Annotated in this window: 71 protein-coding genes; 36 read left to right on the top strand and 35 right to left on the bottom strand. The window is 71.6% G+C overall.

Going from position 1 to position 80,950, the window contains the following annotated elements; translation table 11 throughout:
- Together AB0H57_RS17740 and AB0H57_RS17735 are read left to right on the top strand one after the other, a co-directional pair.
- Nucleotides 1-226 (top strand): non-reducing end alpha-L-arabinofuranosidase family hydrolase (locus AB0H57_RS17740; RefSeq protein ID WP_357507630.1); only part of this gene is annotated, 226 nt, incomplete at its 5' end.
- A gap of 19 nt (nucleotides 227-245) precedes the next feature.
- Complete coding sequence (locus tag AB0H57_RS17735) at nucleotides 246-1,952, top strand: cellulose binding domain-containing protein (protein ID WP_357507628.1); 1,707 nt, start codon at nucleotides 246-248, stop codon at nucleotides 1,950-1,952.
- A gap of 389 nt (nucleotides 1,953-2,341) precedes the next feature.
- Here the strand turns inward: AB0H57_RS17735 and AB0H57_RS17730 are convergent, their stop codons facing one another.
- The 3 genes from AB0H57_RS17730 to AB0H57_RS17720 form a co-directional block, all read right to left on the bottom strand.
- Nucleotides 2,342-2,923 carry a dihydrofolate reductase family protein gene (locus AB0H57_RS17730; protein WP_357507626.1) on the bottom strand — a complete coding sequence of 194 codons (582 nt, stop codon included), beginning with the start codon at nucleotides 2,921-2,923 and terminating at the stop codon, nucleotides 2,342-2,344.
- 65 nt (nucleotides 2,924-2,988) lie between these two features.
- Nucleotides 2,989-3,828 carry a helix-turn-helix domain-containing protein gene (locus tag AB0H57_RS17725; protein WP_357507624.1) on the bottom strand — a complete coding sequence of 280 codons (840 nt, stop codon included), beginning with the start codon at nucleotides 3,826-3,828 and terminating at the stop codon, nucleotides 2,989-2,991.
- Between the two features lie 170 nt (nucleotides 3,829-3,998).
- Complete coding sequence (locus AB0H57_RS17720; RefSeq protein WP_357507622.1) at nucleotides 3,999-4,460, bottom strand: Lrp/AsnC family transcriptional regulator; 462 nt, start codon at nucleotides 4,458-4,460, stop codon at nucleotides 3,999-4,001.
- On the opposite strand from AB0H57_RS17720, the gene AB0H57_RS17715 reads away from it, so the two are divergent.
- Complete coding sequence (locus AB0H57_RS17715) at nucleotides 4,450-5,193, top strand: LysE family translocator (RefSeq protein WP_357507620.1); 744 nt, start codon at nucleotides 4,450-4,452, stop codon at nucleotides 5,191-5,193. The genes AB0H57_RS17720 and AB0H57_RS17715 overlap by 11 nt on opposite strands.
- Here the strand turns inward: AB0H57_RS17715 and AB0H57_RS17710 are convergent.
- Nucleotides 5,177-6,118: a DMT family transporter gene (locus AB0H57_RS17710; protein ID WP_357507618.1), complete on the bottom strand. Its 942-nt coding sequence runs from the start codon at nucleotides 6,116-6,118 to the stop codon at nucleotides 5,177-5,179. The two genes, AB0H57_RS17715 and AB0H57_RS17710, sit on opposite strands and share 17 nt — an antisense overlap.
- Between AB0H57_RS17710 and AB0H57_RS17705 the strand changes: the two genes are divergently transcribed.
- A complete protein-coding gene (locus AB0H57_RS17705) occupies nucleotides 6,117-7,508 on the top strand; it encodes a PLP-dependent aminotransferase family protein (RefSeq protein WP_357507616.1) in 1,392 nt (463 codons plus the stop codon). The two genes, AB0H57_RS17710 and AB0H57_RS17705, sit on opposite strands and share 2 nt — an antisense overlap.
- 75 nt (nucleotides 7,509-7,583) lie before the next feature.
- Here the strand turns inward: AB0H57_RS17705 and AB0H57_RS17700 are convergent, their stop codons facing one another.
- From AB0H57_RS17700 to AB0H57_RS17690, 3 genes are all read right to left on the bottom strand, one after another.
- Complete coding sequence (locus AB0H57_RS17700) at nucleotides 7,584-8,516, bottom strand: MerR family transcriptional regulator (protein ID WP_357507613.1); 933 nt, start codon at nucleotides 8,514-8,516, stop codon at nucleotides 7,584-7,586.
- Between the two features lie 90 nt (nucleotides 8,517-8,606).
- A complete protein-coding gene (locus AB0H57_RS17695; protein ID WP_357507611.1) occupies nucleotides 8,607-9,362 on the bottom strand; it encodes a peptidylprolyl isomerase in 756 nt (251 codons plus the stop codon).
- A 93-nt stretch (nucleotides 9,363-9,455) separates the two neighbouring features.
- Complete coding sequence (locus tag AB0H57_RS17690; RefSeq protein ID WP_357507609.1) at nucleotides 9,456-9,884, bottom strand: VOC family protein; 429 nt, start codon at nucleotides 9,882-9,884, stop codon at nucleotides 9,456-9,458.
- A gap of 177 nt (nucleotides 9,885-10,061) precedes the next feature.
- On the opposite strand from AB0H57_RS17690, the gene AB0H57_RS17685 reads away from it, so the two are divergent.
- Nucleotides 10,062-11,000, top strand: coding sequence for a superoxide dismutase (locus tag AB0H57_RS17685; RefSeq protein WP_357507607.1), 939 nt, complete (start codon nucleotides 10,062-10,064; stop codon nucleotides 10,998-11,000).
- A gap of 261 nt (nucleotides 11,001-11,261) precedes the next feature.
- Here AB0H57_RS17685 and AB0H57_RS17680 read toward each other — a convergent pair whose 3' ends face one another.
- Entirely contained in the window at nucleotides 11,262-14,507 is a 3,246-nt protein-coding gene (locus AB0H57_RS17680; RefSeq protein ID WP_357507605.1) for a S8 family serine peptidase, read from the bottom strand.
- Between the two features lie 128 nt (nucleotides 14,508-14,635).
- Between AB0H57_RS17680 and AB0H57_RS17675 the strand changes: the two genes are divergently transcribed.
- Complete coding sequence (locus tag AB0H57_RS17675; RefSeq protein ID WP_357507603.1) at nucleotides 14,636-15,799, top strand: sensor histidine kinase; 1,164 nt, start codon at nucleotides 14,636-14,638, stop codon at nucleotides 15,797-15,799.
- Nucleotides 15,796-16,458: a response regulator transcription factor gene (locus AB0H57_RS17670; RefSeq protein ID WP_357507601.1), complete on the top strand. Its 663-nt coding sequence runs from the start codon at nucleotides 15,796-15,798 to the stop codon at nucleotides 16,456-16,458. The genes AB0H57_RS17675 and AB0H57_RS17670 overlap by 4 nt, the downstream gene beginning before the upstream one ends.
- On the opposite strand, the gene AB0H57_RS17665 is transcribed toward AB0H57_RS17670, so the two are convergent.
- From AB0H57_RS17665 to AB0H57_RS17655, 3 genes are all read right to left on the bottom strand, one after another.
- A complete protein-coding gene (locus AB0H57_RS17665; protein WP_357507599.1) occupies nucleotides 16,445-16,819 on the bottom strand; it encodes a DUF6223 family protein in 375 nt (124 codons plus the stop codon). The genes AB0H57_RS17670 and AB0H57_RS17665 overlap by 14 nt on opposite strands.
- A gap of 151 nt (nucleotides 16,820-16,970) precedes the next feature.
- Nucleotides 16,971-17,330, bottom strand: coding sequence for a hypothetical protein (locus AB0H57_RS17660; RefSeq protein WP_357507596.1), 360 nt, complete (start codon nucleotides 17,328-17,330; stop codon nucleotides 16,971-16,973).
- 84 nt (nucleotides 17,331-17,414) lie between these two features.
- Nucleotides 17,415-18,599, bottom strand: coding sequence for an ROK family transcriptional regulator (locus AB0H57_RS17655; protein WP_357507594.1), 1,185 nt, complete (start codon nucleotides 18,597-18,599; stop codon nucleotides 17,415-17,417).
- Nucleotides 18,600-18,832: 233 nt separating this feature from the next.
- Between AB0H57_RS17655 and AB0H57_RS17650 the strand changes: the two genes are divergently transcribed.
- Nucleotides 18,833-20,134, top strand: coding sequence for a hypothetical protein (locus AB0H57_RS17650; protein ID WP_357507593.1), 1,302 nt, complete (start codon nucleotides 18,833-18,835; stop codon nucleotides 20,132-20,134).
- Nucleotides 20,135-20,258: 124 nt separating this feature from the next.
- Complete coding sequence (locus tag AB0H57_RS17645; RefSeq protein WP_357507592.1) at nucleotides 20,259-21,224, top strand: hypothetical protein; 966 nt, start codon at nucleotides 20,259-20,261, stop codon at nucleotides 21,222-21,224.
- A 112-nt stretch (nucleotides 21,225-21,336) separates the two neighbouring features.
- On the opposite strand, the gene AB0H57_RS17640 is transcribed toward AB0H57_RS17645, so the two are convergent.
- From AB0H57_RS17640 to AB0H57_RS17625, 4 genes are all read right to left on the bottom strand, one after another.
- Nucleotides 21,337-22,761 carry an endo-1,4-beta-xylanase gene (locus tag AB0H57_RS17640; protein WP_357507590.1) on the bottom strand — a complete coding sequence of 475 codons (1,425 nt, stop codon included), beginning with the start codon at nucleotides 22,759-22,761 and terminating at the stop codon, nucleotides 21,337-21,339.
- 254 nt (nucleotides 22,762-23,015) lie between these two features.
- A complete protein-coding gene (locus tag AB0H57_RS17635; RefSeq protein WP_357507588.1) occupies nucleotides 23,016-24,209 on the bottom strand; it encodes an endo-1,4-beta-xylanase in 1,194 nt (397 codons plus the stop codon).
- Nucleotides 24,210-24,320: 111 nt separating this feature from the next.
- Nucleotides 24,321-25,946 carry a glycoside hydrolase family 43 protein gene (locus tag AB0H57_RS17630; RefSeq protein ID WP_357507586.1) on the bottom strand — a complete coding sequence of 542 codons (1,626 nt, stop codon included), beginning with the start codon at nucleotides 25,944-25,946 and terminating at the stop codon, nucleotides 24,321-24,323.
- Nucleotides 25,947-26,134: 188 nt separating this feature from the next.
- A complete protein-coding gene (locus tag AB0H57_RS17625) occupies nucleotides 26,135-27,148 on the bottom strand; it encodes a LacI family DNA-binding transcriptional regulator (RefSeq protein WP_357507584.1) in 1,014 nt (337 codons plus the stop codon).
- 139 nt (nucleotides 27,149-27,287) lie between these two features.
- Here AB0H57_RS17625 and AB0H57_RS17620 point away from each other — a divergent pair, with 139 nt between their 5' ends.
- The 4 genes from AB0H57_RS17620 to AB0H57_RS17605 are packed head-to-tail and all read left to right on the top strand — an operon-like array spanning nucleotide 27,288 to nucleotide 32,808.
- Nucleotides 27,288-28,595 carry an extracellular solute-binding protein gene (locus tag AB0H57_RS17620; protein ID WP_357507582.1) on the top strand — a complete coding sequence of 436 codons (1,308 nt, stop codon included), beginning with the start codon at nucleotides 27,288-27,290 and terminating at the stop codon, nucleotides 28,593-28,595.
- Nucleotides 28,592-29,590: a sugar ABC transporter permease gene (locus AB0H57_RS17615; RefSeq protein ID WP_357507580.1), complete on the top strand. Its 999-nt coding sequence runs from the start codon at nucleotides 28,592-28,594 to the stop codon at nucleotides 29,588-29,590. The genes AB0H57_RS17620 and AB0H57_RS17615 overlap by 4 nt, the downstream gene beginning before the upstream one ends.
- The gene (locus AB0H57_RS17610) at nucleotides 29,587-30,453 is read left to right on the top strand and encodes a carbohydrate ABC transporter permease (protein ID WP_357507578.1); all 867 of its coding nucleotides are present in this window, start codon (nucleotides 29,587-29,589) and stop codon (nucleotides 30,451-30,453) included. The genes AB0H57_RS17615 and AB0H57_RS17610 overlap by 4 nt, the downstream gene beginning before the upstream one ends.
- A 39-nt stretch (nucleotides 30,454-30,492) precedes the next feature.
- Nucleotides 30,493-32,808 (top strand): glycoside hydrolase family 3 N-terminal domain-containing protein, encoded by a 2,316-nt coding sequence (locus AB0H57_RS17605; RefSeq protein WP_357507576.1) that lies wholly within the window; start codon nucleotides 30,493-30,495, stop codon nucleotides 32,806-32,808.
- 178 nt (nucleotides 32,809-32,986) lie between these two features.
- On the opposite strand, the gene AB0H57_RS17600 is transcribed toward AB0H57_RS17605, so the two are convergent.
- Both AB0H57_RS17600 and AB0H57_RS17595 read right to left on the bottom strand, forming a co-directional pair.
- On the bottom strand, nucleotides 32,987-33,121 hold the full coding sequence (locus AB0H57_RS17600; RefSeq protein WP_357507574.1) for a hypothetical protein: 135 nt from the start codon (nucleotides 33,119-33,121) through the stop codon (nucleotides 32,987-32,989).
- Nucleotides 33,122-33,216: 95 nt separating this feature from the next.
- On the bottom strand, nucleotides 33,217-33,960 hold the full coding sequence (locus AB0H57_RS17595) for a GntR family transcriptional regulator (protein ID WP_357507572.1): 744 nt from the start codon (nucleotides 33,958-33,960) through the stop codon (nucleotides 33,217-33,219).
- Between the two features lie 273 nt (nucleotides 33,961-34,233).
- Between AB0H57_RS17595 and AB0H57_RS17590 the strand changes: the two genes are divergently transcribed.
- From AB0H57_RS17590 to AB0H57_RS17560, 7 genes are all read left to right on the top strand, one after another.
- Complete coding sequence (locus tag AB0H57_RS17590; protein ID WP_357507570.1) at nucleotides 34,234-35,331, top strand: ABC transporter substrate-binding protein; 1,098 nt, start codon at nucleotides 34,234-34,236, stop codon at nucleotides 35,329-35,331.
- Between the two features lie 47 nt (nucleotides 35,332-35,378).
- A complete protein-coding gene (locus AB0H57_RS17585) occupies nucleotides 35,379-36,947 on the top strand; it encodes a sugar ABC transporter ATP-binding protein (protein ID WP_357507568.1) in 1,569 nt (522 codons plus the stop codon).
- Nucleotides 36,944-37,900: an ABC transporter permease gene (locus AB0H57_RS17580; RefSeq protein ID WP_357507566.1), complete on the top strand. Its 957-nt coding sequence runs from the start codon at nucleotides 36,944-36,946 to the stop codon at nucleotides 37,898-37,900. Before AB0H57_RS17585 ends, AB0H57_RS17580 begins: the two co-directional genes overlap by 4 nt.
- Nucleotides 37,897-38,910 (top strand): ABC transporter permease, encoded by a 1,014-nt coding sequence (locus AB0H57_RS17575; protein WP_357507564.1) that lies wholly within the window; start codon nucleotides 37,897-37,899, stop codon nucleotides 38,908-38,910. Before AB0H57_RS17580 ends, AB0H57_RS17575 begins: the two co-directional genes overlap by 4 nt.
- Entirely contained in the window at nucleotides 38,903-39,790 is an 888-nt protein-coding gene (gene lsrF / locus AB0H57_RS17570; RefSeq protein ID WP_357507562.1) for a 3-hydroxy-5-phosphonooxypentane-2,4-dione thiolase, read from the top strand. The genes AB0H57_RS17575 and lsrF overlap by 8 nt, the downstream gene beginning before the upstream one ends.
- A gap of 75 nt (nucleotides 39,791-39,865) precedes the next feature.
- Complete coding sequence (locus tag AB0H57_RS17565; RefSeq protein ID WP_357507560.1) at nucleotides 39,866-41,515, top strand: glycerol-3-phosphate dehydrogenase/oxidase; 1,650 nt, start codon at nucleotides 39,866-39,868, stop codon at nucleotides 41,513-41,515.
- Nucleotides 41,515-43,035: an FGGY family carbohydrate kinase gene (locus AB0H57_RS17560; RefSeq protein WP_357507558.1), complete on the top strand. Its 1,521-nt coding sequence runs from the start codon at nucleotides 41,515-41,517 to the stop codon at nucleotides 43,033-43,035. Before AB0H57_RS17565 ends, AB0H57_RS17560 begins: the two co-directional genes overlap by 1 nt.
- Nucleotides 43,036-43,147: 112 nt before the next feature.
- Here AB0H57_RS17560 and AB0H57_RS17555 read toward each other — a convergent pair whose 3' ends face one another.
- From AB0H57_RS17555 to AB0H57_RS17545, 3 genes are read right to left on the bottom strand one after another with little or no spacing between them, the layout of a single operon-like run.
- Nucleotides 43,148-43,828, bottom strand: coding sequence for a DNA alkylation repair protein (locus tag AB0H57_RS17555; protein ID WP_357507556.1), 681 nt, complete (start codon nucleotides 43,826-43,828; stop codon nucleotides 43,148-43,150).
- Between the two features lie 50 nt (nucleotides 43,829-43,878).
- A complete protein-coding gene (locus tag AB0H57_RS17550) occupies nucleotides 43,879-44,889 on the bottom strand; it encodes a hypothetical protein (protein WP_357507554.1) in 1,011 nt (336 codons plus the stop codon).
- Nucleotides 44,853-45,905, bottom strand: a complete 1,053-nt coding sequence (locus tag AB0H57_RS17545; protein ID WP_357507552.1) for a transporter substrate-binding domain-containing protein — start codon at nucleotides 45,903-45,905, stop codon at nucleotides 44,853-44,855. Before AB0H57_RS17545 ends, AB0H57_RS17550 begins: the two co-directional genes overlap by 37 nt.
- 377 nt (nucleotides 45,906-46,282) lie before the next feature.
- Between AB0H57_RS17545 and AB0H57_RS17540 the strand changes: the two genes are divergently transcribed.
- On the top strand, nucleotides 46,283-46,969 hold the full coding sequence (locus AB0H57_RS17540; protein ID WP_357507550.1) for a hemerythrin domain-containing protein: 687 nt from the start codon (nucleotides 46,283-46,285) through the stop codon (nucleotides 46,967-46,969).
- An 18-nt stretch (nucleotides 46,970-46,987) separates the two neighbouring features.
- On the opposite strand, the gene AB0H57_RS17535 is transcribed toward AB0H57_RS17540, so the two are convergent.
- Nucleotides 46,988-50,329 (bottom strand): BTAD domain-containing putative transcriptional regulator, encoded by a 3,342-nt coding sequence (locus tag AB0H57_RS17535; RefSeq protein ID WP_357507548.1) that lies wholly within the window; start codon nucleotides 50,327-50,329, stop codon nucleotides 46,988-46,990.
- A gap of 153 nt (nucleotides 50,330-50,482) precedes the next feature.
- Nucleotides 50,483-50,677: a hypothetical protein gene (locus AB0H57_RS17530; RefSeq protein WP_357507546.1), complete on the bottom strand. Its 195-nt coding sequence runs from the start codon at nucleotides 50,675-50,677 to the stop codon at nucleotides 50,483-50,485.
- A 483-nt stretch (nucleotides 50,678-51,160) separates the two neighbouring features.
- Here AB0H57_RS17530 and AB0H57_RS17525 point away from each other — a divergent pair, with 483 nt between their 5' ends.
- The 6 genes from AB0H57_RS17525 (at nucleotide 51,161) to AB0H57_RS17500 (ending at nucleotide 54,828) form a co-directional block, all read left to right on the top strand.
- Complete coding sequence (locus AB0H57_RS17525) at nucleotides 51,161-51,316, top strand: hypothetical protein (RefSeq protein WP_357507544.1); 156 nt, start codon at nucleotides 51,161-51,163, stop codon at nucleotides 51,314-51,316.
- Between the two features lie 144 nt (nucleotides 51,317-51,460).
- Nucleotides 51,461-52,204, top strand: coding sequence for a class I SAM-dependent methyltransferase (locus AB0H57_RS17520; RefSeq protein ID WP_357507542.1), 744 nt, complete (start codon nucleotides 51,461-51,463; stop codon nucleotides 52,202-52,204).
- Between the two features lie 64 nt (nucleotides 52,205-52,268).
- The gene (locus tag AB0H57_RS17515; protein ID WP_357507540.1) at nucleotides 52,269-52,877 is read left to right on the top strand and encodes a class I SAM-dependent methyltransferase; all 609 of its coding nucleotides are present in this window, start codon (nucleotides 52,269-52,271) and stop codon (nucleotides 52,875-52,877) included.
- 9 nt (nucleotides 52,878-52,886) lie between these two features.
- Nucleotides 52,887-53,870 carry a serine hydrolase gene (locus tag AB0H57_RS17510; protein ID WP_357507538.1) on the top strand — a complete coding sequence of 328 codons (984 nt, stop codon included), beginning with the start codon at nucleotides 52,887-52,889 and terminating at the stop codon, nucleotides 53,868-53,870.
- A gap of 344 nt (nucleotides 53,871-54,214) precedes the next feature.
- Nucleotides 54,215-54,424 carry a hypothetical protein gene (locus tag AB0H57_RS17505; RefSeq protein ID WP_357507536.1) on the top strand — a complete coding sequence of 70 codons (210 nt, stop codon included), beginning with the start codon at nucleotides 54,215-54,217 and terminating at the stop codon, nucleotides 54,422-54,424.
- The gene (locus tag AB0H57_RS17500; protein WP_357507534.1) at nucleotides 54,421-54,828 is read left to right on the top strand and encodes a hypothetical protein; all 408 of its coding nucleotides are present in this window, start codon (nucleotides 54,421-54,423) and stop codon (nucleotides 54,826-54,828) included. Before AB0H57_RS17505 ends, AB0H57_RS17500 begins: the two co-directional genes overlap by 4 nt.
- Before the next feature lie 306 nt (nucleotides 54,829-55,134).
- On the opposite strand, the gene AB0H57_RS17495 is transcribed toward AB0H57_RS17500, so the two are convergent.
- The 3 genes from AB0H57_RS17495 to AB0H57_RS17485 are packed head-to-tail and all read right to left on the bottom strand — an operon-like array spanning nucleotide 55,135 to nucleotide 59,296.
- On the bottom strand, nucleotides 55,135-56,541 hold the full coding sequence (locus AB0H57_RS17495; RefSeq protein WP_357507532.1) for an aminobutyraldehyde dehydrogenase: 1,407 nt from the start codon (nucleotides 56,539-56,541) through the stop codon (nucleotides 55,135-55,137).
- Between the two features lie 11 nt (nucleotides 56,542-56,552).
- Complete coding sequence (locus tag AB0H57_RS17490; protein ID WP_357507530.1) at nucleotides 56,553-58,001, bottom strand: FAD-dependent oxidoreductase; 1,449 nt, start codon at nucleotides 57,999-58,001, stop codon at nucleotides 56,553-56,555.
- A complete protein-coding gene (locus AB0H57_RS17485) occupies nucleotides 57,998-59,296 on the bottom strand; it encodes a nucleotide disphospho-sugar-binding domain-containing protein (protein WP_357507528.1) in 1,299 nt (432 codons plus the stop codon). Before AB0H57_RS17485 ends, AB0H57_RS17490 begins: the two co-directional genes overlap by 4 nt.
- 118 nt (nucleotides 59,297-59,414) lie before the next feature.
- Between AB0H57_RS17485 and AB0H57_RS17480 the strand changes: the two genes are divergently transcribed.
- On the top strand, nucleotides 59,415-60,065 hold the full coding sequence (locus AB0H57_RS17480) for a TetR/AcrR family transcriptional regulator (RefSeq protein WP_357507526.1): 651 nt from the start codon (nucleotides 59,415-59,417) through the stop codon (nucleotides 60,063-60,065).
- A gap of 30 nt (nucleotides 60,066-60,095) precedes the next feature.
- Here the strand turns inward: AB0H57_RS17480 and AB0H57_RS17475 are convergent, their stop codons facing one another.
- The 4 genes from AB0H57_RS17475 to AB0H57_RS17460 are packed head-to-tail and all read right to left on the bottom strand — an operon-like array spanning nucleotide 60,096 to nucleotide 63,953.
- Nucleotides 60,096-61,160, bottom strand: a complete 1,065-nt coding sequence (locus AB0H57_RS17475) for an ABC transporter ATP-binding protein (RefSeq protein WP_357507524.1) — start codon at nucleotides 61,158-61,160, stop codon at nucleotides 60,096-60,098.
- Nucleotides 61,157-61,927 carry an ABC transporter permease gene (locus tag AB0H57_RS17470; protein WP_357507521.1) on the bottom strand — a complete coding sequence of 257 codons (771 nt, stop codon included), beginning with the start codon at nucleotides 61,925-61,927 and terminating at the stop codon, nucleotides 61,157-61,159. The genes AB0H57_RS17475 and AB0H57_RS17470 overlap by 4 nt, the downstream gene beginning before the upstream one ends.
- Nucleotides 61,920-62,843, bottom strand: a complete 924-nt coding sequence (locus AB0H57_RS17465; RefSeq protein ID WP_357507519.1) for an ABC transporter permease — start codon at nucleotides 62,841-62,843, stop codon at nucleotides 61,920-61,922. The genes AB0H57_RS17470 and AB0H57_RS17465 overlap by 8 nt, the downstream gene beginning before the upstream one ends.
- Nucleotides 62,844-63,953, bottom strand: coding sequence for a spermidine/putrescine ABC transporter substrate-binding protein (locus AB0H57_RS17460; protein ID WP_357507517.1), 1,110 nt, complete (start codon nucleotides 63,951-63,953; stop codon nucleotides 62,844-62,846).
- Between the two features lie 115 nt (nucleotides 63,954-64,068).
- Here AB0H57_RS17460 and AB0H57_RS17455 point away from each other — a divergent pair, with 115 nt between their 5' ends.
- The 3 genes from AB0H57_RS17455 (at nucleotide 64,069) to AB0H57_RS17445 (ending at nucleotide 67,883) form a co-directional block, all read left to right on the top strand.
- Nucleotides 64,069-65,166, top strand: a complete 1,098-nt coding sequence (locus AB0H57_RS17455; protein ID WP_357507515.1) for a hypothetical protein — start codon at nucleotides 64,069-64,071, stop codon at nucleotides 65,164-65,166.
- Nucleotides 65,167-65,176: 10 nt separating this feature from the next.
- The gene (locus AB0H57_RS17450) at nucleotides 65,177-66,151 is read left to right on the top strand and encodes an SIS domain-containing protein (RefSeq protein ID WP_357507514.1); all 975 of its coding nucleotides are present in this window, start codon (nucleotides 65,177-65,179) and stop codon (nucleotides 66,149-66,151) included.
- A gap of 226 nt (nucleotides 66,152-66,377) precedes the next feature.
- Nucleotides 66,378-67,883 (top strand): NAD(P)/FAD-dependent oxidoreductase, encoded by a 1,506-nt coding sequence (locus tag AB0H57_RS17445; RefSeq protein WP_357507511.1) that lies wholly within the window; start codon nucleotides 66,378-66,380, stop codon nucleotides 67,881-67,883.
- Between the two features lie 92 nt (nucleotides 67,884-67,975).
- On the opposite strand, the gene AB0H57_RS17440 is transcribed toward AB0H57_RS17445, so the two are convergent.
- Nucleotides 67,976-68,515 carry a TetR/AcrR family transcriptional regulator gene (locus AB0H57_RS17440; protein WP_357507509.1) on the bottom strand — a complete coding sequence of 180 codons (540 nt, stop codon included), beginning with the start codon at nucleotides 68,513-68,515 and terminating at the stop codon, nucleotides 67,976-67,978.
- Nucleotides 68,516-68,589: 74 nt separating this feature from the next.
- Here AB0H57_RS17440 and AB0H57_RS17435 point away from each other — a divergent pair, with 74 nt between their 5' ends.
- Both AB0H57_RS17435 and AB0H57_RS17430 read left to right on the top strand, forming a co-directional pair.
- Nucleotides 68,590-69,021: a hypothetical protein gene (locus AB0H57_RS17435; protein WP_357507507.1), complete on the top strand. Its 432-nt coding sequence runs from the start codon at nucleotides 68,590-68,592 to the stop codon at nucleotides 69,019-69,021.
- Between the two features lie 153 nt (nucleotides 69,022-69,174).
- On the top strand, nucleotides 69,175-69,564 hold the full coding sequence (locus AB0H57_RS17430) for an OsmC family protein (protein WP_357507505.1): 390 nt from the start codon (nucleotides 69,175-69,177) through the stop codon (nucleotides 69,562-69,564).
- Nucleotides 69,565-69,937: 373 nt separating this feature from the next.
- Here the strand turns inward: AB0H57_RS17430 and AB0H57_RS17425 are convergent, their stop codons facing one another.
- The gene (locus AB0H57_RS17425) at nucleotides 69,938-70,960 is read right to left on the bottom strand and encodes a hypothetical protein (protein ID WP_357507503.1); all 1,023 of its coding nucleotides are present in this window, start codon (nucleotides 70,958-70,960) and stop codon (nucleotides 69,938-69,940) included.
- 411 nt (nucleotides 70,961-71,371) lie between these two features.
- Here AB0H57_RS17425 and AB0H57_RS17420 point away from each other — a divergent pair, with 411 nt between their 5' ends.
- Complete coding sequence (locus AB0H57_RS17420) at nucleotides 71,372-71,662, top strand: hypothetical protein (protein ID WP_357507632.1); 291 nt, start codon at nucleotides 71,372-71,374, stop codon at nucleotides 71,660-71,662.
- Nucleotides 71,663-71,771: 109 nt separating this feature from the next.
- Here the strand turns inward: AB0H57_RS17420 and AB0H57_RS17415 are convergent, their stop codons facing one another.
- The 3 genes from AB0H57_RS17415 to AB0H57_RS17405 all read right to left on the bottom strand — a co-directional run bounded on the left by AB0H57_RS17415 (nucleotide 71,772) and on the right by AB0H57_RS17405 (nucleotide 74,309).
- Nucleotides 71,772-72,335, bottom strand: a complete 564-nt coding sequence (locus AB0H57_RS17415; protein ID WP_357507501.1) for a dihydrofolate reductase family protein — start codon at nucleotides 72,333-72,335, stop codon at nucleotides 71,772-71,774.
- Between the two features lie 422 nt (nucleotides 72,336-72,757).
- Nucleotides 72,758-73,699, bottom strand: a complete 942-nt coding sequence (locus AB0H57_RS17410; RefSeq protein WP_357507499.1) for a hypothetical protein — start codon at nucleotides 73,697-73,699, stop codon at nucleotides 72,758-72,760.
- A 1-nt stretch (nucleotide 73,700) separates the two neighbouring features.
- Nucleotides 73,701-74,309, bottom strand: coding sequence for a TetR family transcriptional regulator (locus AB0H57_RS17405; protein ID WP_357507497.1), 609 nt, complete (start codon nucleotides 74,307-74,309; stop codon nucleotides 73,701-73,703).
- A 254-nt stretch (nucleotides 74,310-74,563) separates the two neighbouring features.
- On the opposite strand from AB0H57_RS17405, the gene AB0H57_RS17400 reads away from it, so the two are divergent.
- Both AB0H57_RS17400 and AB0H57_RS17395 read left to right on the top strand, forming a co-directional pair.
- The gene (locus tag AB0H57_RS17400; RefSeq protein WP_357507495.1) at nucleotides 74,564-75,757 is read left to right on the top strand and encodes an ArgE/DapE family deacylase; all 1,194 of its coding nucleotides are present in this window, start codon (nucleotides 74,564-74,566) and stop codon (nucleotides 75,755-75,757) included.
- A gap of 506 nt (nucleotides 75,758-76,263) precedes the next feature.
- Nucleotides 76,264-79,155 carry a M20/M25/M40 family metallo-hydrolase gene (locus AB0H57_RS17395; RefSeq protein WP_357507493.1) on the top strand — a complete coding sequence of 964 codons (2,892 nt, stop codon included), beginning with the start codon at nucleotides 76,264-76,266 and terminating at the stop codon, nucleotides 79,153-79,155.
- Between the two features lie 631 nt (nucleotides 79,156-79,786).
- On the opposite strand, the gene AB0H57_RS17390 is transcribed toward AB0H57_RS17395, so the two are convergent.
- A complete protein-coding gene (locus AB0H57_RS17390; protein WP_357507491.1) occupies nucleotides 79,787-80,380 on the bottom strand; it encodes a hypothetical protein in 594 nt (197 codons plus the stop codon).
- Nucleotides 80,381-80,950 lie beyond the last annotated feature (570 nt).

The raw sequence follows: 80,950 nt of genomic DNA, 5'->3' as shown, positions 1-80,950 counted from the left end.
CCCGCAGGCGGCGACCGAGAGCAACCCGTTCGCCGGCAAGGCCAACAGCGGCGCCACCTGGACCAACGACATCAGCCACGGCGAACTGATCCGCACCACCGCGGACCAGACCTTCACCGTCGACCCGTGCAACCTCCGGCTGCTCTACCAGGGGCGTTCCCCCAACTCCGGCGGCGACTACGGCCTCCTGCCCTACCGGCCGGGCCTGCTGACCCTCCAGCGCTAGTGGCTCGAGGAGAGATCTCATGAGAAGACTCAGGATGACCCGTACCGCCCTGGTGACGGCCAGCACCGTCCTGCTGGCATCGGCCGCCGCTGCCGTGGCGATGCCGGCCGGCGCGGCGGCCGCCGGCTGTTCGGTGAACTACGCGGTGTCGTCGCAGTGGCAGGGCGGCTTCGGCGCCAACGTCACCATCACCAACCTCGGCGACCCGCTCACGAGCTGGACACTGACCTGGTCCTACAGCGCCGGCCAGACCGTCACCCAATGGAACACCACACTGACCCAGAGCGGCGCCACCATCACCGCCAGGAACGTCAGCTACAACGGATCCATCCCCACCAACGGCACCACCTCGTTCGGCTTCAACGGCTCCTGGACCAGCAGCAACCCCGCCCCCACCAGCTTCGCCCTCAACGGGGTCACCTGCACCGGCGACACCACGCCGACCACCTCACCCACCACCTCACCGACGACGTCGCCCACGAGCCCGCCGCCGGGCGGGCCGGCGGACATCACGGTGAACAGCGCCACCAGGTACCAGACGGTCGACGGGTTCGGCGCCGCGGTGTCGATCTGGGGTAGCGCGTGGTCGACGGCCGAGACGCAGACGCTGGTCGGGCTGGGCCCCAACCAGCTCGGTCTGTCCATCGTGCGCACCGGCCTCTCGCCGGTGTCCAGCGAGTGGTCGACACAGGTCAACGCCCTGAAGACGGCCAAGTCGTACGGGTCCAACGTGAAGATCATGGCGTCGCCGTGGACGGCGCCGGCGGCCTGGAAGACCAACAACAGCCGGATCAACGGCGGCAAGCTGAGGCCCGACTACTACGACGACTACGCCAGTCACCTGAACAGCTACGTCCAGTACATGCGCAACCAGGGCGTGACGATCGACGTCACCTCCGTGCAGAACGAGCCGGACTGGCACCCGGACTACGACTCGATGGACTGGAGCGGCACCGAGCTGCAGACCTTCGTCCGGGAACAGGGCGCGAAGGTGCAGAACACCAAGCTGATGGTCGCCGAGGCGGTGAACCTGAACTACAGCTACACCGATCCGACCCTGAACGACGCAGCCGCTCGGAACAACATCGGCTACATCGGCGGCCACCTCTACGGCACCGAGGCCTCGGGCCGGCTGAAGCCGTACACTCTGACCCAGCAGTACAACAAGCCGGTGTGGATGACCGAGTGGAACCTGCACGAGGCCGACGGCAGCGGCTCCAACATCTGGGGCAACCCCAGCAACCAGGCGGTCTGGGACGAGACGCTGGACGACATCATGCGCAGCGTGCACAAGTCGATGGAGTCCAACTGGAGCGCCTACGTCTGGTGGTACGGCAAGCGCTACTACTCCTTCATCGGCGACGGCGAGGCCGCGTACGGCACCACGGCGGGCGCCCCGCTCAAGCGCGGGTACGCGTTCTCGCAGTTCGCCAAGTACGTCCGCCCGGGCTATCAGCGGGTCGGCCTGACCAAGAGCGCCAAGGTCTCGCCGCTGGAGGTGACCGCCTACCAGGGTGACGGGAAGGTCGCGCTGGTGATCCTCAACCGGTCGACCAGCGTGGTGAACAACGCCATCATCCAGGTGCCGCAGAACGTCACCAAGGCGGAATACGTCGCCACCTCGCAGAACGCCAACGCGGCCAGCCAGCCGGCCGGCGTGAACGGGAACCAGGTCGCCGTGAACGTCGGCGCACGAAGCATCTCCACGGTCGTACTCACCCTCTGACGGCGGGCGGGCGGGCGGGTGGGTGGGTGGGTGGGTGGGTGGGTGAGCGTTCACACCCGCCCGCTCCGGGCCCTGCGCCTGCGCTCGTTGGACCGTCGGCCAGCAACGTCGGCAACAGCCCGACCGGCTGCGAATACCGGGCGTGCTGGTAAGTGGTCTACGCGTGCTCTACGCCTGGCCCAACCGGGCTCTTCACAGTTGAGGGTGTAGTCGCTGGTTGGATGGTGGCTGGCGGGTCGGTCCCGGGGCCGGTGTCGAGGTCTTCCGAAGGCTGGTGCCGACGCTGGGGGTGTGCAGGAAGACCCCGACGGATGCGCAAACGCAGCCGGAGGTCCGATCTTGGCGTCACCGTTCGCAGTGGATTTCTTCGCGTAACTCGCTCAGACCGGTCAACGGCGCACCCGATAGCGCAGGTGAAGCACCCGGTTGCCCTGAATCACCACGTCAGGATCCTCCAACAGGTGCTGCGCGTGGACCGACCCGAAGTAGCGCTTGCCGGACCCGAACACGACGGGTACGACGTCCATGCGCACCTCGTCGACCAGGCCCGCGGCAAGCACCTGGCCACCGACGTCGCCAGCGGCGACCTCGACCATGCGGTCACCCGCAAGCTCCTGCGCCTTGGCCACGGCTGCCTCGACACTGTCGACGAAGTGAAACGGCGCCTCGGGGTCCCAGCCCTCGGGCTGCGGCCGGTGCGTCACGACGACCACGTGGTCGACCCCGCTCGGAGGTTTTCCGTCCCAGCCGTCCGTCATGTCGAAGACGTGGCGGCCGACGATCGTGACTCCGATCTGGTCCCAGTACGGCCGGGTGTAGTCGTAGGACGTCTGCGACACCTTCACCTCGCCGCTGGAGTCCAACGGGACGTCACCGCTGGACAACCAGTCGAACAGCGGTCCGGGCTGGTCGTGCTCGTCCGCGACGAAGCCGTCCACCGACACCGAGCTGTACATGACCACCTTGCCCACGGGGCTCTCCTCTGCTTTGGGTGCCCCCAAATTAGCGTGCCGTGAGCTGTCGCTCTTGTAAGAAATCAATCGGCCGGCAGCGGCCAGCTGTCCAGCACGTGGCCGGGATGTTCGCGCAGGAACCGCCGCCGGACTTCGACGTACCGGGTCGGCGTGAGCCCGGTGAACGACCGGAACTCGTGGCCGAAGTGGGCCTGGTCGAAGTAGCCTGCGCCAGCGGCGAGGTCGCCCCAGTCGATCGGTCCGGCGGGGTTGATCGCGAACACGATGGCGGCGAAGCGGTAGGTGCGGGCCAGCCGCTTCGGCGTGACGCCGATGAGCTCCTTGAACCGCTGTGCCAGATGAGTGCTGCTGACACCGGCTGCCACGCTCAGGTCGCCGATCGCCATCGCCCCGCTGGTCGCCGCGATGACGCTGCTCGTATGGCGGACCAGCCCCAGGCCGGCGGTCTCGCACAGCCGTCGCATCAGCTCCTCCTCGAGCAGCGTCAGCATCTCGTGCGGTCCGTCCGCCGTGGCCAGCCGGTCTCGCAGCTCAGCAGTGGCGGGCCGGCCCCAAACCTGCTCTACCGTCACCGGCCGGTCACACAGCTCGGCCGCGGGCATCGGCAGGAACGGCGCCAGCCCCCACGGCTTGAAGTGCACGCCGACGGACCGGGTCCGGAGTGGGTAGCCGAACTCCAATGCGCGGGTGGGCGGAGTCACCACGCAGCCGTCGGCGTACTCGGCCGTCTCGATGTCGGTGCCGGCGCGAATGCGGAACGGCGCCCCGAGGTTGACGATGAGCAACGCCGACGGCATCGGCGGCAGCGTCAGCCGGGCGTACGGCGACGCACCCTCCAGGTAGTAAAGGTCGTCGATCAGCCCGTCCAGCGGCGGTCGCGGCACTCTGGACACGTACTCCACGCCGACAGTATCGCCGACGCCCCGCCGGCATCGAGTGCCGAAATGGTCCAGCCCGCGCTGCCGCCAGCATCGAGCCGGCGCCGATCGCGGACGAGCGCCCGGCCGCGGACATTTGCGTGGGATACGCGTGCTGCGTGAGCGATGGAGGGCAGCGACCTCAATTGCCAGGGCTAGGGGCCGACGATCGGGTACGGCCTGTCGATCACGACGTTCTTCATCACCAGGGTGGAGTTCAGCCGCTGCACCCCGGGCAGCGCGGAGAGCACATCGTCTTCGAGTCGGGCATAGGCGTCGAGGTCGGTCGTCCGTACCCGCAACAGATAGTCGGGATCACCGAACAGACGCTGAGCCTGGAGCACGTTGGGGATCCTCCCGACGGCGTCTTCGAACCCGAGCAGGGTCGCCCGGTCCTCCTGCTTCATGGTCACGAACACCAGCGCCTCGAACCCCAACCCCAGCGCCCGCGGATCAACGATCGCTCGGTAGCCCACGATCGCTCCCGAGTTCTCCAGGTCACGCAGGCGACGGTGGGCCGGGGAGATGGTCAGCCCGACCCGGGAGGCGAGGTCGGTCAGCGTCAATCGGCCGTCAAACTGCAGCTCCGCAAGAATCTTCCGGTCGATGCTGTCCACGTCCGAAATCCTTCCACAGGGGGCCGTTTCTGGGCAGTTTGTGGAAGCACATTCTGTCCACTTTGGCATACGGTTCGTAAGGGGAGAGAGGAGAGCGGGAATGCAGCTGTCAGCCGTACTCGCGTTCGCGGCGATCGCCTTCACCCTGATCGCGGTGCCCGGCCCGGACTGGGCGTACGTCCTTGCCGCCGGCGCCCGGGATCACGTCGTCCTACCGGTGGTCGGCGGCGTGATGGCGGGGTACGTGATCCTCACCGCGATCATGGTCGCCGGTGTCGGACCGCTGGTGGCGGCGGCACCGGCCACCCTCACCGCGCTCACCATCGCCGGCTCGGCCTACCTCGTCCACCTCGGCATCCGCGTGCTTGCCAGGCCCGGCGGGATCGAGCGCTCGGGCGCGACCGGCACCGCTCTGGCAGCTTCCCGGCTGGGCTACCTCAGACGCGGGATGGGGGTGAGCGCCCTGAACCCGAAAGGTCTGCTGATCTTCCTGTCGATCCTGCCGCAGTTCACCCGGAGCGAGAACGACTGGCCACTACCAATGCAACTCGGGGCACTGGGCATCGTCTTCGTCCTGATCTGCGCCGTGGTGTACATCCCCCTGGGCCACGCCGCCGACCGCGTGCTCGGCGCCCGTCCCGGCATCGCGCGGCGCACGACGCAACTCGCCGGGGCGACCATGATCGTCGTCGGATTGGCGCTCCTCGGTGAGCGGATCATCGAAACGAGTTGACCTGTGCCGGCCGCGCGCCGGCGCGGGTGCGTTGGATGAGCACGACGCAGGCCAGCACCGCTCCCGCCGCGACCAGCGCGGCCGGGGTGACCGCCTCCCCCAGCAGCAGGGCCGACCAGCTCAGGGTGAGCACCGGCTGGGCGAGCTGGATCTGGCCGACCCTGGCGATTCCGCCGCGGGCCAGTCCGGCGTACCAGGCGAAGAAGCCGAGGAACATCGAGACCACGGTGAGGTAGCCGAACGCGGCCCAGCCGGCAGCGTCGGCCTGCGGGCGGTGGGCGATCGCGGCCACCGCCGTGATCGGTACGGTGACCGGCAGCGAGAGCAGCAACGCCCAGCAGATCGTCCGGGCACCCCCGAGTTCGCGGGCCAGCACGCCCCCCTCCGCGTATCCCAGGCCACAGAGCACCACGGCGGCCAGCAGGAACAGGTCGGCCAGGGACAGCGTCCCGTGCATCGAGCCGCTGCTGGCGAGGAAGGCGAGCACCAGCAGCAGCCCGGCGGCACTGGCGATCCAGAACAGCGGCGGCGGGCGTTCCCCGGCCCGCAGCACGGCGAAGACCGCCGTCAGCGCGGGCAGCACGGTGACGACGACCGCGCCGTGCGCGGAGGTCTGTGTGGTGAGGGCGAGCGACGTGAACAGCGGGAAGCCGACGACGACGCCGAGCGCGACGGTCGACAGCCGCCGCCACTGATCCCGGGTGGGGCGTGGCGCGCCGGTCAGCCGCAGGTACGCCCACGCAAGCAGCGCCGCGCCGACCGCCCGTCCGAACGCGACGAACCACGGGTCCAAGGTCTGCACCGCGACGCGGGTGGCCGGCAGCGACATGCTGAACGCGAGCACGCCCAGCGCGCCGAGGGTGATGCCGGCGCCGGGTCCCGCCGTTACCGTCGTGCGCTCGGTAGCGCTACGCTGCGTCGTCATGAATGATGGTAGCGCCGTCGATCGGGTTGTGCACCACCTGCGTGGCCTGGTGGCGCAGGCCGCACCGGGAACGCAGCTACCGTCGGTGCGTGAGTTGACCGTCCATCACCGCGTCTCCCCGGTGACCGTCGCCGAAGCGACTCGACGGCTCGTCGCGCAGGGGCTGGTCGAGACCCGGTCGGGCCGGGGCTCCTTCGTGGCGGCCCGGCGAGATGACCGTCCCAGCCGGGACCTGTCGTGGCAGACCGTCGCGCTGGGCCCCCGACGGGCCGGCGAGGAGGAGATGCAGGCGCTACTGGCGTTACCGCCGTCCGAGGCCATTTCCCTGACCGGGGGCTATCTCGACCCGGACCTCCAGCCGGCCGCCGCACTCGGCGCGGCGCTCGCCCGCGCGGCCCGGCAACCGGCGGCGTGGCACCGCGGCCCGGTGGAGGGGCGCGCGGACCTGCGGGCCTGGTTCGCCCGCGAGACCGGCGGGAGCCTGCGGGCCGAGGACATGGTGATCTGTCCGGGCGGGCAGGCCGCGCTGTCGTCCACCCTGCGGGCGCTCACCGCGCCCGGCGACACCCTGCTCGTCGAATCCCCCACCTACCTGGGCGCGCTGGCCACCGCCCACGCGGCCGGGCTTCGGGTGGTGCCCGTGCCCGCCGACGCCGACGGGGTACGGCCCGACCAGCTCGCCGCCGCCTTCGCCCGCACCGGCGCCCGGCTGTTCTACTGCCAGCCGCTGCACGCCAACCCGCACGGCGCGACCCTCGCACCCGCCCGGCGCGCCCAGGTCGCCGCGGCGGTCCGCGACGCGGGCGCGTTCCTCGTCGAGGACGACTACGCCCGTGACCTGACCATCGACGGCGAGGCCCCACCCCCGCTGGCCGCCGACGACCCCGACGGACACGTCATCTACCTGCGCTCGCTGACCAAGTCCGCCGCGCCCGGCCTGCGGATCGCCGCGCTCGGCGCCCGGGGACCCGCCGGCGCCCGGCTGCGCGCCGCCCGGCTGCTCGACGACCTCTTCGTCGCCGGGCCGCTGCAACAGGCCGCGCTGGAGTTCCTCACCGCACCGGCCTGGGGCCGGCATCGCCGTACACTGCGCAAGGAGCTGCGGGCCCGCCGCGAGGCGCTGCTCGCGGCGCTGAACCGGCACCTGCCCTCGCTGGCCCCGCACGACGTTCCCCGCGGCGGCCTGCATCTGTGGGTCCGGTTGCCGGACGGCACCAACGACGTCGCGCTGACCGCCGCGGCTGCCGGCGAGGGTGTCGTCGTCTTCCCCGGCCGCCCCTGGTACGCCGCCGAGCCGCCGGCACCGCACCTGCGCCTCACCTACGCCGCCGCCCCGCCGCACCTGATGGACGAGGCGATCCGCCGGCTGGCCGTCGCACTCGCCCGCTGACGTCACAGCAGCCGAAGGAGAAGACCCGTCACGCCCTGCGCCCGGACCGGGACCCCAGGCCGCCGCCACCCCAGCTCAGCCGGGGGTACGGGCGGCCACGGCGCGGACGGCCCAGTCGAGCACCGGCGTCGCGCTCCCGGTGACCGGCCAGCCGTTGACGACGGAGAGCAGCCGCTCGTAGCGCTCCCGGCGCGGATCGCTCGCCGCCGCCAGCCGCGCCAACAGCCGCCGCCGCAGGTCGACGTCGTCGGGGCGGCCGCAGAGCCGGGCGTACCCAGTCATGATGGCCGCGACGGCGGCGTCCGCCTCGGGTGCCGTCGGGTCGACGCCGGCGGCCAGGGCCGGCTCGGCCTGCGCCCGGGCCAGCGCGACGGCGTCCCGGCGCACCACCCGGTCGCCGGCCCGGTCGGCGGCATGCTGCTCGGCCAGCAACCGCATGCCGGCGCGGAAGCCCGGGTCCTGGCACAGTTCCGCCAGCTCCACCCATGCCTCGACCTGCGCCTCGCCGGCGTCGTCGGGCAGCTCCGGGGTCATCGAGCGGGCGATGCCCGCGAACGCGGGTTCGGTCCGGCGAGCGGCGAAGACGTCGTCGAGGAAGTTCTCGACCAGCCGCCGTCGTTCGGCGCCGGAGAGCCGCGCCAGCCTGTGCATGAGTTCCATCTCCTTCGGGTCGGACCCGCGCCGGGCGACCGCCGCCAGCACCGCCCGCTGCTGGCGCAGGGCGCGGATCCGCACCGCCAGCGCCTCGGCGTGCGCCGCTGCGACGTCGGCGAGGGAGAGCTCCCGGTCCAGCACCCGCCGGATGGTGGCCAGGTCCAGTCCCAGGTCGCGCAGCGTCCGGACGAGTTCCAGCCGGACGACGGCCGTCGGGGCGTACCGGCGGTAGCCGGCCGGGCTGCGGTCGGTGGGCGGCACGATCCCCCGGTCCGAGTAGAACCGGATGGCCTTGACCGTCAGCCCGGTGCGCCGGGACAGCTCACCGATCGAGTAGCGCCCGTCGTCGTTCATGCCGCCACTCTTACGTCTCCCCTGGGTGGAGACTCAAGCCGGGCGTGGGCGGAGTCGGGCCGCTGGCGCGACCCGACTCCGCCGCCGGCCTCAGCGGCCCCGCTTGGCCCGGTGGATCTCCACCGGCAGGACCGGCGCACCGTCGATCGGCGCCGGGTTCTCCGGGGTGGCGGCGATCCCGCCGGCCGCGATCCGGTCCAGCGTCGCCAGCCCGGCCGGGTCGACCGTGCCGAAGATGGTGTACGCGGGGGGCAGCGCCGAGTCGGACTGGACCAGGAAGAACTGGCTGCCGTTGGTGTCCGGGCCGGCGTTGGCCATGGCCAGCGTGCCGCGGGCGTAGAGCCGGCGCACCCCGGTCGGGTCGATCGGCGTCGGCGGCAGGCCGGTGGGCAGCTCGTCGGCGTACCGGTAGCCGGGGCCGCCCTCGCCGGTGCCGGACGGGTCGCCACACTGCAACACCTTCAGCCGGGGCGACGCGGTGAGCCGGTGGCAGGGCGTCCGGTCGTAGAACTTGTCCCGGGCCAAGTGCAGGAAGCTCTGCACGGTGCACGGGGCCTGCGCGCGGTCGAGGGCCAGCCCGATCGGGCCCTGGCTGGTCCGCAGGGTGACCCGGACGGTGCCCCGGTCGGGCGTCCGCCGAGGGTCCGGCGGCAGCGGCACCGGCCGGGCCGCCGGCTCGTCCGGCGTCGGGGTGTACGCGCACGGGCCCGGGGTGGGCGCGGGTTCACCGGCAGGCGCCGCGGTCGCCGCGGCGCCCCCGGTGGCGATGAGCGCGGTGCAGACCACCGCCACGCCGGCGAGGCGGGACAGCAGCGGCGGAACGTGCGTTCGGGTTGCGCGCGACACGTGGGTCCTCCCTGGACTCGTGGTACCAGAACAACCGGAGTCTATGGATCGACCGATCCGATGTCGACGCGCCGCCGCCCTCTCAAGCGCCGGTCAGCCCACGAAGACGCAGAACGGATGGCCGGCCGGGTCGGCGTACACCCGCAGTGGCTCGTCCGGGTCGTCGATGCGGTCGTAGCGCAGCCGACCGCCCAGGCGCAGCACCCGTTCGTGCTGCACCTCCAGCTCCGCCACCGACCCGACGGTCAGGTCCAGGTGCAGTTGCTGCGGGACGTCGTGCTCCGGCCAGGTCGCCTCGGGCAGCCGGTCGACCTGCTGGAAGGCCAGTTGGGTGGCGCCCTGCGGGCTGCGCAGCACCAGCCAGTCGCTCCCCCGCTCGTCCGGGCTCCCGTCGGCCGGCGGCTCGTCGCCCGGCCGGTAGACCAGCCCCAGCAGGGACCGGTAGAACTCGGCCAGGGTCCTGATGTCGGTGCCGTCGAGCACCACCTGGCACAGCCGGGGCACGCTCTCCGATTCCGCCATCGCGCTCACCTCCGCTAGTCGTCGGGACCGGTCACGGTCAACATCACCGCGCGGACCGGGCCGGAAACCCACCGGTACGGACCGTACAGTGGGGACAGTCCTGGCCCCCTGATCCCGGCAGGCCGACTCCCCCGGTGTCACCCGGCGGCGACCCGCCTGCCGACCGGAAGGAGCACAGTGAACCGACGCCTCAGGACCGCCCTCGGCGCCGCCCTGACCGCCACCCTGCTCGCCACCGCCGCGCCGGCGCCCGCCCGGGCACACGCCCCGGACGTGCGGCCCACCGTCCTGCGCCTGCCCGACGGGTTCCAGCCGGAAGGCATCGCCACCGCCGGCCGGTACGCGTACTTCGGCTCCCGGGCCACCGGGGCCATCCAGCGGATCGACCTGATCACCGGGGCGGGCCGGCAGCTCAGCCCGGCCACCGGCACCCCCTCGCTCGGCCTCGACGTCGACCCGCGCGGCCGGTTGTTCGTCGCCGGCGGCACGGCCGGCGACGCCCGGGTGGTCGACACCCGCACCGGCCGGGTGCTCGCCCGGTACCAGTTCGCCACCGCACCGACGTTCGTCAACGACGTCGTGCGCACTGGCGACGCCGCCTGGTTCACCGACTCCAACCGGCCGGTGCTGTACCGCCTGCCGCTCGGCCCGGGCGGCGCGCTGCCGCCGGCCGACGGGTTCGGCACCATCCCGCTCACCGGCGCCTACCAGCAGGTCGGCACGGGGGTCAACCTCAACGGGATCGAGCGCACGCCGGACGGGGCGGCGCTGCTCGTGGTGCAGTCCAACACCGGCCTGCTGTTCCGGGTGGACCCGGCGACCGGCGTCACCGCCACGGTCGACGTGCCCGGCGCGTCCTTCGACTACGGCGACGGGCTGCTGCTGGTCGGCCGCACGCTCTACGTGGTGCAGAACCAGCTCAACCGGATCGCCGTGGTCGAGCTGAACCGGGCCGGGACCGCCGGCCGGTTCACCGGGACCATCACCGACCCGAACTTCGACGTGCCGACCACCGTGGCCCGGGCCCTCGGCCGGCTCTACCTGCCCAACGGGCGCTTCACCACGCCGCCGACGCCGACCACCCCGTACACCGTGACGGCGGTGCGGCCGCACTGACCGCGACCACCGACGGGTACGCCGCCGGCGTGCCCCTCGGTGGCCCGCGCCGGGCGGTCGCCGCCGGAGACGTTCACGGCGGCGAGCAGGTCATCACCGCTTCCGCTGACCCGGGCCGCCGGTGGGCGGCGGCGCGGCGGGCAGTGACCGGATTGAGCGTGATACCTCTGAGGCATTTTGATGCCTCAGAGGTATCACGCTCGTTCGGGTCCTCGTCGCGGCGCAGGTCACCGAACGTGACCCACGCCGCAGCCAGTCAGGTCACCGCACCTCGTACGCCCGGATGACGGTCTGGTCGAAGGTGTTGCCCTTCGCGTCCGCGCCGGAGGCCCGGAGCGACACGAAGCCGCCCGCCGCGCGGTGCGGCACCAGCACCCGCCACGACCCCCCGTGGTGCGTCACCGGCACCGTCCGCCAGCGCTTCCCGTCGTCGTACGACACCTGCACGGTCAGCTTGGCCAGCCGGCCCGCGCCCGCCGTCCGGGTGACCGTCACCGGGTAGCGGCCCGCCGTGCCGACCCGGCCCACGTTGTGGTCGTTCAGCGGCGGGGCGAAGCTGACCGCGGTCAGCGGCAGCGCCGTGAGCTTGGCGGTGTGCGCCGAGCGGAACGTCCACTTCACCGACAGCTTGGTGGTCAGGCGGGCGTCCCGTTCCAGGCTGCCCTCGAAGCGGAACGTCGCCCCGGCCGGGTCCACGTCCTCGGCGTACACCGACGGGCCCTGACCGGACTCGGCGACGAGCTCGCCGTTGCGGTAGAGCGCCCCGCGCCCGGAGGTGATCGAGCCGAAGCCGGCCCGTCCCTGCCCGTCGCCGAGCAACCCGGGCGAGATGAGCATGAAGTCCCCCTCGCGCAGCGCCGGTACGCCGCCGGCGAAGAACGGCGCGACGCTCGGACCGAACACGCCCTTGTTCCACTCCTCGCGGTAGCTGCGCCCGGCCCGGTAGCTGGTGACCGGCCCACCGTGGTCGGTCAGGATCTCCGGCCACTCGTCGCCCACCGGTGGTCGCACCGCCAGGAACTCGTTCTGCCACGGCGCGTTGCCGGCGTAGTACTCGGCGCGGGTGAACGGGAGCGGGGTGGCCCAGCCGACGGCCATCCCGCCGCTGCCGTCCGGCGGGGCGAGGAAGGCGAGCTTCACGCCGTCGGTGCCGGCTTCCACCGCCGCGTGCGAGGCTCGTACGTTGCCGAAGTCGCGCGGTCGCAGGTGCTTGACCAGCCCACCGAGCAGGCCGTTCGCCGTGTACCAGCCGACGTTGTAGACGTACGGCGTGCGGGCCGGGTCGCCCTGCTCGTCGAGTTTGACGAAGGTGCCGCTGACCTGCGCGCTCAGCCCCTTCGCCGGCTGTGGCCCGATCAGCCCGGTGAAGATCGAGGCGAAGTCGTCGCCGCCGAGGCCCACCGAGAGGTCGAGATCCCCGCCCTCGGCGTAGGACGCCGTGTACGACACGCCCAGCGACGCCGCGTCCCGGGCGGGAATCGTGACGTCGAAGCCGCGGCCGACCCGGGCGTCCATCGACACCGTCCGCGGCCCGCTGACCGACAGCTTCGGGAACATCAGCTGCGAGCTGCGGTAGCCGTCCCCGTGCTCCTCGTCGACCCAGCTGAACGCGAAGTACTCCCCGGGCGGCAGGCGCAGGCTGTTGCGCGCGCCGAAGAGCACGTACTCCCGGAAGTTGCTCTTGTTCAGGATCACCGTGAAGGCACCCTCGGCCGGGTCGCCGTCGCGCTCGGTGGCGGTGACCGTGACCGGATGCCGGAGTTCCTCGCGGACCACGCCGAACGGCGTACGCACCGCGACGGCCCCGGCGGTCGCGGTGAGCTGGCCGCCCAGGCCGCCGGTCACGTCGCCCCCTTGGCGGGTGTCGGCGCGCAGCGTCACCGACGCCTGCCCGCCGGCCGGCACGGTCACCGTGTCGGCGCTGAGCGAGAAGATCCCGGCCGGCGCGTCGGTGGCCAGCGCGAGCCGCAGGGTCACCGCGGCGCCGCCACCGTTGTGGTAAGTGACGACGGCGCTGCGCGCCTCGTCGTCGTCGTGCGGCCACTCCTGCACCCCGAACGTCACGGCGGCCGGTGTGGTGGTGACCGGCTGGGTGATCGCCCGGGCCACGTCCACCCGGCCGGCGCCCTGCGCGAACACCCCGACCCCGGCCGACGGCTTGGCCGACGCCATCAGGGTCGCCTTGAGCTGCGCCGGCGTCCACCCCGGATGCACCTGGCTCAGCAGCGCGGCCGCGCCGGCGACGTGCGGGGTGGCCATCGACGTGCCGTCCAGCGACATGTAGAGCTCACCCGGTTCGCCGAGGAAGCCGTCCTTGCTGCGCGCCGCCACGATGTCGACGCCGGGCGCGGCGATCTCGGGCTTCACCGCCCCGCCGTCGGCGCTCGGGCCCCGGCTGGAGAAGTCGGCCAGCTCGTCGCCCTTGGTGAACGCCGCCACGGCCAGCGCCGCTTCGGCGGTCGCCGGGGACCCGACGGCCTCGTCCTCGCCGTCGTTGCCCGCGGCGATGACGAACAGCGTGCCGTGCTGGGCGGTCAGGCTGTTGACGGCCTGCTCCAGCGGGTCGACCTCGGGGGTGTTGGTCCCGCCGAGGCTCATGTTGACCACGTCCGCCCCCGACTCGGCGGCCCACTGCATGCCGGCCACGATCCACGACTCCAGGCAGCCGAACTCGACGCAGACCTTGCCGTCGAGCAGGGACGCGCCGGGCGCGACACCCCGGTACCGCCCGGCGGAGCCGGTGCCGCTGCCCGCGATGGTGGACGCGACGTGGGTGCCGTGGCCGACCATGTCGCGGTCGTCCTCGGTGCCCTCGGTGAAGTTCTGCCGGGCGGAGACCTTGCCCGCCAGGTCGGGATGGGCCGAGTCGACGCCGGTGTCGAGCACCGCCACCCGGGTGCCGGTGCCGTCGAAGCCGGCGGACCAGGCCGCGGGCGCGCCGATCAGCGGGACGCTCTGATCCAGCGTGGGCCGCCGTACGGCGTCGAGCCAGATCTTGCCGGTGCGCAGCCCGGTGCGGGTCGACGGCCAGCGGGCGGCGAGCGACTCGGTCGGTGTCTCGGCGGTGAACCCCCGCACGGCGGGCAGCCGGCGCTGCGCCGACAGGCCGGGCGCGGCGGTGGCGCCGGAGACGACCAGGCGCAGCGACGACGGGCGCGCGGCCTGCGCCGCGAGCAGTTCGGTCAGGTCGAACAGTCGCCGGTCGAGCCGGTCCGCCCGCAGCAGCGGAACCGCGTCGGACGGGATGACGTAGTGGTGCCCGTTGGCGCGGTAGCGGTGGAACGTGACGCCCGTGCGCGGCGTGACACTGACCCGGTTCCGGCCGAGCACGGTCACCCGGTCACCGGTGATCAGGGTGACCGTCCGAGCCTCGGCGGTGGCGGGTGCCGGCCGGGCCGCGTCCGGCGCGGCCGTCCGCGCGGCGCCCGCCGCGGTGGGTACGCCCGCCACCAGCACGGCGGCGGTCCCTCCCGCCACCAGCGCCCTCTTGGTCCTGCTGATTTGCATGTGCCTCCCCGTCCGTTCGAGCGGTTCACATCGGCCTTCATCTGTACAACGCTCGGTCCAGCCGGCGCGTTGTCCCTCCTGGACCGCGATCTCGGCGCGGCGATGCCGGCGGTGGGTACGCTTCGACCATGGCGAGCGCGCGATGGCACGGTCCGGCCGCGAACACTGCCCTGGTGCTCGCGGTCGGCCTGGTCGCCGTCGTCGGGCTGGTGGTGCAGTCCCACGGCGTCGACACCGCCGCGGATCGGGCGGCGCTGCTGGTCGTGCTGGCCGCCGCGGGCGCGCTCGGTCTCCGCCGCCGTTATCCGGTGGCGGTGGGGCTGGTGGCGCTGGCCGCGGTCGGCGCGTACGGCGCGTTGCTGCACCGGCCGGGACCGATCATGCTGGTGTTCGTCGTGGCGCTCTACACCGTCGTCGACGAGGGGCACCTCGCGGTCGCCATCGGGCTCGGGTTCGCATCGGTGGTCGCCTTCGCGGCCGCGGACGGCTTCGACCCGACCGGGAACACCGGCAACGGGGCGACGCTGCTGCACGCCGGCTGGCTCGTCGCCGTCATCGCAGGGGTGACCCGCAACCGCCGGGCCTACCTCGCCGAGGTGCGGGCCCGCACCCTCGCGGCGGAGCAGCGCGCGGGGGAGGAGGCCCGGCGCCGGGCCACCGAGGAGCGGCTGCGCATCGCCCGCGACCTGCACGACGTGCTCGGCCACCACCTCTCGCTGATCAACGTGCAGGCCAGTGCGGCGCTGCACCGCCCGGACCCGGCCCGCTCCGAGCAGGCGCTGGTGGCGATCAAACAGGCGAGCAAGGAGACGTTGCACGAACTGCGGGCGGCGCTGGACACGCTGCGGCAGGAGGACGCGCCGGCCGCTCCCGCCACCGGCCTGAACCACCTCTACGAGCTGGTCGCGACGGCCGGGCGGTCCGGGTTGGCGATCCGCACCGAGCTGGTCGAGACCAGCCCGCTGCCGCCGCAGGTCGACCTGGCGGCGTACCGGATCGTCCAGGAGGCGCTCACCAACGTGACCCGGCACGCCGGCGCGGGCAGCGCGGTGATCCGGGTCCGACCGGACGGCGACGACGTGCTGGTGGAGGTCGAGGACGACGGCAGCGGCGTCCCGGGCCCGGCCGGCAACGGCATCCGTGGCATGGGCGAGCGGGTCCGGGCGCTGGGCGGTGCGCTGGAGGCCGGCCCCGGGCCGGGCGGTGGCTTCCTGGTCCGCGCCCGCCTGCCGCTGCGGCCCACGCCGGTGCCGGCGGGAGCGCCGGCAGCGCTCTCGGGGGGCGCCGCGTGATCCGGGTGGTGCTCGCCGACGACCAGACCCTGGTACGCGCCGGGTTCCGGTCCATCCTGACCGGTGAGGACGGCATCGAGGTGGTCGGCGAGGCCGCCGACGGCGCCGAGGCGGTGCGACTGGCCCGGCGGCTGCGGCCGGACGTGGTGCTCATGGACATCCGGATGCCCGGGATGGACGGTCTGGCCGCCACCCGGGGGATCACCACGAGTGGCGCCGTCCGCGTGATCATCCTGACCACGTTCGACCTGGACGAGTACGTCTACGGCGCGCTGCGGGCGGGGGCGAGCGGGTTCCTGGTCAAGGACACCGAGCCGGCGGAGTTGATCCACGGGGTGCGGGTGGTGGCGCGCGGCGACGCGCTGATCGCGCCGTCGATCACCCGCCGGCTGATCGCCGAGTTCGCCGCCCGGGGCGCGCAGCCGGACCCGGGGCCCCGGCTGCGCGCGCTCACCGAGCGGGAGCGTGAGGTGATGACCCTGGTCGCCGCCGGCCTGTCCAACGACGAGATCGCGGCGCGCCTGGTGCTCAGCCCGGCCACCGCGAAGACGCACGTCAGCCGGATCATGACCAAGGCCCAGGTCCGGGACCGCGCCCAGCTGGTGGTCCTGGCGTACGAGTCGGGCCTGACCGTGCCCGGCTGGGTCACCCGCGGCTGAGCCGTCCGGCGGTGCGCCGGGTGCGGGCCAGTGCCAGCCCGCCGAGCACGACGGCGACCAGTCCGACCACCAGCGCCACGTACGCCCCGCCGCGCCCGTTGCCGGTGCCGATGCCGTCGTCGGAGGTGGCCACCACCAGCCCGCCGAGGGCCATGCCGATCAGCCCCGCCCCCAGGGCCACGCCGGCGCCCAGCCGCCCGGAGCCGATGCCGAGCCGGCTGGCGGGGCGGGCCAGGGCCAGTCCGCCGACGACCACCCCGGCCAGTCCCAGCAGGGCGGCGAGGATGGCGCCGAGCCGGCCGGCGCTCATGGTGTAGGCGTCGGCGGCGGTGAGGGTGGTGGTCAGGTGACGGACGTGCATCGATGGCTCCTTCGCTCCCGTGACTGGGTACGGCGGCAGCCTATGTACGGGTGCGGCCACGGGTCGTCATGCCGGAGTTGCCGATGCGCCTACCACCCTGGTTGCGCGCGCTCGGCGGGACAAGCCCCCACGGTCGCGGGTCGGACTCCGGTCAACGCAGCCAGCGCAGCGCGGCGTCGGCGGTGTCCTCGGGGGTGCTGTTGAAGGCGATCGCCGCGCCGGGAGCATGCCGCCGGATCAGGTTGATCACCTGTTCGAAGAGCCCGAGCAGGGGCTCGTGCTTGCGGATGCCGCCACCCACCACCACGCAGGCGTAGTCGTGTCGGGTCAGCGCCTCGACGATCGCCTGCTCGGGGTGCTCGTCGGGGGCCACCAGGCACTGGTCCGCCTCGATGCCGTACGCACCGAAGCGGGCGTGACCGCGCGCTATCGCCGCCACCACGGGCTCGGGATCCCAACCCGGGATCCGGACCGGGTCCAGACCGATCACCAGCACGCGCCCCGCCGCCATGTGTCCTCCCGCCTCGCCCGATCCCGATGCTGCCACAGCCGGCCTCCGACGAGCAGGCGGCGGCGGGCGCCCGGCCCGGCCGCGTCAGGCCGGGCGGGCGACGTCGAGGAGGTGCTCGCTACGGACGAGGGCAGCCGCACCCTTGAGGTGAGCCGACGCGCCGAGGGAGCCGGACGAGATGCGGACCGACGCCGCCATCTGCGGCGGGGTGTACTGGGCGACGGCCTCCCGGATCCCGTCCGCGATCACGTGGGAGGCGGCACCGAGGGTGGAGTCCACGACGACGGCCTCGGGGTCGACGAAGACGACGAAGTCGGCGACCCGGCGGCCGAGGGAGCGGCCGAACCCGCGCAGCGCCCGCATGATCTCGAGCTCGCCGGACGCGGCCGCCGCGTCGAGGTCGCTCACCGTGAAGCTCCTCCCATGGGCCGCGGCCAGCTCGCTGAGCAGCGCCGGGATGCTGGTGGTCTGCCAGAAACAGCCACGGGCGCCGCACTCGCAGAGCTGCCCGCCGTCGTCCACATGGAGGTGCCCGACCTCGCCGGCCAGTCGCGAGCCACCACGGTGGAGCCGGCCACCGATGACCAGGCCGGCTCCGGTCCCGTGGGTGAGGGAGACGTGGAGCATGGTCTGGGCGTCGGCTGCCTCCCCGTAGACCGCCTCGCCCAGCGCCGCCAGGTTGGCGTCGTTCTCGCAGTAGACGGGGCAGTCCAGGAACTCGCCGACGACGTCCGGGGCGGACCGCCCCGCCCAGTCCCGGAACCGCCGCAGGTGTGACCCGCCGAGCGGCTCCGGACCGGGCGACCGGGTGAACAGCGAGGGGCCGGGCAGGCCGAGCACGGCGAGTTCGACGTCCGCGCGGGTCACCCCGGCCCCGGTGAGGGCACGGTCGAGCGACGCCAGCGCCCCGGCCGGGGTGGTGACGTCCGCCGTGCCGTGCACCGCCGCCAGCACCTCGCCGTCCGGGCGCACCACGCCGGCGAGGAAGCCGTGTGCGGCGGCCACGACGACGGCGAGCAGCCCCGGCGACGCCGTGAGGGACCAACCGCGGGCCGGCCGTCCCCTGGCGGTGGGTCGGGAGGGATGCTCCACCACGACGCCCGCGGCCCGGAGGCGGCCCAGCGCGTGCACGACGCTGCTGCGGGCCACCGCGAGCTCGGCGCACACCTCGGCGACGGTGCGTCGCCGCCCGTCGGACAGCGCCCGCAGGACGGCGCGTTCGGTGCCGGTCAGACCGCGGTCGGCGTCGGCGTCGGTAGTCGTGGACACAGCCATGATTTATAGCTGTTTTGCCGTAACAACGCCACCACCCTGGCTCCTATCCCTGCCGCTTGATCCGTCGTTAGTCAGCCCGATATGGATCGACGACATACGCCAAGCTGGTTATAAATAAGGCCGGAGAATCGCTTGTTTTCGTCTATTGATTGTTTCGGGGACGTTGCGTACCGTCCCTGCCAGGGTGCCCTGCTGAAGCAGCACCGCACCGATCGGAGGGACAACCAGTGTCGAAGCGAACAACCCTGGCCGCGGTGGCCGTCGTTCTCGGTGCGGTCGCGATCGCCCCGAGCGCCGCCGCCGCAGAGCCGCCCGGTCAAGGTGGCGACGGAGTCAAGAACGTCGTCCCGATCACGCAGATCCTGGCCTACGGCCAGAAGGTCACGGCCGTGGCGGTCGAGTACTCGTCGGTGGTGAACCCGCGGACGTTGAACACCGACACGTTCACCGTGTCGGACAGCCTCTACAACTTCCGCTTCAACCCGGTCGGCGACCTCGCCGACCCGACGAAGCGGGCCGACCGCACCATCACCGCGGTCTACACCAACGACTCGCCGGCGCTGAACGCCGACAAGCAGTCCGAGGCGGGCAAGTTCGTCATCATCGAGCTCAACCCGAGGGACCCCGGTGGCAACACCATCATGGCCGTCGGCAGCCACGTGAAGATCAACCCCGACCTGCAGACCCGGGTCGTGCAGAACGAGGACGTCTACGCCCAGGCCGGGAACGGACAGGGTCGCGGCCCGCGGCTCGCGGCGGCGTCCACCGAGGCGTACGCGGCCACCAGGCCCGCGGTCAACCTGCTGGCCGACGACTTCGTCTACAAGCGGTTCACCACCACCACCGGCACCATGGTCCCCTACGCCTACCACCTGCCCGAGGGCTACGACGCCAGCCGGAAGTACCCCGTCGTGGTGATCCTGCCGGGGCACGGCATGGGCTTCAACGGCTCCAACGAAGGGGTCCAGGTCGCGGCGGACATCCCGGCTACCGCGTGGCTGCAGGAGACGTGGACCGGCACCGACGAGGACGTCATCGTGCTGACCGTGCAGAACCAGCGGGTCGGCACCCCGGCCGCGCAGGCCGACGCCATGGTCGAGCTGCTGAACGCGTTCAACCGGGAGTTCTCGGTGGACCAGGACCGGATCTACGCGTCCACGGTCTCGTACGGCTCCACGCTCGCCTGGGCCGCGCTGACCAACCATCCCGGGCTCTTCGACGGCGTCCTGATCACCGGTGGTTTCGGTGCGAGCGCCGAGCAGGCGACCGCCATCGCCGCGTCGGGCACGCCGGTCTGGATCACCCACGGCACCGGTGACCACCTGCTCAACGTGGTCACCACCGGCCAGGCCTCCTACAACCGGATCTGGAACGCCTACATCGCGCTCGGCAAGACGCCCGCCCAGGCGAACGCCCTGGTGAAGTACACCGAGTACGCCGACTCGGCCTTCTACGAGCCGGACCGGCACCTGGCCGCCGCCCCCACCTACGAGGACAAGACGATCCTGCAGTGGCTTCTGGCCCAGTGAGGCCGTCCCGCTGACCCGCTCCACACACGCAGGCTCCGATCGGTACGCCAACGGTCGGAGCCTGCGTGCGTCGCGCGCCGGTCAGGTACGACGAACCTCCGACCGAGAGAAAGTGAGTGTGCAGATGAAGCTTCGCGACCTGGCCCGGACCGCAGGGCTGGCCCTTGCGGTCACCGGCCTGTTGACCGGCACCGCGGCGGTGGTGCGCACCGGCGCGGCGGACGGACGGGCCCTGGCGCCGGAGGCTCCGTCGGGCGCCGCGGCCGGCCGGACGCCCGCGGGCGACGCCTTCCATCCCGTGGTCCGGGAGGCCGCCGAGGGCCTGCCCGACCGCACCGTCTACCGGCCCGCCGACGGCAAGGCGGTACGGCAGCCCCTACCGGTGCTGATCTGGCAGAACGGCGGCTGCCGCCCGGCGAACATGCTCTTCATGAACACCCTCATGCTGGTCGCCGCGCGCGGCTTCGTGGTGGTGGCGGACGGCGCGCCGGACGCGCCGAGCGACACGGCCACCGGCAGCCCGCAACCCGAGCGGGTCACCCAGGTCATCGACTGGCTCAAGCACGATCGGCTGGCGCGCAAGCAGCTCGGCAACAAGATCAACGTGTCGGCGATCGCGGTGGCCGGGCAGTCCTGCGGGGGCGTGGAGGCCCTCGTCGCCGGCGCGGACCGGCGCGTCGACTCGGTGCTCTCCCTGAACAGCGGCTTCTTCCCGACGCCCTTCGGCGGCTATGGCCGGGAGAACCTGGCGGACCTGCACACCCCGGTGCTCTTCGTCGACGGTGGTCCGTTCGACGCCGCCCACGCCAACGCCGTGGCGAACTACGACCTGGTGACCGTACCGGCCGCCCACGTGACGAACCCGCAGGCCGGGCACGCCCTCGCGTTCTACGGGATGCGGCTCGACGACGCGGGCAGGCCGCTGCCCGACGACGGCCGGGTCACCCTGCTGGAGGAGCAGGTGGAGGTCATCGTCAACTGGCTCGACTACACGCTCAACGGCAACCGGAAGGCCCGCGCGTACTTCACCGGGTCCTGCGGCCTGTGCGGCGTACCCGGGTGGAGCGTGCAGACGAAGAACGGACTCTGACCCCTCGCCCGCGCCGGCGGTCCGGAGCCGCGCCGCGAGCTCCTGACCGTCGGCGGGGCCGGTGCCGCCGGGTGGCCCGGCGCGGGAAACTCCCGCGCCGGGCCACCGTCGTTCAGCCGGCGGTGCAGGTGGCGGTGCCGGACGGGCCGGTGCCGTTGCCCTGGAAGCCGAACTCGGTGCTGGCGCCGGCGGCGAGTTGGCGGTTGTAGTCGACGTTGCGGAAGCTCACCGCACCGCTGGTCCCGCTGGCCTGGGCGCTCCAGGTGTTGGTGACCGAGGCGCCCGAGGGAAGCGTGAGCGCCACGGTCCAGCCGTTGGCGCCGGCGCTGCCGGCGGTGACCCGGACGTTGGTGACGAAGCCGCCCTGCCACTGGTTGAGGGTCAGCGTGGCGGTGCAGCCGCTGCCCGAGGGCGGCGGGGTCGTGGTCGGCGGCGCCGTGGTCGGCGGGGTGGTGGTCGGCGGGATCGTGGTCGGCGGCGGGGTGGTCGTGCCGCCCGCGTTCAACGCGTCCAGCACCGACGTGTACGCCTGCTTCTTGTTGCCGTTGCCGTCGAACAGCAGCGGGGTGCCGCTGGCCCGCCAGGAGTCGCTGTCCCGGATGCCCCACACCGTGATGCCGGTGCAGCGCGACACGGCCAGGCAGTCCCTGACGACGTTGCCGTAGGTGGTGGCCTGGGTGCTGCCGGAGCCCTCGATGTCCAGCTCGGTGATCTGCACGTCGACGCCGAGATCGGCGAAGTTCTGCAGCGTGGTGCGGTAGTTGCTCGGGTACGGCGAGCCGCTGTTGAAGTGCGACTGGAAGCCGACGCAGTCGATCGGCACGCCCCGGGCCTTGAAGTCCTTGACCATGTTGTAGACGCCCTGCGTCTTGGCCCAGGTCCAGTTGTCGGTGTTGTAGTCGTTGTAGCAGAGCTTGGCGCCCGGGTCGGCGGCCCGGGCGGCCCGGAAGGCGGCCTCGATCCAGTCGTTGCCGGTGCGCTGCAGGTTGGAGTCGCGCCGGCCGCCGCCACTGTCGGCGTACGCCTCGTTCACCACGTCCCAGGCGTAGATCTTGCCCCGGTAGTAGGTGGCGACCTGGGTGACGTGGTTGAGCATCGCCTGCCGCAGCGCGCTGCCGGACAGGTTCTGCGCCCAGCCGGGCTGCTGCGAGTGCCAGGCCAGCGCGTGCCCGCGGACCTGCATGCCGTTGGCCCGGGCGTGGTTGACGATCCGGTCGGCGCTGGAGTAGTTGAACTGGCCCTGGGACGGCTCGGTGGCGTCCCACTTCATCTCGTTCTCGGGGGTGACCGAGTTGAACTCGCGGTTCAGGATGCCGGCGTACTGGCTGTCCGACAGCTTGTACGCGGCCACCGCGGCGCCGAAGTAGCGGCCCTTCTCCGCCGCCGACGCCCCGAGCGTGGTCCCGGCGCTGGCGCTGGAGGTCACCACCACCGTCGCCGCGATCATCGCGACGCCGGCGACCGCGGAAAGCAGCGCGGCGCGCCGTCGTGGCCGGGCGGCCCGGCTCTCGGTGTCGCGGGCGAGCACCTTGTCCATCACGAAGCCTTTCCATAGCTGAGGTGAGTGGGTGAGCCCGCTCCGACGACTGCCCACCACGGTGGTCGGCTCGCGGCGGCCGCCCGGAGGCCGCGCGGATCGGGAGGTTCTCCCGTCCACCGTGGGTCAATCGAAGCGAATCTATCGAGAAATTACCGGAACACCACGGGATGCACAACGGCCAGCGGGCCGGTGCCCGGTGGCGGCGGGGCGGGCGCGTGAGCCGGCCCCGCCGCCGACGGCGGAGGGCGCCGCTACCGGCGCGGCTGCTGCGGCACGCGGGGCAGCACGAAGGGCGGCCCGGAGTAGATCAGGTCGGCCTTCAGTTCCTGGTACGCCAGCTTCGGGCGGTAGTCCTCGTCGTACACGGTGGCCATCCCCTCCGGCGGGTTGTCGAACCAGCCCGGCACCCAGGAGTGCCGGTCGGTGAAGCCCCAGAGGGTGAACGACAGGCAGTGCCGCTCGGCCAGGCAGGCCCGCAGCAGGACGCTGAAGTTCGCCGCCGACGCCTGCAGCCTCGGGTTGATCTCGTTGGGATCGCCCGCCCGCACCCCCTCGGTGAGCTGGCTGCGCACGTCGACCTCGGTGAACGCGGTCGCCAGCCCCAGTCCCGCGAAGCGCTTCAGCGCCGCCGCGACCTGGAAGGTGTCATAGTTGCCGTACTGGGTGCCCAGATGGCCCTGGCTGCCGACACCGTCGATCGGCACGCCCCGGGCCCGCAGGTCACGGGCCATCTCGTAGACGAACTGGGTCTTGTCGTCGGCCGGGTTGCCGGACCCGAAGGCCTCGATGTTGTAGTCGTTGTAGAACAGCAGCGCCTTCGGGTCGGCGGCGCGGGCCCAGCGGAATGCGTCGGCCACGTAGCCCGGCCCGAGATGCTGGGCCCAGAAGCCCTTGTAGTGCAGGGTCGACGGGGTGTCCCACGGGTCGCTGACCGCCTCGTTGACCACGTCCCACTGCCAGACGCGGCCCTGGTAACGGGTGACCACCCGGGTGATGTGGTCGCGCAGGATCTGGCGCAGCTCCGCCTTGCCGATGGAGCCGTCCGCGACGCCGCTGGTGAGCCAGCCGGGCAGCTGGTTCTGCCAGACCAGCACGTGCCCGCGTACGCGTTGGTGGTGCTGGCGGGCGAAGGCGACGAACTCGTCCGCCGGCCCCCAGTGGTAATTGCCCCGGGTGGGCTCCAGGCTCTCCCACTTCATCACGTTCTCCGCGGTGACGGTGCTGAACTCCGTCGCGGCCAACTCGCGGTAGCGCGGATCCGTGGCGTCGTTCAGGGCGTCCATGTCCACGGCGGTGCCCAGGTACAGGCCGTGCCGCAGGGCCAGGTCGCCCAGGCTCTGCGCGGTGGGGTCGTACGGTCGGCCCGCCGTGGCGGGGGCGACGTTGAGGGCGGCGACGGTCGCGACGGCGACCGCGCCGGTGGCGATCCAGCGTCTGAGCTTCATGGGGGTCCTTCCGGGCAGCAGGTCGACTCCGAAAGTTACGGAACTCTTTCCGCAAGTTGCCCGAATGATTACGGAGCTCGATGTCATCCGTCAACCGGCCGGCCGGCCGGATCAGTGTTCGCGGTAGGTGGCGTGGTCGAAGTCGGCGTACCCGCCGTCGCCGCCGATGTCCTGCACCCACAGGCCGAGGAAGGCGCCGGTGAAGCCCCAGGCCACCGGCTGCCCGTCCGCGGCCTGCGCGGCGTGCTCGTCGGAGAGGATGGTGGCGTCCAGCGCCGCCGGCAGCTCCCGCCAGCCGGTGCCCAGGTCGTAGCCGAAGCGCACCACCGGCCCGTCGAACCGCGCGCGCAGGCCGACCCGGGTGGCGCCGGCGACGTCGACGGTGAGCTCCGGCCGGGCCGTGCGCCGCCCCCGGTCGCAGCTGAGCAGCTCCAGCACCACCCGGCCGTAGTCGTCCCGGGTCAGGTAGAGGTAGTGCCAGTTGAGGGTGTTGTAGTAGGCGGTGAGGCCGGCCAGCTGCCGGTGGTCGGCGGGGTCGAACTCGACGACGGTCTCCAGCGAGCAGTGCTCGGCGCCGACCCGCCGCCCGACCAGGCTCGGGGTCTGCCGGCCGGCCGGCGACTGCCCGCCGTGCACGCGCAGGTGCGACGGGCGCGCGGCGAGGTCGAGCCAGTCCGGGCTGGCCGGGCGGCGCAGCGTCGACCAGCAGGGCGCCAGCGTGGGGTCCTCGAAGTGGTCGGTCGCCGGCTCGTCCGGCCACGGGTGGGCGGGCAGGTCCGGCGCCGGGGCGGCGTCGGCCGGTACGCCGCCGGGGATCCGCGGCCACTGGCCGGCGGGCCAGTCCACCCGCTGGATCGCGGTCTCCCGGCCGAGCACACAGTTGCCCCGGGGCGAGTACGGGCGGGCCGCGAGGTGGGCCAGGTACCAGTCACCCTGTGGGGTCTCGACGAGGCTGCCGTGGCCGGCCTTCTGCAGGCGCAGCTCCGGGTGGCCCGCGGAGGTGAGCAGCGGCCCCCGCGGATCGGCCAGGTACGGGCCGTGCAGGTGCTGGGACCGGGCGATGGTGACCTGGTGGTCCCAGCTGGTGCCGCCCTCGGCGGTGACCAGCCAGTACCAGCCGTCCCGCCGGTACAGGTGCGGCCCCTCGGTCAGGCCGGCCGCGGTGCCGTGGAAGATGAGCCGCGGCCGGCCGACCAGTTCCCGCCGCGCGCGGTCGTAGCGCTGGATCTCGATGCCGCCGAAGGGGTCCCGCCCGGGACGCCAGTCGGCGCTCAGGCTCAGCAGCCAACTGCTGCCGTCGTCGTCGTGGAAGAGCGAGGCGTCGAAGCCGTGCGCGTGCAGCTGCACCGGGTCGGACCACGGGCCGCCGATGTCCGGGGCGGTGACCAGGTAGTTCTGCGGGTCCCAGTAGCCGCCGGTGAAGCTGGCGACGTCGCTGTAGACCAGGTGGAACAGCCCGTCGTGGTACGTCAGGTCGGGTGCCCACACACCGTTGGAGTCGCCGCAGCCGCGCAGGTCCAGCAGCCGGCGGTCGGTGATGATGCCGCCCAGGGCCCGCCAGTGCACCAGGTCCCGGGAGTGGTGGACGCGCACGCCCGGGTACCACTCGAAGGTCGAGGTGGCCAGGTAGTAGTCGTCGCCCACGCGCAGGATCGACGGATCCGGGTGGAAACCGGGGAGGACCGGGTTGCGGATCGACCGGGCGGTCGTGGCCAGGTCTGCGATCTCCGTCGACATGTACGGCTCCTTCGACTCGGTCCGTTTCGGTAGATCTTCCGGAAATTCGCCGCCGGAATCCCGGAATCTCGCTCACCGTAACGGCTCGGCGCGACGGAGAACAGAGCCGCAACGCCGCCTCGGGGCATGCTTCCCGCCGGAAACTGCCGCCGCCGCGCCGGTGGAAGTTTCGGTCGCCGGTGACGGGGTCAGCGACAGGGCCGGCAGGACGAGCGGATCACCAGCTCGGTGGGGAGCTGGATGTGCGTGTCCCGTTCGACGCCGGCGATCAGGTCGATGAGCAGCCGCAACGCCTCGGCGCCCATCCGTTGCAACGGCTGGCTGATGGTGGTCAGCGGCGGGTTGACCAGGGCCGATTCCGGGACGTTGTCGAAACCGATCACCGAGAGGTCGTCGGGCACCGTGAGGCCCATGCTCCGGGCGACGTCCATGGTGGAGATCGCCGAGAGGTCGTTGCCCGCGAAGATCGCGGTCGGCCGGTCGGGGAGCGCGAGCAGCTCCGCGGCCGTACCGGCGGCGCTCTCGGTCTTGAACCCGCCGACGCCGACCAGCCGCTCGTCCACCGGCACCCCGGCGTCGGCCATCGCCTTGCGGAAGCCCGCCTCGCGCAGCCGCGCCGACTCGAGGTCGGCGCGACCGCTGAGATGGCCGATCCGCCGGTGGCCGAGCGACAGCAGGTAGTTGGTCGCGAGTACGGCGCCGGCGAAGTTGTCCGAGTCGACGGTGGGCAGGCCGGACGGGCCGGTGTGCGGGTCGACGGCCACGACGTGGAAGCCGTGCTTGGTCTCGACCACGGTCGGCGTAACGATCACCGCCCCGTCGATGAGCGTTCCGGAGAGGCGGGCCAGTGACCGCCGCTCCCAGCCCACGGCCGCGCCCTCGCCCCCGCCGCCGTCGCCGCCGGAGTAGGCCAGCAGCTGGTATCCGGTGCCGGCCACCTCCCGGGACGCCCCCTTGAGCAACTCGGTCGAGAACGGCTCGAACTCGGCGACCAGGATGCCCAGCACGTTCGTGCGGTGGCTGCGCAGGCTCTGCGCGCCCAGGCTGGCCTCGTACCCGAGCTCGTGGATGACCTGCTGGACGCGCTCGACCGTCGCCTGCGCCACGCCGTACCGCCCATTGACGACCTTCGATACGGTTGCCACCGAGACGCCGGCCGTACGGGCCACGTCCGACATCTTGACGCGCTGCGGGAACGCCACGCCGAAGATGATAGAGGGCCGCGCCGGGCATCGTCACGGCGAGTCGAAAACGTTATCGATACCGATTGACATCGTGTTTCGTCACTGTAAAACTCGCCGGCAGGCCGAGTACCGCGACTGACTAGTCGAGGAGACATCGATGGCGACGAAGCGCCGTGCGGGTGCCGTCCTGGCACTGTTTATGACAAGCGCTCTCGTTGCCGCCGGGTGCAACAGCGGCGGCGACGAGGAACCCTCAGAGAGCGAGCTCTACAAGAACCCGGTGACCCTGACCTGGTGGCACAACGCCTCGCAGGAAGGTCCCGGCAAGACCTACTGGGAGAAGGTCGCCAAGGACTTCTCCGCCCTCCACCCGACGGTCACGATCCAAGCCGAGGGGATCGAGACCAACCAACTCCAACGCACCCGGCTGCCCGCCGCGCTGCTCAGCAGCGACCCGCCGGACATCTTCCAGTCCTGGGGCGGCGGCGAGATCCGCGAACAGGTCGAGGCCGACTACCTCAAGGACGTCACCGACCAGGTCAAGGACGAGGTTGCCAACATCGGCAGCGCGGCCGAGATCTGGCAGGCCGACGGCAAGCAGTACGGCCTGCCGTACCGGATGGGCATCGAGGGCATCTGGTACAACAAGGACATGTTCCAGCGGGCCGGCATCGCCGCCCCGCCGACCACGTTCGACGAGCTCAACGACGCGGTCACCAAGCTCAAGGCGATCAACGTCATCCCGATCGCCGTCGGTGCCGGTGACAAGTGGCCCGCCGCGCACTGGTGGTACAACTTCGCGCTGCGCGCCTGCTCGGTCGACACCCTCAAGAAGGCCTCCACCGACCTGTCCTTCGACGACCAGTGCTTCGTGAAGGCCGGCCAGGACCTGAAGACCTTCATCGACACCAAGCCGTTCCAGAACAACTTCATCGCCACCCCGGGCCAGAACGACCCGACCAGCGCCAACGGCCTGCTGGCCAACGGCAAGGCCGCGATGGAGCTGATGGGCGACTGGAACAAGGGCACGCTGGACACGGTCGCCGCCGACAAGGCCGCGCTCAACAAGTTCATCGGCTGGTTCCCCGTGCCGGCGCTCTCCGGTTCCCCCGGTGACCCGAAGGCGGCCCTCGGCGGCGGCGACGGGTTCGCCTGCGCCAAGAACGCCCCGGCCGAGTGCGTCGAGTTCCTCAAGTACCTGGTCAGCCCCGAGGTGCAGAAGGGCTACGCCGAGACCGGCACCGGCCTGCCGGTGGCCAAGGGGGCCGAGGCCGGCGTCCAGGATCCCGCCCTGCGGTCCGTCCTGGAGGCGACCGCCGGCGCAACCTACGTGCAGCTCTGGCTGGACACCGCCTTCGGCAGCACGGTCGGCAACGCGATGAACGACGCGATCGTCGCCATCTTCGCGGGCAACGGCACGCCCGAGAAGGTTGTCGAGGCCATGAAGGCGGCCGCGCGCAAGTGACCCCCACCAACCCACCCCTGGATCTCGCCGGCGGCGCTGCCGCGCCGCCGGCGAGGCTCCGGCCCGCCGGCCGCACGAACGCCCGGGCCGGGGAAACCCGCCGCAAGTGGTTCGAGATCATCGGTCTCACCACGCCGGCCGTGCTCGTCTACGTGACGTTCGTGCTGGTGCCGATGGGCTTCGCCTTCTACTACAGCCTCTTCCGCTGGCGCGGCGTCGGAGCGCCCACCGACTACGTCGGCTTCGACAACTACGTCCTCGCCTTCCAGGACCCGATCTTCCTCGACGCGCTGCGCAACAACGCGATCATCGTGTTCGGGTCGCTGCTGATCCAGGGCCCCATCGCCCTGGCCGTGGCCCTGCTGCTCAACCGCAACTTCCGCGGCCGCACCGTGTTCCGCCTGCTGGCGTTCGTGCCCTACGTGCTCGCCGAGGTCACCGTCGGCATCATGTGGAAGCTGCTGCTGGCCGACGCCGGCACGGTCAACGCGATGCTGGACTCGCTGGGGCTGGGCTCCCTGGTGCAGGCGTGGCTCGCCGACCTGGACCTGGTCATCTGGACGCTGCTGTTCATCCTCACCTGGAAGTACGTCGGCTTCGCCATCATCCTGCTGCTCGCCGGCCTGTCGAACGTGCCGGACGAGCTGACCGAGGCCGCCGCGATCGACGGGGCGAGCTGGTGGCAGATCCAGCGGCACGTGACGCTGCCGCTGCTGGCGCCGACGATCCGCATCTGGATGTTCCTGTCCATGATCGGATCACTGCAGGTCTTCGACATGATCTGGGTGACCTCGGTGCCCGCCGTGCGGTCGCTGGGCGCCTCGGCCACCATGGCGACGTACATGGTGGACAACGGGTTCTTCGCCCGGCTGTGGGGGTACGGCAACGCCGTGGCGGTGATCCTGTTCGCCATCTCATTCGTCGCTGCGCTGCTGTTCCAGCGCTTCCTGTTGCGCCGCGACATCCAGGGCGCCATCACCGGAAGGGCGAAGTGACCGTGACCGCGAACGCTGTGCCGTCCACGTCCGTCAAGCGCCGCCCCATCGCGTGGAGCAACCCGCTGACCTACGCGCTGGCGCTGGCCGTCGCCGCCGTGTCGATCACCCCGGTGGTCTACGTGATCGTCGGTGGCTTCCGCACCACCCCGCAGATCGTGGCGAACCCGGCCGGGTTGCCCGACCCGTGGGTGTGGGACAACTACGCGCGGGTGTTGACGAGGAGCGACTTCTGGGGGCAGGCGCTCAACAGCGGGGTGATCGCCCTGGGCACGACGCTCGGCGTCGTGCTGCTCGGGGTCAGTGCCGCGTTCGTGCTCGCCCGGTACACCTTCCGGGGGCGCGAGGCGCTCTACACCTTCTTCACCCTCGGCCTGCTCTTCCCGGCCGGAGCGGCGATCCTGCCGCTCTACCTGATGCTGCGCGACCTGAATCTGATCAACTCGTACTACGCGGTGATGCTCCCGCAGATCGCCTTCCAACTGCCGCTCACGATCGTCATCCTGCGTCCCTTCCTGTCCGCCATCCCCAGAGAGTTGGAGGACGCCGCCGCCATCGACGGCACCGGCCGGATCGGGTTCCTCTGGCGCATCGTGCTGCCGCTGTCGCGTCCCGCGTTGGTCACCGTCGGGATCCTCGCGTTCGTGGCGAGTTGGAACGCCTTCCTGCTGCCGCTGCTGGTCCTCGGCGACGCCAGCCTGCACACCCTGCCCCTGGGGGTGCAGAACTTCTCCAGCCAGTACACCTCCGACACGGCGGGAATCCTCGCCTTCACCTCGCTGGCGATGCTGCCGGCACTCCTTTTCTTCACCTTCGCCGAGAAGCAGATCGTCGGTGGCCTGCAGGGTGCGGTCAAGGGCTGAGCGACAGCGGTACGCGCACAACCAAGGGAAAGGCACAGCATGACTGAGGTCCGCGGGGCGGTGGCCGGGCCGGTGCCGGCTCAGGCAGGTCCGGATCATGACCGGCCGGACGGCGAGGCTCGCGTACGTGAGCTCCTCGGCCGGATGACGATCGAGGAGAAGGTCGCGCAGCTCGTCGGCTTCTGGGAGAAGGAGGACGGCGAGTCGGTCGCGCCGTTGCAGGGCGAGTTCGCCGACGTCGGCCGGCTCGAGGACTTCTCCCGGCACGGCCTCGGCCACCTCACCCGGGCGTACGGCACCCGGCCGGTGGACGCCGCCGCCCGCGCGTCCTGGCTGTGGAAGTTCCAGTCCGATCTGGTGACCGGCACCCGGCTCGGCATCCCGGCGATCGTCCACGAGGAGTGCCTGACCGGGCTCTCGGCCTGGAAGGCGGCCACCTTCCCAACCCCGCTGGCGTGGGGCGCGGCCTTCGATCCCGAGCTGGTCGCCGAGATGGCCGCGGCGATCGGGGCGTCGATGCGGGCCCTGGGCGTGCACCAGGGCCTCGCCCCGGTGCTCGACGTGATCCGCGACCCGCGCTGGGGCCGGGTCGACGAGTGCATCGCCGAGGACCCCTACCTGGTCGGGACCATCGGCACCGCGTACGTGCGTGGCCTGCAGTCGCAGGGGGTGCACGCCACGTTGAAGCACTTCGTCGGATACTCCGCCTCCCGGGCCGGGCGCAACTTCGCCCCGGTGCACGCCGGTCCGCGGGAGATCGCCGACGTGCTGCTGCTGCCGTTCGAGATGGCGATCCTCGACGGCGACGCGCGCAGCGTCATGCACTCCTACGCCGAGATCGACGGGGTGCCCGTCGCGGCCGATCCAACGATGTTGACCGGCGTCCTGCGGGACCGGTGGGGCTTCGACGGCACGGTGGTGGCCGACTACTTCGGGGTGGCGTTCCTGAACCTGCTGCACCACGTCGCGGGCGACCACGCGGAGGCGGCGGTGCAGGCGCTGACCGCCGGGGTCGACGTCGAGCTGCCGACGGGCGACGCCTATCTGACCCTGCGCGAGTCGGTGCGGGCCGGCACGCTCGACGAGGCGCTCGTCGACCGGGCGGTGCTGCGGGTGCTGCGGCAGAAGCTGGAGCTCGGGCTGCTCGACGCGACCTTCACGGAGGAGCCGCCGCCGGCGGTCGACCTCGACTCGCCGGAGCACCGGTCGATCGCCCGCCGCCTCGCGGAGCAGTCGGTCGTCCTGGTCGCCAACGACGGCGTACTTCCGGTGCCGGCCGGCCGGCGGGTGGCGGTCATCGGTCCGAACGCCGACCGGCAGGGCGCCCTCTTCGGGTGCTACTCCTTCCTCAACCACGTGCTCGTCCAGCACCCCGGTGTGGAGACCGGCATCGAGGTGCCGACGGTGCTCGACGCGGTACGCGACGAGTTCGGCCACCACCTGGTCAGCTGGGCACGGGGCTGCGACGTGGACACCGACGACCGGTCCGGCTTCGACGAGGCCGTCGCCGCGGCGGCCGCCGCGGAGGTCGCCGTGCTGGTCGTCGGCGACCACGCGGGCCTCTTCGGGCGCGGCACGGTCGGCGAGGGCTGCGACCGGGACGACCTGGAGCTGCCCGGCGTCCAGCGCGACCTGGTCGAGGCGGTGCTGGCGACCGGCACCCCGGTCGTGCTGGTGCTGGTCACCGGCCGGCCGTACGCCGTCGACTGGGCGCTGTCCCGATGCGCGGCGGTGGTGCAGGCGTTCTTCCCCGGCGAGGAGGGCGCCGGCGCGCTCGCCGGCGCGCTCGCCGGGCGGGTCAATCCGTCGGGCCGGCTGCCGGTCAGCCTGCCCCGCTCGGCGGGGGCCCAGCCCTACTCGTACCTGCATCCCACGCTCGGCGCGGGCAACGAGGTGACCAACCTGTCGACGACGCCCGCGGCGCCGTTCGGCCACGGCCTGTCGTACACGACGTTCGCGTACGCGGACCTGACCGCGCCCGCCACGGCGCCGACCGGCGGGATGCTGCCGGTGACCGTGCGGGTGACGAACACCGGCGCGGTCGCCGGCGACGACGTGGTCCAGCTGTACGGCCACGACCCGGTGGCCTCGGTGACCCGGCCGGTGGCGCAGCTGCTCGGCTACCGGCGGGTCCACCTGGCGCCGGGCCAGTCCGTCACCGTCGAGCTGACCGTCCCCACCACCCGGTTGGCCTTCTCCGACCGGACGCTGACCCGGGTCGTGGAGCCCGGCGAGGTCGAACTCTGGGTCGGCACCAGCGTGCGGCGGGACGCCGAGGCGCTGACCACACTGGTCGGTGCGACCGTGCCGGTCACCAACGCCTCGGCGCGCTGGACCACGTCCGAGGTCAGGTGAGGATCGAGCGGCTCGGCCCGCAACCGGGTCAGCTGCCGGGCGGATGGCGGATGCGCGATCGAGCGTGATACCTCTCAGTCATATTCATGCCTGAGAGGTATCACGCGCAGAACGGCGCCGTCGCCCCCGCCGGGCCCGCCACCCGGCCGGCCAGGACGCGCCGATCGGGGCCGGCTGGCTACCGGCGTGGCCCGCCCCGGAGGTCCTCCTCGATCCGCTTCGCGGCGGCCAGCAGCGGCGGGAGCAACTCCCGGCGGATCATCTCGAACGACCCCCGGCTGGCGTGCGCGGAGACGTTGACCGCGGCGATCACCGGACCGTGCTCGCCGTGGATCGGCGCGGCGCTCCCACCGTTCCCGCCCCGACCATCCGGGCCAGCAGGCGCCGGGCGGCCAGGCCACGCTGTCGCTACCGGATGCCGACGAAGAAGCGGGTCTGGTCGCTGCGGTGCAGCGCGTGGTACGCCTCGAAGCGGACCCCGTCGGGCAGCCAGGCCACCGACTCGATGCCGAGCAGGGGCGTCGAGGTGGTGACCTCGAGCAGCGCGGCGTCCTCGGGTTCGGGGAAGACGGCTTCGATCCAGCGGTCGGCCGCCGCCGCCTCCAGCCCGTACCGGCGGCGCAGCACGTCGTAGAGCGACTGGTTCTCCAGCACCGCCCGCTCCAGTCCGGGCACCAGCCGGGCCGGCAGGGCGGTGTCGACGAGCAGCCACGGCTGGCCGTCGACGCGCCGGAGCCGGCGCATCCGCACCACGGGCTCGCCGGGGCGGATCTGGAGGAGCTCCGCCTCCCGCTGGTCGGCCTCGGCCAGGCTCTGGCTGATCGTCTGGGTGGTCACCCGCCGCCCCGACTCCCGCAGGTCGTCCGCGGAGCCGGAGACCGAGCCGACGAACCGGAGCTCGGTCTTGCGGGGCGCCACGAACGCGCCGCGCCCCTTGACCTTGTAGATCATCCGCTGCTGGACCAGCTCGCGCAGCGCCTCCCGGACGACGGTGCGCGACACGCCGTACCGGACGCTGAGCTCCGCCTCCGAGGGCAGCGGCTGATCGGGCCCGATGTCGCCGGACTCGATCTGCCCACGCAGGGCGCGCATCAGTTGCATCCACAGCGGCTCGGCCCCGTCCCGGGCCAACCGCGGGTACGTCATCGTCATGGGTTCCCTTCCCCGTCGACCGGATACAGCATGCCACGCCGGATCCCGCCTGTCATGACAGGATTCGGACCCCACTTGGAGGCGAAGTACCAGGTCGTTATGGTGCCGTAACCAGAATCACTGTGACCTGCAACACGTTTGTCATGCAGCTCTAGCGCTCCTGTCATTACAGGTCTGTAATGACTGCCACGTGACCGTCGTCTCGGCGGTCCCGGTGATCAGGGAACAACGCACCCCGCTACGGCGGGTCCGCCCCGTCTGGAGGCCCCACCAATGACCACCACACCCCCGCTCCGGCGGCGTAGGGCCGTCGTCGCCGCCGCACTCGCCGCCAGCCTCGCCGCCGCCGCGAGCGGTTGCGGTTCAGCCGCCGACGGCACGGCCGGCGGCGACGACAAGCCCTTCATCGCGCTGAGCAACGGCTTCATCGGCAACGGCTGGCGGCAGACGATGATCGCCAAGTTCGAGCAGGCCGCCACCAAGGCCCAGCAGGACGGGCTGATCGGCAAGTACAAGGTCGTCAACGCGCCCGGGGAGAACTCGGCGACCGAGCAGGTCGCCCAGATCAAGAGCCTGCTGGTGCAGAAGCCCGACGCCCTGCTCATCGACCCGGCCTCGCCGACCGCGCTCAAGCCGGTGATCGAGCAGGCGTGCAACCAGGGCGTCAAGGTCGTGGTCTTCGACTCGGCGATCGACGCGCCCTGCGCCCACGTGCTGCTCAACAGCTTCAAGGACTGGGCCACGGCCGCGGCCGAGCCGCTGATCGAGGGCATCGGCGGCAAGGGCACCGTCATCGTCAGCCGGGGCGTGGTCGGCTCCCAGCCCGAGGCCGAGATGTACCAGACCACCCAGGACATCCTCGCCAAGCACCCGGACGTCAAGGTTGCCGCCACCGTCAACGGCATGTGCGACGGGGCCAAGGCCCAGAAGGCCATCCTCGGCGTCCTGTCGAGCGTGCCCACCGTGGACGGCGTCATCGGCTGCGGCGACGGCTACGGCGTCGCGCAGGCCTTCGGCACCGCCGGCAAGCCCGTCCCGGCACTGACCTTCGAGACCAACGGCCGCGCCCTGAACTACTGGAAGGACAACAAGCTCGACAACGGCTCGGTCGCCGTCATGTCCGACCCGGGCCAGTCCGTCGCCGCCCTGTGGGAGGCGCTCGACCTGCTCGACGGCAAGGACGTGCCGAAGGAGCTGACCTTCCCGATCGTGCTCGTGGAGCAGCAGGACCGCGACGCCTGGGCCGCCGTCCTCAAGCCGGACGAGTACGCCGCCTGGCCGTGGACGCAGGAGCTGTTCCGCCAGCAGGTCGAGGCCGTCAAGAACGGGTCCAAGCCGGTGACCCCGCCGATCCCGTCGGCCGCCAACTGACCCCAGGGCTCGGCCGACGGCCGACCGGACGACCAAGAGGAGCGATCATGCACGTCGACAACCTGCCGTCGGGGTCGGTCGCGGCCCCGCCGCAGGGCGACCCGCGACCGACCGGGCGCCAGCCGGTCGTCACCGCACGGCGGGTGGCGAAGACGTACGGACGCACCCGGGCGCTCGCCGGCGTGGACCTCGACGTCCGCGCCGGCGAGGTGCTCGGCCTCGTCGGGCACAACGGCGCCGGCAAGAGCACGCTGATGCGCGTTCTCGCCGGGCTGGAGGCCTGCGACGAGGGTGCGGTCGCCGTCGGCGGCCGGGAGGTGACGCCCGGCGACGTCCGCCCCGGGGCGCCCGCCTTCCGCACCGTGCGGATGGCGTACCAGGAGACCTCGCTCTGCCCGCACCTCACCGTGGCGGAGAACATCTGGCTCTCCTCCCGCCACTGCCTGCCCCGGGTGGGCTGGCGCCGGGCGGCCGCCGCCGCGGTCCGGCGGCGACTCGACGAGATGTTCCCGGGCCACGGGGTGTCCCCCCGCGACCGGGTGGAGGACCTGTCGCTGGCCCGCCGGCAGTTCGTGGAGATCGCCCGGGCCTCCCTGGTCGACCGGCTCGACCTGCTGATCCTCGACGAGCCGACCGAGTCCCTCGGGCCGGACGCGGCCCGTTCGCTCTACGCGTACGTCCGGCGGCTCGCCGCCGACGGCACCGCCGTGCTGCTCATCTCGCACCGGATCCGCGAGGTGCTGTCGGTGGCCGACCGGGTCGCGGTGATGCGCGACGGGGCGGTCGTGGCCGAACGGCCCGCCACGGGCCTCGGCGAGCACGACGTGCTCACCCTCATGGGCGCCGAGGTGGCCGAGCCGGCCGCGCCGGCCGCCGCCCCGACCGACCGGCCGGACGCGCACCGCCGGACTGTCGCCGAGCTGCGCCACGCCGGCGGCCACGGCCTGCACGACGTGTCGATCCGGGTCGGGGCCGGGGAGGTCGTCGGCCTGGCCGGCCTCGCCGGCCAGGGCCAGCAGGAGGTCCTGGAGCGGCTGTGGCGACCGGTACGGCGGGACACCACCGTGACCGGCACCCGCGCCTACGTCCCCGGCGACCGGCAACGCTCCGGCGTCCTGCCACTGTGGTCGGTCGCGGAGAACCTGGTGGTCACCGCCATGCGCGGCCTGGCCCGGCGGGGCGTCCGCCGGCTGGCCGAGGAACGCGCCACGGTGCGGCACTGGGTGGACCGGCTGGCCGTACGCGGTGGCCCGGACGCGGCCATGACCGAACTCAGCGGCGGCAACCAGCAGAAGGTGATCGTCGCCCGGGCGTTCGCCTCGGCGGCCGACCTCGTCCTGCTCGACGACCCCTTCCGGGGCGTCGACGTGCACACCAAGACCGACCTCTACGCGCTCATCCGGGAGGAGGCGGCCCGGGGCCGCAGCGTCGTCTGGTACTCGAGCGAGAACGCCGAGATGTCCCACTGCGACCGGGTCTACGTGCTGCGCGCCGGGCGGGTGGTGGCTGAGCTGACCGACGCGGAGGTCACCGAGGAGCGGATCATCGCCGTCTCCTTCGCCGAAACCGGAGCCGAGCCCGAGTCCGAGTCCGAGTCCGAGGGAGCGTCGCGATGACCACCCTGCTCACCACCGCCGCACCGCCGGCCCTGCGGCGCCGGATGGCGCCCGCCGCGGTCAGCGCGGTGGCCCTGGCCGCCATGCTCGCCGTCTGCGCGTCCCTGCAACCGGGGGTGCTCACCGTGCCCGGCCTCACGCTGGTCCTGTCCGCCACGGTCCCGCTGGTGATCGCCGCCCAGGCGCAGATGATGCTGATGTCGGTCGGGGACATCGACCTCGGCATCGGCAACTTCGTCGGCCTGGTCACCGTCGTCACCGCCACGATGCTGGTGGACTCCCCCGGCACCGGCGTGCTGGTCCTGCTGGGCCTGGTGGCCGCGTACGCGGTGCTCGGCGCGCTGATCCACCTGCGCCGGGTGCCCTCGCTGATCGCCACGCTCGGCGCGTCGTTCGTCTGGCTCGGCCTGGGCCTGTTCATCCTGCCCACGCCGGGCGGCGGCACCCCGGGATGGCTGGCCACCTTCGGGTCCTGGCAACCGGTCGGCTTCCCCGCGCCGGTGCTGCCGATCCTGCTCGTCGCCGCGCTGGTCTGGCTGCTGTCGGCGCGCAGCGCCGTCGGCGTACGGGTCCGGGCGCTGGGCAGCAACCCGGTGGCCCTGCAACGCGCCGGCCTGCGGCCGCTGGTCTCCCGCGTGGTCGCGTACGGCGCGGCGGGCGCCCTCGGTGTCCTGGCCGGCCTGGTGCTGGCCTCGCAGACCGGCGGCGGTGACGTCTCGTCCGCCGGCAGCTACACGCTGATCACGGTGGCCGCGGTGATCCTCGGCGGCGGCTCGTTCGCCGGCGGCACCGCCGTGCCGTGGGGGGCCGCCATCGGCGGCGTGACCCTCGGCCTGGTCGCCGTCGTCCTCAGCCTGCTCGACGTGCCGTCGAACCTGCAGTCGGCCGTGCAGGGCGGCATCGTGCTGGCCGTGCTCGCCGGCCGCGTCGTGGTCGGAAAGGTGCTCCGATGACCCCCCGTACCCTGGCCCGCCCCTGGATCTGGGGGTTCCTCGCCGCCGCGCTGGTCTGGATCCTGATCCTGGCCATCTCCACCGAGGGCGGCGGCGGGCAGACCGTCTCGCTGGCCCTGTCCCTCGCGCCCTACCTGGTCATCGTGGGCCTCGGCCAGATGCTCGTGATCACCGCCGGCCCGGGGAACATCGACGTCTCGGTGGCGTCGATCATCTCCCTCGCCGGGTTCGTCGCGGTCCAGGTGACCGCCACCACCGGCTCGGTCCCGCTCGGCCTCCTGGCCGGCGTCGGCACCGGCGTCGCGATCGCCGTGATCAGCGTGGTGGCCATCCTCGGGCTCTCCGTACCGCCGATCATCGCCACCCTGGCGGCCGGGCTGATCGCGTCCTCGCTGACGCTGTCGCTCGCCGACGGCTTCACCGCCGTGCCCGACGAGGGCCTGCGCCGGCTGCTCAACCTCCGCCCGGCGGGGGTGCCGGTGCTGGCGGTCGCCGTCGCCGCGCTGACCGTGCTGGTCGCGGCGCTGCTCAGCCGCACCGTCTACGGTCGGTCGCTGCTCGCGGTCGGCCAGAGCCGGCCGGCGGCCGAACGGGCCGGCGTCCCGGTCGCCCGGGTCATCACCACCACCTACCTCGCCAGCGGCGCCCTGGCCGGGCTGACCGGCGCCCTGCTGGCCGCCTACATCGCGCCGTCGCCGGACCTCGGCACCCGCTACCTGCTCGACTCGGTGGCCGTCGTGGTCATCGGCGGGACGCTGATCTCCGGCGGTCGCGCGGTGCCGGCCGGCATCTGGGGCAGCGCGCTGTTCTTCATCCTGCTCGACGGCCTGGTCAACCTCGTGGGCTGGAGCACCGCGGCGCAGAACCTGCTCAAGGGCGGTCTGGTGCTCTTCGTCCTCTTCCTGGCCGGCGGGGGCACCCGATCCGGCCCCGCCCGCCGCATCCGAACCCGGCGGCGGCTGCAACCGGCAGCCGCGGCCTCCACCACGACAGGAGACAACAATGCCTGACATCGACGGCCTGCTCGACGCCCGCGACTTCGCCACCGGTGAGCGCGCCGCCACCGGCTTCCACGTCAAGGGTGCGCACGCCCAGGACTGGGGCCTGCAGAACCGGCTCGCCCGGATCTTCCGGCCGGACGACGGCCGTACCGTGATGCTGGCCTTCGACCACGGCTACTTCCTCGGCCCGATGGCGGGGCTGGAGCAGATCGACCGGAACATCGCACCCCTGGTGCCGGACGCCGACGCGATCATGATGACCCGCGGGGCGCTGCGCACCAGCATCCCGTCGCACAGCAGCGCCGGCGTCGTGCTGCGGGCCAGCGGCGGCCCGAGCGTGCTGAAGGACCTCTCCGACGAGCACCTCGCGCTGGACGTCGAGGACGCCGTCCGGCTCAACGCGGCGGCCCTGGCCATCCAGGTGTTCATCGGCGGCGAGCACGAGTCCCGGTCGGTGGCGAACCTGGCCCGACTGGTGGACGCCGGGCAGCGGCACGGCATCGCCGTCCTGGGCGTCACCGCCGTGGGCAAGGACATGGTCCGCGACGCCCGCTACTTCCGGCTGGCCACCCGGATCAGCGCGGAGATGGGCGCGCACATCGTCAAGACGTACTACGTCAGCGAGGGCTTCGAGACGGTGACCGCCAGCTGCCCGGTGCCGATCATCGTGGCCGGCGGGAAGAAGCTGCCGGAGCTGGACGCGCTGACCATGGCGTACCGGTCGATGCAGGAGGGCGCCGCCGGCGTCGACATGGGCCGCAACATCTTCCAGAGCGAGCACCCGGCCGCGATGCTCGCCGCCATCCGGGCCGTGGTGCACGACGACGCCAAGCCGGAGGAGGCGTACGAGCTCTTCCGCGAGCGGGCGGCCGGCTCCGCCGTCGCCTGACCCATCCGCCGGGGGTGCGGGTCCGTCCGTGACGGCTCCGGCCGGACCCGCACCTCTCCTCCTCGGGAGCCCCACATGTCACACCCAGAGACCGACGTCGTCGACCTCGTCGTCATCGGCGCCGGCATCAACGGCCTCGCCACCGCCCGCGACGCCGCCAGCCGAGGGCTGAGCGTCGTCGTGGTGGACCGCGGGGACGTGGGCGCCGGCACCACGGCCACGTCCAGCCGGCTCATCCACGGCGGCCTGAAGTATCTCGAACGGTACGACTTCCGGTTGGTGCACGAGTCGATCCGGGAACGGCACCTGCTCTTCCGCACCGCCCCCCACCTGGTGCACGACTACCCCATGCTGATCCCGTCGTACGCCGCCGACAGCCGGCCGGGCCCGCTGATCCGGCTCGGCCTGGCCGCCTTCGACGTGCTGGCCGCCCGTCGCGGGCGCGGACGCAGCCGCGGCATGTCGGTCCGGACCATCGCCCGGCGGTGGCCGAACCTGTCCCGGGACGGACTGCGCGGCGGGGTGCTCTTCCACGACGCGCAGGTGCCGTGGGCGGAGCGGCTCTGCGTCGAGTTGCTGCTGGACGCGGAGAAGCTGGGCGCCCGGGTGCTCACCTACACCACCGTGACCGGCCTGCTCGTCGAGGACGGCCGGGTCCTCGGGGTACGGACCCGCGACGACCGGACCGGCCGGGAGGCGGTGCTCCGGGGCCGGCTGACCGTCAACGCGGCCGGGCCGTGGATCGACCGGATCCTCGACGGCCAGGTCGACAGCCGGCGCCTCAACGGCGGCACCAAGGGCAGCCACGTGGTCATCGACCCGTTCCCGGGCGCGCCGGACACCTGCATCTTCTTCGAGGCCGCCGCCGACCGGCGCCCGATCTTCGTCTTCCCCTGGCAGGGCCGGTTCATCCTGGGCAGCACCGACCTGACGTACGAGGGCGACCTGGACGAGGTGGTGGCCAGCGACGCGGAGATCGACTATCTGCTGGCCGAGACCAACCGGCTCTTCCCCACCGCCAACCTCACTCCGGCCGACGTGCTCTACACCGTCGCGGGGGTGCGTCCCCTGCCGTACACGGCCGGGGTGGCGGACAACGCCAAGATCAGCCGAGGGCACACCGTGCTCGACCACTCCCCCGCCCACCCGGGCCTGCTCACCGTCATCGGCGGGAAGCTGACCACCCACCGCGCGCTCGCCGAGGACGTCACCGACGCGGCGCTGCGCATCCTGGGCCGCCGCGGCGGCCGGTGCGTCACCCGGACCCGCCCGCTGCCCGGCGCCGACACCGCCGACTGGCCGGCGTTCCAGGCGGAGTTCCGGCGCTCGGCCGCACCGCTCACCGCGGCCCAGGCCACCCGGCTGCTCGACATCTACGGCGTACGGGCCCGCGCGGTCCTGGACCTGGTCCGGGCCGAGCCGGAACTCGGCGCCGTCGTCGACGAGGACTCCGGCGCGGTCGCCGCCGAGCTGGTCCTCGCCTTCCGGGTGGAAGGGGCGGTGACCTTGGCGGACGCGTTGCTGCGCCGTACCCTGATCGGCCTGGGCCCGGACATGGCGGTGTCGACCGCCTTGACCTGCGCAAACGCCGTCGCTCCCCAGCTCGGCTGGGACGCCGACCGGGTTCGGGCCGAGGTGGCCGGCTACCACGCCGCGCTGCGTCGCTTCCGGCCCCGCGCGCTCGACCGCCCGGCGGTCGCCCCGATCAACGACAGGAGGTTGTGATGCACGCTCCGCAGACCTGCTACCTCGGGGTGGACGTCGGGCTGACCGCCACCAAGGCGGCCGCCTTCGACGCCGACGGGCGCGAGCTGGCCGTCGTGCACGCCCGTACCCCGCGCACCAGCGTCACCGCGCACCGCCACGACGTGGACATGGCCGCCCTGGCCGACACGGTGCTGGCGCTGCTCGCCGAGATCACCGGCGAGCTCGCCGGCGACGGCTGGACCCCGGCCGGGGTCGGGGTGGCCGCGCACGGCAACGGCCTCTACCCGGTCGACGCGGCGCTGCGCCCGGTCGGCCCGGCCATCGCCTCCTCGGACACCCGGGCCCAGCACATCGTCGCGGCCATCCCGCCCGAGGAGGCCCGCCGGCTGGCCCGGGAGACCGGCTCGATCCCGTGGGCGGCCCAACCGGCCGTGCTGCTGCGCTGGCTGCGGGACGCGGAACCCGCCGCGTACGCGGCCACCCGGTGGGCCCTGTCCTGCAAGGACTGGGTCACCGCGCAGCTCACCGGAGTGGCCAGCGCCGACTACAGCGACGCCAGCGCGTTCGGCCTGGTCGCCCTGGACACCCGCGACTACACCCCGACGGCGCTGGAACTGGTCGGCCTGCCCGCCGGCGACCTGGACCGGTTCCCGCCGTTGCGGCGCTCCGACGAGGTGGTCGCCGGGCTGAGCGCCACCGCGGCCGCCCGCACCGGCCTGCCCGAGGGCCTCCCGGTCATCGCCGGCTGCATGGACTGCGTCGCGGCAACCCTGGGCGCCGGTGGCCGGGGCCTCGGCGAGGGGACGATCATCGTCGGTACGTGGGCGATCAACGGTGTCGTCGTGCCGGCCCGCACCCCCGCGCCGGAGGTCACGCTCAGCGCCTTCATGCCCGACCCGGCCACCATGCTGGCGATGGAGGTCGCGCCGACCTCGGCGGCGAACCTCGAGTGGCTGGCCTGTGCCGCCGTCGCGCCCCGGCAGGCCGGCGGGGTGCCCGCCGCCGACCTGCTCGCGGAGGCCGCCGAGGTGCCGCCCGGTGCGGAGGGCCTGCTGTTCCTGCCCTTCGTCAACGGCTCGCCCGAGCACCCGTCGGCCTCCGGCACCTTCCTCGGCCTGGCCAGCAACCACCGGCGGGGTCACCTCACCCGGGCTGTCATCGAGGGGGTCGCCCAGTACCACCGGGTGCAGCTGGACCGGGTGCTGGCCAGCGGCGCGGACATCGGGGACCGCCCGTGGCGGTTGGCCGGCGGCGGCGCCCGCTCCGCCGTCTGGGCGCAGATCTTCGCCGACGTGCTCGGCCGGCCGGTCCGGCGGCAGCTCACCAGCGAACTCGGGGCGCGCGGGGTGGCGTCCCTGCTGCCCGGCGCGCTGGGCCACGACGGGCCGGCGTGGAGCGTGCACGACGAGGACGACCTGTGCGTGCACCCCGGCGCCGACCGGGCGGCGTACCTGCGGCAGGCCGAGGCCTTCGACCGCTGCCTGGCCGGCATGTCGGCCGTCTGGTCCGAGGTCGAGCGCTACCGCGCGTCGGGGTAGCCGAGCGTCGGCGCCACGCCCACGGGGCCGAGCGGCGGGCCGGTCGACGATCCGGCAGCCGCTCGGCCGCACGGCCGTGCGGCCGTGCGGGCCGCCAGGGGTGGGGCAGGCGCTACCGGGACCGCGGATCCTGCTGGCGGCGCACCATCTCGCTGATCCAGGTGGGCGCGTACGGCGACGTGCAGCCCGGGGAGGTCGGATAGTCCTTGAGCACCGCCAGGCGCTCGCCGATGTCGATCGCGCGGGCGCGGTGTTCGGGGTGCTCGATGCCGATCTGCGCCAGGCAGTGGTTCATCGCCCACTGGAGCCGATCCGGGGCGTCCTTCATCTCCGCCTCGATGACGTCGAGCAGTCCGGCGAGGTCGAGGCCCTCGGGCCGCTTCGCCACGCGGTCGGTGGTGAGCGCCCAGCCGGCGCTCGCGACCACCGGGTCCGGATCGGCGGACCAGGCCGGGCGCAACTCCTCCGCGTGCGGGTTCTTCTTCGCCACGTAGCTCACCAGCCAGTCGTGCACCTTGGGTGGGCGCGCCTCGCGCACCATGGCGTCCAACTCGTCCCGCCCGAACGCCTTCGGGCGGCAGATCAGGAGCGCCAGCAGCCGGGCCGCGGTGTCCCCCGTCGCCCAGAGTTCACGGGCGAGGTCCTGCTGCGTCTTCAGCCGCTTCGCGAGCGCGCGCAGCTTGCCGAGGTTCACCCCGTGGTCGTCGCCGTGCCGCTCGTTCACCTCGCGTGCCCTGGGGTCCTCGAGCTCGGCCAGTTCGGCCATCACCTGGGTCACCGTCGTCTCGGCCACCTCAGCCTCCTGTCCGTCAGGTGCGAAGAGCAGCCTACGGCCAACTTCGCCTACCCGGCGGGGAGGCGGCCGTCGCAGCGTACGTCGGGTGCGGCGATCGGGCGCCGGGGCATCATCCAGTCCAGGGTGGTCTCCTCCACCGGCCAGCCGTGTACCGCCACGACGCTGTACGGCACCGGCCGAGCCTGCGGGCAGAGCACCTGCGACCGCACGTCGTCGTTCGGCAGGAACCGCACGACGGCGGCCCGGTCCAGGATGACCGTCGACGTGTCGGTGACGGTGATCAGTGCGCCGAGCACCACCTCCGGGCCGGCCGCGCCGGCCGCGCCGGCCGGGGCTTGCGGGTCGACCTCGACCGCGGCGGTGGGCAGCACCGGCACCCGCAGGAAGACCGCGCCGGTCACCAGCGGGAGCACGGCGGCGACCGCGTACGCCAGACCGTGGGTCAACGCCGGGGCGATCCGGCCGGGGATCGGGCCGGTGAGCAGCATGGTGGCGGCGGGCGGCACCGCCAGCAGCGCGGCCGTGGTCGGCTCACCCACCTGGACCGCCGTCCACACCGCCGGGGCCAGCGCGGCGTACGCCAGCACCGCCGCCGCCAGCGGAAGCGCCACACTGACCAGCAGGATCCGGGTCGGCTGGTCCGGATACAGGTAGCGGGTGCGCAGCGCGAGCAGGCAGAGACCCAGCATCAGCAGCGTCGGCAGGAAGCGGAGCTGCCAGGTGAGCGCGCCCAACGCGACCGCCGCGGTGGCCACCCAGCCGGGGGTACGCGCCGTCCAGAAGGCGAGCAACGACCGTTCCGGGTCGAAGCGCTCAGGGGCACTGAGCCGCAGCAGCCGACCGAGCACCCCGAACGTGAGCACGACCAGGGGGAACGCCCAGACCAGGGCGATCAGCAGGGCGCTGAGCAGGCCGAGCGGGCTGACGTACTGCACCAGCAGCAGCATGGTGGACATGTCCTGCCGGCTGAGCTGCCACAGCCGCAGCACCAGGAGCAGGACGGGAAACGCGGGGAGAAGGGTCAGCAGCCACTGCTGCGCCTGCCGCGCCCCTGCCATCCGGCGGGGCCGGCCAGCCTTGCCGGGACCGCCGGCGACCCGGGCTGTGCCGGGGCCGGTAACGCGATCCTCTCCCACGGCCACTGCCGTACCTCCACCTTCCTGGGGTCGGGCTGCTGCTGCACCGCTACCGACTGCGGGAGGTTGTAGCGCTGCTGCCAACGGAAGTTGCCGGTGTACGCCTCCTCCCAGGCCGAGTTGCGCGGGTCGGTGGCCGAGGCGTGGAGCGCGAGATCGACCAGATCACGCAGGGCCTCGTTCGGGCCGGTGTTGACCCCCCACATCTCGGCGGCGGACTCGCCGATGTCCCAGTGCCGCAGCGGCTTGACGTTGCGGAGGGTGACCGGGAAGCGTTGGCCGTCGTCGCCCGGCTGGTCGCCGGTGACGAAGCCGGCGAGGATCGCCGCGTCGCTGGTGACCGCGTTCACCTTCCCGTCGTACATCTCCTGGACGCACTCGCTGATCTTGTTCCGGCCGATCGGCCGCGCGCCGGCCTGGCGGAGGCGCGGGATGGCGGTCGACGTGGTCAGCGTGCAGACGGTCCGGTCAGCCAGGTCCTCCAGGCTGCTCACCGGGCCCGCGTCGCTGCGCAGCGTCACCACCGACTGCTCCGTCTGCAGGTAAGGGGCGGAGAAGACCGCCCCCTCCTCCTCTTCCCGTTTCCTGGTGACGCTGTACGAGGCGATCACCAGGTCGACGGTGACGAATCCGTCGCGGTCCTGGGCCTGGCGGCGGGCCCGGTCCTCGCTCTCGATCGGCAGGAACCGCACCTGGGACCGGTCGAACCCGAGGTAGCCGGCGATCAGGTAGGCGATGTCGACGTCGAAGCCCTTCCAGACGTCGTTCGGCAGTCGCTGGGAGACACCGGGCTGGTCGTCCTTCACGCCGACCAGGAGTTGCGGCTTGCCCTTCAGGCCGGCCCGCTCCATCAGCTCGTCCCGGGTCGGGGGGCCGAACCCGAGCACGATCGGCACCACCGCCGCCGCCAGTACGGCCAGCACGACGGTCAGTCCCACCAGTCGAATCTGGCGGACCCGTCTGGTCCGCTGCGGTGCGGTCGCCGCCGGCCCGGAAGGGCTCGGCTCGCCTGCCTCACTCACCTATGCCCTCCCCCACCGCGCGGCTCCGGTACCAGAGCCTCCATTGTGGGGTCCGGGGCAAGGCCAGGACGAGCCGCCACCCGCCGCCGAACAGTCAGACAACCGACCCCGGGGCGGGTCGGGCGGCCGACGAGGGATGCACCCGGGCCAAGTCGACGCCAAGTGAGTGCCAGGCGGGACTCCCGACAGTCGGGGCACGAGATCACACCGGCCGTCGTCGGCCGGTGCCGGGCCGGTCACCGATGGCCGGCCCGCCCCGAGCGGGCCGCTGACCGGAGCGGCCGGAGGAGAACATGAGCACGACCAACACCGAGACCGAGCCGAACCTGGTCGGCTTCCGGATCAACCACCGCACCATGCGCGCCGACACGCGGCGGCTGGCCGACCTGGCGGACCGCGTGGCCGCCGGCCAGATCACGTACGACCTCCGTCGCGCGAAGGCCCTGCGCACGTACGTGCGGCTGCTCTGCGACGGTATCCACCATCACCACCGGATGGAGGACGAGGTCCTCTGGCCGGTGCTGGAACGTTCGGCTGCCGCCGAGATCGACCTGCGGGAGCTCAGCGACGACCACGCGTCGCTCGATCCGGTGCTGGACGAGGCGCGCGCGGCCGTGGACGAGCTGGCCGCCGTGCTCGCCGCGGGCAGTCCGGCGGAGGGACGGGCGCGGGCCGCCGCGGGCCGCCTCGCCGCGGTCCTGGCCCAGCTGCGCGACGTCCTCGACGAGCACATCGAGGAGGAGGAGCGGCTGATCTTCCCGGTGATCCAGCGCTACGTCAGCGCGGCGGACTGGGACGCCGTGGAGCGGGCCGTACGCAAGGGCGGCGCGCTGCGGTTCGAGCTGCCCCGGATCGAGCGCTACGCCCGGCCCGACGAGTTGGCCGAGCTGAAGCGGATGGCCGGGCCGGTGCTGCGGCTGATGCTCGCGGCGCTGCGACCGGGCTTCCGCCGCCGGGAGGCGAGGGTCTTCGGCGGGTGACCGGCCGGCGCGACCGGCTCAGCTCGCCGCCGCCGCGTACGCCGATTCGTCGCACCACGGCACGGCGCCGACCGCGCGGGCCAGCCGGAGCCCGGCGTCGCGGTGCGCGGCGGCGGCCGCCGGGTCGCCGAGCATTGCGGCGAGTTCGGCGAGGGTCTGGTCCACCGGCCCGAGCGAGATCGATCCGCACTCCAGCCCGGCGAAACGCCCGGCCCACGGCAGCAGCTCGCGATAGCAGCGCCGGGCGGCCGGGGCGTCGCCGAGCCGGGCCGCGACCTGTCCGCGCAACGTCATCCAGTACAGCCACAGGTAGTCGGGGCGGATCGGGGCGTGTGGCCGCCAGACGGCCCGGGCCGCCGCGTGGTCGCCGGCGGAGAGCAGCGCGTGGGCCAGCACGTCGTGGGTGTCGTCCGGCACCCGCGCGTGCACCTGCCGGATCTCCCCGATCAGCTCGTGTCCGCGTCCGACGGTGCTGAGCACGGTGAACCGGCCCATGAGCCCCATCGCCGCCGCGTTCGGGCCACCGACGCGGCTCATCCGGACGCTGATCTCCGCGTACCGACGGGACGCCTCGTCGAGATCCCCGCGAAAGAGCGCGCACAGGCCGGTGAACCAGCCCATCACGGCGAGGATCAGTCCGAGCTGCCCGGTGGTGGCCTCCTCGACGGCGCGGTCGACGTGGTGGCGGGCCCGGTCGAAGTCGGCGTCGGCGAGCGCGGCCTGGTAGAGGATGTGGTGGGCCTCGCAGCGGTACGCGGTGAGCCCCGCGGCCTCGGCCGTCGCCAGCAGCTCCCGTCCGACGGCGGGCAGCTCGGCGCGGTGCGCGGGCGCGACGGTGACGAAGTAGCGGGCGTTCAGGGCACGGCAGAGCACGGCCGGGTCGTCCTGCCGGCGGGCCAGCGCGAGCCCCTCCCGGGTGACCTCGTCGGCGCGTTCCTGGTCGGCGCCCTCGATCTCGAAGGCGAGGACGCTCAACAGCCGGGAGCGCAGCGCCGGGCGGTCCTCGCCGACCCGGGACAGCTCCCGCTCCAGCAGCCGGACCAGCGGCTCGTCGACCAGGCGGTCGGGCCTGATGGTCCAGGTGACCGGGGCGTCGAAACAGGTCAGCGCGGCGTGTACGGCGGTGGGATCGCCGATGCCGGTGGCCAGCCTGATCGCCTCGGCGCGGGCGGCGCGGGCGGTGAGCACGTCACCGGCGAGTGCGCTGGCGGTGGCCAGGTTGCGGTGCAGGTCGAGACGGGTTCGGGCGGTGGCGTTCGGGGCCAGTTCGACGGCGCGCAGCGCGCCGGCCCAGAGCGTGGCGGCCTCCCGCGGCGCGCCGAGGTCACCGGCGCGGCGGGCGGCGGCGGCGAGGTGGCCGATCGCGTCGGCGGCGGTGGCCGGGGTGAGGGCCGCCAGCGCGTGCCGTCCCTTCGCCGCCACGTCGTCGATGCGCTGCTCCTGCAGCACGCCGAGAATCCGGCTGTGGATCCGGGTGCGCCGCAGCAGCGGAACGCTGTGGTAGAGCGCGTCCCGCATCAGGGCGTGGGCGAACCGGACCCGCCCCGGCTCGGGCTCGACGAGCAGGCCCGCGGTCACGCCGGCCTCCAGACCGTCGAGGACCGGTTCCTCCGGGCCGCCGTCGACGGCGAGCAGGGTGTCGACGTCGGCCTCCGGTCCGAAGACGGCGGCGTGCCGCAGCACCGTCTGCGCGGCGGCCGGCAACCGGGCCAGCCGGCGGGCCAGGACATGGCCCAGCCCGGCGGGAATGCCGTCGAGCGCGGCCGCCGGTCCTTCGGCCGCGATCAGCTTGGCCAGCTCGACGGTGAACAGTGGATTTCCCGCCGACCGTTCCCGCACGGTGCGCAGCAGTTCGGTGTCGGTGCTGTCCACGCCGTGCCGGCGCAGCAGTTCGGTGACGGCGTCCGCGTCGAGGCCGCCGAGTTCCAGGTCGACCGCCGGCACGCCGGCCAGCGCGGCCCGGGCCACCACCAGGTCGTCGGTCACCTCGTCCGGACGGTAGGTCGCCACGACCAGGGCGGGGGCCCCGGCCAGGGCGGCGGCGAGGTGGCGCAGGATCCGCAGGGTCTCGCCGTCGGCGCGGTGGACGTCCTCGATCAGCACGAGCAGGGGGCCGTGGCCGGTCAACCGGGACAGGTAGCCGGCCAGGGCCCGGCGGAGGTGGAACTCGTCGTACTCGCCGCGGGTGCCGACCGGCGTGCCGCTGTCCAGCAGCAGGCGCAGGCCGTGGGCTTCCGCCTCGTCGAGCGGAAGGTGCCGGCGGGCGGCGGTGACCACCTCGTGCCAGGCCCAGGCCGGCGGGGCGCCCGCCACCTGCGGGCAGGTGCCGGTGACCGGGCACCAGCCGGCCGCGGCGAGGGAGTCGGCGAGGTGGTGTGCCAGCGTCGACTTCCCCGCCCCCGCTTCGGCGCCCACCCAGCAGATGCCGAGGCCGGCTCCGGCGGCGCGGTCGGCCGCGGCGCGTAGCCGGGCCAGCTCCGCCGCGCGCCCCACCGGTCTTGGGTGCGCCGCGGCGGTCGGGGCGGCGGAGGGCGTTGCCGCCGGGCCGGCCGGCACGGCGGCGGTTTCCGGCCGGGCGATCCTGGTGGCCGTCACCTCCAGGCGGGGACTCTGCCGCAGCAGGTCCGTCTCCAGGCTCCGCAACTCACGGCTGGGATCGATGCCCAACTGCTCGGCCAGCGTGGCGCGGACCGCGCGCAGCACGTCGAGTGCGTCGGCCTGCCGCCCGAGGCGGTACAGCGCGACCGCGAGCAGCATGACGGCCTGCTCCCGCAACGGGTGGTCCCGCACGTGCGGGTCGAGGTCGAGGACCACCTCGGTCGGGCGGTCCAGGGCGAGCAGCAGCTTCGCCCGCTGCTCGACGGCGCTCAGTCGTAGCTGGGCCAGCCGCTCGCTCTCCCGATCCGCCCACGGCTCCCCCGCGAACTCGGCGTACGGGGTAGCCCCACCCCAGCAGGCGAGGGCCTCGTCGAGGCCGGCCACCGCCTTGACGGGCCGGGTCTCGGCTTCCGGCGTGGCCGCCCGTAGCGCCGCCTCGAACCGCCAGGCGTCCACATCGGGGGTCGGCAGCCTCAGGGCGTATCCGGGGGCGACGGTGACGAGGATCCGGGCGGGGGTGCGGGACGGGCGGTCCGGTTCCAGCGCCCGGCGCAGGTTCGACACGTACACCTGCAAGGCGGCCTGGGCTCGTGGCGGCGGGTCGCCCGACCACAGGTCCTCGACCAGCCGGTCGACCGACACCGGATGGCCGCCTCCGGCGACGAGCCGGGCCAGCACCGCACGCTGCCGGGGCGCCCCCAGGTCGATCGTGGCGCCGCCGCGGGTCGCCCGCACCGGGCCGAGCACGCCGATGGTCGTCACGCCGTGACCCTAGTCAGGCGAGCCGGCCGTGAAGATCCGGCATCCGACAGTCCCGGCCGGTGATCCCCACCAGCCCGCCAAGACGGCCTTTAGCTGCTGCCAAATTCGTCCCGGCCGGCCAAGGCCGTGGTCGGCCATCTCGGCCATCACCACCTACACCGCGGCGATCTCGGCGGCCGGGATCACCACCGCGGCGCTGGCGATGTCCACGTTCACCCTGGTCGGTGGCCTGGTCGGGGCCGCGATGATCCTGCTTCCGCTGTTCACCTCCGGCGCCGGCGTGGACGACGCCACCGACGCCCAGATCGCCGCGCTGCGCGACCAGATCAGCCGGCTCGCGGCCGGCATGGACCGGCGGTTCGACCGGATCGAGATTCTGCGCGGCAGGCGCCCTACGTGGTCCCGACCGGTACGTCGCTGGCCGACCCGGTGGCGACCGTGGGTCTCCACCTGCCGGCCGGCGCGATCGGCTACCTGGCCCAGTGGCCGGGCGCCGGACGACCCGCTCGGCTCGTGCATCGTGCAGGCCGGGACGGTGGGTTCCGGAACCCTGGCCGACCGGTACGGCTACCGGAATGCGGGCCAGTGCTCCGCCCTTCAGCTTCAGGGCGGGGGTGAAGGCCCGCGCTGGGAGGGCCGTCAAGGGCCGAGCGTGCCATTGACCGTGGTAAGTTCGCACCGGTCTCCGGTGATAACCAAGCCGGAGCCCGACGTACCACCGTCGCCGCAGGGCTTGCGGAGACGAAAAACGCCTGTGGAGCGGACGTAAGACCGGGGCAATCTCCGGCGGATCGCGGTGAAGCAGGAACCCATTCGGGCGTTGCGCGTTCCGTGCGCAGCGCGGAGGGAATCTCCGCCATTCATGGCGGTAGAGGAAGTCAATGGTCCGGCCGGATCAAGGCGGGCGGCCACCAGGAGGGCCTGGCGGCGGTCAAGACGGTCGTCGGCCTGCTGCGGGCGACCAACGTCAGCGTGCGCGCGGGCTGATGTTGAGCCGGTCCGGGGGCTCACGCAGGGTGCCCCCGGACCGGCGCTCGGCAGGACCATCCGACGCCACGCCCGGCGGTCCCGGCCCGCCGCTACCCGATTACCGCTGCCGCCCGACGTCCCTGCTCTGGTTCACTGTCACGTGTGGATCGTCAACGGCTCAGCAGCATCGCGCACTCGCACCATCCCATCGCGGCACCGATCTCCGGCGTCAACGTCAACCGGCTCCTGCGCCGGGCGGACCGGGGACCGGCGGCCCGCATCCTCGACCTCGGCTGCGGGGAGGCGGCCTGGGCGCTGCAAGCTCTCGCCCACCATCCCGACGGACACGCGGACGGTGTCGACCTCAGCCGGTACGCCCTGGAGCGCGCCGCGGCGGCGGCCGCCGAGCGCGGCCTCGCCGACCGGCTCACCCTGCACGAGCGCGATGCCCACACGTACGTGCCGGACGGCGACTACGACCTGGTGCTGTGCGTCGGGTCGACCCACATCTTCGACGGAGTCGCCGGGACGCTGCGGATGGCCGGCCGACACGTGAACTCCCACGGAATCCTGCTGATCGGCGAGGGTTTCTGGCAGGCCCCGCCGACGCCGGCGGCCCTGGCCGCGCTCGACGTGAAACCGGAGGACTACACCGACCTCGCCGGTCTGGTGGACGTCGCCGAACAGGCCGGCTGGACCCCGGTGTACGCCCACGTGAGCGATGCCGCCGAGTGGGACAACTACGAATGGTCGTGGGTCGGCTCGCTCACCGAGTGGGCGCTCGACAACCCGGGCCACCCCGACGCCGCCGACGCGCTCGCGGTCGCGCGTGAGCACCGGGATCAATGGCTGCGCGGGTATCGCGACGTGTTGGGCTTTGCGACCCTGGTGCTGCGCCGCGCGTGACCGTCGTAGTCCTGGCATCGCCCCGAGGCAGCAGAGGCGCCGGCCGGGCCCGTATGGTCGCGGGGTGAACATCGAGCAGGTCCGGCGGGCGTACGGGTCGGTCGCGGAGCTCTACATCGGGCTGTTCGGCACCAGCCAGCAGGTACACGCCGACGACCTCGCCTTCATCGAGCGACATCTGGCGGGGCGACCCGGCACGGTGCTCGACCTGGGCTGCGGACCCGGCCACCTCACCGATTTCCTTCGCGCGCTGGGCGTCGACGCCCGGGGCATCGACCTGGTCCCCGAGTTCATCGCCCATGCGCAAGCGACCCACCCGAGCGGCAGCTACCAGCTCGGGTCGATGGCGGATCTCGCCGTCGCCGACCACTCCGTCGCCGGCATCCTGGCCTGGTACTCGTTGATCCATCTGCCGCCGCAGGAGCTCGACGGCGTGCTCGCCGAGTTCCGGCGCGCACTGGCCCCGGCCGGGACGTTGGTGCTCGGGCTCTTCGAGGGCGACGAGGTCGCGGCCTTCGACCACAAGGTGGTGACCGCCTACCGCTGGCCCCTCGACGAGTTCTCCGCACGGTTGCGGCGCGCCGGTTTCACCGAGGTCGAGCGCCTGCCGCGCCCGGGCGACGGCATCCACCGGCCACACGCCGCCGTCGCGGCGATCGCGGACCCAGGGTGAGCTGAGCCGGTGAGCCTGATGCGTGACCGCCTCGACGATGTCCTCCGCGCGGGCGAGGCCGGCGGTCTGCACGCCGTCGTGGCGCTGCGCGGTGGCCGATGCCTGCTGGAGTACTACAGGGCCGGCGAGGACTTCGCCTGGGGCGACTCGCTGGGTGTCGTGGAATTCGGGCCGGAGACTCTGCACGACATTCGATCGGTGACCAAGAGTGTGACCGCGCTGTTGTACGGCATCGCGCTCGGCGACGGGCTGGTGCCGGCGCCGGCGGAGCCGCTGCTGCCGCGGTTCCCGCGGTATCCCGACCTGGCGGCTGACCCGCAGCGCGCCCGGCTCACCGTCGAGCACGCGCTGACGATGTCGTTGGGGCTGGAATGGCGCGAGGACCTTCCGTACCACAGCCCGGCCAACGCCGAGATCGCGATGGAGCTGGCATCGGATCGCCACCGGTACGTCTTGGAGCGTCCGATCCTCGAGCCGCCCGGCAACCGATGGACCTACTGCGGTGGCGCCACGGCGCTCCTCGGCCGCTTGATCGCCGACGGGACCGGACAGTCGCTGCCGGAGTACGCGCAGGCGGCGCTTTTCGGGCCGCTGGGCATCGACCGCTTCGCCTGGATGACCGGCGCGGACGGGGTGGCGTCCGCCGCGTCCGGGCTGCGACTCGCGCCTCGTGACCTGGCCAGGGTCGGCGAACTGGTGCTGGGTGGGGGAGCCTGGAACGCTCGGCGGATCGTTCCCGCCGCCTGGATCCGTACGATGCTCCAGCCACGCCTGCCGACCGGCTGGGGCGCCCAGTACGGCTACCAGTGGTACCTGGAATCCATCGGCGGGCATCGGCTGGTGGCGGGCATGGGCAACGGCGGCCAACGCCTGTTCGTCCTGCCCGAGCTGGACCTCACCGTGGCCCTCACCGCCGGCAACTACGACGACCCGGACCAGTGGCGGGCCCCGCTCACGGTGCTGGAGCAGGTCATCCTCCCCGCAATGGCCTGACCCAGCACCGTGGTGAGCAGGGCCACCGACAACTTCACCCGCGCCGTGCCGGGGCACGCCGCGCTGAAGGTCCTGGGGCAGCTGATCACGAACACCCAGGGCGGCCGGCACTGATGTACGCCCGTTCTGGGGTTCGGTACTCAGGCCCGGATGAGTACCGAACCGGATACGCCAGATCCCGGCATCGGGAAAGATCCTCGGCCATGGTTGATGTGGACGCACCACGCCGAGCCTCGTTCCGGTCGAGTCTTCTCGTCGCGCTCGGGTGGTACGCCACCGCAACCGCCGCAGTGGTCGTCGGCAGGTCAGGAATACCGGTTGCACCGGACCGGGACTGCTCAGCGATGTTCAGCTGCCTGACGCCACAGGAGCAGCTCGGCCTGATGGCCATCGTCGGCGCGCCGATCCTGGCGGGTCTGCTGGTCGTCACGCTGGTGATCACCGGCCTGCTCGCGCGCCGGCTCCCCTCGTCGATCCTCGCCGGCACCCTGGCGGTGCTGGGCAGTGTCGCGGTGGTGGCGGTGGCCGGCGCGGCCTGGCAGGGTGCCCAGTGAAGCGCCTGGGAATCGGCCTGCTCTTCTTCGCCTGGCTCTACGGCGTGCCGTTCCTGCTCATCGCGGGGTTGCTCCGGCGTACCTCGTCGCCCTACCTGGCCACCGACGCGGCGGCACGGTCGTTCGGCGCAACCACCGACACCCTTCTGGTCGCCGCGCTGGTGTTCAACCTGGCCCTCCCGGTGGCCGGGCTGCTGCTCGCCCGGCTCGTCGGCGACCGGTACTGGACGCACCACTTCCTGTGGTCGCTGCTGGGAGTTGCGCTGATCTACGCCCTCTTCGGGATGGTGGGGAACGGGGCCAGGGCACCGTTGATCGGCTGGACGCCGGCCGACCAGCAACCGGCACCGCGCGTCACGCAGTGCATTCCGATCAGCGGCGGCCGTGGCTGCCCGGGTGGCTGATCGCAGCGCCCGGCACGACAGCCCACCGGCAGAGGCAGCCTCGCATGATCGACGGGAAACAATCCGCGTCCAGGCTGTGCCCGACGATCACGACAGGTGGGATGGGGATCAGATGGGACGCCGGCTCTTCACGTCGCACCGTTGAGGCTCACATCCGTCATGTGCTGATCAAGCTCGACATTCCCGAGGCCAGCGACGGCCACCGCCGGGTGCTGGCCGTCCTCACCCACCTCCGTGCCGTCTACGACTGGCGCTGACCCGGGCGGTGCGACATCGATCCCACGGAGGCGGTATCCGAGTTGCCGGTCAGGCCGGCCGGAAGGAGTCCCGGCCGGCCGGCGCCGCGTGCTTGATCATGAGGTGCCGGGTTACGGAGTACTCGGCGACCGCCTCCTGGCTCATGTCCTTGCCGAAGCCGGAGCCCTTCACGCCCCCGTGCGGCGCCTCGGAGGCGATCGGCAGGTGGTCGTTGACCCAGGTGACGCCGACGTCGAGCCGGTGGCTGACTCGCAGGGCGCGCGAGACGTCCCGGGTCCAGACCGACGAGGCGAGCCCGTACTGGCTGTCGTTGGCCAGCCGCACCGCGTCGTCCTCGTCGTCGAAGGGAAGCACCACGACCACCGGGCCGAACACCTCGCCCTGCACGATCTCGCTGCGCTGCTCGGCACCGACGACCAACGTCGGCGGGAAGAAGAAGCCGGGCCCGTCCGCGGGCGATCCGCCGAGCGCGACGGTGGCGCCGTCCGCTGCCGCGCGGGCCAGGAACCCCGCCACCCGGCCCCGGTGCTCCGCCGAGATGAGGGGGCCGATGTCGATCTCGGCCGACCACGGGTCGCCGCTGCGTACCTTCCTCAGCGCGGCCTCCAGGGCGCCGATCGCGTCCTGATGGACCGGGCGTTGGACGTAGACCCGGGTTGCGGCGGTGCAGTCCTGGCCGGTGTTGTACGTCGCGCCCATCGCCACCCCGGCCGCCATCTCGGACAGGTCGGCGTCGTCGAAGACGATCGCCGGCGCCTTGCCGCCGAGTTCGAGGTGCACCCGCTTGAGCCCGGCGACCGCGCCCCGCATCACCTCCCGGCCGGTCCGGGTCGATCCGGTGACGCTGACCATGTCCACGCCCGGATCCGCGACCAGGGCGCTGCCCACGTCGGCGCCGCCGGTGACCACCTGGACCAGACCCGAGGGCGCGCCCGCTTCCTCGATCAGTCGCGCCAACGCCATGGTCGTCCGAGGCGTCTGCGGCGCGGGCTTGACGACCACCGCGTTGCCGGCGGCGACGGCCGGTCCGATCTTCCAGATCGCCATGATCAGCGGAAAGTTCCAGGGCGCGATCGAGCCGACGACGCCGATCGGCCGGCGGACCAGCAGCGACGTGTAGCCGGCGGACAGCGTGCCCGCGCCCGTCCCGTCCAGCGAGCGCGCCGCGCCCGCGAAGAACCGCAGGTTGTCCACGCCGAACGGCAACTCGCCGTCGCGCATGACCGACGCCGGCTTCCCGGTCTCCTCGACCTCCAGCCGGGTCAGCTCCTCGACGTCGCGTTCGACCAGGTCCGCCAGGCGCAGCAGCACGCGGGCCCGATCGGCGGGGGTGGCCTCCCGCCACTGCGCGAAAGCGGCCCGCGCGGCGGCCACCCGCGCGCCGACCTCCGCGGTGTCGGTGTCCGGGACCTCGGCGATGACGGCGCCGGTCGCCGGGTTGGTCAGGATGCCCATGGGGTTGCTCCTCAGCTGTTGAAACCGACACCGAAGCGATCCAGGAGCCGCAGCCACGGCCCCCGGCGCCCGCCGTGCGCGTCCGCCGCGGCCAGCGCGCGGCGGGTCACCTCCACCACCGGGTAGCGCAGCGGTTCCGGAGGGAACGGCACCGGGCGCCGCCGTACCATCTGCAGCCGGGTCCGGTCGGTGTCCCGGCCGCCGAGCAGGTCCAGTGCCACCCGCGCGCCGAACCGGGACGCGGCCACGCCGAGGCCGGTGTAGCCGACGGCGTACGCGATCCGGCGGTCGCGGGTGGTGCCGAACATCGGGGTGAACCGGGTGGTTGAGTCGATCACCCCGCCCCAGCGGTGCGTGAACCGGATCCCGTCGAGTTGGGGAAAGGTGTCCGCGAAGTGCTGGGCGAGCAGTTGGTGGCTGGCGTCGCGCTGGTCGAGGGCTGCCTCCACCCGGTTGCCGAACCGGTAGATGGCGTCGTACCCGCCGAAGAGGATCCGGTTGTCGTCGGTGAGGCGGTAGTAGTGGAACTGGTTGCCGGCGTCGGTGACCCCCTGCGCGTCGGGCCAGCGGAGCGTCGTCCGCTGCGCGTCGCTGAGCGGCTCGGTGACGAGGACGTAGTCGTAGACCGGCAGGACCCAGTGCCGCAGTCGCCGCAGGGGCGGCGGGTAGCCGTTGGTCCCGACCACCACGTGGCGACCGTGGACCCGTCCGTCGGCCGTACGCACCACCACCCCGTTGCGGGACCGGTCGAAGCCGGTGACCCGGGTGTTCTCGTAGATGTGCACGCCGAGCGACTCGGCGGCCGACGCCAGCCCCCATGCCAGCCGGGCGGGGTCGACCAGTCCGCCGGCACCGCGCAGTCGCATACCCGCGAGGTAGGTGGGTGACGCCACGTCGGCGCGTACCTGCTCGGCGTCGAGCAGGATCACGTCGTCACCGTACGTCCGGTGCAGCTCCGCCAGCGCGGCGAGTTCGGCCACCTGGTGGGGAGCGACGGCCACCGTCGTCTTGCCGCACGGCCGTAGCCCCGCGTCGATGCCGAAGCGCCGCACGGCGTCGGCGATCGCGGCCAGGTTCTCCCGGCCGAGCCGGACGAGGGTCGGCATCTCGGCGGGCCACCGCGACACACCGTGAGACAGGCCGTGGGTGAGCGAGTCGGCGATGAACCCGCCGTTGCGCCCGGACGCACCGAAGGCGACCCGCTCGGCCTCCACCACCACGACGTCCGCGGCGGGATTGTCCTGCTTGGCGAGGATGGCCGCCCAGAGGCCGGTGAAGCCGCCGCCGATCACCACGAGGTCGGCGACGACGGCGCCGGTCAGCCGGGCCCGCGGGTCCGGCCGCTGCGGGCGATCGGTCCAGAAGCTCGTCGGCGCCGCGTCGGCGAGCGCCGCCTGCGCCCTGGCCCGCGCCGCGGCGGCCGAGGCGGTCCGGGCCGGTGGCGCGTACCAGTTGGTCAACGAGACGCCCCGGCGGTACGGCCCAGCCGCTCGATCGCGTCGGCCGCCTGCCGCAGGCCGTCCGCGGCCCGGATCGCCGAGCCGTGCGCGGCGAGCCGGGTGCGCAGGTCCTCGTCGCCGAGCAGGCGCTCGATCGCCCCGTGCAACTGCTCGTCGGTGAAGCGGTACGGATCGAGGCGCGCCCCGAAACCGAGCTCGTCGACCCGCTGCGCGTTGTCGTACTGGTCCCAGAACAGGGGCAGCACGATCATCGGCTTCCCGAAGTGGAGTGCCTCGGTCGTGGTGTTGTTCCCGCCGTGGGTGATGACCAGGTCGGCCAGCGGAATGATCTTCGTCTGCGGCAGGAACTCCGCGCCCCACATGTTCTCCGCGAGGTCGATCTCGGCATGCAGCGGGCCCTTGGAGACGATGTAGCGGTGCGGCGTCTTGGCCAGCGAGTCGATCACCCGTCGCATCAGTTCGACGTCGGCGGAGCCGAGCGAGCCGAGGCTGAAGTAGATCAGTGCTCCGTCCCGGTCCGCGAGCTGCGGCGGCATGGTGAACTCGTCGTCGGTCTCGCGTACCGACGACTCGAGTCGCTGCCAGGTCGGGCCGAGCGGCCGGGCGTCGGCGTAGTCGGCGCTCTCGGGATACACGTAGAGGTTGAGGTCGCCCTCGTGGATGAACTCGAGATCGGGCAGGCCCGGTGCGCCCTGCTCCCGTACCCAGGCGTCGAACTCCTCCCACACCGGACGGTGCACGCGGTCGTACTCGGTCCGGAACGCCGCCCACCCCGACCGGTCGGCGGCCGGGTATCCGGAGAAGACCGGGGCGACGTCCTCGCCCTTGATCTCCAGTGGGTTGCAGGAGACGATCCGAACGAACGGCACCCCGGCGGTGTTGAGCGCGGGGAAGGCGACCACGTTGTCCTCGACGATGACGTCCGGCCGGACCCGCTCGATGATCTCCAGCAGCCGGGGCTGGCAGTACCTGGCGCCGTTGATGAGCTCGATCCACACCGGCTTGACCCAGGTGTCGAGCTGCTCGATCGTCGGCTTGCGGAACTCCGGCGCGGTGTCGCGGATGAAGTCCTTCCAGAACTGCCCGGCGTCCTGCTCCTCGGCGTCCGCCGCCGGTGCGGCGAGGTCGACGAGGTCCTCCTCGAAGCCCAGCGCGGCCAGTTTGCCCCGCCACGACGCCTCGGCCGCGAACACCACCCGGTGTCCGCGCCGGCGCAGCACGTCGCCGATCCCGATGCAGTTGTTCGTGGGGCCGTACGCGCTCTCGGGCATGAACAGGACCGTCAGCTGAGACATCACATCTCCCGGGGGTGGCTGTTGAATCGAAATTCAACAAGGTCCCCGGGCGGCAGTCAATACGCAGGCACTATGGTGTTCGAGAGAGTGTTGACGTCGTACCTCGGATCGGTGCCGTATGAAATCCCGTAAGTCCCGTGTCGAGCGCCGCCAGGACCTGATCGAGGCCGCCCGCCGCGCCATGGTCCAGCACGGGACGGACACGGTGCTGCTCAACCAGGTGGCCGAACAGGCGGGCCTGACCTCCGGAGCGGTGCTCTACCACTACCCCGACCTGCGGGACCTGTTGCTGGAGGCGCACCACGCCGGCATGGAGCGCTTCTACGAGCTGCGGGTGAAGACGATCGCCGACGTCGCCGACCCGGTGCGGAGACTGGTGCTGACCATCCGCTCCGGGCTGCCCACCGACGCCGAGGACGCCGACGTGCGCCTGCTCTGTGAGCTGGGCGGGGCGGCCGGCCGCAACCGCGTCTACGCCGCCCTGCTGACCACGCTCTACGACCGGCAGGTCTCCATGTACCAGACGATCCTCGAACTCGGCGCGGCCCAGGGCGTGTTCACCCTCGCGGCCGACTCCCAGACCATCGCCCGTAACCTGGTGGCACTCGAGGACGCGTACGGCTACCGGATCGTCGCCCGGCACCCGACCCTGCACGCCGCCGAGGCGGTCGAGCTGATCCTGTCGTACGCCCGGCTGGTCACCGGCAACCCGCTGGACGTGCCGGTGGAGCCGGCCAAACCCCCACGCGCTCGCAAACCCACGACCTGAAGCGGCAGCGGACCGGGCACGTCGGGGCGCTCAGCGGTCAGGCCCGTCGAGCAGCACGACGTCGGCGCCCGGCCAGTCCACCCGCGTCTCGTCCCCGAGCGCCACCGCGGTCGCGCCGGCGACCGTGGCCAGCAGCGGCCGGTCGAGCCCGGGGACCTCCACCGCGACCCGCGTGGTCCCGCCGAAGAAGGTCACGTCGCGGACGACCCCGGCCAACCCGCCGTCGGCACCCAGCCGGACCCGCTCGGGGCGGACCGCCAGCGTCGCCGTGGCCCCGACGCGGTCGGGGGCGGCGGGGCAGGGCAGCACGCCGACGTCGGGCACCCGTAGGCCGTCCGAGGTGAGCACGCCGGTGATCAGGTTGTTGGCCCCGATGAAGTCCGCCACGAACAGGTCGCCCGGCCGTTCGTACAGCGGCACCGGCGCGTCGACCTGGCGTACCCGGCCCTCGTTCAGCACCGCGATCCGGTCGGCGAGTGACATCGCCTCCTCCTGGTCGTGCGTGACGACCACGAAGGTGATGCCCACCTCGTGCTGCAACCGCTTGAGCTCCAGTTGCATCTCGGCGCGGACCTTCTTGTCCAGTGCCGACAGGGGCTCGTCGAGCAGCAGCAGGCGCGGTCGCTTCACGATCGCCCGGGCCAGCGCGACCCGCTGCCGCTGGCCGCCGGAGAGCTGGTGCGGCCGGCGTCGGGCCAGGCCGGTGAGGCCGACGGTGGCGAGGACCTCGTCCACCCGCTCGCGAATCTCGTTCCTCGGCCGCCGCTCGCGTTCGAGGCCGTACGCGATGTTCTTGGCCACGCTCAGGTGCGGGAACAGCGCGTAGGACTGGAACATCAGGTTGACGGGTCGCCGGTGCGGCGCGACGGCGAGCAGGTCGGCGCCGTCGAGGGTGACCGACCCGCTGTCCGGCTGCTCGAAGCCGGCAAGGATCCGCAGCAGCGTCGTCTTGCCGCAGCCGCTGGGGCCCAGCAGGGCGAAGAACTCGCCCTGGCGGATCTCCAGGCTGACCTGCTGCAAGGCTTCGACGTCGCCGAAGCGGCGGCTGACCGACCGGATGCTGACCAGGGGTTCGCCGGTGCGGGGCTGGCTCATAGGGACTCCGTGAGGCGGGACAGGCGCTGGGCCGCGATGACGAACGTGAAGCTGACCGCCAGCAGCAGCGTGGCCAGCGCGTTGATCTCGGGGGTGACGCCGAACCGCACCATCGAGTAGATGACGATCGGCAGCGTCGGATCCTGCGGCCCGGCGGTGAAGAAGGCGATGACGAACTCGTCGATGGAGAGCGAGAAGGCCAGCAGCGCGCCGGCGACGATGCCCGGGGCGAGCGACGGGAGGGTGATCCGGACGAAGGTCTGCGGCGCGGTGGCCCCCAGGTCGCGGGACGCCTCCTCCAGCGACCCGTCGACGTGGGCCAGCCGGGTGCGTACCACGGCGGCGACGAAGGCCGTGCCGAACACCGTGTGCGCCAGCAGGATCGAGTGCAGCCCGAGCGTGAACTGAACCGCGGTGTAGAAGGCGAGCAGGCCGATGGCCAGCACGATGTCGGGCAGCACGGCCGGCGCCACCGCGATCGCGTCGAGCAGTCTCGACCGGGTGTGCCGGGCGAGGCCGACGGCGAGCAGGGTGCCGAGCACCGTGGACAGGGCGGTCGCGCCGGCCGCGACGACCAGCGTGTTGAGCAGACCTTCCCGGACCGCCCGGTCGGCGAAGAGCCGCCCGTACCAGGCGGTGTCGAAGCCGTCCCACCGGTACGGGGTGTCGGCGGCGTTGAAGGACATGACCACGAGGACCACGATCGGCAGGTAGAGGAAGAGGTACGTCAGGCCGGCGGGCAGGTAGAGCCAGCTGAATCTACGCACGGTCGCCACCTGCCAGTCGCCGGGTCGCCCACGCCTGAGCCATGAGCAGCAGCACCAGCAGGGCGATCACGACGAGGGCGAGGGTGGATCCGAACGGCCAGTCCCGGGCCTTCAGGAACTGGTCGCGGATGAGGTTGCCGACCATCACCGTCCGGCCGCCACCGAGCAGTTCGGGGATGACGAAGTTGCCGAGGCTGGGCACGAACACGAAGACGCAGCCGGTCAGCACCCCGGGCAGGGTGAGCGGCAGGGTCACCGACCAGAAGGTACGGGCCGGCCGGGCGCCCAGGTTCGCCGACGCCTCGCGCAGTTGCGGGTCGAGGCGTTCGATCGCCGAGTACAGCGGCAGGACCATCAGGGGCAGGTAGGCGTAGAGCAGGCCGCCGACGACCGCGCCGGGGGTGTAGAGCAGCTCCAGCGGCCGGTCGATGATCCCGGCCCCGGTTAGCCCCCGGTTGATCACGCCTTCGCTGTTGAGCAGGATGATCCAGGCGTAGGTGCGGATCAGGAAGTTGGTCCAGAACGGCAGCACCACGAGCACCAACGCGACCGTGCGCCAGGTGCGGGGCAGCCGGGCGATGAGGTACGCGGTGGGGTAGCCGAGCAGCAGCGCCAGCAGCGTGGTGAGCCCGGCGAGTTTCATGGACGTCCAGATGACGCCGAGGTAGAGCCCGTCGGCGACCCGCGTGAAGTTCTCCGTCGATGCCTCGTAGACGATCCCGCCGAAGCGGCCCCGGTGGAACAGCGTGTAGCTGAGCACGAGCGCGAGCGGCACGAGCATGAAGACGGCCAGGTAGCCGATCCCGGGTCCGAGGGTGGCCAGTCGCGCGACGAGTCGTTCCCGGTGGGGGGCGTGCCGCCCGTGCGCACTGACGTTCGCACGGGCGGCACGCCGAGGGGTGAGAGTAGAGCTCATCTAGCCGGCCGACACCTCGGTCGCGATCCGGGTGTACGCCGGGGCGGCCTCACCCAGGTCGACCGGAACCTCGCCCTTGAGCAGTTCGGCCGGGGTCATCTTCAGCTGCGGGTGGGTTTCCAGCAGCTTGGCGTCGAGGTTGGCCATGGCGGCGGCGTTCGGCACCTTGTAGAGGATGTTCTCGGCGGCCCAGGAGTGGTTGGCCGGGTCGAGGATGTAGTTGACGAAGGCGTGGGCCGCCTCCTTGTTCTTCGACGTCTTGAGGATGACCATGGTGTCTACCCAGAGGTCGCTGCCCTCCTTGGGCACCACGAACTTGATCTTCGGGTCGTCGGTGGGGCACCAGCCGTCCCACGCCTCGACCAGCGCGGCCTCGCCCGACTTGAGCCGATCGCCGAACGTGGTGTCGTCGTAGGCCAGCAGCGTCTTCTTCGCCTCGATCAGCTTCTGCTTCACCTGCTCCAGCTGCTCCGCGTCGGTGGTGTTCGCCGAGAACCCGAGCGTCTTCTGCGCCGGGAGCATGAGCCACCGCTCGGTGGCCATCATGGTCACCTTCTTGGCCAGCTGCGGCTTCGGCGCGAGCAGGTCCTGCCAGCTGTCGGGGGTGTAGCCGGTCAGGTCCGTGCGGTAGCACAGGCCGGTGGTGCCCCAGGTGTACGGCACGGAGAACCGGTTGCCCTTGTCGTAGGCCAGCTGCCCGGCCTCCGGGTAGAGGTTCTTGAGGTTGGGCACGAGATCGGCGTGAATCGGCTCGATCAGACCCTGTTCGGCGAGCGCCTGGGCGAACTGCCCGGAGACGAACGCGACGTCGATGCCGCTGTCCGCGCCGGCGGTCAGCTTCGCCATGATCTCTTCGTTGGTGGCGTGTTTGGTGACGGTGACCGCCGGGCCCTTCGCCGCCTTGAACTTCGCGGGAAGGTCCTCCGGCATGTAGCCGTCCCAGTTCGAGACCGTGAGCCGCTGCTTGCTCAGGTCGGCGTTCGGGTCGAGGCTGTCGGCGCTCGCGGCGCCGGCGGTGTCGGCGCCGCCGCCGCACGCCGCAAGGGCGAGCACGAGGCTGGCGGCGAGAGCCACCGGTGCGGCGGTACGCCGGGCAGGTTTGAACGGCAACACTCGGCACTCCTGTCGGGAGTCGAGACAGTGCACCGGAGTGTTGCAACGCAGGTCAACATGCGCAAGACTCATGCCGCCTTTTCCCGCTGAGTTTTTACGTCGGAACCTGAATTTGGATTCAACAGAACCCCGGGTCCCGCCCGGAGCCTCCGCCGCGCTCGTTGACGCCCTCGCCAACCGCCGCGCCCTGACCGGCCTGCGGGTGCGCCGCTTCGTTCCGCTGCCCCGGTGTCCCCTCGGGGAGCGACTGATCACGGTCGACCAGACGAACACCTCGGTCGTGGTGGGCGAGCGCGTGGTCGTTAAGTGGATGCGGCCGGCGACCGGCGGTGGATCACCCGACCGCGCCCCGGACCTGCTGGCGCACCTGGCGGCCGCGGGCTTCACCCGCACCCCGACGCCGTACGCGGCCGTCTATCACGACGGGCCGGACACCGGTCTCGCGGCGGTGGTGACCGGCTTCCTGCCGGACGCCGCCGACGGGTGGGACTGGTGCGTCGACGCCCTGATCGACCAGCTCGACGGCGGACCGCCGGCCGAACTGGCCGGCGACCTCGGCGTGCTGGCGGCAGAGCTGCACTGTGCCCTGGCCACGCCGTCCGAGACCATCTCAGCACCGGTCGCGGTGGGCCGGCGTGACTGGGCGGCCGACGGCTTGGCCGTCCTCGACGACGCACACCGGCTCGTCGCCGCCGCCGACGACGAGGACGCGCACTGGCTCGCGGCACGGCTGCCCCGGCTCGCCGCGGACATCGAGCGGTCCCGCGCGGTGGACCGGACGTACGTGATCCCGCCGCACGGCGACCTACACGTCGGGCAGGTCCTGCGGTGGCGGGGCGGGCTGGCGGTGACGGACTTCGACGGCAATCCGACGCTGGCGACGCCCGACGGTGTCGTCCTCACCGAGCCCGCCGCGCGGGACGTGGCGCAGCTGCGCACCAGCCTGCTGCACGTCGGGCAGATCGCCGACCGGCGTACCGACGGCCGACACCGGCCGGCCGTGACCGACTGGGGTCGGCGGGCGACCGACGAGTTGCTCGCCGCCTACCTCCGCACGCTGGACGAGCGCGGCCTGACCCACCTGTTCGACGAGCGGTTGCTGCGGCCGTTCGAGGTCGAGCAGGAGTGCCGCGAGTTGTGCTACGCCGCCCGTTTCCTGCCCCGCTGGCGGTACGCCCCGATGGGCGTGCTGCGCCACTGGTACGACTAGAGGAGCGCCCGTGGATCCGCGCCTGTTCCTGGCCGACCTGGAGGCCAAGCCCCCGTCGCTGCGCCGCCTGGCCGCGGCGCTCGCCACCGACGACGGGTGGTCCGGGCTGCCCGACCGGGTCGAGCGGGTGCTGCTGCTCGGCATGGGCAGCTCGCGCTACGCCGCCGGGGTCGCCGCGCGGCGGCTGCGCGCCGCGGGTGTCGATGCGATGGCCGAGTACGCCTCGGCCGACACGTCGTACCCGCCGGGCCCGAGCACCCTGGTGGTCGCCATCTCCGCCAGCGGGAGCAGCCTGGAAACCCTCGACACCGCCCGCCGCTACCAGGGCTCGGGCCGGCTCGTCGCCCTCACGAACGTGCCGGACTCGCCGCTGGCGGACATCGCCGACCTCGTCGTCCCGATGCACGCCGGGGTCGAGGCGGGCGGGGTGGCGTGCCGGAGCTTCCAGCACACCCTGGTGCTGGTGCTCGACCTCGCCGCCCGGCTGGCCGCCCGGCGGTCCGGCACGGGCACCGGGCCGGATACCGCCCGGCTCGCCCGGCGCGCCGCCGACGCCACGGAGGACCTGCTGACCCGCCGGGACCGGTGGCTGCCGGCCACCGCCGAACTCCTGGACGGCCCGCACGGCGTGTACGCCCTCGCGCCGGCCGAGCGGCTGTCGTCGGCGATGCAGTCGGCGTTGATGCTCCGTGAGGGCCCGCGCCGGCCCGCCGACGGGTGCGAGACCGGCGACTGGTCGCACGTCGATGTCTACCTCACCAAGACGCTCGACTACCGGGCCCTGCTCTTCCCCGGCTCCCGGTACGACGCGCCGGCGTTGGACTGGCTGCGCCAGCGGGAGTCGACCGTGCTGGCCGTCGGCGCGGAGGTCGCGGGCGCCGCGGCGACGGTCCGCTACCACGGCGACGACGACCCGGGCGTACGGCTGCTCACCGAGACACTGGTCGCCGAACTCGTCGCCGCCTGCTGGTGGAGTCAGCCCTGAATCCTAGATCAACTTCGCCCGGCCGCTTCGCAACAGGCCAGCGAAGGTCTTGACTGCCTAACTGAATCCGGCTTTAAATTGCGGGCACGCCAGGTCAGGCGTTCGCGACCGGAGGTCAGCCATGGGAGCCAGGGGTCGGACAGCACTCACCACTCGCCTGCGTGCCACACTCGCCGCGCACGCCGAAGCCGAACGGACCGGAATCCCGGTCGACGAAGTGATCGACATGCACGCCGCGGGTCTGTCCCGCCGCAAGCTGCTCGGCGGCGCCGCTGCCGTCGGCGCCACCGCCGTCGCCTCGGCGGCCGGCCTGCCCCGGCCGGCTGCGGCGGCCGCCGCCCCCACTGCCCCACCGTCGGTCACCATCGTGGGAGCGGGACTCGCCGGCATCCGTGCCGCCCACTGGCTGTACAAGGTCAAGGGCATCCGGGCCGCGGTCTACGAGGGCAGTTCCCGCATCGGCGGCCGCTGCTACAGCCTGCGGGGCTTCTTCGACGACGGGGTGGTCGTCGAGCACGGCGGCGCCTTCATCAACACCGAACACAACACGATCCGCAACCTGGCGAACAGCCTCGGGCTCAGCCTGCGCAACGCGAACGGCGGCAATCAGCCGCCCGGCGGCGACCGGTACTGGATCGACGGCGCGGACTACCCCTACAGCGCCGCGAACGCCGACTGGGGTCAGGTCTATCAGGCATTCAAGGCCGCCCAGCAGTCGGCGCCGTACCCACAGACGTACGCCAACCACACGCCGGCCGGCCTGGCGCTGGACAACCAGACCGTCAACCAGTGGCTGGCGGCGAACGTCCCCGGCGGCCTCTCCAGCCGGTTCGCCAAGCTCATGCAGAGCAACGTCGTCGCCGAATACGGCCTCGACCCGGACCAGCAGTCGGCGCTCAACCTGATCTACCTGCTCGGCTGGAACGGGCCGAACTCGTTGGCACCGCTCACCGGGGGCGACGAGAAGTACACGATCATCGGCGGCAACGACCAGTTGCTGACCGGCATGGCCGGCCAACTGCCGGCCGGCACCGTGACGCTGGACCGCAAGCTGGTGGCGGTCAAGGCCAACGCCAACGGCTCGGTCACCTGCACCTTCCGGGCCGGCAACACGTACACCGACGTCACCTCCGACAAGGTGATCCTCGCCCTGCCGTTCACCACGCTGCGCGAATGCGACCTGTCCAAGGCCGGGTTCTCGACGGTGAAGATGCGCTCCGTCAACGAGTTCGACCTGGGCAGCAACGCGAAGATCCACCTCCAGTTCACCGGCCGACCCTGGGTGACGCAGGGCTACGGCGGGTCCACCTACACCAACGTCGCCGGGTTCCAGTGCGCCTGGGACGACACGGTCAACCAGCCGACCAGCACCGGCGTGCTCTGCGAGTTCCCGGGTGGCAGCCAGACGACGGCGTGGACCGGGGCGGCATTCGGCGCCGCGCCCGCCGCGCAGGTCACGTCGTTCCTGAACCAGTTGGAGCCCATCTATCCGGGCATCACCGCCGCGTACAACGGCAGGGCCTACCGCGACGCGTGGCCGCTCAACCCCTGGTCGAAGGGCGCCTACTCGGCCCAGAAGCCGGGACAATACACCCGCTTCTTCGGCATTGAGGGCGTCCGCGAGGGGAACGTCCACTTCGCCGGTGAGCACACCTCCATCGAGTACTTCGGCTATCTCAACGGTGCGGTCGAGTCCGGCGAGCGCGCCGCCAAGGAGGTCGCCGGCCCGTAACCAGCCGCTTCCCGGCGTGGCCGGTGGCGCCACGGCAGCCACCGGCCCCGACCGAGCCGTCCCCGACCACGCTGCCCCGCAGCGGACGTCGCTCAGCTCGCGCCGTGGAACGCCTCGATGCCCTCGCGCCAGGCGGCGTCGAGATCGGCGCCGGGTGGGAAGCGTTGGTTCAGCTCGAGGATGGCCATGCCGTGGGCGAAGGCCCAGATGGCCCGCGCGCGGTCACGGTCACCGCCGACGGCGTCGAGGAGCGGCATCGCGGCCGCCTCCTCGACGCCGGAGGCGAGCAGGTCGCGGCGCAGGGGCCGCTCGGTCATCAGCCGGTAGAGGTTCGGCTGGCGGCGCGCGAAGTCCCGGTATGCGGCGGCGAGGGCCGCGATCGGGGCATCGGATCGACGGACCGCCTGCGCGAACAGCTCGGCCTGTTCCTCGAAGCCGACCGAGATCAGTGCCGCCTCCAGTTCCTGCTTGTCGCGGAGGTGCTCATAGATCGAGGAGGCGCGGATCCCGAGCTGGGCAGCGAGGCGACGCATCGACAGCGCGTCAGGGCCGTCCCGCTCAAGGAGTTGGCGCGCGGTCTGCACGATCTCCCGGGCTCGCGGCGTGAGCCGACTCAGTGCGTAGGAAACCATCCGTGCCGCCTCCCGCGACGAGCCTAACGGTGTTAGGTTAGCACCCTAACACCGTTAGGAAGAAGGTGGCGCCGATGCCCGCTCGTACCCTGACCCCTCACGTCGAGACCGGTCACGGCTCCCCGCGGAGCCGTGACCGCGTCGCGCGGACCCTCCTCGCCCTCGCCGCCGTCGGCGCGGTCGCCGCGGCAGCGGGGGCGGTGGGCGCCGTCGGGGAAGCCGGCCCGGCCACCCGGATGGTCGAGACCTGGCGCATGCTCGGCTTCGGTGTCTTCGCGGGCGTGTTCCTGCTGCTGGCCTACCGCCCCCGGCTCTACGCCGGGATCTGGGAGCTCACCATCCTCAACAAGCTCGCCCTGACCCTGGCCGCCCTGTCGTTCGGCAGCGGGACCGACGGCGCCGGCGCGGCGCTGATCGCCGACGGCGCGATCACACTCATCCTGCTGGCCGCATATGCGCTCAGCAGAGGCTGGACCGCCTGGTCGACCGCACATGCCACGCCCTGACCCATCCGACGACACCTCATCGGTCCTCAGTTCGACGGATATGTCCGCGAACCGAGCGCTACGCGACACCGGCGCGCCGGGTACCTGGTGTGAACCGGCGCGCCCAGGCACAATGCTTCAGTCCAGTGCGGCACGAGCGGACAGGGCGGGCCAGTGGATCAGTTCGGAGTGGTCGTCAGCGCCGGCTCGTTCAGATCGAGCGCCGCCGACGCGGTTCGGTTCCCCCATCGGTGGACGCCCGAAGGTGTCACTGTCGAATCTGACTTCACCGGGGCGCACCTCTTGCACCTGGCCGCGGCCGGCTGCGTCCTCAACGACGTATATCGGGAGGCACGCGACCTAGGCGTCCGCATCGACGGGGTACGGGTGACGGCCTCGGGAGACTTCAACACGGAGACCTGGGCGTCCACCGGCATCACGTACCGGGTCGAGCTGCGCTCCCCCGCGCCCGCCGAGGAACTGGGCCGGCTCATGGATCGTGTCGACGAGGTGGCCGAGATTCCGCGCGCGATCCGGGCCGGAGCCACGGTACAGCGAGGCTGACGAGCTGGCCGGCCATGCCGGAGCCGATCTTCCAACCCGTGCTCAACCGCTGGCACGCCACGAAAATCGCCCGGCCGTGCAAGTCCCCTGTCGGCTTCCGCAGTTGAGAGGGCGCGGCGACAGGCAATACCCGCACCGCCCGCCGCACCCCGTGAGCAAGAAGCTACGGTCGGTCGCGGGGCGGAATCCGGACGCCTGCTCACACGACGTCCGAGGTTCGCACGACTGGTCACTGGTCGACGACGTTTGACAGTGTCTTGTGCCCCCTGTGTGCCCCACAGACCCGTGCCTCTCCGCCCAGCGCTTTGAATCCGCATGGGGCAGCCCCCGACCACCGAGTGGGGCCGGGGGCTGCTGCTGCGGTGCGGGTGGCTCAGAGAGCCTTGCCGTTGACGAACAGCTGAACCGGGCCGGCAGGGGTCCTTACGCCGGTCTGGATGTTGCCGTACGTGGTCGCACCCTCGGTGATCGTGCCGCCGGTGACGAGGTCGGGCGTGATCGCCTGGTTGATGATGGTGCCGTCCGTGACGGGGCCGTCGGTGATCGCACCAGGCGTGATGATGTTGCTGAGGGCTGTGATCTTGTCGGCGTTGGGGTTGCGAAGGCAGTCGGCCGGGTTCTCGCCCGGAGCCGCGTCCCACTCGCCCCACAGCACGTTGTCCACGGGCTCGAACTGGTAGTCGCCGAACGACCAGTCGCCGAACGACCAGGAACCGAACGACCAGTCGCCGAACGACCAGTCGCCGAACGACCAGTCGTCGAACGAGGTCGGGGAATTCCAGCTTGTGTCGCCGACCTCGTAGGACGGGTCTCCCTTCCAGCCGTTGACGATGAAGCCGTTGTACTGGTTGGCCTTGCGGGCGTCGACGTCGAGGTTGTAGCTGACGCTGCCGGCGAGGATGCCGGTACGGCTGCCGGTCCGGGTGCCGGCACGGGAGGTGTCCCGGGTCACCTCACGGGTGCCGACGTGCGAGGCGGTCCGGGTGCTGGTGCGGTCGCCGCTGCGCACACCGTCGCGGCGGAACGTCTTGGTGCCGTTGCCGTTGGTGTACGTGCAGGTCAGATCCTGCGATATGGCCTGCATGGCGACCTGGGTGCCGGTCTGCGTTCCGGACTGGATGCCGGTCTGCGAGCCGATCTGCGAGCCGGCCTGGGTGACGTCCTGCGACAGCGACTGGGACGTCGGCTGCTTGTAGGTGAACGCGAGGCTCTTGCTGTCGACGGCCTTCTGGAGCGCTGCGTTGTTGTAGCCGAGGGCGTTCTGGACGTCGCCCTTGCCGATGAAGCCGGCGCCTGTGCTCGGGTCGATGTTGACCGATGCCGAGGCGGCGGTGGCGCTGAGGACGATCGTCGCCGTAGCCGCGATGCTGCCGATCAGGATGTTGCGGATCCGCATGTGCTGTTCCCTTCGTCGTGCTGACGTGTTCGTTTGCCGGTGCCGGCGCGCCTTGCGGTCTTGCTGGTGGGGCTCGTCTCCTGCCACTGCTTGTGCAGTTGAGACGGTGCGCCGCTCCGCGGGGTCAGCTGACGCACAGCAACGATGCAGCTACGGCTCAGCGTGGGGGTTTCTCCTCCTCCAATCAAGCCGCTGATCAGCTGTTACGCCTGCTGGATCGGATACATCCGCCTGTCCAAGGAGGAGGTTGCCCCGCCGCTTCGCGGCGACTCGGTGACGGTTCGTCGGACGTGTTACGCCAGCGGGCCCGTCGACCCCGTCCTCCGGGGAGCGGGCCGCCAGCCAGCCCGCCACCTCAAGCGGGCCTTGACGCGCGCACGGGCGCTGCCGGGACACAGTGAGTCGGCTCTCGTGTCACGGACCGCGCCCCCGGCGGACACCGCCGCAGTGGCGCAGTTGACCCAACCTCGCCCGGCACGGACCGGCACCCGGGGGCGGGGCTGGCCACCGGCGGCCACCCCTCCCCCGGAGCCGCCGCACGAGCCGAGACATCACCCCGCGCTGGTACTCCCCGCCGAGGTCGCCGTCCTGCTCGGCTTCGGCATCTCCAAGGTCAAGATGAAGATCGCCACCGGCGAGCTGCGCTCCATCAAGGACGGCAAGTACCGCCGGGCCTTGAGCATGCCCGACACGGACGGATGACGCCCCACGGTCCGCGACGCTGATGTGCCAGTCATCCGAGGCGAGAAGGGTTAACTCGGTCATGCGATGGACCTCCGATGCAGCGCCCAGATCAGAGTGGTAACCCTGGTTAGTGGCCGAGAGTGCGGTAACGGAGGTGAAGGACGCCGTTTTTGAATCGGCGCTCGTCGAGGAGCGCGAAGTCGGCGCGCACGCCGGTAGGCAGCCCCGGCTTGCCGCCTCCGACGGCTGTGGGCCAGACGAACAACTGGCATTCGTCAACCAGTCCAGCCCGCATGGCTTGCGCTGCCAGGTTGGCGCCTCCGATGGTGATGTCCCTGCCGGCCGTGGCCTTCAGCTGGTGTACGACGGCGGGGTCGAAACGGCGCTCCAAGCTGGTGGCGGCCGTTGACACCGCGGTGAGAGTCGTGGAGTAGACGACCTTGTTCGCCGCTTGCCAGGTGCTCGCGAAGTCAGCCATGAGGCCGGACTGCGCGGCTAGAGCAGCGTCGGTTTCCCAGACAGCCATCGATTCATACAGGCGTCGCCCGTAAAGGAAAGTACCCACGGACCGCAGGAGGTTGGTGGTGAACGTGAATACTTCGTCGTCGGGCGGGAACCAGGCGAAGACTCCACTTTCGTCCTCGATATAGCCGTCAAGCGACACATTAGTTACGTAGATCAGCTTTGCCATGCCTCTACCTCCAGGTGCGCGTAGGACCCGCTTGGGATGTCGCCCCCGCCTGCTAGCTGGTTGAGCATCACGGGTGGGGCAGACGTCCGCCTCTCGCCCGTTCTACGAACGACTCGGCCCGGATCCGACGCCATCCCGACAGAAAGTTCCACGGGATCGTCGGCTGGGTCGGCGCGCGCCAGAGGTATCCGCTTCTGTCGCTGACCGGGCGTCTTGACCGGCATCGAGGATGGCATGCCCAGCGACAGGCCCGAGTGGACCTGGAGCTGTGCTAGAAACCGATCCATTCAGGCTTGGCATCAGCACCGTCACAGGTCTGACCGTGAACCGCGGGAGGGACCCGGCCATGCACCGGGCTATCACCATGCCCGCACTCGGCCAACCGCAGACGAAGATCAACTAGTGGCACCCGCCTTGGCGCGTCAGCCGCGTTGGTTTCTGACCGCCATCGCATGGAACACCTTCTTCGGTTCCCAGCGGGTCTCGTCGAGCATCCGCACCACGCCGTAAGAGCCGACATCTTGGTTTCCCGGCCTGCTGTAACCGGCGAAGGTGAACCAGAGCGCGGTGTCCACCCCTTCTTCCTCGAAGATGTCCAGTAACTCGGTGAGGTAGCGCACCTGCTCATCCTCGTCCGGCACGGCGTCTTGCGGCACCTGCCAGGCCGAGCCGCCGCGTTCACCCGCGCCGCGGTATGCACAGGTTCCGTACTCGGTCACCGCGACGGGCTTGCCGTGTGCGAGGTGCCCACGCAGTTCGGATCGGAAGGTGTCGGCGTTGTAGGCGGCTCGGTAAGCGTCGATACCGATGATGTCGAACGGGCGCCAGTCGACGACCTCCCAGGGGGCTGAGGCGTAGGTGACGCGCCCGCCGAAGTTGGCGTGGACCGTTTTGGCGGCTTGGGCGAGGAAGTCGTTGAGACGCTCCTGCATCGGGCCAAGGGAGGTCCACCACTGCATGTCGGCAGTCGCCATGGACTGGAGTCGGTCGCCGTAGGTGGCACCTGGGATGAAGCCAGCGCAGAAGGCGCTGATCTCACAACCGGCGACGAAAACAACCTCGGCACCGTCTCGCCGTACGGCTTCGGCCCGTATTGCGCAGTCGGTGAAGAACGGCATCAGTTGATCGGCGGGAAGGTCGACGGGGAAGGGGGCGAACCACACTTCGAGGCCGGCGGCCGCGGCGTATCGAGCGGCGGCGCTCAGCCGTTCGGGGTCGCGGCCGGAGATGCGTACGGCGTCGCAGTGCAGATCGCCGGAGATCACCGCCATCTCGTGCTGGACCGTCTCGGGGGTGAAGGTCTTGCGGGAGAGATCATTTCCGGGGAGGAAGCCGGTGTCGTAGTTGATGCCGCGTGCTCGCACGTCACTGCCCTTTCACGTGTTCGATGCCGTGTTCCAGCAGGTCGAAGGCGAACTCGGTGTCCTCGGCCAGGGCGCGCACCGCCTTCGCGGGTGATGCACCGCTGACCAGGAGGTGGAAGAAGGACTCCTGGAGGGTGAGCAGGGTCGCGGCGATCTGAGCCGCCATCAGCGCAGCTCGGGTCGCCCCGTGTTCCTCGGCCAGCACGCTGGCCAGAGTTCGCCGCTGTTGGTAGAGCAGGGTGTTCGCGGCTCCGCTGAGCGCGGGGCTGCCGAAGATCAGGCGCATTCGGGCGATCACTGCGTCCCGGTCCATCGCCGCCATCTGCCCGGCCATGAACGCCTGGTAGTGGGCCCGCAGCGCTTGTAAAGGAGACTGCCCTGTCGGCCGCCGGGCAACGATCCCTGCCAGGTCATCCTGTCCCACGCCCTCGAGCGCGAGCGATTCCTTGCTGGGGAAGTACGTGAAGAGGGTGGCCTTGGCCACCTCGGCTGCCTCGGCGATCTCGCTGACGGTCACCGCATCGAAACCGCGTTCGGTGAACAGCCTCAACGCGACAGCCGCGATCCGCTGCCTCGTCTGTTCCTTCTTGCGTTCACGAAGCCCCGCCACGAGGAGAGAATAGCCGGACCGAGTACAAAATCAAACCCGGTATGGAATTCGAGGGTCATGTGTTCACCGCCGTCTGGACGCGTCGCCGTGGGACCGGCGCCGGCAGGAAGCACCGGTTCGCGTTCAGGGATCGACTGTCGGCCACGCTGGTGCATTTGCGGCACGGGTTGACCCATGACGTGGTGGCCGCCTGGTTCGACGATCACCCGCAGTGTCGCCAAGGCGGCCTCGCTCGATCTGGAACACTCGCCGTCGTGAACGAGCTGACCGAACTGCTGTCCGAGCTGGTCCGGGTGCCGAGCGTGGGCGGAACAGCGCAGGAGGCGGGCATCCAGACGATGCTTGCCGACTGGATGCGCGACGAGGGCCTGGAGGTCGACCTCTGGGAGCTGCCGCTGGCGAAGCTGACCGCCCTGCCCGCCTTCCCCGGCATGGAGGTGCCGCGCGACCGGGCGTACGGGCTGGTCGGGCGGCTGCCCGGCACCGGCGGTGGCCAGTCGCTGATGTTCAACGGGCACGTCGACGTGGTGCCGCCGGGCAACCTGTCGGCCTGGGCCGACGACCCGTTCTCCGGCCGCGTCGAGGGCGACCGCGTCTACGGCCGGGGCGCGTGCGACATGAAGGGCGGCCTGGTCGCCGCGCTGCTCGCGGTCCGTGAGCTGAAGCGGGCCAGGCCGCGCGGCGACGTGCTGGTCGCCTGCGTGGTCGGCGAGGAGGACGGCGGCGTCGGCACGTACGGGCTGCTGGAGCGTGGTTGGCGGGCCGATGCCTGTGTCATCCCCGAGCCGACGGGCCTCGCGGTGGTGCCCGCCAACGCCGGGGCGTTGACGTTCCGGCTACGGGTCACCGGCTCGTCGACGCACGCGGCCCGCCGTACCGGCGGCGTCAGCGCGGTCGAGAAGTTCCTGCCCGTCTTCGCCGCGCTGCGCGAGCTGGAGGCCGATCGCAACCGCGACGTCGACCCGCTGATGCGCGCCTGGGACACGCCGTACGCCCTGGAGATCGGCACCGTGCACGCCGGCGACTGGTCGTCGTCGGTGCCGGGCGAACTGGTCGCCGAGGGCCGCTACGGCGTCGCTCTCGACGAAACCCCGCAGCAGGCGAAGGCGGCCCTGGAGGCGGCCGTCGCCGCAGCCTGCGCCGCCGACCCGTGGCTGGCCGAGCACCCGGTGACGGTCGAGTGGTGGGGCGGCCAGTTCGTGCCCGCCCGCAACCCCAACCCCGCGCTGACCGACGCGCTCGTCGCCGCGACCGGCGTGACCCCGGAACAGTGGGGTGCGCCGTACGGCAGCGACCTGCGCCTGCTCGCGGCCGCTGGCATCCCGACCGTCCAGTACGGACCCGGCGCGATCGAGCTAGCCCACGCCCCCGACGAGTACGTGCCGATCTCCGAGGTGAGCGCGGCCAGCGCGACACTGGCCAGGCTCGCCGCGACGCACTGCGCCTGAACCACTCGCTGCGCGCCCTGCACGAAGGAGTGGGCATGGTCCGGCCACACGGCGCATGGGCAGTGGTTCATTACGACCAAGCGTTCGGATCGAAGTCGTAGCACCGTCGAGATCGACCGCGCGCTGGCACCCTCGCTACAGGCGACCCTCAACGACGCCGCCCATGCGGCGAAAGCCGTCGGGGGTCGCTGGAGGCCAAGGCGGTGCTAGAGGATTTCATCGATCTAGCCACTAGCGGCGCTGAACCTGCCCTAGTTCGAATTGTGGTGATGAACGCACCATAGGGCAAACTCGGATCACGCTCCGAAGGCCGGGTGGCACTATCCGCGCTCGGAGTGGAGTGCCCCAATCTTTACGCGGCATTTCTTGCCCTTGACGTCCATTGACAGGCTGGAAAAAGCCTGAAAGGGTCTCGCGTACGGAATTCATCCGACGTTTGGGCCTGACCATTCAGGGAGATCACGGTAATGCGGAAGAAACCTCTTGCACTGACACTCGGCATGTCATTGCTCCTGTCCACGGGTGTAGCGACTGACGCGTCCGCGACCAGCCTCGGCGAGGAGCGCTTCCAGCCGGGTGTCACCTACGATCTGTCGGTGACCGACGCCGAGCGCGACGCGATCCACGCGGAAGTCGAGGCGTTGGCTGGACGCGTCAACAGCGCGCGGGCGGGGGACGGCACCTACGACCCGCTCACTCTGGTCGGGGCGATGCTGGACGGGTCGAGCTACGACTCCATCTCCCGAGGCGGCACGGCCGCGACGGCGTACCCCTTCCCGGTCAGCAACACCGCGGCCAACCAGAACGAGTACGACCGCAAGGTCGCCAAGCTCGCCTGGGTGGTCAAGCTGGCCACCGACCTGGGTTTCCCGGTGGTCGTCCAACGCCAACCCGACAAGTACGTCTACGCGGAGATCGGTGACCCGGACGCCCCAGAGATGGTCATGGCGTTGAGCCACCTCGACTCGCCGACGGCTTCCGTTTCGTCAGCCCAGCTGGCGCGCTGGCGGGACGCCGATGGCAACCTCGGCACTCCTGGTGCGTACCACTCGCCCTATGTCCAGGACGGCTGGGTCTACGGGGCGGGCATCCAGGACGACAGCGGCCCGACGCTGGCGACGCTGCTCGCGGCCAAGGCGCTGCTCGAGGCGGGGTTGCCCCTCGACCGACGCATCCGCATCGTCATGGGAATCTACGAAGACGGCGGTCCCGGAACGCCCTCGACGACGAACACCGCCACCTTCCAGTCCATCCCGTACAACTCGAACCCGAGCTTCTACGACAACTGGGCCTACAAGAACCTCAACCGGGAAGAGATCCCGATTGCGGCCTACACCTCCGACTCGCGGTTCCCGGTCATCGTCGGCAACTCCGGATCGGTGACCCCGTCGGTGTCGATGAGCTTGTCCGCGGACAGCACCAAGGCCTTCCGGCTGACGGATGCCAAAGCCGGCGTCACCCTGCGCGAAGGCGACCCGACGCTCAAGGACATCGCCTACGGCAGCACCACGCAGATCGCCTCGCGGGCCATCTTCACCCTCGACGTGGCGGGTGCCGGCTCCGCCGAGCGCGACCGATTCGTGTCGGCGATCGCCGCTGCCGCGACCACGAAGGGTTGGCTCCCGGCTGCTCCCCGCACGACGCCCAAGGTGCAGACCACGATCACCGGCGACTCGCTCACGCTGGAGATCAACACTGACGTGGCGATGGAGATGCCGACCCCGCAGTACGGCAAGAATGCCGTCGTGTGGGGAATGTTTCTCCTCTCCAAGGGGCTCGGCGAATTGGGCATCACGACCGCCGACATGCAATTGAAGAAGGCTGCCGACGGCATCGCCGACCTGTTCTTCCGGGACGGTGTCGAAGGCGAAGCATATATCGGCAAGTACATGGGCATCCCGGCGAACCTGTTACGCAACCCGAGCAACGGCACCCCGAACCTGACCTTCGCCCTCATGGGCGGCATCAATTCAGAGACCCCGACGAGCTTTTACACGGACGCCTCCGGCAGCCTCAGCATGCCGATGTATGTGCGCAGCATGCACGTCACCGCGGCTGACTCCGGCCAGGCGACGGCGGCGGTCACGGCCGCTTTGCAGGCGAAGGGGTTCACCATCGGCACCCTCGGCTCGCCCGTCGGCGCCGGGTTGTACGTCACTCACGACAACCCGCTGACGGCTCTTCAGTTCGGCAGCTACCAAGCCTCGATCGACCGCGACCCGAAGGAGTTCGCGGATCCGTATTCCCTCAGGGACGTGGTGTATCCGCAGGGCACGACCGGTGGCACCCTGGCCAGCAGCTTCCGCAACAAGATGACCGCCTTCGGCGCCGTCATTCCCGGTAACGAGCGCTGGTGGCACACGGCCAACGAGCGGATGAAGGTCGACTCGGCAGTGCAGATGACCAAGATCATGGCCGATGGCATGCTGGAGATGGCCCGGTACTCCGGGCCCGCCGGTGCCAAGTTCATGTCGGCAAACATCCCGGGGCTGAACGCCGACCGGGCGGACCTCGACCTGCTCGACGTCACGATCGGAACCTACAAGGACGCGTCAGCCGCTGTCGGCACGAGCCAGTTGGGCAGCCAGGCCCTGCTCGGCGCCACCTCGTTCAACATCCCGATGTGGAACGGGCGCGGCAACTCGACCCCGACGGCGTCGGCTTTCGCACTGGGGCACGCGCCAGGAGGGGTCTACCTGCCCCTGACCGACACCGAGTACCTGAACACCACGTACGTGGCGCCGATGCGTCTGGAGTTCAAGGTGGAGCGCCCCGACTACATGTCGGACGCGGCTTGGGCGAAGTTCGTCGCCGGTGGCTACGGCGACTTCCAGTTCAACATTCTCGTCGGCGACGAGGTTGTGCCGCTGGCCGTTCCTGCGGGGCAGAGCGCAGACAAGTACTTCTCCTCGCGCATCTCGGCCAACAACCCCGACGCCATCTACCTGTCGGTCAACCTCGCGCTCACCGATGCACCGTACACCGGGGTGCAGGCCATCCTCGCCGATTCCAAGACGGACCTGTACACGGTCAATCCGACGTACCTGGCCTCAAACCCGAATCCGTTCCCCGGGCGCGGCGCCATCGAACAACGGGGCTTCTTCGTGTTCGGTGATGGGCAGAAGAACGCGGAGTTCTCTTCACCCGACGCGGTCTACGTGACAGTCGCCAACGCGGTCGTCGATGCGAAGCCGTCGGCGGTGGTGAAGAAGCTGGAGGGCAACACGAACGAGTTGACCATCACGGTGAAGCAGACCCATATCGACGGCAGCGAGTCTCCGGTGACGGCCACGTTCACCATCGACAACAACGCTGCTGGCACTTACGCCGTCGGCGATCACAAGGTATACGTCGACACCAAGGGCAACACCCAGGTGCGGTCGATCTCCATCATGTGACGCGTGTGAACCGGAAGTTCAGCGCGCGCACGAGAGGGCATGCGCGGTGGCAGGATGCCTCGACTCGGGGTCAGGGGCCGCCGGGGTGCGAGGCACCTTGACAACGGAGTGGAACCATTGCCGTCGGTAGTGGTTCCACTCTGTTGTGCGCCATTGGGCGTGGCTGTTCCTTTGGGTTGGGCACTGAAGGGCTCGGGCTCACCTGGGAGGACATCGACCTCAACGCCGGAGAGCTGACCGTCGGCCGAAAACTGCGACGCGTGCCCGGGCAGCTCCTGCACCGCGACACCAAGACCCAGGCGTCCGACGCCACACTCCTGGCCGACCTCGATGTCCGCACGACAGCAGAAAGGCCACCTCCCGAACCCGGGAAGTGGCCTTTGACCTGCGTGGGCGAATCTGGGATCGAACCAGTGACCTCTTCGGTGTGAAAGAACCATCAGCCGTCAATGAGCTGTGCGAGCAGCGGAGTTGCGCTGCCCGGACGGTCCGCCAGAGTCCACGGACGTCCGGCCTTGCTCGTGTTTGTCGTCACCCAGTTGGTCACTCAGCCGCGACCGGCCGATGTCCTGTCACTTGGCATAGCCTCCCGTACGCACCCTTCGCCTCGCCCAGCTCGCTCTTGTCTCTCTCATCTTCGTCCCCCAAGTGGTGTGAAGCCGAAGACCTTCCCGCTTTTTCGCTGCAGGTCAGTGGGCTGCAGCGAAGAGGCATCTTGTGATTGCAGCGACAGCAGATTCGTTTCGATACTGTCACTTGCCGATGGAACCCTGGTCAGCACCGGACTCAGTTTTGCTGTATCTACGTCGATGGGCAGAAGGTACGCCTGTGCCGAGGGCTCACGATCACCCCGATTCCCACCGGCTTCAAGTGCGAGCCCCTTCTCGTAGAAGTCTGTGATGGAACGACACGTGGCTGCCGTCACCTCGGCCCCGCCAGGGATGTGAAGTATCAGGCACACTCTCGACGACCCTTCTCGCCCAACCCAGTACTCCGCCGTGTCATCGGCACCAAGACGCCGCACGGTTTCCGGCCGCACACCACCGAGGGCATCAAGGTCAATGCCTTCCGGGATGCGATCATCCTCGGTCTGAGGAGCACCCAAGGCCGGCAGCATTTCCTCGACATCGGCCCTAGATCCTCCACAGGCCGTCATAGCAAGGGTCGCAGACAGGACGATCAATGCCGCCACAACACCCGTAGCCCCCAAAATCTTCCTATTCACTGCACCCTCCAACGGCGCCAGCGCACATATACCAACGCCGCCGCGCCATTCGCCCCGCCACCGGTAGATCCCTAGGCCGGGTCACCCGCCGCCTCTTCGACCGGCGTGTCCTCTTCCCGCACTCGGGATAGCGCCGTGCCTGCTCATCCACCTTGATCAGATGCACCACCAGGCCCACGGGTCATCTCAACTCGGCACTCCACCCCAGAGCACACGCATATGCCGGACCCCCTAACTTCGTTGAGCCTCGATGGGGAAAGAATCGAGTATCACCGACATGAGGCCAAGCATCAACGCCGTTGCCATCCCGTCTGCCCTCGACCCGCCCTCCTGGGGAGCGGGCCGCCGCCCGGCCCGCCACGCCATCAAGCGGACCTTGACGGCTCGTTCGGACGCTGGCGGGTCGGGCGGTGGTCTGCTCGGCTTGCCCGGATCGATGGCAGACGGGATGGCCTACCGCAACCACCCACGGACTGCAAGCCGCCGACGAAGCCCCGGCCATCCTGGAGCCGGAGTGCCCCCGCCGGAGGCGCAGTAACCGCGACCCCGCTACCGGCCGTCAGCCGCCGA

Source organism: Micromonospora sp. NPDC050686, from assembly GCF_040654475.1.
GTDB lineage: Bacteria > Actinomycetota > Actinomycetes > Mycobacteriales > Micromonosporaceae > Micromonospora.
This window is presented reverse-complemented; position numbering and strand designations above follow the sequence as displayed.

What these genes read in the sequence shown, in the direction of transcription:
- AB0H57_RS17735 (WP_357507628.1), top strand. Translation starts at nt 246, where the DNA reads ATGAGAAGACTCAGGATGACCCGTACCGCCCTGGTGACGGCCAGCACC.
- AB0H57_RS17715 (WP_357507620.1), top strand. Translation starts at nt 4,450, where the DNA reads ATGCTGTCCACGTCCGAAATCCTTCCACAGGGGGCCGTTTCTGGGCAG.
- AB0H57_RS17705 (WP_357507616.1), top strand. Translation starts at nt 6,117, where the DNA reads ATGAATGATGGTAGCGCCGTCGATCGGGTTGTGCACCACCTGCGTGGC.
- AB0H57_RS17710 (WP_357507618.1), bottom strand. Translation starts at nt 6,118, where the DNA reads ATGACGACGCAGCGTAGCGCTACCGAGCGCACGACGGTAACGGCGGGA.
- AB0H57_RS17700 (WP_357507613.1), bottom strand. Translation starts at nt 8,516, where the DNA reads ATGAACGACGACGGGCGCTACTCGATCGGTGAGCTGTCCCGGCGCACC.
- AB0H57_RS17690 (WP_357507609.1), bottom strand. Translation starts at nt 9,884, where the DNA reads ATGGCGGAATCGGAGAGCGTGCCCCGGCTGTGCCAGGTGGTGCTCGAC.
- AB0H57_RS17680 (WP_357507605.1), bottom strand. Translation starts at nt 14,507, where the DNA reads ATGCAAATCAGCAGGACCAAGAGGGCGCTGGTGGCGGGAGGGACCGCC.
- AB0H57_RS17675 (WP_357507603.1), top strand. Translation starts at nt 14,636, where the DNA reads ATGGCGAGCGCGCGATGGCACGGTCCGGCCGCGAACACTGCCCTGGTG.
- AB0H57_RS17665 (WP_357507599.1), bottom strand. Translation starts at nt 16,819, where the DNA reads ATGCACGTCCGTCACCTGACCACCACCCTCACCGCCGCCGACGCCTAC.
- AB0H57_RS17660 (WP_357507596.1), bottom strand. Translation starts at nt 17,330, where the DNA reads ATGGCGGCGGGGCGCGTGCTGGTGATCGGTCTGGACCCGGTCCGGATC.
- AB0H57_RS17645 (WP_357507592.1), top strand. Translation starts at nt 20,259, where the DNA reads ATGAAGCTTCGCGACCTGGCCCGGACCGCAGGGCTGGCCCTTGCGGTC.
- AB0H57_RS17640 (WP_357507590.1), bottom strand. Translation starts at nt 22,761, where the DNA reads ATGGACAAGGTGCTCGCCCGCGACACCGAGAGCCGGGCCGCCCGGCCA.
- AB0H57_RS17635 (WP_357507588.1), bottom strand. Translation starts at nt 24,209, where the DNA reads ATGAAGCTCAGACGCTGGATCGCCACCGGCGCGGTCGCCGTCGCGACC.
- AB0H57_RS17630 (WP_357507586.1), bottom strand. Translation starts at nt 25,946, where the DNA reads ATGTCGACGGAGATCGCAGACCTGGCCACGACCGCCCGGTCGATCCGC.
- AB0H57_RS17620 (WP_357507582.1), top strand. Translation starts at nt 27,288, where the DNA reads ATGGCGACGAAGCGCCGTGCGGGTGCCGTCCTGGCACTGTTTATGACA.
- AB0H57_RS17605 (WP_357507576.1), top strand. Translation starts at nt 30,493, where the DNA reads ATGACTGAGGTCCGCGGGGCGGTGGCCGGGCCGGTGCCGGCTCAGGCA.
- AB0H57_RS17595 (WP_357507572.1), bottom strand. Translation starts at nt 33,960, where the DNA reads ATGACGATGACGTACCCGCGGTTGGCCCGGGACGGGGCCGAGCCGCTG.
- AB0H57_RS17590 (WP_357507570.1), top strand. Translation starts at nt 34,234, where the DNA reads ATGACCACCACACCCCCGCTCCGGCGGCGTAGGGCCGTCGTCGCCGCC.
- AB0H57_RS17585 (WP_357507568.1), top strand. Translation starts at nt 35,379, where the DNA reads ATGCACGTCGACAACCTGCCGTCGGGGTCGGTCGCGGCCCCGCCGCAG.
- AB0H57_RS17580 (WP_357507566.1), top strand. Translation starts at nt 36,944, where the DNA reads ATGACCACCCTGCTCACCACCGCCGCACCGCCGGCCCTGCGGCGCCGG.
- AB0H57_RS17575 (WP_357507564.1), top strand. Translation starts at nt 37,897, where the DNA reads ATGACCCCCCGTACCCTGGCCCGCCCCTGGATCTGGGGGTTCCTCGCC.
- lsrF (WP_357507562.1), top strand. Translation starts at nt 38,903, where the DNA reads ATGCCTGACATCGACGGCCTGCTCGACGCCCGCGACTTCGCCACCGGT.
- AB0H57_RS17565 (WP_357507560.1), top strand. Translation starts at nt 39,866, where the DNA reads ATGTCACACCCAGAGACCGACGTCGTCGACCTCGTCGTCATCGGCGCC.
- AB0H57_RS17560 (WP_357507558.1), top strand. Translation starts at nt 41,515, where the DNA reads ATGCACGCTCCGCAGACCTGCTACCTCGGGGTGGACGTCGGGCTGACC.
- AB0H57_RS17550 (WP_357507554.1), bottom strand. Translation starts at nt 44,889, where the DNA reads ATGGCAGGGGCGCGGCAGGCGCAGCAGTGGCTGCTGACCCTTCTCCCC.
- AB0H57_RS17540 (WP_357507550.1), top strand. Translation starts at nt 46,283, where the DNA reads ATGAGCACGACCAACACCGAGACCGAGCCGAACCTGGTCGGCTTCCGG.
- AB0H57_RS17530 (WP_357507546.1), bottom strand. Translation starts at nt 50,677, where the DNA reads ATGCCGGCCGCGAGCCGGCTGATCTGGTCGCGCAGCGCGGCGATCTGG.
- AB0H57_RS17505 (WP_357507536.1), top strand. Translation starts at nt 54,215, where the DNA reads ATGTTCAGCTGCCTGACGCCACAGGAGCAGCTCGGCCTGATGGCCATC.
- AB0H57_RS17495 (WP_357507532.1), bottom strand. Translation starts at nt 56,541, where the DNA reads ATGGGCATCCTGACCAACCCGGCGACCGGCGCCGTCATCGCCGAGGTC.
- AB0H57_RS17485 (WP_357507528.1), bottom strand. Translation starts at nt 59,296, where the DNA reads ATGTCTCAGCTGACGGTCCTGTTCATGCCCGAGAGCGCGTACGGCCCC.
- AB0H57_RS17480 (WP_357507526.1), top strand. Translation starts at nt 59,415, where the DNA reads ATGAAATCCCGTAAGTCCCGTGTCGAGCGCCGCCAGGACCTGATCGAG.
- AB0H57_RS17475 (WP_357507524.1), bottom strand. Translation starts at nt 61,160, where the DNA reads ATGAGCCAGCCCCGCACCGGCGAACCCCTGGTCAGCATCCGGTCGGTC.
- AB0H57_RS17465 (WP_357507519.1), bottom strand. Translation starts at nt 62,843, where the DNA reads ATGAGCTCTACTCTCACCCCTCGGCGTGCCGCCCGTGCGAACGTCAGT.
- AB0H57_RS17445 (WP_357507511.1), top strand. Translation starts at nt 66,378, where the DNA reads ATGCACGCCGCGGGTCTGTCCCGCCGCAAGCTGCTCGGCGGCGCCGCT.
- AB0H57_RS17440 (WP_357507509.1), bottom strand. Translation starts at nt 68,515, where the DNA reads ATGGTTTCCTACGCACTGAGTCGGCTCACGCCGCGAGCCCGGGAGATC.
- AB0H57_RS17435 (WP_357507507.1), top strand. Translation starts at nt 68,590, where the DNA reads ATGCCCGCTCGTACCCTGACCCCTCACGTCGAGACCGGTCACGGCTCC.
- AB0H57_RS17425 (WP_357507503.1), bottom strand. Translation starts at nt 70,960, where the DNA reads ATGCGGATCCGCAACATCCTGATCGGCAGCATCGCGGCTACGGCGACG.
- AB0H57_RS17415 (WP_357507501.1), bottom strand. Translation starts at nt 72,335, where the DNA reads ATGGCAAAGCTGATCTACGTAACTAATGTGTCGCTTGACGGCTATATC.